The sequence below is a fragment of the Paenibacillus sp. FSL H7-0735 genome, assembly GCF_038008505.1.
GTDB classification, from domain to species: Bacteria; Bacillota; Bacilli; order Paenibacillales; family Paenibacillaceae; genus Paenibacillus_AQ; species Paenibacillus_AQ odorifer.
Map to the genome: position 1 here is coordinate 5,709,482 of NZ_JBBOZH010000001.1, position 115,343 is coordinate 5,824,824.

General features: G+C 42.8%; 98 protein-coding genes, 8 tRNA genes, 3 rRNA genes, 1 pseudogene and 1 other annotated feature (2 of these 111 running past the window's edge). Of the genes and pseudogenes, 12 read left to right on the forward strand and 98 right to left on the reverse strand.

Annotated features, from left to right (window positions below; all coding sequences use genetic code 11):
• The 3 genes in view from NSS82_RS25895 to NSS82_RS25905 are tightly spaced (at most 14 nt apart) and all read right to left on the reverse strand, a layout consistent with a single transcriptional unit that may run on beyond the window.
• Window positions 1-898, reverse strand: partial view of a CocE/NonD family hydrolase gene (locus tag NSS82_RS25895; RefSeq protein ID WP_081386575.1) — the 5' end (the start) only. Its footprint begins 1,229 nt before the window's first position; the window shows 898 of its 2,127 coding nt (coding positions 1-898); it begins with the start codon at window positions 896-898; its stop codon lies beyond the left edge, outside the window.
• Between the two features lie 11 nt (window positions 899-909).
• Window positions 910-2,070 (reverse strand): dipeptidase, encoded by a 1,161-nt coding sequence (locus tag NSS82_RS25900; RefSeq protein WP_076272391.1) that lies wholly within the window; start codon window positions 2,068-2,070, stop codon window positions 910-912.
• Window positions 2,071-2,084: 14 nt separating this feature from the next.
• On the reverse strand, window positions 2,085-3,059 hold the full coding sequence (locus NSS82_RS25905; RefSeq protein WP_076272390.1) for an ornithine cyclodeaminase family protein: 975 nt from the start codon (window positions 3,057-3,059) through the stop codon (window positions 2,085-2,087).
• Between the two features lie 183 nt (window positions 3,060-3,242).
• Between NSS82_RS25905 and NSS82_RS25910 the strand changes: the two genes are divergently transcribed.
• The 3 genes from NSS82_RS25910 (at window position 3,243) to NSS82_RS25920 (ending at window position 6,975) form a co-directional block, all read left to right on the forward strand.
• On the forward strand, window positions 3,243-4,178 hold the full coding sequence (locus NSS82_RS25910; RefSeq protein WP_076272389.1) for an aldo/keto reductase: 936 nt from the start codon (window positions 3,243-3,245) through the stop codon (window positions 4,176-4,178).
• Between the two features lie 523 nt (window positions 4,179-4,701).
• The gene (fabV, locus tag NSS82_RS25915) at window positions 4,702-5,892 is read left to right on the forward strand and encodes an enoyl-ACP reductase FabV (RefSeq protein ID WP_076272388.1); all 1,191 of its coding nucleotides are present in this window, start codon (window positions 4,702-4,704) and stop codon (window positions 5,890-5,892) included.
• A 162-nt stretch (window positions 5,893-6,054) separates the two neighbouring features.
• Window positions 6,055-6,975, forward strand: coding sequence for an aldo/keto reductase (locus NSS82_RS25920; RefSeq protein WP_038573011.1), 921 nt, complete (start codon window positions 6,055-6,057; stop codon window positions 6,973-6,975).
• Between the two features lie 208 nt (window positions 6,976-7,183).
• Here the strand turns inward: NSS82_RS25920 and NSS82_RS25925 are convergent, their stop codons facing one another.
• The gene (locus NSS82_RS25925) at window positions 7,184-7,966 is read right to left on the reverse strand and encodes a hypothetical protein (protein ID WP_076272387.1); all 783 of its coding nucleotides are present in this window, start codon (window positions 7,964-7,966) and stop codon (window positions 7,184-7,186) included.
• Window positions 7,963-8,904: an ABC transporter ATP-binding protein gene (locus tag NSS82_RS25930; RefSeq protein WP_178944190.1), complete on the reverse strand. Its 942-nt coding sequence runs from the start codon at window positions 8,902-8,904 to the stop codon at window positions 7,963-7,965. Before NSS82_RS25930 ends, NSS82_RS25925 begins: the two co-directional genes overlap by 4 nt.
• Window positions 8,905-9,060: 156 nt before the next feature.
• Between NSS82_RS25930 and NSS82_RS25935 the strand changes: the two genes are divergently transcribed.
• The 3 genes from NSS82_RS25935 (at window position 9,061) to NSS82_RS25945 (ending at window position 12,110) form a co-directional block, all read left to right on the forward strand.
• A complete protein-coding gene (locus NSS82_RS25935; RefSeq protein WP_076098988.1) occupies window positions 9,061-9,798 on the forward strand; it encodes a LytR/AlgR family response regulator transcription factor in 738 nt (245 codons plus the stop codon).
• On the forward strand, window positions 9,791-11,080 hold the full coding sequence (locus NSS82_RS25940; RefSeq protein ID WP_076098987.1) for a sensor histidine kinase: 1,290 nt from the start codon (window positions 9,791-9,793) through the stop codon (window positions 11,078-11,080). The genes NSS82_RS25935 and NSS82_RS25940 overlap by 8 nt, the downstream gene beginning before the upstream one ends.
• A 448-nt stretch (window positions 11,081-11,528) precedes the next feature.
• The gene (locus NSS82_RS25945; protein ID WP_143758585.1) at window positions 11,529-12,110 is read left to right on the forward strand and encodes a DUF1906 domain-containing protein; all 582 of its coding nucleotides are present in this window, start codon (window positions 11,529-11,531) and stop codon (window positions 12,108-12,110) included.
• A gap of 364 nt (window positions 12,111-12,474) precedes the next feature.
• Here the strand turns inward: NSS82_RS25945 and NSS82_RS25950 are convergent, their stop codons facing one another.
• From NSS82_RS25950 to NSS82_RS25970, 5 genes are all read right to left on the reverse strand, one after another.
• Window positions 12,475-14,292: a M56 family metallopeptidase gene (locus tag NSS82_RS25950; protein WP_036687485.1), complete on the reverse strand. Its 1,818-nt coding sequence runs from the start codon at window positions 14,290-14,292 to the stop codon at window positions 12,475-12,477.
• A 2-nt stretch (window positions 14,293-14,294) separates the two neighbouring features.
• Window positions 14,295-14,684: a BlaI/MecI/CopY family transcriptional regulator gene (locus NSS82_RS25955; RefSeq protein ID WP_036687483.1), complete on the reverse strand. Its 390-nt coding sequence runs from the start codon at window positions 14,682-14,684 to the stop codon at window positions 14,295-14,297.
• A gap of 344 nt (window positions 14,685-15,028) precedes the next feature.
• Window positions 15,029-16,036: a FecCD family ABC transporter permease gene (locus tag NSS82_RS25960; RefSeq protein WP_076098983.1), complete on the reverse strand. Its 1,008-nt coding sequence runs from the start codon at window positions 16,034-16,036 to the stop codon at window positions 15,029-15,031.
• Entirely contained in the window at window positions 16,033-17,082 is a 1,050-nt protein-coding gene (locus NSS82_RS25965; RefSeq protein WP_081382417.1) for a FecCD family ABC transporter permease, read from the reverse strand. The genes NSS82_RS25960 and NSS82_RS25965 overlap by 4 nt, the downstream gene beginning before the upstream one ends.
• Window positions 17,069-19,063, reverse strand: a complete 1,995-nt coding sequence (locus NSS82_RS25970) for an AraC family transcriptional regulator (protein ID WP_340960862.1) — start codon at window positions 19,061-19,063, stop codon at window positions 17,069-17,071. Before NSS82_RS25970 ends, NSS82_RS25965 begins: the two co-directional genes overlap by 14 nt.
• A 597-nt stretch (window positions 19,064-19,660) precedes the next feature.
• Between NSS82_RS25970 and NSS82_RS25975 the strand changes: the two genes are divergently transcribed.
• A complete protein-coding gene (locus NSS82_RS25975) occupies window positions 19,661-20,170 on the forward strand; it encodes a ParA family protein (protein WP_341109907.1) in 510 nt (169 codons plus the stop codon).
• A 207-nt stretch (window positions 20,171-20,377) separates the two neighbouring features.
• Here the strand turns inward: NSS82_RS25975 and NSS82_RS25980 are convergent, their stop codons facing one another.
• The 6 genes from NSS82_RS25980 to NSS82_RS26005 all read right to left on the reverse strand — a co-directional run bounded on the left by NSS82_RS25980 (window position 20,378) and on the right by NSS82_RS26005 (window position 26,472).
• Window positions 20,378-21,535 carry a hypothetical protein gene (locus tag NSS82_RS25980; RefSeq protein ID WP_143761246.1) on the reverse strand — a complete coding sequence of 386 codons (1,158 nt, stop codon included), beginning with the start codon at window positions 21,533-21,535 and terminating at the stop codon, window positions 20,378-20,380.
• A gap of 71 nt (window positions 21,536-21,606) precedes the next feature.
• Entirely contained in the window at window positions 21,607-22,752 is a 1,146-nt protein-coding gene (locus tag NSS82_RS25985; RefSeq protein ID WP_076272383.1) for a hypothetical protein, read from the reverse strand.
• A gap of 18 nt (window positions 22,753-22,770) precedes the next feature.
• Window positions 22,771-23,979, reverse strand: a complete 1,209-nt coding sequence (locus NSS82_RS25990; protein WP_076272382.1) for a hypothetical protein — start codon at window positions 23,977-23,979, stop codon at window positions 22,771-22,773.
• Entirely contained in the window at window positions 23,972-24,835 is an 864-nt protein-coding gene (locus NSS82_RS25995; RefSeq protein ID WP_038573023.1) for an ABC transporter ATP-binding protein, read from the reverse strand. Before NSS82_RS25995 ends, NSS82_RS25990 begins: the two co-directional genes overlap by 8 nt.
• Window positions 24,825-25,493: a hypothetical protein gene (locus NSS82_RS26000; RefSeq protein WP_038573024.1), complete on the reverse strand. Its 669-nt coding sequence runs from the start codon at window positions 25,491-25,493 to the stop codon at window positions 24,825-24,827. Before NSS82_RS26000 ends, NSS82_RS25995 begins: the two co-directional genes overlap by 11 nt.
• Window positions 25,494-25,536: 43 nt before the next feature.
• Window positions 25,537-26,472 (reverse strand): D-alanyl-D-alanine carboxypeptidase family protein, encoded by a 936-nt coding sequence (locus NSS82_RS26005; protein WP_038574794.1) that lies wholly within the window; start codon window positions 26,470-26,472, stop codon window positions 25,537-25,539.
• A gap of 403 nt (window positions 26,473-26,875) precedes the next feature.
• On the opposite strand from NSS82_RS26005, the gene NSS82_RS26010 reads away from it, so the two are divergent.
• Window positions 26,876-27,229, forward strand: coding sequence for a BlaI/MecI/CopY family transcriptional regulator (locus NSS82_RS26010; protein WP_051491512.1), 354 nt, complete (start codon window positions 26,876-26,878; stop codon window positions 27,227-27,229).
• Between the two features lie 226 nt (window positions 27,230-27,455).
• Here the strand turns inward: NSS82_RS26010 and NSS82_RS26015 are convergent, their stop codons facing one another.
• The 43 genes from NSS82_RS26015 to NSS82_RS26225 form a co-directional block, all read right to left on the reverse strand.
• On the reverse strand, window positions 27,456-29,309 hold the full coding sequence (locus NSS82_RS26015; protein ID WP_038573025.1) for an ATP-binding cassette domain-containing protein: 1,854 nt from the start codon (window positions 29,307-29,309) through the stop codon (window positions 27,456-27,458).
• A 330-nt stretch (window positions 29,310-29,639) separates the two neighbouring features.
• Entirely contained in the window at window positions 29,640-29,828 is a 189-nt protein-coding gene (locus NSS82_RS26020) for a hypothetical protein (RefSeq protein WP_036687467.1), read from the reverse strand.
• 69 nt (window positions 29,829-29,897) lie between these two features.
• On the reverse strand, window positions 29,898-31,442 hold the full coding sequence (locus tag NSS82_RS26025; RefSeq protein WP_038573026.1) for a radical SAM/SPASM domain-containing protein: 1,545 nt from the start codon (window positions 31,440-31,442) through the stop codon (window positions 29,898-29,900).
• Window positions 31,443-32,127: 685 nt separating this feature from the next.
• A complete protein-coding gene (locus tag NSS82_RS26030) occupies window positions 32,128-32,697 on the reverse strand; it encodes an RNA polymerase sigma factor (RefSeq protein ID WP_076272381.1) in 570 nt (189 codons plus the stop codon).
• 199 nt (window positions 32,698-32,896) lie between these two features.
• Window positions 32,897-32,975 (reverse strand) — tRNA-Leu (locus NSS82_RS26035).
• A 19-nt stretch (window positions 32,976-32,994) separates the two neighbouring features.
• Window positions 32,995-33,071: transfer RNA gene (locus tag NSS82_RS26040), tRNA-Arg, on the reverse strand.
• Between the two features lie 10 nt (window positions 33,072-33,081).
• A tRNA-Gly gene (locus NSS82_RS26045) sits at window positions 33,082-33,156 on the reverse strand.
• 36 nt (window positions 33,157-33,192) lie between these two features.
• Window positions 33,193-33,265: transfer RNA gene (locus tag NSS82_RS26050), tRNA-Lys, on the reverse strand.
• Window positions 33,266-33,279: 14 nt separating this feature from the next.
• Window positions 33,280-33,357: transfer RNA gene (locus tag NSS82_RS26055), tRNA-Asp, on the reverse strand.
• Window positions 33,358-33,382: 25 nt separating this feature from the next.
• A tRNA-Met gene (locus tag NSS82_RS26060) sits at window positions 33,383-33,459 on the reverse strand.
• A gap of 89 nt (window positions 33,460-33,548) precedes the next feature.
• Window positions 33,549-33,624 (reverse strand) — tRNA-Val (locus NSS82_RS26065).
• An 89-nt stretch (window positions 33,625-33,713) separates the two neighbouring features.
• Window positions 33,714-33,788: transfer RNA gene (locus tag NSS82_RS26070), tRNA-Glu, on the reverse strand.
• Between the two features lie 571 nt (window positions 33,789-34,359).
• Window positions 34,360-34,476, reverse strand: a 5S ribosomal RNA gene (gene rrf, locus NSS82_RS26075).
• Between the two features lie 128 nt (window positions 34,477-34,604).
• Window positions 34,605-37,531: ribosomal RNA gene (locus NSS82_RS26080) — 23S ribosomal RNA — on the reverse strand.
• A 232-nt stretch (window positions 37,532-37,763) separates the two neighbouring features.
• Window positions 37,764-39,321 (reverse strand): 16S ribosomal RNA (locus NSS82_RS26085).
• The 16S, 23S and 5S rRNA genes sit together here, the layout of an rRNA operon.
• Before the next feature lie 453 nt (window positions 39,322-39,774).
• Window positions 39,775-41,502 (reverse strand): LysM peptidoglycan-binding domain-containing protein, encoded by a 1,728-nt coding sequence (locus NSS82_RS26090; protein ID WP_076272779.1) that lies wholly within the window; start codon window positions 41,500-41,502, stop codon window positions 39,775-39,777.
• A 304-nt stretch (window positions 41,503-41,806) separates the two neighbouring features.
• Window positions 41,807-42,688 (reverse strand): branched-chain-amino-acid transaminase, encoded by an 882-nt coding sequence (gene ilvE / locus NSS82_RS26095; protein WP_036685189.1) that lies wholly within the window; start codon window positions 42,686-42,688, stop codon window positions 41,807-41,809.
• A 4-nt stretch (window positions 42,689-42,692) separates the two neighbouring features.
• Complete coding sequence (gene pheA, locus NSS82_RS26100) at window positions 42,693-43,580, reverse strand: prephenate dehydratase (RefSeq protein ID WP_076101002.1); 888 nt, start codon at window positions 43,578-43,580, stop codon at window positions 42,693-42,695.
• Complete coding sequence (gene thrB / locus NSS82_RS26105; RefSeq protein ID WP_036685186.1) at window positions 43,577-44,554, reverse strand: homoserine kinase; 978 nt, start codon at window positions 44,552-44,554, stop codon at window positions 43,577-43,579. Before thrB ends, pheA begins: the two co-directional genes overlap by 4 nt.
• Before the next feature lie 59 nt (window positions 44,555-44,613).
• Window positions 44,614-45,900, reverse strand: a complete 1,287-nt coding sequence (locus NSS82_RS26110) for a homoserine dehydrogenase (RefSeq protein ID WP_036685184.1) — start codon at window positions 45,898-45,900, stop codon at window positions 44,614-44,616.
• Between the two features lie 33 nt (window positions 45,901-45,933).
• Entirely contained in the window at window positions 45,934-46,371 is a 438-nt protein-coding gene (locus NSS82_RS26115) for an ACT domain-containing protein (protein ID WP_036685183.1), read from the reverse strand.
• 158 nt (window positions 46,372-46,529) lie between these two features.
• A complete protein-coding gene (locus NSS82_RS26120; RefSeq protein ID WP_076272780.1) occupies window positions 46,530-47,891 on the reverse strand; it encodes a hypothetical protein in 1,362 nt (453 codons plus the stop codon).
• Between the two features lie 66 nt (window positions 47,892-47,957).
• The gene (locus tag NSS82_RS26125) at window positions 47,958-48,734 is read right to left on the reverse strand and encodes a hypothetical protein (RefSeq protein WP_076100998.1); all 777 of its coding nucleotides are present in this window, start codon (window positions 48,732-48,734) and stop codon (window positions 47,958-47,960) included.
• Window positions 48,735-48,748: 14 nt separating this feature from the next.
• Window positions 48,749-49,495, reverse strand: a complete 747-nt coding sequence (locus NSS82_RS26130) for a hypothetical protein (protein WP_076272781.1) — start codon at window positions 49,493-49,495, stop codon at window positions 48,749-48,751.
• Window positions 49,496-49,505: 10 nt separating this feature from the next.
• Window positions 49,506-50,828 carry an SPFH domain-containing protein gene (locus NSS82_RS26135; protein WP_076100995.1) on the reverse strand — a complete coding sequence of 441 codons (1,323 nt, stop codon included), beginning with the start codon at window positions 50,826-50,828 and terminating at the stop codon, window positions 49,506-49,508.
• A gap of 210 nt (window positions 50,829-51,038) precedes the next feature.
• Window positions 51,039-52,349, reverse strand: coding sequence for a GTPase ObgE (obgE, locus tag NSS82_RS26140; RefSeq protein ID WP_036685174.1), 1,311 nt, complete (start codon window positions 52,347-52,349; stop codon window positions 51,039-51,041).
• Window positions 52,350-52,364: 15 nt separating this feature from the next.
• Window positions 52,365-53,105, reverse strand: coding sequence for a Spo0B domain-containing protein (locus NSS82_RS26145; RefSeq protein WP_076105522.1), 741 nt, complete (start codon window positions 53,103-53,105; stop codon window positions 52,365-52,367).
• Window positions 53,106-53,348: 243 nt separating this feature from the next.
• Window positions 53,349-53,660 carry a 50S ribosomal protein L27 gene (rpmA, locus tag NSS82_RS26150; RefSeq protein ID WP_036685171.1) on the reverse strand — a complete coding sequence of 104 codons (312 nt, stop codon included), beginning with the start codon at window positions 53,658-53,660 and terminating at the stop codon, window positions 53,349-53,351.
• A 17-nt stretch (window positions 53,661-53,677) separates the two neighbouring features.
• A complete protein-coding gene (locus NSS82_RS26155) occupies window positions 53,678-54,013 on the reverse strand; it encodes a ribosomal-processing cysteine protease Prp (protein WP_036685168.1) in 336 nt (111 codons plus the stop codon).
• A 12-nt stretch (window positions 54,014-54,025) separates the two neighbouring features.
• On the reverse strand, window positions 54,026-54,337 hold the full coding sequence (gene rplU / locus NSS82_RS26160) for a 50S ribosomal protein L21 (RefSeq protein WP_036685166.1): 312 nt from the start codon (window positions 54,335-54,337) through the stop codon (window positions 54,026-54,028).
• 14 nt (window positions 54,338-54,351) lie between these two features.
• Window positions 54,352-54,438 (reverse strand) — a sequence feature (ribosomal protein L21 leader region).
• Window positions 54,353-54,520 carry a hypothetical protein gene (locus tag NSS82_RS26165; protein WP_155288184.1) on the reverse strand — a complete coding sequence of 56 codons (168 nt, stop codon included), beginning with the start codon at window positions 54,518-54,520 and terminating at the stop codon, window positions 54,353-54,355. Its footprint overlaps the feature before it by 86 nt.
• Window positions 54,501-55,742, reverse strand: a complete 1,242-nt coding sequence (locus NSS82_RS26170) for an Rne/Rng family ribonuclease (RefSeq protein ID WP_038573035.1) — start codon at window positions 55,740-55,742, stop codon at window positions 54,501-54,503. The genes NSS82_RS26165 and NSS82_RS26170 overlap by 20 nt, the downstream gene beginning before the upstream one ends.
• A gap of 50 nt (window positions 55,743-55,792) precedes the next feature.
• Entirely contained in the window at window positions 55,793-56,635 is an 843-nt protein-coding gene (locus NSS82_RS26175; RefSeq protein ID WP_038573036.1) for a M50 family metallopeptidase, read from the reverse strand.
• Window positions 56,628-57,524 (reverse strand): M23 family metallopeptidase, encoded by an 897-nt coding sequence (locus NSS82_RS26180; RefSeq protein ID WP_076272782.1) that lies wholly within the window; start codon window positions 57,522-57,524, stop codon window positions 56,628-56,630. Before NSS82_RS26180 ends, NSS82_RS26175 begins: the two co-directional genes overlap by 8 nt.
• Before the next feature lie 202 nt (window positions 57,525-57,726).
• Window positions 57,727-58,521 (reverse strand): septum site-determining protein MinD, encoded by a 795-nt coding sequence (gene minD / locus NSS82_RS26185; protein WP_036685156.1) that lies wholly within the window; start codon window positions 58,519-58,521, stop codon window positions 57,727-57,729.
• Window positions 58,522-58,526: 5 nt separating this feature from the next.
• On the reverse strand, window positions 58,527-59,186 hold the full coding sequence (gene minC, locus NSS82_RS26190) for a septum site-determining protein MinC (protein ID WP_036685154.1): 660 nt from the start codon (window positions 59,184-59,186) through the stop codon (window positions 58,527-58,529).
• 79 nt (window positions 59,187-59,265) lie between these two features.
• The gene (mreD, locus tag NSS82_RS26195; RefSeq protein WP_080742577.1) at window positions 59,266-59,796 is read right to left on the reverse strand and encodes a rod shape-determining protein MreD; all 531 of its coding nucleotides are present in this window, start codon (window positions 59,794-59,796) and stop codon (window positions 59,266-59,268) included.
• Complete coding sequence (mreC, locus tag NSS82_RS26200; protein ID WP_036685152.1) at window positions 59,796-60,674, reverse strand: rod shape-determining protein MreC; 879 nt, start codon at window positions 60,672-60,674, stop codon at window positions 59,796-59,798. The genes mreD and mreC overlap by 1 nt, the downstream gene beginning before the upstream one ends.
• A gap of 62 nt (window positions 60,675-60,736) precedes the next feature.
• Complete coding sequence (locus NSS82_RS26205) at window positions 60,737-61,771, reverse strand: rod shape-determining protein (protein ID WP_036685150.1); 1,035 nt, start codon at window positions 61,769-61,771, stop codon at window positions 60,737-60,739.
• Window positions 61,772-61,809: 38 nt separating this feature from the next.
• Window positions 61,810-62,499 carry a RadC family protein gene (radC, locus tag NSS82_RS26210; RefSeq protein WP_036685147.1) on the reverse strand — a complete coding sequence of 230 codons (690 nt, stop codon included), beginning with the start codon at window positions 62,497-62,499 and terminating at the stop codon, window positions 61,810-61,812.
• Window positions 62,500-62,524: 25 nt separating this feature from the next.
• Window positions 62,525-63,121, reverse strand: a complete 597-nt coding sequence (locus NSS82_RS26215) for a Maf family protein (protein ID WP_036685146.1) — start codon at window positions 63,119-63,121, stop codon at window positions 62,525-62,527.
• Window positions 63,122-63,155: 34 nt separating this feature from the next.
• On the reverse strand, window positions 63,156-63,401 hold the full coding sequence (locus tag NSS82_RS26220) for a DUF4321 domain-containing protein (RefSeq protein ID WP_036685144.1): 246 nt from the start codon (window positions 63,399-63,401) through the stop codon (window positions 63,156-63,158).
• 198 nt (window positions 63,402-63,599) lie between these two features.
• Window positions 63,600-64,823 carry an SPOR domain-containing protein gene (locus NSS82_RS26225; RefSeq protein WP_143766178.1) on the reverse strand — a complete coding sequence of 408 codons (1,224 nt, stop codon included), beginning with the start codon at window positions 64,821-64,823 and terminating at the stop codon, window positions 63,600-63,602.
• A gap of 231 nt (window positions 64,824-65,054) precedes the next feature.
• Between NSS82_RS26225 and NSS82_RS26230 the strand changes: the two genes are divergently transcribed.
• Window positions 65,055-66,041, forward strand: coding sequence for a diaminopimelate dehydrogenase (locus tag NSS82_RS26230; RefSeq protein WP_036685143.1), 987 nt, complete (start codon window positions 65,055-65,057; stop codon window positions 66,039-66,041).
• Between the two features lie 92 nt (window positions 66,042-66,133).
• On the opposite strand, the gene NSS82_RS26235 is transcribed toward NSS82_RS26230, so the two are convergent.
• The 7 genes from NSS82_RS26235 to NSS82_RS26265 form a co-directional block, all read right to left on the reverse strand.
• Entirely contained in the window at window positions 66,134-67,321 is a 1,188-nt protein-coding gene (locus NSS82_RS26235; RefSeq protein WP_076215570.1) for a glycosyltransferase, read from the reverse strand.
• A gap of 337 nt (window positions 67,322-67,658) precedes the next feature.
• Window positions 67,659-68,816, reverse strand: coding sequence for a GGDEF domain-containing protein (locus NSS82_RS26240; protein WP_076272783.1), 1,158 nt, complete (start codon window positions 68,814-68,816; stop codon window positions 67,659-67,661).
• A gap of 33 nt (window positions 68,817-68,849) precedes the next feature.
• Complete coding sequence (locus NSS82_RS26245) at window positions 68,850-70,016, reverse strand: GGDEF domain-containing protein (protein ID WP_076272784.1); 1,167 nt, start codon at window positions 70,014-70,016, stop codon at window positions 68,850-68,852.
• A gap of 208 nt (window positions 70,017-70,224) precedes the next feature.
• Window positions 70,225-71,601, reverse strand: a complete 1,377-nt coding sequence (gene murC / locus NSS82_RS26250; RefSeq protein WP_036685137.1) for a UDP-N-acetylmuramate--L-alanine ligase — start codon at window positions 71,599-71,601, stop codon at window positions 70,225-70,227.
• Window positions 71,602-71,607: 6 nt separating this feature from the next.
• Window positions 71,608-72,984: a bifunctional folylpolyglutamate synthase/dihydrofolate synthase gene (locus NSS82_RS26255; protein WP_076272785.1), complete on the reverse strand. Its 1,377-nt coding sequence runs from the start codon at window positions 72,982-72,984 to the stop codon at window positions 71,608-71,610.
• 5 nt (window positions 72,985-72,989) lie between these two features.
• Window positions 72,990-75,689, reverse strand: coding sequence for a valine--tRNA ligase (locus tag NSS82_RS26260; protein WP_051491372.1), 2,700 nt, complete (start codon window positions 75,687-75,689; stop codon window positions 72,990-72,992).
• Window positions 75,690-76,270: 581 nt separating this feature from the next.
• On the reverse strand, window positions 76,271-77,644 hold the full coding sequence (locus NSS82_RS26265; protein WP_076099454.1) for a LysM peptidoglycan-binding domain-containing protein: 1,374 nt from the start codon (window positions 77,642-77,644) through the stop codon (window positions 76,271-76,273).
• 147 nt (window positions 77,645-77,791) lie between these two features.
• Here NSS82_RS26265 and NSS82_RS26270 point away from each other — a divergent pair, with 147 nt between their 5' ends.
• On the forward strand, window positions 77,792-77,962 hold the full coding sequence (locus NSS82_RS26270; protein ID WP_178944221.1) for a hypothetical protein: 171 nt from the start codon (window positions 77,792-77,794) through the stop codon (window positions 77,960-77,962).
• Between the two features lie 15 nt (window positions 77,963-77,977).
• On the opposite strand, the gene NSS82_RS26275 is transcribed toward NSS82_RS26270, so the two are convergent.
• The 3 genes from NSS82_RS26275 to hemB all read right to left on the reverse strand — a co-directional run bounded on the left by NSS82_RS26275 (window position 77,978) and on the right by hemB (window position 81,292).
• On the reverse strand, window positions 77,978-78,913 hold the full coding sequence (locus tag NSS82_RS26275; RefSeq protein ID WP_256718533.1) for an RluA family pseudouridine synthase: 936 nt from the start codon (window positions 78,911-78,913) through the stop codon (window positions 77,978-77,980).
• Window positions 78,910-80,211 carry a glutamate-1-semialdehyde 2,1-aminomutase gene (gene hemL, locus NSS82_RS26280; RefSeq protein ID WP_370510546.1) on the reverse strand — a complete coding sequence of 434 codons (1,302 nt, stop codon included), beginning with the start codon at window positions 80,209-80,211 and terminating at the stop codon, window positions 78,910-78,912. Before hemL ends, NSS82_RS26275 begins: the two co-directional genes overlap by 4 nt.
• An 82-nt stretch (window positions 80,212-80,293) precedes the next feature.
• A complete protein-coding gene (gene hemB, locus NSS82_RS26285) occupies window positions 80,294-81,292 on the reverse strand; it encodes a porphobilinogen synthase (protein ID WP_076099453.1) in 999 nt (332 codons plus the stop codon).
• A 430-nt stretch (window positions 81,293-81,722) separates the two neighbouring features.
• Between hemB and NSS82_RS26290 the strand changes: the two genes are divergently transcribed.
• Entirely contained in the window at window positions 81,723-82,172 is a 450-nt protein-coding gene (locus NSS82_RS26290) for a hypothetical protein (protein ID WP_143763176.1), read from the forward strand.
• Window positions 82,173-82,230: 58 nt separating this feature from the next.
• On the opposite strand, the gene cobA is transcribed toward NSS82_RS26290, so the two are convergent.
• Both cobA and hemC read right to left on the reverse strand, forming a co-directional pair.
• Window positions 82,231-83,778: a uroporphyrinogen-III C-methyltransferase gene (gene cobA, locus NSS82_RS26295; RefSeq protein WP_076215606.1), complete on the reverse strand. Its 1,548-nt coding sequence runs from the start codon at window positions 83,776-83,778 to the stop codon at window positions 82,231-82,233.
• A gap of 5 nt (window positions 83,779-83,783) precedes the next feature.
• Window positions 83,784-84,737, reverse strand: a complete 954-nt coding sequence (gene hemC, locus NSS82_RS26300; RefSeq protein ID WP_076215580.1) for a hydroxymethylbilane synthase — start codon at window positions 84,735-84,737, stop codon at window positions 83,784-83,786.
• 454 nt (window positions 84,738-85,191) lie between these two features.
• Here hemC and NSS82_RS32740 point away from each other — a divergent pair.
• Window positions 85,192-85,431: pseudogene (locus tag NSS82_RS32740) on the forward strand (DUF1720 domain-containing protein); the annotation flags it as partial.
• Window positions 85,432-85,897: 466 nt separating this feature from the next.
• Here NSS82_RS32740 and NSS82_RS26305 read toward each other — a convergent pair.
• The 27 genes from NSS82_RS26305 to lonB form a co-directional block, all read right to left on the reverse strand.
• Window positions 85,898-86,545, reverse strand: coding sequence for a precorrin-2 dehydrogenase/sirohydrochlorin ferrochelatase family protein (locus tag NSS82_RS26305; protein ID WP_076272786.1), 648 nt, complete (start codon window positions 86,543-86,545; stop codon window positions 85,898-85,900).
• 5 nt (window positions 86,546-86,550) lie between these two features.
• The gene (ccsA, locus tag NSS82_RS26310) at window positions 86,551-87,378 is read right to left on the reverse strand and encodes a cytochrome c biogenesis protein CcsA (RefSeq protein WP_076272787.1); all 828 of its coding nucleotides are present in this window, start codon (window positions 87,376-87,378) and stop codon (window positions 86,551-86,553) included.
• A gap of 5 nt (window positions 87,379-87,383) precedes the next feature.
• A complete protein-coding gene (gene hemA, locus NSS82_RS26315) occupies window positions 87,384-88,781 on the reverse strand; it encodes a glutamyl-tRNA reductase (RefSeq protein ID WP_036685124.1) in 1,398 nt (465 codons plus the stop codon).
• 841 nt (window positions 88,782-89,622) lie between these two features.
• Window positions 89,623-90,228, reverse strand: a complete 606-nt coding sequence (locus NSS82_RS26320) for a YdcF family protein (RefSeq protein ID WP_178944222.1) — start codon at window positions 90,226-90,228, stop codon at window positions 89,623-89,625.
• A gap of 42 nt (window positions 90,229-90,270) precedes the next feature.
• Window positions 90,271-91,266: a dTDP-glucose 4,6-dehydratase gene (gene rfbB, locus NSS82_RS26325; protein WP_076272789.1), complete on the reverse strand. Its 996-nt coding sequence runs from the start codon at window positions 91,264-91,266 to the stop codon at window positions 90,271-90,273.
• Window positions 91,267-91,294: 28 nt separating this feature from the next.
• The gene (gene rfbC / locus NSS82_RS26330) at window positions 91,295-91,855 is read right to left on the reverse strand and encodes a dTDP-4-dehydrorhamnose 3,5-epimerase (RefSeq protein WP_076129409.1); all 561 of its coding nucleotides are present in this window, start codon (window positions 91,853-91,855) and stop codon (window positions 91,295-91,297) included.
• 20 nt (window positions 91,856-91,875) lie between these two features.
• Window positions 91,876-92,754: a glucose-1-phosphate thymidylyltransferase RfbA gene (rfbA, locus tag NSS82_RS26335; RefSeq protein WP_036685112.1), complete on the reverse strand. Its 879-nt coding sequence runs from the start codon at window positions 92,752-92,754 to the stop codon at window positions 91,876-91,878.
• Window positions 92,755-92,796: 42 nt separating this feature from the next.
• Window positions 92,797-93,759 carry a hypothetical protein gene (locus NSS82_RS26340; RefSeq protein WP_256718534.1) on the reverse strand — a complete coding sequence of 321 codons (963 nt, stop codon included), beginning with the start codon at window positions 93,757-93,759 and terminating at the stop codon, window positions 92,797-92,799.
• A 507-nt stretch (window positions 93,760-94,266) separates the two neighbouring features.
• Window positions 94,267-95,235: a glycosyltransferase family 2 protein gene (locus NSS82_RS26345; protein WP_076272791.1), complete on the reverse strand. Its 969-nt coding sequence runs from the start codon at window positions 95,233-95,235 to the stop codon at window positions 94,267-94,269.
• Window positions 95,228-96,523 carry an O-antigen ligase family protein gene (locus NSS82_RS26350; RefSeq protein WP_076272792.1) on the reverse strand — a complete coding sequence of 432 codons (1,296 nt, stop codon included), beginning with the start codon at window positions 96,521-96,523 and terminating at the stop codon, window positions 95,228-95,230. The genes NSS82_RS26345 and NSS82_RS26350 overlap by 8 nt, the downstream gene beginning before the upstream one ends.
• Window positions 96,524-96,561: 38 nt before the next feature.
• Window positions 96,562-97,641: a glycosyltransferase gene (locus NSS82_RS26355; protein ID WP_076272793.1), complete on the reverse strand. Its 1,080-nt coding sequence runs from the start codon at window positions 97,639-97,641 to the stop codon at window positions 96,562-96,564.
• Between the two features lie 39 nt (window positions 97,642-97,680).
• Entirely contained in the window at window positions 97,681-98,655 is a 975-nt protein-coding gene (locus NSS82_RS26360; protein ID WP_076272794.1) for an SDR family oxidoreductase, read from the reverse strand.
• A gap of 2 nt (window positions 98,656-98,657) precedes the next feature.
• Window positions 98,658-99,980, reverse strand: coding sequence for a nucleotide sugar dehydrogenase (locus tag NSS82_RS26365; RefSeq protein WP_076272795.1), 1,323 nt, complete (start codon window positions 99,978-99,980; stop codon window positions 98,658-98,660).
• A 30-nt stretch (window positions 99,981-100,010) separates the two neighbouring features.
• Window positions 100,011-101,117 carry a glycosyltransferase family 4 protein gene (locus tag NSS82_RS26370; RefSeq protein ID WP_076272796.1) on the reverse strand — a complete coding sequence of 369 codons (1,107 nt, stop codon included), beginning with the start codon at window positions 101,115-101,117 and terminating at the stop codon, window positions 100,011-100,013.
• Window positions 101,114-102,223, reverse strand: a complete 1,110-nt coding sequence (locus NSS82_RS26375) for a DegT/DnrJ/EryC1/StrS family aminotransferase (RefSeq protein ID WP_306031630.1) — start codon at window positions 102,221-102,223, stop codon at window positions 101,114-101,116. Before NSS82_RS26375 ends, NSS82_RS26370 begins: the two co-directional genes overlap by 4 nt.
• Window positions 102,177-102,893, reverse strand: a complete 717-nt coding sequence (locus tag NSS82_RS26380) for an acetyltransferase (RefSeq protein WP_076272798.1) — start codon at window positions 102,891-102,893, stop codon at window positions 102,177-102,179. The genes NSS82_RS26375 and NSS82_RS26380 overlap by 47 nt, the downstream gene beginning before the upstream one ends.
• Window positions 102,894-102,923: 30 nt before the next feature.
• Window positions 102,924-103,541, reverse strand: coding sequence for a sugar transferase (locus NSS82_RS26385; protein ID WP_076272799.1), 618 nt, complete (start codon window positions 103,539-103,541; stop codon window positions 102,924-102,926).
• A gap of 47 nt (window positions 103,542-103,588) precedes the next feature.
• Window positions 103,589-104,614, reverse strand: a complete 1,026-nt coding sequence (locus NSS82_RS26390; protein WP_076272800.1) for a copper amine oxidase N-terminal domain-containing protein — start codon at window positions 104,612-104,614, stop codon at window positions 103,589-103,591.
• A 2-nt stretch (window positions 104,615-104,616) separates the two neighbouring features.
• Window positions 104,617-105,282, reverse strand: coding sequence for a hypothetical protein (locus NSS82_RS26395; protein ID WP_076272801.1), 666 nt, complete (start codon window positions 105,280-105,282; stop codon window positions 104,617-104,619).
• Between the two features lie 23 nt (window positions 105,283-105,305).
• A complete protein-coding gene (locus NSS82_RS26400) occupies window positions 105,306-107,138 on the reverse strand; it encodes a polysaccharide biosynthesis protein (protein WP_076272802.1) in 1,833 nt (610 codons plus the stop codon).
• 41 nt (window positions 107,139-107,179) lie between these two features.
• A complete protein-coding gene (locus tag NSS82_RS26405; RefSeq protein ID WP_036685074.1) occupies window positions 107,180-107,866 on the reverse strand; it encodes a CpsD/CapB family tyrosine-protein kinase in 687 nt (228 codons plus the stop codon).
• Window positions 107,847-108,626 (reverse strand): YveK family protein, encoded by a 780-nt coding sequence (locus NSS82_RS26410; RefSeq protein ID WP_076272803.1) that lies wholly within the window; start codon window positions 108,624-108,626, stop codon window positions 107,847-107,849. Before NSS82_RS26410 ends, NSS82_RS26405 begins: the two co-directional genes overlap by 20 nt.
• A gap of 119 nt (window positions 108,627-108,745) precedes the next feature.
• The gene (locus NSS82_RS26415) at window positions 108,746-110,737 is read right to left on the reverse strand and encodes an S-layer homology domain-containing protein (RefSeq protein ID WP_076272804.1); all 1,992 of its coding nucleotides are present in this window, start codon (window positions 110,735-110,737) and stop codon (window positions 108,746-108,748) included.
• A 135-nt stretch (window positions 110,738-110,872) separates the two neighbouring features.
• Window positions 110,873-111,655, reverse strand: a complete 783-nt coding sequence (locus tag NSS82_RS26420) for a tyrosine-protein phosphatase (RefSeq protein WP_076142033.1) — start codon at window positions 111,653-111,655, stop codon at window positions 110,873-110,875.
• A gap of 105 nt (window positions 111,656-111,760) precedes the next feature.
• Entirely contained in the window at window positions 111,761-112,429 is a 669-nt protein-coding gene (gene yihA / locus NSS82_RS26425; RefSeq protein WP_036685063.1) for a ribosome biogenesis GTP-binding protein YihA/YsxC, read from the reverse strand.
• Between the two features lie 12 nt (window positions 112,430-112,441).
• Window positions 112,442-114,805, reverse strand: a complete 2,364-nt coding sequence (gene lon / locus NSS82_RS26430; RefSeq protein WP_076099438.1) for an endopeptidase La — start codon at window positions 114,803-114,805, stop codon at window positions 112,442-112,444.
• A 234-nt stretch (window positions 114,806-115,039) separates the two neighbouring features.
• Window positions 115,040-115,343: the final stretch of an ATP-dependent protease LonB gene (lonB, locus tag NSS82_RS26435; protein ID WP_076224629.1), read on the reverse strand. Its footprint extends 1,406 nt past the window's final position; only the last 304 of its 1,710 coding nucleotides appear in the window; its start codon lies beyond the right edge, outside the window — the gene reads right to left on this strand; the stop codon is at window positions 115,040-115,042.

Below are 115,343 nucleotides of genomic sequence, written 5' to 3' on the forward strand. Positions count from 1 at the left end.
ATGGAGAGCCTACATTCACTTCATCCACAACCGCCTTCAGATTCGGGTGCCCACTGGTGGCCGCCGCCACAACAACAAAACCTAGATAGGATGCGCCCCACATGCCGACGTTGCCATCCGACCATTCCTGAGCAATAATCCAATCAATCGTATCATAGCCGTCATCCCGTTCATTATAAAAAGGAATCAGTTCTCCTTCCGAATCCGCCCGCCCCCTAACATCCTGCGATACTACTGCATAACCTTTATTGGCCCATCTCATAAAAATCTCTTTTTTTCCGTTGCGGTCATAACATGTTCTTACGAGAATTGTTGGCAGCTTGGTTCCCGGCTTAATGCCCTCTGGTAAAAAAACATCTGTCGCCAGCCTCACTCCATCACGCATCGGAATCAGATCAGTGCCCAGATCGTTTACACCATATTCTGCCTTAGATAGAAGAGGATCATCGTAGACCACTAACGGAGTCAGCTTCTCATAACCCGCTTTAACCATAAGCTCAATACCATACCGATTCGGTGTAAGAAAAGCGATAATCTCCCCATCCAAAGTCACAATGTCCAGAGCCGTCTCTTTGCGCAGCGCCCATACTTGTGAGGTCAGTTCGCGGCCTTCAATCTGCGCCTGATACTGGATATGCTTTTGATAGATATCGCCATTACTCAGCACAACCTCATAATCTACCCACTCCCCTTTAGCATAAGCGTCTAAATGTTTGTGGATTTTTTGAAGTGGAAGCACAGTTTTGAACTGTCCATCCAGCACATTGTCTTGCATTTGCGTTCTTCTGCGCGGATCGACCTTAGCGAGCATGATCTGTTGCTCTGTAAAATGAATTTTGCCTGTATAAACACCAGAAAAGTAGACGTTAAATGTAGTTGTGTGTAAGTAGGTTGTCATCTGTTTATCCCCTATCCGCAAATTTCTTCAAATACGCGCAGCCAGTTGCCGCCCATGATCTTAGCAATATCTGCATCCGCATAACCGCGGGCAACCAAACCTCTAGTAAAGTTAATAAAATAACTATATTTCTCAAGTCCAGCAACGGTTTCTGTAGAAGGTCCGTCTCCTTTGGCGAATCCAAGCTTGGGTGCGATATGTTCTTTAAAATAAACCAATGACCAGAGCACATCGCTCATCGGCCAATCCGTTCCAATTCCGACATGATCCACGCCTACAAGCCGGATTACATATTCGATATGATCCAGCACATGGTCAATAGTTGTATGTTTAGGGTCTTCATGAACAAACCAAGGCATAGCAAAAATACCAATGACTCCACCCGTCTTGGCTATCGCGATAATCTCCTCATCACTTTTACAGCGCATATGCGGATAGATCGCCTCTACACCCGTATGTGAAGCAATCACCGGAGTTGTGGAATAAGCGCAGGTATCTAACGTAGTCTGTTTCCCGCAATGCCCCGTATCTACAATGATCCCCAGCTTGTTCAAGCGCGCAATGAATCTTTTTCCAAAATTAGTGACACCGGCGTTCGATTGTTCTGCGCAGCCCGCCCCAATCTGGTTCTGATTGTTGTAGGTCAATTGTAGAATTCTTAAACCGAAGTTATAAAGTACATCTACTTGATCGAGATTCGTGCCCAGACCATCCGTTTCTTGTGCTGTGATAATGCCCGCTTTATGACCATTACGCTTGGCAGCACGTATGTCTTCGGCAGTTAAGGCTTTGATTAACCAATCTGCGGAATCGAACTGCAGTTGCACCTCTGCCATGCTTGTAATGATGCTGTCTAAGGATTCTAAATGAAGTTCGCGGTTCCCTGCTGTAATTCCGGACTTGTACCACTCTTCCTTATACTCAGGGATCTCTCTGCTCGCAGATAGCTTTGTGATGATTTTTGCAGGCATACTGCTGTATACCATTGGTTCATCTTTATAAGGCTCACATAATTCTTTGATTCTGTCAGAGATAGAGTCTGGAATCGCGCTTGGAGATAAGGGGCCTTGAAACAGCAAATCGATAATAATGTTCTGCTCATGCAAGCGTTTAGCCCGCTCCTCCTCTTGCTCCGTCAACTTGAAATCATACAGACCTTCATAAGTGCTCATCGTGTAGTCGCTCCTTAGAATGCAATTTCAGTGCCTTTATGTAATCTAACAGCTTCATTATATATAAAATTAGCTGCTGCTAAATCCTCTATGGCCAGCCCTAATCCTTTAAAAAGAGTAATTTCAGCCGCGGACCTTCTACCCTCGATAGTGCCGCTGATCAGCTCACCAATCTCCCCGACAATATGATCTGCTGTGATTTTGCCTTCGTTCAGCGGAATTAAATAATCCCCAGATTCATTCTGAGCGGATTCCAGCCGATCCACATATAACTTAGCTAATTGGACGGTCTCCGAATCCAGCTCACGGTCATTGGGTCTACATGCGCCGACTGCATTGATATGTACACCCGGTTTCAGCCATTCTCCCTTGAGCACAGGTTCGGTGGATGCTGTCACGGTACAAATGATATCCGCTGCGCTGACTGCCGCTTGAACTGTCTCAGCAACAATGATCTGTACATTATATTTTGGGCTCATCTCCGTTTGGAAATCCTGCGCCTTTGCGAGTGTTCTGCTCCATACTTTTACCTCACGGATGGGTCGAACCCGCAACATCGCTTCCAGATGACTTTTTGCTTGTTCCCCAGTTCCAAGAAGAGCAAGGATTTCGGCATCCTCTCTGGCCAGATATCGGGTTGCTGCTGCACTGACTGCCGCCGTACGAATGGCTGTAATCTTTTGTCCATCCACTATAGCTTTCAGAACACCCGTAGATGAATCGAATAGAGTAACAAGACCTTGATGAGAAGGCAGGCCTGAACCGTGATTGCTGGGAAATACACTGATGATTTTGGCACCAGCTACCTCTTCATGCTGCAAATATCCCGGCATTAAGCCGAGCAGATTGCTCTTTTGTAAAGGAAGCACTTGTCTTAAGCTTTGCACGGCTTGTCCAGCAGACAGATCCTTCAAAACAGACTCCATAACAGAGATGCAAGATTCCATAGCTAATAGTTCAGCCACTTCATTTTGATTAATGACTAGCATAAGACGGACCTCCTTCTCCTCATCATGATTGCACGAACGCGAATATAAAATTTTCTTACTATCATAACTTATCCGGTTTAAATATTCATGTATAAAGCTGGAAGGCGAAAATTTGTCCTGACCTCAGTTATTCTCTATACTTAATATAGTACGTATTATATTTTAAGGAGCTGACTATTGATTATGGCTAATAAAATAACTTTAGGAAAAACCAATCTGCAGGTTCTCCCACTGGGTCTGGGTGCCAATGCTGTTGGCGGGCATAATTTATTTCCGGGTTTAAATGATGAAACCGGCAGAAATATCGTGCGCAGCGCTCTGGATCATGGGATTAATTTTATTGATTCCGCCTTTATTTATGGACCTGGAAGATCCGAGGAACTGATTGGCGAAGTGCTGAAGGAAAGAGGCGGCCGCGACAATGTGGTCATTGCTACTAAAGGCGCTCACGTGATTACCGGTGACAAGATTACACTGGACAACTCTCCAGCTTTTCTAAGACAGTCTGTGGAAGACAGCTTGAAACGCCTCCAGACCGATTATATTGATCTTTACTATATTCATTTCCCTGATGAAAACACACCTAAGGACGAAGCTGTAGGTGAACTTAAGAAGCTGAAGGATGAAGGGAAGATTAGAGCCATCGGGGTGTCTAACTTCTCCATTGATCAGCTGAAAGAAGCCAACAAAGACGGTCATGTGGATGTTCTTCAATCCCACTACAATCTGCTGCATCGTGATGCGGAACAAGATTTGCTGCCTTATACGCAGGAGCATGGCATTTCTTTCGTGCCCTATTTCCCACTTGCGTCGGGCCTGCTGGGCGGCAAATATAAGCAAGGCGATACATTCAGCGACATTAGAAAAAATGACCCGCTATTTCAAGGGGAGACCTTTGCCAAGAATCTGGAGAAGGTGGACAAGGTCCGCCAGATTGCCAATGCTAAAGGTGTCGAAGTCGCACATGTCGTACTTGCCTGGTATTTGACCGTACCTTCCATCAATGCGCTTATTCCGGGCGCCAAACGTCCTGAGCAAATCGTTTCCAACTTAGAGACGCTGAAGGTGCAGCTGACACCAGAAGAGATCAAAACTATAGATTCCATATTTAAGGCGTAATCTAGCCTCATTAGATTAAGGGGTTGTCCCATGGCCACGAAATGGCTGCTGGGGCAGCCCCTTTTGTGCTTTGGTTCATCCGATGATTCAGGTTAGATAGTTCGATTGCCATGATTCGTAAGATTCGTCATTCGTTCGTTTTATTTCCTTCGTACGTTCGTTCGATCGACCTATCACAGCTCCCCGCACAATGCCCTATCGGACACAGTTGACCCGTAACGCAGTATTATTGCACATTTGGAATTCCAACGGACCTCATATCCTCTATTGGCACAAAATACACCTAATATGAACCTTTTTCTAAGCAATAACGTCTCTGGGGTCCGAAACCCTGCTGAAAAGGCGATAAATTTGCATATAACGTCATCTGGGTCCGTAAGCGGCAGCGGATGGCAGTCGATCGTAGTGGAGAGCAGTCATTCTTCTCCAATATCCTAAATTCTTTGTATTAGTAAATATTGTTTGCTATACTTTCTCTGAAGTAACATTGGACTTTAATTATTATAAAAAGGGGAATTCCTTGATGATTATTCAACCTAAAACTCGCGGATTTATATGTACAACAGCCCATCCAGAGGGATGCGCCAAACAAATACAACAACAAATTGAATATGTAAAAGCACAAAAGAAAATTGAGGGACCCGCTAATGTACTAGTCATTGGTGCTTCTACCGGATACGGACTAGCTTCCAGAATTTCAGCCGCTTTTGGTGCTGGCGCCAACACCATTGGTGTTTTCTTTGATAAAGCTGCCGAAGGTCAACGTACAGCTTCTGCTGGCTGGTACAACTCCGCAGCTTTTGAACAACAAGCAGCGCAGCTTGGACTTAAATCTCACAGCATAGTTGGCGATGCCTTCTCCGATGCTATCAAAGAGAAGACCATTGAATTGATTAAAGCTGAATATGGCACAGTTGATTTAATCGTCTATAGTGTCGCTTCACCACGCCGCACTCATCCGGTAACAGGAGAAACCTTCTCCTCCGTCATTAAACCGGTGGGAACCGCTTATTCGAACAAAACCTTGAACTTCCACACAGGTGAAGTTTCCATGACCACTATTGAGCCTGCCTCAGAAGAGGAAGTACGTCAGACCATCGCTGTTATGGGCGGCGAAGACTGGAGAATGTGGATCGATCAGCTTCAAGCAGCTGGCGTGCTTGCCGATGGAGCTACAACCGTTGCTTACTCCTACATCGGGCCTGAAATCACTCACCCTATCTATCGCGACGGAACGATTGGTCAAGCCAAACATGATCTGGAACAAACAGCGATCCAACTGAATGATCGCCTGTCCACTCAAGGTGGACGTGCTTTTGTTTCCGTGAACAAAGCTCTGGTAACCCAATCCAGCTCCGCAATTCCTGTAGTCCCGCTTTATATCTCTGCATTGTATGAAGTAATGAAGGAAAAAGGGCTGCACGAGAACTGTATTGAACAAATGTACCGTTTATTCTCTGAGCATCTTTACAGTGGGGGCGAAGCTACTGCTGACGGGGGCTGCTTGATCCGAATTGATGACTGGGAAATGCGTGAGGATGTTCAGACTGAGGTTATGAAACGTTGGGACGAGCTGACAACCGACAATGCAGGTGAGCTTGCTGATCTTGAAGGCTACCGCCAAGATTTCTTTAACCTGTTTGGTTTTAGAACAGAGGGTGTAGACTACGAAGCTGACATTGATCCTAATGTCGACATTCCAAATATGTATTAATAACTGACCTATAGACAAATGAGGTTGTCTCTGAAGTAGTGAATTCTACTGATGAGATAACCTCTTTCTCTTTTAGACAGACATTGGCTTACCTCCCCTCTTTATGATATGGTTTGATTGAATACTGCATGTTCTACTAACATTCAAAGGAGTGAGTCACTTTTGGTTAAAAAAATTAGTGTAGCAAACGGCGCACTTGAGGTGTCACAAATTTCGCTTGGCTGTATGCGGATTGCTGATCTATCTGCAAAAGAAGCAGATACACATGTACATAGTGCCCTTGAGCTCGGAATAGACTTTTTTGACCACGCTGACATCTACGCAGCTGGCAAAGCCGAAGAAGTATTCGCAGGCGTACTGGAGAACAATCCGGGTATGCGTGATAAAATGATGATCCAAACCAAATGCGGAATCCGCAACGGTTTTTTTGATTTCTCCAAGGAACATATCCTGCAATCCGTTGAAGGCAGCCTTAAGCGCTTGAAAACAGACTATATCGACGTCCTACTGCTTCACCGGCCTGATACGCTGTTCGAGCCAGAAGAAGTCGCTGAGGCTTTTGATATTCTGGAAAGCAAAGGTATGGTCAAACACTTTGGTGTCAGCAATCAGAACCCGTTGCAAATCGAGCTGCTTAAGAAAAATGTAAAGCAACCGCTGCTGTTCAACCAGCTGCAATTGAGCATTATGGTCACTGGCATGATTGATACAGGTTTCAATGTGAATATGACTAACTCCGGTTCAGTTGTTCATGATGGCGGGATTTTGGAGTACAGTCGCCTGCATGACATGACCATTCAGCCTTGGTCGCCTTTCCAATATGGCTTCTTTGAAGGCGTATTCTTAGATAACGATAAGTTCCCTGAATTGAACGAGGTCATTAACCGCTTAGCAGCTGAAAAAGACGTAACCAATACAGCTATTGCCATCGCATGGATTCTCAGACATCCGGCAAATATGCAGCCTGTCGTTGGCACAACTAATACACAGCGCTTGCGTGATATTGCCAAAGCTTCCGATATTACTCTCACTCGGCAAGAATGGTATGAAATCTACCGTGCTGCCGGCAATGTCCTTCCATAAACACCTAAAGCCACGGGGTACGTTGATAACGTACCCCGTGGCTTTTTTACCAGAGAGATTCAATCCTCACATTCTAGTTAAACTAGATAGACAGCGTCAAGATATTCGTATACTCACAAAAAGAACACAAAAAATTATAATTACTACCGAAATACTTAAGATCACAGTTGTTCTTTTGTTATGCTTTTTCATAATCCATCCTTCCTCTCTATAGATGCACATCTCTCTTTTCAAAAGAAATTAAAGCAACGCTCAAGCAAACCCCTATGATTACAACAGGAATTAGGATCATACGAATACCCTCGTTTAGGGTATATATCTCATGTGAATTTACAGCAGAGAATTTAAAAATTTGCGTCGTTAGCGTATTTTCAGAAATCACTCGCAGATATACATACGAAGAGTCTTTAAGATAACCACTGAGCAGAAAATCGCCAAATACAAAAACAAACGTGGCAATGACAGCAGTAGCCGATTTTTTCATCAATACTCCTAACAACAGCACGACAGCGGAATAAGCTGCGAGATACAAAATATTGAATCCAATAGCCCCCATCGCAACGATAAACTTCCCCTGTAAGCTTTCATCTCCGATATGGGAACCGGTAACAAGCGCTGCCAGCATATACAATACATAAAAAAGACCAAAGAATTGAATTACCCACCATACAACAACTTTTAATTCGGTCAGATATTTTCCCAGCAAATATAATGACCTGCGCTGACCCGAAGCGATAATGGTTTGAACCGACCCATACTCAAATCCCTCGGTAGCAAAAAAACAAACGTAAATCGGAATGATGAAATACAGAAAAAAAGATAACTGAATGCTAGTGATTAAAGGCTCTAAAGGACCATCTATATCAAATCCTACTTGTACCCCCATCCAAACCAGTAATAAGGCACTTCCAAACAGCAAAAGAAGACTTATCCCCTTGAACATAGGATCTTTGGTTACATAATAAGCTTCAGCCTTAAGAAAATTCCTCATTCGTTACCTCCAGCAATTAGATCCATATAATAGTTCTCAAGATTTGGAGCCGACAGGTTAATCCCTTCAATATGGATGCCCCGCTTTAGAAAAAAAGACATCAGCTCTTCCAGATTTGTATTCTCTTTAGGAATTTGAATTTCTCCAGCTTCGGTGATCGTAATGGTTTCTAGTTGGAGTTCACTTTTTAAAATCTGAAGCGTCGCTGCGGGATCAGCCGTTCGAATACAGATCTTAGTTTCCGCCGTATGTAAGAGTTCCTCCGCAGAAGCTTCTTTGATTAACCTTCCTTTATGAATAAAACCGTATTGGGTCGCTAGTAGCTGCAACTCACTTAAAATATGACTGGAGATCAGTATAGTCACTCCTTGTTCTTTGGAAAGCTTCTCCAGGATCTTTCGCACTTCTACAATGCCTGACGGATCAAGACCATTAATAGGCTCGTCCAATACCAGAAATTTGGGATCGTTAAGTAGAGCAATAGCCAGACCTAAACGTTGTTTCATCCCAAGGGAGTATTCTGAGGTTAGCTTAGAACCGGCATCTGCCAGAGAAACTGCCTGCAATACTTCCGCAATTCTGCTCTTATCCTTAATCCCAAACGCACGACAATAAAACGTAAGATTTTGCTTGGCATTTAGATTAGGATAAAGCGCTGGCCTTTCAATTAGAAATCCAACCTTTCGCCTCGCCTCGTGAACAGCTTTTTTGTCCTTTTTTTCAAAAAGAGAGATTTCACCATGTGTCGGATGTACCAATCCGCCTATAATTTTCATTAATGTAGTTTTACCTGCCCCATTTTCGCCAACAAACCCATAAATATCTCCTACCCCAATTGTCATATAGACATCCTGAAGCGCAAAAGACTCTCCGTATTGTTTGCTTAAACCTCTGGCCTCAAAGATCGTTTGCGTCAAATCAAACACTCCTCTTTTCACTTTTCCACATCCTAACATGTTGCCATGGACACTACATTCAAACTGTAACAATCAAGTTAGTTAATGTAATTATTAAGAAGGATTTGTATAATGTGACTTATATGGTCGACAAATTCCCGGATATTTTGGACAATTCTTGTCGAAAGGAATGATAAAGTGATACGTATTGCTGTCTGTGATGATGACTTTCCCACTACTGAATTAATAGAGAGACTTATTCTGGAGACTCAACCTAATTTCACAAGGAAAATAGAGGTCTCGATCTTTTATTCCGGCGAAAGCTTCACTAAGGCCATTCAAGAGGCCTGCGCGTTTGATATTATTTTTATGGACATTGAAATGGCGGATATGGATGGAATAAAAGCTGGGTATGTACTGCGGGGAAATGATGAAAATGATCTAGTGCAGCTTATCTATGTCTCTAGTCATGATGAATATCATCTGCAACTCTTCGATGTTCAGCCCTCGGGATTTATCAAGAAACCTATCGATTCAGAGATATTTAAGCACAAACTGATTTCTACGATTGAAAAAGTAATTCGCAAGCTCCAGCAAGGCAAAAAAAACTTCTTATCACTACAGCAAAAAGGAAAAGAAATTCTAATCCCCTATCGAAATATCATCTATCTGGAAAGCAACCGGCGGAGAATTATTCTTTATTCCTGCAACGATCAACATGACTACTACAGTACACTAAACGAGGAAGAGCAGAAGCTTCCGGTGAGCGATTTTGTTCGAATCCATCAATCCTACATCGTTAACTTTTACTTTATTAAAGAAATCAGGAACCAGGGAGTAATTCTCCTAAATGGCGAAGCCTTACCCATTAGTGCAAAATACAGTGCCGATTTCAAGAAAAAATATCTGAAATTCAGGGGGAGTCTTGTTGGATAATATCTTTCTGGAGGAGTTATTTTATCTAGTAACGCTTCCACTTTTACCTATCATCATTCATTACTTCTACAGTCACTGTTTCGTTAGCCGACTTACCACCAAAGCCAATCTTGTTATCGTGTACTCCCTATATTTCCTCTGTATTGTCTTTCTGCACTATAGCTCACTGCCAGGCTCAATCCTACTCACACTCAATATTGGCCTGATTGCTCTCTTATCCTTTTTTTATAATGGAAATATCAAATGGCGGATCGTTGCCGCTCTTTTTCTGGTTGCGCTTATTACGCTTAGTGAGTTATCACTGCCCCTATTTTACTCGACAAAGGGATATATTCTGAACCAGTTTCTTTCCAAGCTGCTGATGTTTATATTAGCTTTTGTATCCGTGCGCGTAGCTAAAGCCTTTGGAAATGGCGGGTTATCTAAATGGTATTGGGTTCTTTTATTTATTTGCCCTTCTATAAGCACACTAGGGATCTACAGCTTCGCATCCAGCCTTTATATGCAGTCCTTCCCTACCCTTGTTCCAATCCTGTCCACAGGACTACTCATTATAAATTTATTGATATTTATCTTATGCGACCGTATGTTAGTTATCCAATCTGCGCAGAACCAAAGTTACTTACTTGAGCAACAAAATGCTTACTATGTAAATCAATATCTTTTGACAAAAGAAATACAGGAAGAATCTTTTAAGTTCCAGCATGATATTAAAAATATTCTCATAGGTTTACGCGCAAAGGTACAATCCGGTGAAGCTGCCAATCTGAATGAGTTGGACAACTTACTGGGGCAAATAGACAATCCAATAGGCGTTAGTAATAGCGGGAATACGATTATTGATTCCATTATCAACTACAAGCAACAGGTCGCTGAAAAGCATCAGATCCCCTTCAAGTTAGACTTGAACATCCCTGCACAGCTGACGCTCGACACCACAGTTATCAGTGTGATTTTAGGAAATGCACTGGACAATGCCATTGAAGCTTGTTGCGATAAAAGAAATGAAGAGTGCTATATAACCATACATATGCATTATCTTAATGAAAGCTTGTTCATCCGGATTCAGAATCCTTATGTGAATGAAATTCATACGAATCGTTTTGGCGACATCTGCTCCACAAAAACTAATAAATCCGGTCATGGTATAGGCTTAAAAAGTATCCAGAAGGTCGTAGAGGATAGTAATGGCTTAGTAGATATTTCATATAACAATAATCTATTTCAAGTCGAAATTGTTCTTTTTATGGTCGCCTGTAAAAAAAGGAACAGCCTATCGTAAGTACAATAGGTTGTTCTTTTTTAGTTAACAGTGAGATGAATCGAACCTCCACAGTTGGACATTAGAAAGAGAACGAAATGCACTAGGAGAAAACCAACTCTCCCCTAACAAACTTAAGCGAAATTTAATAAAAATCTCAATAAAAATGCAGATCTGTTCTTCTTTTTCTAAATTAGATTTATAAATATGCTAGTTACTCCTCAAACAATGAATCTAGCACGGTTGTACCTCATATCCAACTAAAGTCAATTGCCTCTTTTATATCTACTAATTTATTCCCCCAAGAACTTGTGAACTATTTCTCATATACTATTTTAGGTTGGCGCCAATCTTTCTCATAGAGGTCTTATGAATGCAGTTTAAAGAAATCTATCTAATAATTTGAAAGAAGGAAACCACATTGGTACTGGGTTGTGATACTGCAACAAACGTTACTTCAGCAAGATTGATGACACTTCAAAATAATAACTTTACATTTGTTGGACGATACCTGAACCGTGTAGAAGGTTCTCATGACGGACTTACAGATGCTGAGATTACACGAATTTCTAATGCTGGGCTGTTCATAGTATCCCTTTATGAAAACAAAGGTGGAACAACTGTCAGTTACTTTACGAATGCACAGGGTGTTAGTGATGCGAAAGATGCTGTGGAATTGGCAAATGACTTCGGACAAACGAATGCCACTCCGATTTATTTCGCCGTGGATCGCGATATGACCACTACTCAAATTACTGGAAATGTTGTGCCTTATTTCCAAGGGATAATGTCAGTTCTAAACAGCAGCACTCAAAATCCTAACGGTTATAAAGTGGGAATCTACGGTTCAAGAGCTGTTTGTGCCTACATCCGCGGCTCCTTCTCAGCTACGACACGTTATACTTTTATCGTCGATAATAGCTGGGCAGGGACTTTCAATGATTGGAACTTACGTCAATATAATTTTAACACCACGCTTGGCTCAGGCAACGGTCAGATTAAGATTGATTACGTAGAGTCATCTTCTCATGGAGGAGGGGGTTGGAAATAGTAACCTATTTTATTCAAATTGAGAAACAAATAGAAGGGATCCTTTAGCCTCCGAATTTTCTCACTGCTGCATGTACCGCTTGATACCCTATAATATCCTATAAGAAGTTGCATCTGTAATACAACATATCAATTCATTGGATTCATGTTATTTTTTAATCAATGAACGTTGCAAAATTGGATCCCTTACAATTCGCTAATACTCTTTTCGAATATTTCTCTCATAGGCTTCTATCCTTAGGCATACTTTAGGATAGAAGCCTTTTTGATTTTAGTTCGGGAATTAGTATTCATCGTATCTATTTTTCCATTATCTGAGATCCCATTGGACAATCAAAAAGCGGCCATTCCAATGGCCGCTTTTTTTAAGGATTTAGAAGCTTATCATAAGCTTCATCATAAACCCAAGTGATTCCTTCATCTTTACTGGTAAGATATATAGTTCCTGCCACACCGGTATCTTGATCAATTAACGAGATAGGGAACAGTCCTTCCTTTCTATTAAAGATAGGAGAAAGGGGATTTTTTTTATATTTATCAAACTTTTCTGGAAGCGATACAGCAAGCCTTTCCCAAGTTTGCCCCTGATCTTTGGTCCAATAAATTACAGGACCCTCATCCATATAATATCTGTACCCTAAAAACCCGATATCCGAACTAGAAAATCCCACGCCGGTCAAATGTTCCGAATAAATATCATTTGGATTGCCTATCTCTTTCCACGTCTTACCTCCGTCAGAGGTTTGATATACATAATTCAGCGCACTCCCAACTCCTTGTGAAGCACCACTGACCAGCCAACCATCATTTTTATTCGTGAAACCGATAAATTTTGTTTCATATCCCATTGCTCCAGGAATAGGATAGTCATTCCATGTCTGTCCCTTATCATTACTGATTAAAACATGCAGCGGCAATGATTTTCCATCTGCAAAACCATAAACAATAGCTGTTTTATCCTCGGATATAAAATAACCGGTGTTCTCTTGCCCCATTCCCAGAACCCCTCCGGTCGTATCCAATTTTAATGGCACATTTGCTTTAACATCTCCATTCCGATATGAAACAGAAACATTCCCCTCTGCATCTATGGAGTACGAATTGCCAGCATCATTAACAACAACTTGCTCCCCATCAAAGCCAATGGAATAGATCGTGCCGGGTTTGATGAATTCGGTGCCTTTTATATTAGTGCACGACGCCAACACGCTGATTACCCCGATCAAAAGCAGGACGGTATAAAATAGAGTGATGCCGTTTCGTTTTTTCTTCGTATTAAGAATAGATATAAATCGCTCTTTCATAGAAATTTCCCCTCCTGAAAAGTTAGTTGATAAAGCCAAAAAGCGGGGATCCGAATTCTGTATGACAGATAAGATAGCCTCACAATATTTTTTACGGTAAGATAAGCTTCGTGTACCCACTACCGTCTCATCACAGTAAATTTCAATTTCACGTCCTGCTTGGCGTACCATGAACCACACGAAAGGATTAAACCAATGAATTGCATGTACAATTAAGAGGAGTATCTTATATATAATGTCATGTCTCTTATAATGAACTAACTCATGCTTGAAGATAAATTCAAGCTCTTCATCGTTATATTGATCATGCGGCAAGAAGAGAATCGGCTTGTAAAAACCAACTAACATTGGATTTGGAACCTTTTCACTAATTAAAACGGTGATGGATAATTTTATTTTCATTTCTTTATAAACTTGGTTTATTTTCAATACCATCTGGTCACTTAAAAGAGAATTACTCCAACGAAGAGACTGTTTTCTGAAAAAGTAGTAACTGGTAAAATGATAAAGCAAAAAAAGTACGAACCCGGAAAACCAGAGCCAAGTTAAGATGTCCATAAGAGATGGTATATGATTTAACGATGCGGCCTGCTGAACAGGATGAGAAATCCCTGACACATCAATTTGTATGCTGTTGGAGGGAATGTCTTGAAACACTGTACTTATCTTTGAGCTATCAGGAAGCGGAATCCGTACGACATTATTGGCAAACGAAATGTTAAATGGAAGTAGCAAGCGTATAGTCAAAATCATCCATATCCAATATTTCCATTTTGCCGAATAGTTTTTGCTTAACCATGGAGACAAGAACATTAAAATGAAAATCATTAGACTTGTCGTTACTGAAATTATTAAAAAATCCAAAAAAAGGCTGGTCATTATCAGGAATCCTCTCTTTCTACCCGGTCAAGCATTTCACGCAGTTCTGCAAGATCATTTTTATCGATAGCCTTGCCATTGTACAGCGACATCACCATATCTTGAATAGAATTACCGAATAGTTTTTCAAGAGTAGATTTCCCTTCACATTCCTTATAATCCGTTTCTGAGATGGCTGCACGATAACTATTGCTCCGTCCCTCCTTTTCACAATACAGAAATCCTTTATCAACGAGTCGCGAAAGTACCGTCATTAAAGTAGCCAAAGCCCAATTTCGTTTATTACGTAATTGATTCGATATGTAGGAAGAACTCACTGGATTCCCAGTTTTCCAAATGACAAGCATAATTTCTAACTCTGCATCAGGTAGCTTCTTAATTTCATTAATCATGAATCAACCTCCATATTATACAGTTGTATAACTGCTTCTATTATACAACTGTATAAATAAAATGCAAGTCATCTTTTCTTTTGTTTCTATAAATTAGAGACGTTGAAAAGTAGGAAAAGGTTTGCACTTTATAGTATCAATGCTAAATCATCGAATGCGAAGCTAACGGTATACACTAGAACTTTGGAAATAGGGTAATTCAGAAGTAGTAGTAGAGGAAAACCTAATGCTCCTATTAGAAATTCAATAAGCTCTGAAAATGAAAAAGGTCTATAAAATCGCTTATTAAGCAATTTTATAGACCTTTTTAGTATACCGGTGAGAGGAATGGAACCTATCGATATTTATTTTGAACGCATCAATAGATATAGGAAGTAAGGCACACTCAGCATTGTTACAATAATTCCTGCGGGAATATCTGACTTAAAGCTGACCGTTCGAGCAATCGTATCCGCTACAAGCAGCAATAGCGCACCAATAAGCGCTGAAGTAGGTAGAAGAACTTTGTAGTCGTGACCTACCAGCTTGCGAGCCACATGCGGACTAATCAATCCAATAAAGAAGATCGAGCCCCCGAGCGCTACACAGCCAGAAGCTATGCCTACAGCCGCAATTGCCAAGCGCAAAAATTTCTTCTTTACAGCGACTCCTAATCCTATCGAAATTTCGTTGCCTAGCACCAAGACGTTCAATGTCCTGAAATTAGAAAGAATATATGCGAATAGCAGCAATACCCAAGGTGCCAACAAGCTGATATAAGACCACTTGTCCCCCCATAAATATCCTGCTTGCCAACGCTGCGCAAACTCATACTTCTGGTCATCAAGCTTTAAAGTCAGGAATAGCGACAGCGCACTAAACCCCATATTGATTGCAACACCAGTCAAGACAAGTCGTGTAGAAGAAATCATACGACGTTTTCTATAGGCTAGAACATAGATCAGAGCTGCTGCCAGCAGACCGCCTAAGAATGCCATAGACGGCAGTAATAATGTTATAGCGGCGCCTTGAATGCTTACCGTTGAGATAATCAGCAACACCATAAGACCTGAACCTGAGCTAATACCAAGCATGCCGGGATCAGCCAGATCATTGCGCAGCAAAGCCTGCATAACTGCACCTGCCAGTGCCATCCCAAATCCAACAAGTATCGCTAATACGATCCGAGGAAGACGAAACTTATAAACAACGAGATTATGCTCCTCTGGACCTTGTCCAAGCAATACTTGAAATACTTCAAGTGGATTGAGGGACACCTTTCCCATATTAAGACTAAGAATAGCTCCTGCAATAAGCAGTATTAAAAGAGATAGAATCCATATTGTAGCCTTATGCGATTTAACAACATTCATTTGAAGGCTCTCCTCTCTTTGCTCGCAATTAGCAAGAAGAAAGGAACACCAATCATTGCAAAAATAATGCCCAGTGCTGTCTCTGCCGGACGATTAATCAGCCTTCCAGCGATATCCGCTACAACCATAAGTGCGCCGCCGTAAATGGCTGATGCCGGAATAATATAACGATAATCTACACCTACAAAAAAACGCATAATATGCGGAATAATTAACCCTACAAAGCCGATTGGCCCTACAAGTGCAACAGCTACACCCGCTAGTAAAAGGACCGCAAGCGTAGCTATCATCTTAACGAGAACGATCCGTTGCCCGAAGCCTTTCGCGATCTCTTCCCCCAAGTTTAAAATAGTGATAGAGCGTGCAATGAATAGTGACAAAGCCAGTCCACCTAAGAACCAAGGTATAACTAGCCTAATTTCCACCCATGTTGCTCCAGCCACACTACCCGAAGTCCAATAAGCAAGGGCACGACCAATTCCATAGTTTAATGAGATAAATGACCCCACAGCTCCAAATAGCATTGTAATTGATATTCCAGCTAGCACCAGTCGTTGAGGTGTCATTCCTGAACGATTCAATGAAGCGGCAAGATACGTTAATCCTGCTCCAAGTCCTGCGCCAATAAAGCTAACCAGCAGGGTTGTTGTCTGCAGTTGCCCTGGAAGAAAAACCAGTGTAACGGCCATTGCAAGAGCTGCTCCTGCATTCACTCCCATTAATCCGGAATCTGCTAAGGGATTTCGCGTATAGCCCTGCATAACCGCTCCTGCTACCGCGAGACACATCCCCGCAATAATATCAGCTGCTGTACGCGGAATACGAAGGGCATGAATAATCTGATGCTCGGTCAGTTCAGGATCAAAATTAAAAATCGCTGTCCATGCCATCTTCAGGCTCATGGAAGCAGAGCCAAATGAGATAGAAGCTGCTACTGAAAGCAGCAGCAGCAGTATCCCTAGGAGTAGAAACAGACCGAAATACGATTTCCCTCTTAAATCAGGGATAACGGTTGTTCTATCATCTAGCCTTCTATTTTTTTTCATACGCTGACACTAGCTTCTCTACTACAAAATCTAGTTGCTTATCAAGAGAGTAGATATCGGAATAATATGAAAAATCAAACCCAATTTCGATCAATCTACCTTCTTTAATTGCTGGAATGCTGTTCCAAATTGGATTGTCCGACAAATCATCAGCACCATCCCATACAGAGCGGAACACGAAGTCTCCTATATACTCTGGTAACACCTCTAAGGAAACAAACCCTCCAGTAGCCTTCTCTCTGCCATCAATCTTTTTCTGAAGAATCTCTGGTGCTTTTAGCCCTAAATATTCATAAATGATCTGAGAGCCCCTTCCATAAAGCTTGCTATCGATCACCGCCATCTCTTTTTTTCCGCCTTCGATAATGGTTACTGTCTTATCCAAAATTCCAAGTTCATCAAGCTGCTGCTTGCTCTTCTCCAACTTCTCGTGGAAATTATCTAATAGAGCTTGTGCCTCCTGCTCCTTGCCAAATACCTCGCCAATCTTCATTACACGTTCATCCGTCGCCATTTTTTCATAGGGAATTGGAACGGTCGGTGCAATATCCTTAAGGATTTCGTAAGTTTCTTCAGAAGCAGCTATGATCAAGTCCGGCTTTACTGCCATAATAGCCTCTGGATTAGGCTCATACCATGAACCTAGATCTTCAATCCCCCCCAGCTCTTCTGCAAAGGCCGCTCCTTCAAAAACACTCGAAGTACCTACTGGCTTAATGCCGAGGGCCACAAGATCCCCTTGAAGGTATAACACGACAACCCTCTTTGGATTAGCTGGAACAACAATATCTCCCTTTATTGTAGAGATAGTTCTTGTCTGAGCCTCCTTATTGACATTGTCAGCTGCAATTGAATTATTTGCTGGTGATGATGTAACTTCAGAAGCTTTGGATCCATTAGAATTTGTGGCATTAGAACCAACGCTTGCAGATCCACATGCACTTAAAAGCAAGGTAAAGCTAAGCAGCATCGCTACAATAAAACTTGACGTCTTTGTTAATCTCATAGGTGAAGACCCTCCGGTTATTTCATTTTGGTAATAGTGATGATAATGATTATCATACTCAATAACATTATATCGGGAGGATATGTGCTCGCCAATGGAGAATTTGGCGGTGGTAAATGGACGATTGTCCGATGAACTCACCTGCCTGCTTTCCTTGCGGAACCGGATGGGAGATTGACCATTGTATTTACTGAACATACGACTGAAGTAATATACATCGCTATATCCAACTTCTTCTGCAATATCGCGAAGTGGAGCATCGGTACATCGTAATAGCTCTTCTGCATGTTTAAGCCGGAATCGTATCAAATATTCAATCAAGCTAAACCCCGTCTCCCCTTTAAAGCGGGTTGATAAATGACGAGGGCTGTAATTAAATTGCTCCGCTATAGATTCTAGTGATAAATTATGACGATAATGCTCCTCAATATAACGGACAACCTGCCCAATGACATCCGGTTGCCTGAGGTTAATTCCATCCTTTGTGAACTGCTTTAATAATTCATGTATAAACTGATAGAACAAGCCTTTAACTTGAATTCTTTCCAATTGGCTTCCTTGTGCCCAAAGTTGTTCCATTGCCATTAGTTGATAGTGCAGTGGTAATGGCTCCAAAGACTCGAAGCTATACTGCATCCGAAATGGATTGCTGCGTTCTAAAAGTCTTGCTAAATCCTTTCTTCCTGGCAAGGAGGCTCTATAGAATAATAAATAGTATTCAAACAACTTCCCTGTCTCTATACTTAGTCTCATGCCCTTGCCACCATGCACAATAAAGTGACGGTCTGCGTCGTAATCTATGCCGTTGAGATTCAAGCTGGCCGTACCCCGCACACAGTAGATAAATCCGCATGCTGGTAATATATAGCCTTGCAGATTGTCCCCAGGCTCCATCACAGCATGTCGAATATCAAGTACTTTAACAGCAGCATAATTCCATGCGAAAATATGATCTTCCAGCTTCATCTTTGCCATACACTCCGATCTGCTCCACAATCTATTTGAATTAATTATATTCCACAACAATGATAATGATTATCAATTAGTATTAGGTAGTTCCTCTATTTTGTCAATCGCTGTTTAGTATCATGCTTGCTTATAGCTTCGAAGTGGAGCTTCCTCAGGAATGCCTCTATCTCATTCACATATCCTCTTACATTAATCATTCTCGGTACAACTAAGTCCAATTTCTTATTCACAACTGAAGGATGTATCAAAAGTTTTCCGGCACAGGCATGAACGGAATTGTAAAAAAACAAACAAAAAAGTTCATCAGATATAGTATCTAATGAACTTTGAGTTGATTTAGTTGGTACCGGTGAGAGGACTCGAACCTCCACGGTTTCCCTCTCGATTTTAAGTCGCTCATGCTATCGGGAAGATAGCAGAAACTAAGTCAAAGAAAAGGAATCTAAAGCCCGCGAAAATCCTTGTAAGATCAAGTTTTTTTGCGGGTTCTTTCGTTAGATTTAAACGCCGCAAGGCTTCCGGGAATCTTCTCAAATAGTAGTCGCTTTTGCACAAATGAGAGAACTCGGAGAGAACTATAACAGATCAGCCCGCTCCCTATCATTGACAGATAATATCGAAGCTTTGGCTTCAGGGAGGGGAATTGATATGAGAAAAACAACAGTAAACACTATCGCTAATCAAAAAGGCAGTACAGGCAAAACCACCACCGCTTATAACCTAGCTTACGCCTTATATAATGAAGGAAAAAAGATATTACTAATTGATTTGGATCCTCAAGGGAATCTAACGATGTACTTTGGTATCGAACAACCTGATAAACTCCCTTACTCTATGTTCAACATCAAGAACGCGATGATGACGGACGAACCGCTTCCATCGCCCGAAGGGTGCATTCATTCTCAAGGTAACATTGACCTGATTCCTAGCAACATTGAACTGTCTGTTGCCGAAATTAACCTACGGGATGAAAATGGCGGTGAAAAGACATTGACCCCTTTACTGGAACCGATGAAAGCCAACTATGACTACATCATTATAGACACGACTCCATTCACTTGGCTTACTCAATATCAATGCTTTGGTAGCACTCAACTGCTCAGATCATTGTGAAGGTAAAGAAGCGAATCAATCCACATATTCACATTGAGGGCGACTTGATGACCAGGGGCGACACCCGTACCAATTTATATAATGAAACCATTCGTCTAGTGAAAGTGTGGTGTATCATAGAAGTCAGTGGTCCGGCAAGTTTATTTTGATCAATGAAAATGGACTCTAGACTCCAAAGCGAGGAAAACTGTCGACCTGTCTTTTACGTTATTCAAAAATAATTAAGTCATCTATCTCCCCTAACGCAAAATACAAGAATCCCTTGAATTTATCAATCGTAACATTCCGTAAAATATCAGCAAAATCTTCATAATCTTTTATTACTTGAAAATTATTAAAGTAAACTTTATTCAATATCTCTGATTCGCATTCACTTCGACTTATTGGACTAAATCTATTACTGTATACATTTATCCTTAACTCCTCTTTTAACTCGTGGAAATTTACACTTTCAAGCATAAAATTTATTATCTGTTCCACATCTACCGTTATCTTATTTGGAGTCTCGTAAATATCATTGCTGCTCGTTAATTCAAATATATAGTAAATTCTAGTAGAGTCCTCATTACTAAAAAATATAATTTCAAATTTACAGTTATTTTTGACACCATAAGCTTTATCTAATAATTTGCAAATACTTATCAAGTACAATTCATTAAGAATCGTTTGTTCTTTGTTAAAAATCTTAGAAAAATAAGTACTAGAAAGTGCAACTTTTTTATCACTATTACAAAATAATTTAAATATTTGTACATCTATATTTAAATTAGATGCTATCCGTTCCAGTTCTTTGTCATGGAATTCTTGCTTTTCCACACAACCTTTTCGCTTTGTTTTTTGAGGCAAGTCAGAAATAACAAACTCATTTTTTTCATGATTAAAAATGAAATATCTTAAATTTCCTGCTACATAAATACTACTTAAAGTCTCAAATAATTGGTCAACGTTCAAACTTTTTACGTCCTCAAGTAGGCCTATTGGTCGAGAAACAATATCTTTATTTAAATAATGAATCATTACATTGATCTTTGCCACCTCATTGTGTTTCGATAGTATTTCTTCCTCGACCTCTCTAATGGCCATTAACATTAAGTCATAATATTCATTTTTATTATTTAATATCCTCCTCATATAGTTTTCAAATTCAAAGATAAGGTTTAAACCTACTTGGTACTTCGCATTGCTCCAACTATATAAGCAATAGCAGTAACTTGTTTGTCCTCTCAAATTACTTTCTTTCTCTGTGAAAAAATCTTTGAGCATCGCCAGTATAACAAAGTGCTCTAGAACGTGAGCTAAACCGTTGTTGCTAATACCATCTTTTTCTGATCCAGCTTCGCATAAAATAAAAAATGAATACATCATCTACCTTCTTTCCGAACTTCACTTCATTTTTTTATCCTTGATGTGTTTTAACTTTATGCGTAATGCTCAATCTAAGAAGTAAACCTCATTTTATTAATGCATCTTGGCAAAAATAGTAGGAGTATAAATAAAACTGCAACAGTAATGGAAGGAACGGCAATAATTCTAGAAATACCTACATAGGGTTCAAAACTTGTGTAATAGCTGTTGAACTTGGCTATCTGCATGGGCAGAAAATTGCCCACATAATGTTTCAGAAAGAATACCTCACTCATCTGAATGGCGTAAGATATGGCTATGGTGAATAGTAACAGGGCGTAGCCAGTATAAATCTGTGTGACTAATACGCTGATAAATAAAGTAATCCCTGTCATCAGTGAGATTGCCACATATCCAATAACCAGGTTGATTAAAAACTGCTCGAAATAATTCACCGCAACCATTGATAAAAAAAATTGTGGACTACTTTGTATAGGCAAATCCGCTCCTTGTAAACCGTACATAAAGAATATAGGCGTAATGTAAATCGCCACCGCCGCCAGATAAAGCAATAAAGAGAGCTGGAAGGCGTTGATAATCCGTATCCTACTCAGCTTACGTTTTCCAAACCTCGTGGATTTGACCAGTCCGTCCACGCCCAAGGTCTCGTCTTCATTAAAAATTGGGACCAGTAGAATGGAAATGAGAACCAGGACAATAAAAACACACTGGCTCATCCCTGAGTTAACGTTCTTCCATCCCTCGGCATAACCCATCCGGATAGGTTCGGAGAGAGAAGCCGCTGCATAATTCCCGTTGCTGATTCCTTCCCTAGAACTCCCCGCTTCCTTCTGTGCACTTTTGATGATGTCTGCCCTGTCCTGATAAAATTGTTCTGCTGAGACATCCCGTATTCCAGTCCAGTTCCAGCCATACACTTGGATAATCATATCCAAGGCTGGCAAATCTGCAACATCCGCTTTATTCCTGTCTTCTGGTAGGCTAAGTTCTCTGTATTTTTCCAAAATTTTATTAATCTCAACTTCATCCAATACCTCCGGTTGATAGAAATACCGGTATTCCGTCCCATCTGTTATCTCATATCTTGCCTGATTTAAATAACCTGTTTTGATGGTGTCTAAGTTGTAAAAGGTAAGTATCAGAAACAATGCCAACAAAAAACCGAATATGTTTATGTTTAGGATTTTACTTCTGTTTACTTTTGATAAATAGCTCATGATTTCACCTACCTTCCTCTACTGTAAATAATATCTTCTCATCCATATAGAGATACCGATTCGAGATAAGAGAATGTACACAGTACCCAGAAACAGGGCGACAAAAACATAAGGAAATACAGTATTACCCACAAAATATAATTTCTCTATGCCTATAAGATTATTGATAAAGTTCTGGGGCATGAAGACCATCACTTTTTCAATCAGCGCCCCCCTCCCCATCTGATAAGTATTTACGAGATAAAAATAAATCAGTGAAAGTGCTAATACCAGTTTCCCTCTTTTAAAAACCACTGACAAAAACAGGATAAGATGCGTCACGACAAGTGTGGAAAAGTATCCCATGGAAATATAGAGTAACCCCTCTTGAAGCTGATTCATAGAATAAAATGTAATTGTTCCGATTTGAACCGAAGAGTCCCAGCCGTGCAGCGTATACACTGCGGTAATAAACAGCAGTATGATCGCAATATACACAAAATAGGCTATCGTAGAAAACACACAAGCGGCACCAAGCTTGTAGCTGAGCAGCCTCCTCCTGCTCTCCTTGGTGGATAAGGTCACCTTGTCAATTCCTTTGCTGCTGTTTTTGGAGAATCCCTCGCATAGGATAAAGGCCAAGAACATGAAGAAAAGGTAGATCGTATTTAATAAACCTATTTTCAGGTACTCCCAGCCACTATCGTATTTGAATAAAAATGGGGTGGGTACTTTTTGCATTTTCTGGGATATGATTTCGATTTGTTTCTCTGTATAAGGAAATAGATTTTGTTCAGTGGATAAATATTCGGTAAAACTGCCCTTCCAATCTACATAAAAATTGGCGAGCTGCTTATCCGTTAAATTTAAGCTGTTATCGAGAACACGGTACTTTATATATGGAAAGTTCAGTTCCCAGTTCAGCGCATCGTGAGGAAAAGTTAATCTTTTTCCCAACTTGCGATCTGTATCCACTTCGCCTTCAATATAAGGTTTGTCCACGCTGTTTTCGTAGTTTTGTTTCATTTGTAATAAATAATCCGTCGTCATCGTGCCCTCAACCGTGCGCTCCCTTAAAATTTTCCAGCCTCCAAGACCGCTATGTATGGTTCCCTCATCATCCAAGACATCTATACTCTTGGCGGTTTGAATCCAGGGGATCAGAATAATAGTGAGAAAGAGTAGGCTGATAATTACTGTATTTTTATTTAATATTTTTTTCAGTTCTAATGGAATGAAATTACGCATGGCTCCCACTCCCTAAGTAGATGTAGTAATCTTCCAGCGTGGGCTCGCATACGATTGCGCCTGATTCCTTTTCTCCCAAGTAACGGACATTAACAACGTTTTCTTCCTGCCGGATCCGTACGATCAGGTGCTTCTTTTTAAAGGAGGCCAGTCGCTCTCTGTCCATCTCCTCAGTAAATACTTTTCCTTTAATCCCGGATAACATCTTTTGCACATTACCTTGCTCTTTAATTTTCCCCTGATTTAGGATGATCACATTGGTGGTAATTGCTTCGATATCCGAAATAATGTGGGTAGAAAACAAGATGATCTTGTCCTGTCCCATTTCGCTTATGATGTTTGAAAAACGGATTCGCTCATGGGGGTCAAGCCCAGCGGTGGGCTCGTCAAAAATTAATATCTTCGGATCGTTAATAATGGCTTGGGCAATGCCCACCCGCCTTTTCATCCCTCCGGAAAAGGTTTTGACCTTTTTATTAGCAACATTCTCCAGGTTGACAAACTGTAATACCTCTGGAACTTTGTGCTTCAGTTCTTTTTTTGACAACCCCTTCAGTGCTCCCATATATTCCAGATATTCTGTTGCTGTAAACGCGGAATAAACCTCGAAATCCTGGGGAATATATCCCACAAGATTCCGGTAGTCGTCGTTCATATGGAAGATATCCTTGCCGTTAAAGGTAACCTTACCACTAGTTTGATGGTCAACTGCCACAAGAATTCTCATCAAGGTGCTTTTCCCTGCCCCATTATCACCCAAAAGCCCATACACACCTTCAGGCAATGTAAAATTTAGTTCACTGATTGCCCGTTTCATTCCAAATGTTCTTGTTAAATTCTCCGCTTTAATTTCCATCGCTAATTTCCTCTCTCAATTGATATACGTCTCCTTCCGAGAGAACTTTCCATTCTTCTCCCGTAGACTTTCTACCTAACAGGAGGTTGGTATATTCTCCGTCCAGCTTTTTCACTTCCCATGCGAACAGATTTTCATTTTCGAATCCTGCTATGATACCTGTTTTTTCTTCCTTGTATAGAATATTTTGGATTCTTGGATCATCAGTGTTTCCCCTAGTGCCATTGTCCGCTGGTTCGGGAAACCGATCTGAATTTTCTCTCATGTATGCATCAACTGTTTTGTAGATGCCTGTTATATCCTCGATAGAAAGAGATGGAACTTCTATTGTTGGCCTAATTGATGACTCTTTTCTTCCTTGCTCCCGATAAGTTCTTTCATTTTTTTTCCTCCCTTCATCAAGACGTTTGTCCAAGGCAATATCCTCAAAAGTCCTTTTATCATCTAGCGTTGCATCCTTTGGAGTTTCCTCATTGCCCGGACTCTTATTCTCTGACTTTACATCCTTCGGATTATTATCTAAGATAATTAAATCCTCTGAGATGGTTTTATCATCCTGTATGCTTGCATATTCTGAGTAGCTGCTTCGATTTTGGAAGTAGAGGCTTCCTCCAATCAAAATGGTTATAGTTAATACAAACATTATGATTTTTTTCACTAAGACACCTCCATTTTTAATATGTAATTCTACATTTTATCGTTTATTTCAACTGACTTAATTTTCCGTATAAATTTAAAGTATCCCTAATCTGAGCCTGATCTGGATGACTAATGTCCTCTAATGGCGCCCCCATGACGATGACTATATACTCACGGTTATTCACTAACCCAAGTGTTGCCCAACATTGTCCAGCAGCAGATGTAGTTCCCGATTTACCTCCAATAATTTTGAAGCCGATTTGCTGATCTTCATTAAGGTACTTCAGTACCGTCGATTCTAACAGAATCCCTTCTGGATGGTCTGTTGTTGATGTCGTCAGGTATGTCTCTTGAGTAAACATCTTTTTAAAATCCTCGTTAGCTAATGCATAATCCAAAAGCTTTCCCACGTCTGAAGCGGTTGTATACTGATTGTCATCATGAAGGCCCTCAGGACTAGTGAAATGTGTACCATTTAAGCTGAATTCAGCGGCTTTATCATTCATCATCAGAACAAAATTTTCCACACTTCCCGCAACATGGACAGCTAAAGTGTTTGCCGCTTCACCGCCAGAAGTGAGAAGCGTCCCATATAACAAGTCTTGGTAGGTAACCTCCTCATCTTCGCAAAATCCGGCCATAGAAGAGTTACTTGCAAGAAGCTCGCCGAACGTTCTCCGGTCTACCGGCGCGATTACAGATAAGTCATCAACATGCTCAAGGGTGACAATTGCGGTCATAATTTTTGTCAGTGAGGCAGGATAAACCTTGGCTCCCGCACTTTCTTCGTAAATGGCTTGATCAGACTCTCTGTCATAGACATAAATATATGGACTGGCATAAGTGTTCTGTCCAAAGAATGGCAAGACCTTTTGTGAATCTAAATTCAGTTTACTTGCTGTTCCTATTAGCACTCCGAGAAGAACAATTGTGAATACTGATATTCTTACTAACTTGGGTTTCCTGTTCTTTAGCTTGCTACGTTCACCTTTCTCCATTTCCATTTTCTCCCTACTCTTCTTGGTACAAAGTATAGATTCAACACCTTAAAAATCTAGGTGTGTAGATCTTAAATTTTTCTTAAATAAATGGTTTGGCTTTGCTATTCTTCTCTGCTTCATTAGTATCCTGCCGTACACGAACTTCAACCGAGCGTTATATATAAAATGTTTCAAATAAATAGTGACATCAAAAAAATATCATCTAAATATTTTACTGCAATGTTGGTATTGCCTAACGTTGATTCTTTCTTTGTAAATCACTCATATATCCCTTAATATGCTCTAATAACAAACCAGTAAATTTTAAGAATAAAAAAATATGATGTCACTATTTTAAGATTGATATATTGTAATTTAGCAATTATAATAAACACAACCTACTATATGAAAGGTGAATGAAATGAAAAAACTGCCTAGAATCAGTCAAAAAGAACAAGATGTGTTATTGGTTTTTTGGCGAGATGGCGGAAATTTAACCGCATCAGCCATCGCAGATAAAGGGGACGGATTGGGTATTAATACCGTTCAAGCAGCGGTTCGGAATTTATTGAAAAAGGAATATATTGAAATTTCTGACATTGTATATAGTGGCACCGTATTAACAAGAAGTTATAAGCCTGTTATAAGTGCAGAACAATATGCTGCATATCAGTTGCAAATTTTAAAAATAAATGCTAAGAATTTTTCAGTATCGAACTTTGTAGAACATTTTAAAGAAAATAATGAGTTAGATTGTTTAAAAGAATTGAAGTAGTTATGCAAATCCAAGTTTAATCTCACCGTAGTTAAAGATAAAATTCATATAGGACGAGTATGAAAACTGAAAAATTAAGTATGTCAAGCATTTTGTTGATATACTATATAGACATCTGTTTATTCCTTCTTCAAGAATTACAACAATACAGGAGTATCAGATGTTTTTCCATTTTCACCTTTTGGACACTTTGTCAAGCACTGATTACTGCTTTGAGCTCTTTATATTATTTTAACAACTCACCAGCAAGAGCAGGCTCTTTAATGAATCCTTTATAGTTGTCTGCTTGAATGTCATACAGCTCCGCATATATTTTATTATTGCTAATCAGAAAATCATGATCCCCCACAGCGTCTACTTTTCCTTCGTGTATTACAATTATTTGATCAATATTTTTTATATTAGTGAATCTATGAGTAATAATTATATTAATCCTCTCTGTTTTTTTGTTTACCATATTTTCAAAGACTTCACTTTCTGTCTTAGCATCTAAAGCTGCTGTTGGTTCATCAAATACCATAACGTCTGCTTCCCGGACGAAACTTCTTGAGATAGCAAGTCTTTGCCATTGTCCTGTTGAAATATCCTCACTATTTTCCCATCCAATCAATAATTTTGTATCAAATTTCCTATTCAATTCATTAATAAAATCATGTGCTTGACCTAAGACGGAAGCTTCTATTATAACTGGCATATTGTTAATATTATCAACCATTGAAATTCCAATATTTTCTCTTATTGTAAGCGGAAACTTCACAAAATCCTGGAACATCGCGCTCATTTTCTCGAAATAGGCTTTCTTGTCGTACATAGTTCTATTAATGCCATTGATTAATATCTCGCCTTTTGTTGGTGCATATAACCCTAAAATGAGCTTGATCAACGTAGTTTTTCCACTTCCGTTATATCCGACAACTGCATAATCAAATCCTTTTTTTAATGTCAAATTTATATCTTCTAATATATGGTTACATGAGCTTGGATATTTAAAATAAACTCCTATAAACTCAATTGAATCCACGACAAAATCCTTTATTAAATCCTCGCTAACTTCCTCGCTTTTTATTGAATTTATTTTGTTTAACCTTTCAAAGCTCAATAAATACAAACAATTTTCATATAGTGTCAAAGCACAGCTTATTAAATTGATCAAAGCATTTTGCAGCTTGGTAGCAGTTTCAATACTCATTATGATCACACCGATTGACAGTTTACTCATAATACCATTAACAACTATAATTATTTTCAATAAATAGGTCAGTAAATGTTGAATAGAATCACCTACTGTAGATTTTATAGTTAAAGTTCTTTTTACATTTTTATCTTGCTCAATTATCTTTTCAAAAATATTATTAATGATATTCTGTATAAAAGATATGTTGGAAAATAATTTCATTTCTTTGAAATTTTCATATGTAACTATCATATCCTTTAAAGAACTATAGTACCTAGTTTTTTCATATCGTTTATCATATACTTCAAATAACTTTGACATAGATTTTAAATTAATTATTGTACTTGGGACTATTGATAGTATGATGATAATCACTATACTTATCTGGTAAGATGCCAATATACTTATTGTACCAACGAATAAAGTCATATTCATGATAATCTCAACAATGTTATTCAAAATACCTATACTTCTCACTGTTGACTCGTCATTTGTTTTTTGGATGTCATTATGTAGTCTTGGATCTTCGAAATCTTGCATTTCCATGCTGTCTACAATTTCAATAGTTTTATTTGTTATATACTTATCAACTAATACAGTATAAATTTCCTTTACATAATTTGTAGTTTTATTAATAATTAATTTTATTAGTACAATAATGAAATGAAGAAGAAAGAGATATATTATGATAATATAATCTTTGGTGTCATTTATTAAAAGAGAACCTATTTGATCTATTATATGCTGCCATACAATTAAGTTTATGATATCAGGTAAAGCCATAACAGAACTTAAGACTAAAATTAATATGAAGTATTTTTTTGAAGAGGCGAATAATACGCTTAGAGTAGTTTTTATAATAGCAAAGTAGTTACTAAAGTGTCTAAAATTGTTGAATTTCTTCATCTCAATTATCCTCCAGTATTAATTGTGTTCTAAGTACTAAGGACGTGACTAAACCCTGAAGAATAATGTGGTATGGTTATTGTATTTCAATATAGGTCATAGCCTTCTGAAGAGTAACTCCAGTCTAACAACCTTAGATTTGAATACAACAGTGTCTTCGTCGGTATTGGACGAAGACACTGTTGTATTGTGAAACTCAATTTCTTGCCGCGTCGGAGTTATACGCGTTGTTTACAGAACCGACGCAAGAGCAATTACAATCAGGTTCTGAAATTTTATTAACTGAATAGTTCGTTAATTGAGAATTACACATACTGCTGGTTTGTAAAACTAGTTTCTTGCTGCGTCTTGGTTAGCCGCTTCATTTACTGAACCGATGCAAGAGCATTGACAACCAGTTCCTGAAACCTTAGTAGCTGCTTGGTTCGCTAATTTAGAGTTACACACACATGGCGCACGAAAAGCTATGCTCTCATTGTCAATAGCTTGCTGTTGATATGGATTCATAATTTTCAGCATATTCTCACCTCCTTTCATTATGTATTTATCCAGGTTTAAATGAGAACAATTAAACCGAGAAATCAATTGTTATAAAAGAACATCTTCATTAAAGATTGCTAACTGTTCCGGTGATGTCCTAAGTAAGTTGTGATAATTCCTTAAACTACGTTCTGTTGTACTTCTATAATATTCACACTCTGCAAGATCAGGTTCCCTGACTCCCGAAGAATCCATTCTGTCTACATAACAACTACTACAAAGTTTAGCAGCCCAACAATCAGAGCAAATATTTTCCCAAACTTCGGAAAATTCATAAACATATTTTTTATAAATCTTTTCCTCAATAATCCCTTGATTTATATCTCCTATTGAAGGACTGTTTCCTATCCTTTCACATGCGAGAAAATCGCCATCTGCGGAAACAAATAATCGTCGGGATCCAACAACACAACAACCGTTCATTGGCACAAAATTAGTAGCTCTTTTTGTTACACTTCTTTTATGAATTCTGTCAAGTGAATTAAAGATAGTTTGTTCTTTAATTTCTTCCAAATTGCTAGTAATACTGATTTGCTTATCCTGCCATTGTCGTAGCGATTGGTCATTATAATCGGAGCTTTTAAGCAATTCTTCAGGCACAGTACCAGGACCGGCATAACCTAATTGATATCGGAAATCTTCATGAGTAAAATCTAAATTTGTAAAAAAGTCATCTATTTGAGAAACCTTTTCTTCGCTAAACGGAGGCATGTACACCGCATTTGCACTTATGTGCATTTCTTTACCATTTTTTCTAGCTACACTATTTAATAATTTGAATTTCTTGAAAACGTCATCAAATGAGCCTGAGCCATTCTTATAAACTCGATACATATCATGTATTTCTTTGGGACCATCAATGCTACAAAGAATAGATAAATTGTCAACGGTAGAAAAATATTCAGCCATTTTGGGGGTTAATACAGACAAGTTAGTAGTAAAAGAAAATTGTATAGTCCTTCCTGCTAAAGCAACCTTCGAGTATTCAATAACTTCTTTTAATAGCTCGAATTCAAGTAAAGGCTCTCCACCATAAAAAGTAATAGAAACTTCCTGCTGATCCCCATAAAGTTTCATGTAATCAATAGATTTAAGCGCCGTATCAGATGACATTCTTTTTGAAGTAAACGCCCGATTGTGAGGATACCCATCATGATATATACAATAGCGACAACGCATGTTGCATTTTCCAGTTAATTCCAAAATGAGTTGCGTTGTCCCTGTATTCATTTCATTTTTTATATACTCTAGGGATATGTCATTATATAAGTGCTTAATTTTGAATCCTTTGAATAAATCCTCCTCATTAATTGAAGTCATTAATTCATCTACATTAACGTTGTGAGCATAAATATATTGATTTAATTCATCTAAGCTTTTATTAGAGGAAATTAACAATTCAAATAACTGAGCTATATCATTGTCAAGCATCACAACCTTACTTGTACCACTATCGTAGAAGTAGTAAAAGTTATGTTCAGAGAATATCTTCCCTATGGAAAGTGCTGTTTGTGCTGGTTTTTCTTTTTTGTATTCTTGGATGTAATTAAAGAGTTCTGAAAAGTTTTCGAAGTTATCTTTATATAAATCCATTTCATTACCTCCTGCCATTAAAATACAACTCTTGAATATTATTATAGTAACATATTAAAAAAATATCAACACATTATTTTTTTAATATGTTACTTTTTGGTCTTACCACATCTAGGTTATGAAGTTTAGTAGGCGAAAACTCTACTTGATAAGACTAAACCGAGCCCCATATTTTAATAGACAACTTCGCATAGAAACCTGCAACACTCTAAATCAAAAAAGAGCAGCATAAGCGCTGCTCTTTTTTGCTAGGCTAGAATCGGAGTCTTAATACTTGAATTCATACGAATAGGAGTTTATTGTCTCCAGAACCGTACTATATTCCACAAATTTTGTTATATGTACCACCCGGTAGGTATTCCCGGAATTGACATAGTTAAACCCGTTCGAAGCATGTTAGCCCATGCTCGAGAAAGACTAGGTCCAAGACTTCACATCAGACCATTGATTGCTGCTGTTTTACCTCTTTTGTAGGGTGAGAGTAATAGAAGTATCATAATCCGTATAATTCTTTATTGTTCTCCCACTCTCAATAGTCAGCGAAACAGATGTCACCGAGATATACTATAAAGGGTATTATTATCTTCTCCTGTACAGCAGGTTCAGCATATTCTACTCTCTAAGGTCATGCAAATAAAGATTTCTTCGTAATTTCCCTCTATTTTTTTCTTATGCAGATGTTTCTTCATACTCCACTTCCGCCATTCTTAAGAAGCAGCTTCATTGCTCTGCGCCTGGCTCTGGTCAAATAGGATCTAATATTCACCGCTTGGACATCCATAGAAGCAGCAAGCTTGTGATCACTCCATTCAAGAATGTACTTGTTATACAATAAAGTCTGATCCCGTTCTGATAACTCACTGAGTATCTTGGCAATCTCTGTGTAATCCTCCTTGAGGCTATACATCTCCTCGATGCTAGGCTGCTTGTCGGCTATTTGCTCTATACTGTCAGCGGTTATCCCTGAAGAGGTATGATTCAGATGTCTTTTGCGCTGCTTCGCATGATTAATACTAGTATTATGTACGGTATGGACCAGATAGGATACTTGTTTATGCAGGTCTAGGGAACGCAATAATGCGGCTTTACTGATTAGTCTGACGAAGGACTCCTGTATCATATCATCAACAATATCATAGTCCTGCAAGATCTCATAAGCCTTCTTTTTCATAATAGGATAATACCTATCGTATAGTTCTGTTAGAAATACAACATCCTCGTTAACTTCTACAGTAGATAGGATGGTGAAGAACATGAATATTTTCACTCCCTTTAATTTACATTATAATACATAATAATAGTTGATAAACCTTATTTTGGAAGTGATGTATGATTCACAATATATGCTACTAGAAGCATTCAGCGAAACAAAAAGACCACTAGAAATAGCTATATTTAAAAAATAAAAAAAACTTGTAAAATTGCTGGAAGCAATCTTACAAGTTTTTTCGATATACCGGTGAGAGGACTCGAACCTCCACGGTTTCCCTCTCGATTTTGAGTCGAGCGCGTCTGCCATTCCGCCACACCGGCAAAGTATTAAGTTAAAATATGGCGCGCCCTGAGAGATTCGAACTCCCGGCCTTTTGATTCGTAGTCAAACGCTCTATCCAGCTGAGCTAAGGGCGCAAAATTTATATGGAGCGGACGACGGGAATCGAACCCGCGACCCTCGCCTTGGCAAGGCGATGCTCTACCGCTGAGCCACGTCCGCACACGGTATGTATTGATGTCCGACTCACTAAAGAAGTGAGCCATGAAGGACTCGAACCTTCGACACCCTGATTAAAAGTCAGGTGCTCTACCAACTGAGCTAATGGCTCATAAAGCAAGAAAATGGCGGAACCGACGGGATTCGAACCCGCGGTCTCCTGCGTGACAGGCAGGCATGTTAGGCCAACTACACCACGGTTCCAGAAGAATAATTGCTTAATGAAAATTGGTTGCGGGGGCAGGATTTGAACCTGCGACCTTCGGGTTATGAGCCCGACGAGCTACCGGGCTGCTCCACCCCGCGTCAGTAAAAAAGTATTAATTTCCTTGGATTCCCCGGAAAGTATCCGGAATCCTCAGTGAAGCATTAACTTCACTTTTGGGGATGTGTTATGGTGGAGGCTGAGGGGATCGAACCCCCGACCCTCTGCTTGTAAGGCAGATGCTCTCCCAGCTGAGCTAAGCCTCCATGTAAAGAAGCAACTTAATTATCATAACATAATCAAATCTGTAATGCAACCATTTTTTCTAGAAGTCTAATGCCGTTTCAAGAAGAAATGGTGACCCGTATGGGATTCGAACCCATGTTACCTCCGTGAAAGGGAGGTGTCTTAACCCCTTGACCAACGGGCCGTTTTAAAAATAAATTGTTTTGACAACAAAAAAGATTATATCATGTATTATTAAGTATAGCAATACCTAAACTAATTATTTTTCTTTCTACTCTTCACTAGGAAATAGATTGATATGAAGCTTTTGAGCTATTATCTCAACAATTTCACCCGTAGTTCTATCATTCGTGTCTAGATGCTGCTTAAACACCTCGTGATCAAGCCCTGTGATGCACCTGTCGATCTGCTGAGCAGCCCAAGAGTCTTTTCCTTCACCTCTAACGCTTAATCTCTTAGCAAGGTCTCTCGGGAGGCACACAAACTAAAATGATAAAGCTCTATACCTCCATCCATTAACTTGCCGATGATTTCCCTGCAATAATCCGGATTCATTAGGGTCATAGGCACGATAATTATTCCATCATATTCGCTAGCTATGTTTTTCTTCGATACATTTCATATGCGGTTTGTGTCTTCCCTGAACCAAATTTCATTCAAAAACCACTTCACAGTGATTGCCTATCCTTATAATAAGCTGCTAAATATCGTACAACAAAAAGACCACTGTCGATTACTCAACAGTGGTCTTGCGTGCTTGGCAACGTCCTACTCTCCCAGGACCCTTCGGTCCAAGTACCATCGGCGCTGGAGGGCTTAACGGTCGTGTTCGGGATGGGTACGCGTGGAACCCCTCCGCTATCGCCACCAAACATGCGTCTGTGAAACAGACGCTGCCGCGTGAAATTCGGTTCATCACCAGAAGTGACAATGAATTTCTAAGCGTATTTCAGGCTTGATGCCTGAAAACTGAATCCGAAACGAATTTGCATTCTAAGTATAGGATAAGCCCTCGACCGATTAGTATTGGTCAGCTCCATGCATTACTGCACTTCCACCTCCAACCTATCTACCTCGTCGTCTTCAAGGGGTCTTACTAATTGGGAAATCTCATCTTGAGGGGGGCTTCACGCTTAGATGCTTTCAGCGCTTATCCCGTCCGTACGTAGCTACCCAGCCATGCTCCTGGCGGAACAACTGGTGCACCAGCGGTACGTCCATCCCGGTCCTCTCGTACTAAGGACAGCTCCTCTCAAATTTCCTGCGCCCACGACAGATAGGGACCGAACTGTCTCACGACGTTCTGAACCCAGCTCGCGTACCGCTTTAATGGGCGAACAGCCCAACCCTTGGGACCTACTTCAGCCCCAGGATGCGATGAGCCGACATCGAGGTGCCAAACCTCCCCGTCGATGTGGACTCTTGGGGGAGATAAGCCTGTTATCCCCAGGGTAGCTTTTATCCGTTGAGCGATGGCCCTTCCATGCGGTACCACCGGATCACTAAGTCCGACTTTCGTCCCTGCTCGACTTGTAGGTCTCGCAGTCAAGCTCCCTTATGCCTTTGCACTCTGCGAATGATTTCCAACCATTCTGAGGGAACCTTGGAACGCCTCCGTTACTCTTTAGGAGGCGACCGCCCCAGTCAAACTGCCCGCCTGACACGGTCCCCGTACCCGATTAGGGTACTAGGTTAGAACCTAGATACGATCAGGGTGGTATCCCAACGGCGCCTCCACCGAAGCTTGCGCTCCGATTTCTACGGCTCCCACCTATCCTGTACAGATCGTACCCAAATTCAATATCAAGCTGCAGTAAAGCTCCATGGGGTCTTTCCGTCTTGTCGCGGGTAACCTGCATCTTCACAGGTATTAAAATTTCACCGGATCTCTCGTTGAGACAGCGCCCAAGTCGTTACGCCATTCGTGCGGGTCAGAATTTACCTGACAAGGAATTTCGCTACCTTAGGACCGTTATAGTTACGGCCGCCGTTTACTGGGGCTTCGGTTCATAGCTTCGGGTTACCCCTAACCACTCCCCTTAACCTTCCAGCACCGGGCAGGCGTCAGCCCGTATACTTCGCCTTGCGGCTTCGCACAGACCTGTGTTTTTGCTAAACAGTCGCTTGGGCCTTTTCACTGCGGCCCCCTCGTGCTATTCACACTACCGGGGCACCCCTTCTCCCGAAGTTACGGGGTCATTTTGCCGAGTTCCTTAACGAGAGTTCTTCCGCGCGCCTTAGAATTCTCTTCTCGCCTACCTGTGTCGGTTTGCGGTACGGGCACCTTCTCCTGGCTAGAGGCTTTTCTTGGCAGTGTGAGATCATGACCTTCGCTACTATAATTTTCGCTCCCCATCACAGCCCAGCCTTAACGATGTGCGGATTTGCCTACACATCAGCCTCACTGCTTAGACGGACATCCATCAGTCCGCGTCACTACCCTCCTGCGTCACCCCATCGCTCATAGCGGATTACGGTGGTACAGTAATTTCAAACTGTTGTCCTTCGACTACGCCTTTCGGCCTCGCCTTAGGTCCCGACTTACCCTGAGCGGACGAGCCTTCCTCAGGAAACCTTGGGCTTTCGGCGGATCAGATTCTCACTGATCTTTTCGTTACTCATACCGGCATTCTCACTTGTGTAGTGTCCAGCGCTCTTTTCAGTACACCTTCAACCCCTACACAACGCTCCCCTACCCCAGATACATACGTATCTAGCCATAGCTTCGGTGGTGTGTTTAGCCCCGTTACATTTTCGGCGCAGAGTCACTCGACCAGTGAGCTATTACGCACTCTTTCAATGGTGGCTGCTTCTAAGCCAACATCCTGGTTGTCTGTGCAACTCCACATCCTTTCCCACTTAACACACACTTGGGGACCTTAGCTGATGGTCTGGGCTGTTTCCCTTTTGACAATGGATCTTAGCACTCACTGTCTGACTCCCGGCAATAAGTATATGGCATTCGGAGTTTGACTGAGCTTGGTAATCCTTGCGGACCCCGCACCCAATCAGTGCTCTACCTCCACTACTCTTATACCGAGGCTAGCCCTAAAGCTATTTCGGGGAGAACCAGCTATCTCCGAGTTCGATTGGAATTTCTCCGCTACCCCCACCTCATCCCCGCACTTTTCAACGTACGTGGGTTCGGGCCTCCAGTGCGTGTTACCGCACCTTCACCCTGGACAGGGGTAGATCACACGGTTTCGGGTCTACGTCCACATACTAAGTCGCCCTATTCAGACTCGCTTTCGCTGCGGCTCCACCTTCTCGGCTTAACCTTGCATGTTAAACGTAACTCGCCGGTTCATTCTACAAAAGGCACGCCATCACCCATAGATCGGGCTCTGACTTTTTGTAAGCACACGGTTTCAGGTTCTATTTCACTCCCCTTCCGGGGTGCTTTTCACCTTTCCCTCACGGTACTGTTTCACTATCGGTCGCCAGGTAGTATTTAGCCTTAGCAGATGGTCCTGCTGGATTCATACGGGGTTTCACGTGCCCCGCACTACTCGGGATCCGTCTCGGAGAGAATACAGTTTAGGTTACAGGGCTTTTACCTCTATCGCGGGCCTTTCCAGACCTCTTCACCTACCATATTCCTTTGTAACTCCATGTGAGACGTCCCACAACCCCTAAGAGCAAGCTCTTAGGTTTAGGCTGTTCCGCGTTCGCTCGCCGCTACTGACGGAATCACTATTGTTTTCTCTTCCTCAGGGTACTTAGATGTTTCAGTTCCCCTGGTCTGCCTCTACATTTCCTATGTATTCAGAAATGAGTAACTGCGAATTACCACAGCTGGGTTTCCCCATTCGGACACCCCCGGATCAAAGCTTGCTTACAGCTCCCCGAGGCAGTTTCGTTGTTCGCCACGTCCTTCGTCGGCTCCTGGCGCCTAGGCATCCTCCGTGTGCTCTTATTAGCTTAACCTTGATTCTTCCGAAGAAAAATCTCACTAATAACATTTACTTGTTTGCACAAGTTGCTAAAAGATGTTCTAAAACGCAAATTCGTTTCGGTATCCAGTTTTCAAGGATCAAGTCTTACTTGAGAGCTTAAACTCTCAAAACTGAGCAACGAGTGAGTAACAGGCCTAAACCTGAGTTTTGGAAGCTGAGCTCCCGATTTGAATGTTCTCATTGCAGAGAACGATTCTCCATAGAAAGGAGGTGATCCAGCCGCACCTTCCGATACGGCTACCTTGTTACGACTTCACCCCAATCATCTACCCCACCTTCGGCGGCTGGCTCCCTTGCGGGTTACCCCACCGACTTCGGGTGTTGTAAACTCTCGTGGTGTGACGGGCGGTGTGTACAAGACCCGGGAACGTATTCACCGCGGCATGCTGATCCGCGATTACTAGCAATTCCGACTTCATGCAGGCGAGTTGCAGCCTGCAATCCGAACTGAGACCGGCTTTGATGGGATTGGCTCCACCTCGCGGCTTCGCTTCCCGTTGTACCGGCCATTGTAGTACGTGTGTAGCCCAGGTCATAAGGGGCATGATGATTTGACGTCATCCCCACCTTCCTCCGGTTTGTCACCGGCAGTCACTCTAGAGTGCCCAGCATTACCTGCTGGCAACTAAAGTTAAGGGTTGCGCTCGTTGCGGGACTTAACCCAACATCTCACGACACGAGCTGACGACAACCATGCACCACCTGTCTCCTCTGTCCCGAAGGCCGCTGCTATCTCTAGCAGATTCAGAGGGATGTCAAGACCTGGTAAGGTTCTTCGCGTTGCTTCGAATTAAACCACATACTCCACTGCTTGTGCGGGTCCCCGTCAATTCCTTTGAGTTTCAGTCTTGCGACCGTACTCCCCAGGCGGAGTGCTTACTGTGTTAACTTCGGCACCAAGGGTATCGAAACCCCTAACACCTAGCACTCATCGTTTACGGCGTGGACTACCAGGGTATCTAATCCTGTTTGCTCCCCACGCTTTCGCGCCTCAGCGTCAGTTACAGCCCAGAAAGTCGCCTTCGCCACTGGTGTTCCTCCACATATCTACGCATTTCACCGCTACACGTGGAATTCCACTTTCCTCTTCTGTACTCAAGCCACCCAGTTTCCAGTGCGACCTCAGGTTGAGCCCAAGGTTTAAACACCAGACTTAAATAGCCGCCTGCGCGCGCTTTACGCCCAATAATTCCGGACAACGCTTGCCCCCTACGTATTACCGCGGCTGCTGGCACGTAGTTAGCCGGGGCTTTCTTCTCAGGTACCGTCACTCCGGTAACAGTTACTCTACCGGACGTTCTTCCCTGGCAACAGAGCTTTACGATCCGAAAACCTTCATCACTCACGCGGCGTTGCTCCGTCAGGCTTTCGCCCATTGCGGAAGATTCCCTACTGCTGCCTCCCGTAGGAGTCTGGGCCGTGTCTCAGTCCCAGTGTGGCCGTTCACCCTCTCAGGTCGGCTACGCATCGTCGCCTTGGTGGGCCGTTACCCCACCAACTAGCTAATGCGCCGCAGGCCCATCCCTCAGTGACAGATTGCTCCGTCTTTCATTCTTCTCTCAGGAGAAAAAAGAAATTATCCGGTATTAGCTACCGTTTCCGGTAGTTATCCCAGTCTGAAGGGCAGGTTGCCTACGTGTTACTCACCCGTCCGCCGCTAAGTTATTTTGAAAGCAAGCTTTCAAAATAACTCCGCTCGACTTGCATGTATTAGGCACGCCGCCAGCGTTCGTCCTGAGCCAGGATCAAACTCTCCAATTAGTATTGAAAAGAGCGATATGCTCATTTTGAAACATCTGACGAGAAAATTAATTCTCTAATTTTGGATTTCACTTGCGTGATTTCCCACTCACTCGTTGTTCAGTTTTCAAAGATCAAGTTCTCGTTGGCGCCGTTTAATGTCTCAGCAGCAACTCTTATAATATATCATGCTTTCTGATTTATTGCAACTTTTTTTAAAAAAGTTATTTGCAATCTAATTCAGATTAACATTCACCAACCGAAAGCTTTATAGTTCCTCTTTGCGACTGGATTTATAATGTAACATATAACCCTATATAAAAACAATACTTAAAAATTTATATTTTATAAATAAGTGCTTTTGCCCCACTTTATTTAACATTTTTTATCCCTATTTACCTATAGAAAAACGTGTAGATTCTAAGGATACAGAATCTACACGTAAGTCAAACAACGGCTTAATATATAAATTTATTAGTTTGAAATCCAAGGATTTCTACGTTTTTTAGTACTCGCTGCTGAACCTTGAGATTTCGTAGCAGCTTTGCTTTTCTTGCTGCTAGGTTGACCTGAGGTCTTTGCTTTTTTGCCTGTTGCTGTTTCCTTTGCTACATTCCCCTTATTCTTGAGAGAACCGTTAGAAGTTGACTCATCAGTCTCTGTTCTAGCCGCCTCAGGAGATTCCTGCACGAACGCTTCAGGTTCTTGAATTTCCGGCACCCGATTATGCTGCGAATAATTACCTATCCCTGGATACTGCGGATTGGATGGAATATTAGAGTTATCCGGTCCGCCAAATGCTCCAAGTGTAGAAGTAGGTACCATTCCCTGATTAGGCATTCCTGCTCCATATGCGGAAAAAGCGTTTGGATTCCCATATTCAGGATAGGTGTTGTATACAGGCATGTCATATGAATAAGTTTGCACGGGTTGAATATGCACGCCTCCGCACCCACAAGTTGACCAAGGAAGATTCGGCGTCTGTCCTCCATATTGAGGAACAGCATACGGGGAGAAATCCCCGCCTACGTTCATGCCAGCAACATTAGCCTCCATCGGATTCCACTGTCCTGGACTCATGTTAGGGGCAGCATTGGGACTCCATTGTTCTGGGCTTATGTTTGGCGCGGCATTGGGATTCCACTGTTCCGGGCTTATGTTTGGCGCGGCATTGGGATTCCACTGTTCCGGGCTTATGTTTGGCGCAGCATTTGGATTCCACTGTTCCGGGCTTATGTTTGGCGCGGCATTGGGATTCCACTGTTCTGGACTCATATTAGAATACATATTGCCCGAAAAATAACATGGTGAAATACATTCTGGTGCATAAGCCATTGGCTGAACATAACTTGGTGCCCAGTTCATGTTCATATTAGGGCTATTTTGATATGAATCATAGAGATAAGGATTTCCTCCCAGGCCCGGGTATCCGTTGGAATTATCCCATGAGCAATCATTGTCTGCTTTCTTCTCAGCTTTAGGTGCTTCTTGTTGAGCAACCGGTTCTTGATTTGGAACCGTAATCTGAACAAATAAACTCTGCATTTCAATTTCTTGCACTGGAGCAACTTCCATTTGCATATTAGGCGCAGGATTGGGTGCAATATTTTGTGTATTAATAGGGGCGATGTTTAGCGATGGGTGTGGTGCAGAATTGGATTCAGGTGAGATATTTGTCACTGGTTTAGGTGCAGGTTTAGCTTCTGGCTTGGTCTCTGGTTTTACTTCTGGTTTAGTTTCCGGTTTAGGTGCAGGCACTACTTCAGCAGCAGGCTGTTCTTTGGGGCCTGTATATTCCTTGCCACCCACCTGCGTTTTCTCTGAGGCGTTAGAAGGTGTATACCCAGGCTGTGTCGGTGAGGTATTGGATACTTTTTTAGGAATATTAACTACTTCCCCTAGCATAAGTACATTTGGATTCTTTAGTTGGGGATTGGCCTCAACCATATCCTTCAAAGGAATTCCCCAGGCTTTAGATAATTTCCACAAGGTATCTCCTTGTTTAACGGTGTGCTTGTAGTAAACTTCACTGTTCTCCGGTACGGATACAGGAGCCGTAGGTATTTTTACTTTGTCTCCAACCGCTAACACATTCGGATTACTGATCTGCGGGTTTGCTTCAATAAGTTTTTGTAACGGCACTCCGTACTTTTGCGATAATGCATACAAACTATCGCCTTGTTTGACAATGTGTATTTTCACGTAGCATTAACCTCCTAAAAGTTTTGTGGAGTATTGCTTTCTTTACAGCTACACAGCAAAACTGACTTCGAAAGCAAACACCCTTTTCATGGAACATTGCTCTCTTACAAAGTTATATGCGGTACAGCCGCCTCCTTCGTTACTACATCTTATGCAGCCCATGGGCGAATGACATCCCCGAAATAAAAAAAATCCTTTCATGATCCATGAAAAGATTAACCGGAGACTCCCGTTTTCTTCTGCATGTATGCATAAAAGGACTTCTGATGCGTATTCAATGCTATTTACGTTGTATGATTAGTCTTTATTCCCAAACCTTATAGCCATCTTTATCAACCACATTACGGAACTCTTCGAGCAGCTTCAAAGTGATTGGACCCGCTTGTCCTTCACCAATGATCCGGCCGTCAATTTCACGTGCAGCAATAACTTCAGCAGCTGTGCCAGTGAAGAACACCTCGTCCGCTATATAAACATCATGCATTGTGAACGGTTCTTCTTTCAGTTTAATACCTAATTTCTCGCAGAGCTCAATGATCGCCAGACGGGTAATTCCTTCAAGGGCTCCCAAGTAACATGGAGGAGTGAAAACCACACCATTTTTGATAATGAAAATGTTATCGCCCGATCCCTCAGTAACATAACCTTGAGCGTTCATCATGATGGCTTCGTCGGCTTCTGCCAAGTTGGATTGGATTTTTACTAGGATATTGTTTAGGTAATTAAGCGATTTGATCTTTGGATTGAGTGCATCCGGAATATTACGGCGTTGGGACACAGAAACTGCACGAAGTCCGTTCAAATACGCTTGCTCTGGGTAAATAGCCAGTTGTTCAACGATAATAATTACACTAGCTTTTGGACAACGGCGTGGATCAAGACCTAAGTTCCCTGGTCCCCGGGACACGATCAGTCGAATATAGCCATTCCGCATGTCGTTAAGACGAATCGTTTCAGCCATAGCCTCCAGCATCTCATCATACGTTAGCGGAATGTCCAGCATGATCGATTTTGCCGAATCATACAGTCTGTCCAAATGCTCTTTACATTTAAAAATATTGCCGTTATAGATACGGATACCTTCAAAAATACCGTCTCCATACAAAAAACCGTGATCAAAAACGGATACCTTTGCATTTTCCTTCGTTACGTGTTGTCCATCCAAATAGATCCATTGCTCAGCCATGAATTTACTGCACCTCCGCTTTCTCTTCCTCATAGGTGTATGTGGGATACGAGCCCAGAATCCTTACCTGACAGCCTAAAGCACTAATTTCTTCAATAGCCCCTGGCAGCAGAACAGATTCTATCGGTTCCAGCACATCAATATAAAAATAATAAGTACCCAGCTTCTTCTTCGTTGGTCGTGATTCAATACGCGATAAATTCAGTTTCCGCCAGGAAAAAGCAGCAAGCACCTGATGCAAGGCACCTGGAAAATCCTCTGGCAGCGTTACTAGAACACTCGTCTTTACTCCTGTGCTGCTCCGCGGAAGATCTATCTTCTGTGGACCAACCAGGACAAACCGTGTGTAGTTGTTGTTGTGATCTGTAATTTGCCGATCTACAATCTCCAGCCCATGCGTAGCGGCGCCAAGAGCGGTACCGATAGCAGCCCAGCCCTTACCCGGATTGTTTTTGACGATTTCCACAGCTTCAGAGGTACTTCCGACCGACTCCAGTTCAGCCCAAGGGGCATGCTTACGAACAAATTGCATGCATTGTGCCATTGCTACTGGATGCGAAAGGATTTTTACCATCTTGGTGAAATCCTTGTTGCCGTCTGTATCTGTGAATTCCCTTGGGTTACCGATAAGATTCTGTATCGATGGAAAAATCCATTCCGTCTGCATTGGCAGATCCACTTCATTGATGAGCCAATCGATGTGAAGACTAACTGAGCCTTCAATGGTATTTTCAATCGGAATCACGCTGTAATCGGTGGTTCCACCCGCCGTAGAGAGAAATACATCGGAAATTAACTTGTGATGCACAAGCTTTACAGGTTCACCGTTAAACAAATGCAGCAGCGCTTCGTGGGATACCGAGCCCTGCGGCAATACCGCTATTGATTTCATGACCGTACTCCTTTTATCATATCCAAAAATGATACGTTTTGCATCTCGTTTATTTCGAGCAGCTCTGTAGTAACTCCAGAAGCACAAGGTGTTAACCAGCAGGTCCGAGCGGAAATGCCATGTTCCTGCATCGTATTCTTCAAGAAGGCCTCAAGCTCACTCTTGCGGGTCTCTTGGCGATCCACTAAACATAGCAGAGTCGGTCCAGCACCGCTAAGTGCGATCCCTAAAGCACCGTGTTCAGGAGCTTCTGCAAGCAGCTTCTCCATGCCCGGTATAAGCGGTGCACGATACGGCTGATGCAGGCGATCCTGCATCGCTCTGCTAAGCAGGTCAAGCCGGCCTGATGCCAGCGAAGCCGTCAATAGAGAGGTTCTGCTGATGTTGTACACAGCATCACTAACTGAGATTTCTGTTGGAAGCAATCCCCGCGCTTTTGTGGTTTCCAGTTCGAATTCAGGAATAACCACCAGCACCTCAAGATTTTGTGGTGGTTCTAGCCGAACATAATCCGCATGTTCACCATCCCACACAGCAGTAATAATGCCGCCAAACAAGGAGGCACCCACATTATCGGGATGTTTCTCAAGCTGGGTAGCCATATCAAACAGCTTGCCATTATCCAGCGGAGAGCCAATCATTGTGTTCGCCGCAGCCATGCCGCCAATAATAGCTGAGGCACTGCTGCCGAGTCCGCGCGTAAGGGGAATCTCCGAGTACATCGATATCGATAATTCAGGCACCGTAACGCCTGCCTCTGCAAATACCATTTGTGCGACCTTATAGAGTAAATTGCTCTTATCCTGAGCCACTCCATTCATCTCATCACCATATAGATGAAAAACAGTCTCTTCTGCTTCCTCCATCTCAATCCAGGCATATAGCGGCAAAGCCATACCTAGAGTATCGAAGCCCGGACCAAGATTGGCAGTACTAGCAGGCACTTTAACCCTAGCTCTTCCGTAAATACTCATAACAGGTACAATCTCCTTACTATGTTTTGAAATATGAAAGTATTAGTTCAGTGACGTGGTTAACCTTCCACTCGATAATGGCTCTTGATCCGGCGGATGACTTTCAGCTCCTCGAAATGGCGCAGCACTTTGTTCATGCTTGCTTTACTAGCGTTATGAGTGACAATGATGATCTCCGCATCAGGATTATTGGGATTGGCTTGCTGAACTACTGAATCCAAACTCACATCATATTCGGCAAACACTTGAGTAATCTTAGCCAATACCCCTGCTTTATCATCAACATGCAGAAGTAAAAAGTTTTTATAAAAGATAGCTTCATCACTCTTAAGCTTTTTCTGCTTGTAAGGTACTTTTTGCTTCAATCCATTAACACCTAGTTTAAGGTTCTTAATGACAGCCACCAAATCAGCTACCACTGAGGTTGCAGTTGGCATTGCGCCCGCACCCGCACCGTAGAACATGGTTTCTCCCACTGCTTCCCCGTATACGTAAACTGCGTTGAACACGCCATTGACGGAAGCCAAGGGATGACTAGCCCGAATCAAGGTTGGCTGAACACTGATGCTGAATTCTTCATCCTGACGTTCAGCGATGCCTAACAGCTTAATTTCATATCCGAGACGTTTCGCAAAGGCGATATCCGCCTTACTCACCTGAGAAATCCCACTCACACTTACATCATGCAGCTCCACGTTAGTACGGAAACCTAAGGTTCCGAGAATCGCCATTTTGCGGGCAGCGTCCAAGCCTTCCACATCCGAGGTTGGATCAGACTCTGCGTATCCCAGATCCTGCGCTTCTTTTAACACATCATTATAGGATGCGCCTTCTTGGCTCATTTTGGTTAGTATGTAATTAGTCGTTCCATTCACGATACCTATAATTTTCATAATCTTATCCGAGGAAAAGCCCTCGATAAGTGTGCGGATAATCGGAATGCCTCCTGCAACGCTAGCCTCATAAAAGACATCACATTGCTTCTCCTGCGCCTTAGCAAGAATCTCTGATCCGTGCAGCGCCATCAAATCCTTGTTCGCAGTTACGACATGTTTACCGCGTTCCAAAGCTTCAAGAATATATTCTTTGGTTCCCGCGATTCCACCCATAACTTCAACGATGACATCAATTTCAGGGTCACGAATCACATCCCATGGATCTGTCGTTATTTTAGCAGGATCAACCTCGATTTCGCGTGGTTTATTAGAATTATTCACAGCTATACGTTCAATGACAATTGAAGAGCCTACCTGGCTGCTTAAATCCTCTTGATTCCCTTCCACGATACGAACTACACCTGTGCCTACTGTTCCCAGGCCCAGCAACCCCACTTTAACCGGCTTCATCTGTCTCCTCCTAAAAGTTTACGAATATAGTTCCTATCCCTGTCCAACGATTAAAGCACGCTTCACTCCTGGAATCTCTTTCAGACTATCCAGCATCTCTCCGAGTTCCTCATTTAAGTGTGAAATTTCTACGGAGATCACCACATTTGCCCGCCCTTGCAGCGGAATACTCTGGTGTATCGTCAACACATTAGCCCCATGTCCCGCTACAGAGCCTAGTACCTTGGAAAGCATTCCAGATTCGTGCTCCAAATCCATGGAAATCGTAACGATCCGCTCCCGTTCGAGCTGATGGATCAAATGAATTCCATCCTTGTATTTATAAAAAGCGCTTCGGCTTAATCCCACCTGCTCTACACCTTCATTTACGGTCTTCGCATCCCCGGCCTCAAGCAATTGTTTAACCTGCATAGTCTTAAGTACAGCATCAGGTAATATGTCCTCCCGGACCAAATAATAGCGTTCTTTCACGAACGTCCTCACCTCAAAGACTTTTGTGTTTTCTTAGTGGACATTATATCGGAAAAAGCCTGTAAATTGCAATAACTTTATCTGGATACTCTGAGGTCGGGGAGTTAGACGCAATAAAACCCCCGGATTCCCGGGGGCAGTTGGCAATCGTATGTACACTAACTGTATGGAATCGTCGTCCCGCAATAGTCACAGATTTTATCCTGCCCTGGAAGTACTCTACTCTTAGCACCGCAACTCGGACAAACGATGGATTTCGGCAGTTGGACAAGTGGTTTAGGCCTATTCTCCGGCAATGACTGCCGCCCAGATGATGGCTGGTTCTCTGATGCCGCGGAGGGCTGTGCCCGGTCAGGATGCACAAGATTGGGTGGTTGTTTATCTAAGAGCTTAACACGTCCTTCATAATAGACAAGATCAGAAGCAAGTAACCCCCATCTCACTAAATACCGTAGGTCTCTACGTACATCATCTTCACTTTGTTTCGTGATATCAGCTAAATTACCGATATGTCTAACATCATCCACTATGATCAGCATGAGATACTTCTTGCACAGAAAATCAAAGTTTTCTGTTGCGAAGGTAGCCCTCCCTGCAAAGCTGTCCGCCGGAATTATAAAGATCAAGTAGAGGACCACCAGAATGATCAATAAAGTGAACCACTTAAAATCCCCTTTGTAGGTCCCCACGGCGAAGAGGACGGCAAGTTCCATAAAAGCTCCCATACATACATGATAGAGCAATTTATAGTTAAATGATTTCCGCTCATTCTTATAATGAGTGCTTACAAAACGAAGCATCGCAAGTACAAACCCAAGCGGAGCAAACAAATAGGCAATCGCCATGATGATTCGATCAAACACTGTCCGGTCTCGCTTGTTACGATAGCGAAGGTTATTCTCAGGCGCACGCACCAGTGCTTGTGCCCGTTTAGAATAAATAAGCTTCGGCGGCAATTTTACAAATGGGTTATCTACACGTCCTTCATAATAAACAATATCTGGAGAAAGTACTCCCTGATCTTTTAAATATTCCAAAACCTCGCGGACGTTCTCTTCACTGAATCCGCGAATATCGGATAGGCTGCCGATATGCCTTATGCCGTCCACAAGAACCAATGCGATATAGTCATTGCAAAGATAGGTGAATCCCTCTCTCCATCCTACGGCCCTAACGGATAATTTAATGGCGGGAATTCTAAACAATGCGTAGGTAATCACCAGCCTGATCAAGAGTGCGACATAATCGATTTGACCGAGTAGCTTGCTAATAATGAAATAGATCGCCAATTCTACAAAGGCACCCATAAACGCATGATAAAACAGGTTAATATTGCTTGCTTTGCGCTGTCTCTTGGAATGTGTAGATAATAACCGGATGGCAGCCAATATAAAGCCAACCGGAGCAAATACATACGCAAACACAATAGTCGTATAATCAAACGCCGTCCGCTCATATTCATGCTTGTACACGGGTTTTCCCGATGTCGGCGGCTGTCTGCGTATATCCAATCCACTCATTTTGTCTTTAATCCCCTTATTTATGTAATCCTATATGCGATGCAGCTAATCTGTTGGTTGACGGCATTAATTGTACGGGATCTTCGTTCCACAGTAATCACAGCTTTTAGATTGGCTTGGGAGCACAGTATTCTGGGCTCCGCACCCCGGACAACGGATAGACTTAGGCAGTTGCGGCGGAGACTGAGGCTGCACAGGTATCTGCTGCCCCGATGCTTGGGTTCTCCCCGTTCCTTCGAAGCCCGAAGTACTTCCAGGGTAACCTTGATTAGCTGCTGATGACTCTGGCGTCTGGCGCCCTTCGGATAATGCAATATCAATATTAAGCAGCCCTTTATCCTTCAGATACTGGACATCTCTTCGTACATCACTTTCACTTTGGCCTATTCGTTCAGATATACTGCCAATATGCCGGATATTCTTATTTTGAATCAGCTCTATATAAGAAGTGTTAAGCTTAGAAAGGGTATATTTAGCTTTCGCTGTCACACTGGCCAGTATAAAAGCTGGAGTCAAAAACATGATTGCAATTAAAATAAGCGTTGATACTAATTCAGAAGTTCCAAATTCCCCATTGAGCGCACTAGAAAACATGGCAATAGAAAGTTCAACAAACCCACCAATAAATACATGCATCAGCAGGTTGAGGTTAGTCGGTCTGCGGTAATTTTTGTAATGCGTTGTCATCAAACGCAACAAGGCAAGTACAAGTCCAACGGGCATCAGCAGATAAGCCGCCGCGAGAATAACATAATCAAACCCGGTACGTTCGTATTTAAGCCGGGGAACGGCTGCATTTCCTCCCGGGAGCGGTGACGGCTCTTGTAGGTTCAAACTGTTCATGTAGTAAACTCCTCCTATTTAAGTGCCGCTAATTCACGGTTACGCCGCTGAAGTGTAGACTTTATACTCTCTGACATCTCATTTATTTCTACCTGCCAGCCCTCATGTGGCTCTTGGGTCGCCAGCAGTAGCTTCACGTGATCATGTAACAGGGAAATCTGCTGCTGGAGAATATCCTCTGTAGCATATAAAGACGGTTCTGATATCGGATCACTGTACTTAAATTTTTCCTCCAACATATCTAACACGTTCACTAGCTGCTCGGATTCGGAATTCTTCCAGCTACTAGCCAGCTCACTCATTTCAGTTAATTCGTTCTGATACCGCCGAAACTTTTGTAAAGACTTATTAGCTTGCTGTTCCCCTGTCCCAGCATTCCACCCGTAAAGCCCTATCGCGGCCAAAGTGATCGCCCCTAACACAAGAATCAGCAGTTGTTCAGCTGCGTACCACAAGGCGGGTAACTCTAGCAGCCAATCGAAGAGTAAGGCCGATACAAATACGATGACTGCATAGATTCCCGTAATGATTGCACCGCTGATAAGAACAGGCGGAGTCTGCTGAATGCTACTTGCAGTTCGGAGCCATAAAATACAATAGCCATAGATTACACTCTCTGCTAGCAGAACCGCGGATAAAGAAATTGTGAACCGAAACAGTGAGTCGGAGAAACCTAATCCAATAAACGAGAACACTGTCAGTACTATAGCTACCGCATAAATGACGGTAATAATGTATATATATCTCCTGCTTTTGTTCATTAGGTCCTCCTTAGCCTGCTTTTGTTCCGCACTCTGCACAGAATTTTTGTCCAGCTTTCAGCTCATGTCCACAGCCGCTACATTTAATCACCATGCTGTCTCCACAATGAGGACAGAATTTCACCCCTGGCGCTACCATAGTCCCACATTTACCGCAAGCTTTAGGCATTTCTTTTCCACAGGAGACACAAGAAGCCGCTCCCTCAGGATTATCTGCTTTACAGGATGGGCAAGGACGATAAGGATTCCCGCAACCTGGACAGAACTTAGCTCCCGCATTTAGTTCATGCCCGCATTCAAAACATTTAATCTTGTTCGCAGAGGGAGAACCTTGCGGGTTGCCTCCAAGTGCCTGCCCACAACCGCTGCAGAACCGTCCCTCTACTGGATTCATAACACCACACTTAGAGCAGGAACGCTGCTCTTGACGTATAACTGTAGTCCCTGAATCCAAGTTCATCCCTCTAGTCATACGGTTCACCATATCCATAGCGGGTCCAGCAAATCCCATTCCAAGTCCAAGCCCCATCCCGGTGTTCATCATGCCCACTCCAAGATTGCCGGGATTACCTGCCGCTTCTTCCATCGTGTCAAAACCACGCTCCTGCTGATAGGTGAATCCGATGATATCCATTTCTGCTTTTTTAGCCAAAGCTTCCTTCAAACGAATCGTTGCCGGATCATCCTCTGGAATATTGATCGAATCAATATAGAAATTATTCAGCTCAATGCCATTATCCAAGAAAGCCGAGGCTAGTCGGCCCTGAATATGTTTGGAGATCTCTGCAACATAAGCATTAATCTCCAGTATGCTGATTTGCTTGTGCACAAGGTAAGAAGAAATAAGTTCATTTATATTCGACATCAGCAGTCCGCGGAAATAACTGATAAGCGTTTCATGATCAAACTGCGGGAGTGTCCCTACGAGCTTCAGCAAGAATTTTCGCGGATCATCGATTTTTACACCAAACTGCCCAAAAGAGCGAACAGAAATCATAATTTTGTATTTAGGATCCTGAAGCTGTAAAGGCGAGCTTGTTCCCCATTTGACATTCATCGAATTCGTCTTATTCACATACCATACTTCAGCCGTAAATGGTGATTTTCCACCAAAAGGAAGATTAACGATATTGGATAAAATAGGTATATTAGCGGTACTTAGAGTGTGCCGCCCAGCTGTAAAGGAATCAAGCGCTTGTCCGCCCTTGAATAGAATCGCTTCCTGGGATTCATTAACGATTAGTTGTGTCCATGTTCCCAGCTCCTGGTTAGGATATTTCCATGCAAATATACCTGGAGGACCGTCATACTTCACCACTTCTATAATTGCCATCTGCTATTCCTTCTTTCATTATCTTATATATAAATAACGTGTATGCTCCCAAATGGGAATTAGTGTATTTCGATATTTATTGTATACGATATATATCGTGTTTTGGGTTCTTTTATTGAAAAAAATTACTGATCTCCTCACAAAAAAAGCGCCAACTATGCCATCCCTTTACAGGAAAACCATAGTTGGCGCTTCATAGTCAGCTAAATATTAATAGTAGCTGCTGTTCTCAACGAATTCGAATTCGAAATCAGCGATACGGACAATTGTTCCTTCTACAGCACCGCGTTTACGAAGCTCTGCATCTACACCCATATGACGCAAAGTCCGTGCCAGCTTGAGAATCGCATCATGTGTGCTAAGCTGCATGCGCTTCAGCATACGTTCGATACGTGGGCTTGTGACCACAAATGCCTCGTTATCACGTGTAATAGTAAACGAATTATCCTCTTCTGCTTCCAGCTTATACACCTTACGTTCAGTAGTTTCAGCAACTTCCTCAACCACCGGAGCAACCGGAATACTGTCGAGAATATCCGTTGCACGATATAAGAGCTCCTGAACACCCTGACGGGTAAGGGATGAAATTGGCATGATTTCTAAATCCGGCCGCACCTCAGCTACGCGTTCACGGAAAGAAATAAGATTCTCTTCTGATTCAGGCATATCCATCTTATTCGCCGCCACAATCTGCGGACGATCGATTAGACTAGCATTGTACTGCTTCAGCTCATCATTAATTAGAACCCAATCCTCGAAGGGATCACGACCCTCAGAGCCAGACATATCAACTACATGAATGATGATACGCGTACGTTCAACGTGACGCAGGAATTCGTGACCCAGACCTATGCCTTCACTAGCTCCCTCGATTAATCCTGGCAGATCCGCCATCACAAAGCTTCGGCCATCCCCAACATCCACTACCCCTAAATTCGGTGTAATTGTTGTGAAATGGTAAGCTCCGATTTTGGGCTGAGCTGCGGACACAACCGACAGCAACGTAGATTTACCCACACTCGGGAAGCCTACAAGCCCTACATCAGCCATTACCTTAAGTTCCATAACAACATAACGCTCTTGGCCTTCTTCACCGTTCTCCGCAAGCTCTGGTGCAGTATTATTAGCTGTGGCAAAACGGGTGTTACCCCGGCCTCCACGGCCTCCACGTGCAACTACAACCTGTTGTCCATGACGCGTCATATCGGCAATGATCTCTTGCGTATCATCGTCAATCAGAATGGTTCCTGGCGGAATACGAACGATCATATGATCCGCATTCGCTCCATGTTGGCTTTTGTTCCGTCCTTTAATCCCTTTGTCAGCTTTGAAGTGGCGCTGATAACGGAAATCCATCAACGTGCGCAGTCCCTCATCTACACGGAAAATAACGTCGCCTCCACGGCCTCCGTCACCACCGGCAGGACCACCCTCAGGTACATATTTCTCCCGGCGAAACGCAACGAGACCATCCCCGCCGTCACCGCCTTTAACATAAATCTTAGCTTTATCTACGAACATAAATGTTCACCTTCCTCACATTTCAAGCGGTAATCGCAGCTCTACATAAGCCCTGCTAGGCTTAAACTGCTCTGCTTTCATGATTTTTCCTTGTACTATATTATAAATTTGCCCTTTGAGCAGCTCGGGATTGCCATGCTCCCCCTCGCCTTCGAAGGAGATAAGAATGTCTCCTCCATCCTGAAAAAAGCCAAGGCGCAGCTTGCGCGTCTCCCCCTGAGGAGCCAGCCCGTTGTACTGATAAGCCCGTATGGTCTGCATAATCACTGAAGTCAGCTCATCTCCTGCTTCTGGATTTAGCTTGTCCTCTAGCTGCAACCCTTCCTCCACCTGAACTTCCAATTCCAGACTAGACCTGTTAGTTCGGAAGGATTGGATATAGAAAACCAATGAAGGAATGCCCAACTTAGCGATACGACTATCAAGTGCTATGCGTTCCTTTATTCTTTCCACACACTCCACGGATTTATTAGGCTTTCCAAGCTGAATATATCCGTATAGAATCTGCAAATCGTTCATCCAATCATGTCGATGATGATTCAGTGTCCGAATCGCCGCCTGTTGCAGAGTGTTCTCTTGTATACGCAGCTCCCGTTCATAATGACGCTGGCTCCAGATAAAACTGAAAGCAACGATTGCCACTACCCAGACTCCGAGTAATAGACACGTCAGAAGAGAAGTATGCCAATACAAAAGACCTAAAGGAAGCATTACGGATAACATGACTGCCCAGATTGCACTTTTCCAGGATTTCATTCTTTCTCCCCGTCCCTCAGTTCGCAAAATTCATGACTTCGTTTAGATTATTTGTTTTGTTAGTATCATTTACCATTTCCTAGTATAACACACGCGTTCACTGTAGTTCACCAGAGATAATAACGAGATTTTCACATCTATCTAACCCTTCCAACTTTGCAACACAAATAATTATGAATATTCTACAAAAAAGCCTCCGGCACTCATGCCGGAGGCTTCTACTTGCTCATATGGTCCGTAAGCTTACGCTTCCAGTGCCGCTGCTACCGGAGCGACATCAACTGGATACACGCTCACTTTTTTGCGATCGCGGCCCCAACGTTCGAACTTCACTACGCCATCCACCATTGCGAACAAAGTATCATCTTTACCGATGCCTACGTTAGTTCCTGGGTGAATTTTTGTTCCGCGTTGACGAACCAAGATGTTACCGCCGGTTACTGCTTGACCGTCAGCACGTTTCACGCCAAGACGTTTGGAATGGGAATCCCGTCCGTTTTTTGTGGAACCTACACCTTTTTTCGATGCGAACAATTGAAGATTCAATTTCAACATGTTGTCAACCTCCTTCTTTAAATATTTACTTGCTGTATTTGAATATACTTCCCGTATGATTCTGCGATATCATTCAGCATCACGACCATGGATTCGAGCAGCAATTGTACCTTCGCGGAAGTATCGAAATCTTCAACAGAACTTAATGTTCCACTTAAGAATCCGTTCTTCATGGACGTGTCCATGGAGATTCCGGTCAAGGTCTCAATCGAATTGACGGTTCCAACTGTTACAGCGGATACCCCGGCACATACGATATCTTCGCCACGCTTCGCATAACCCGCATGCCCCTTAACCTCAAAGCCAACGATAGTTCCTAGATCCGATAATCGTGTAATCCGCACGCTAATCATTAACGCACCTTCTTACGCTTGAATCTTCTCGATAGTTACTTTCGTGTACGGTTGACGATGACCTTGTTTCTTATGGTAGTTCTTCTTAGGTTTGTATTTGTAAACTACAACCTTAGCGCCTTTACCATGTTTCTCGACTTTAGCTGTTACAGACGCACCGCTTACTAGCGGAGTTCCTGCAGTCAGACCACCATCGTTAGAAACAGCCAATACACGGTCAAAAGTTACACTTGCGCCGTCTTCAGCTTCCAACTTTTCAATGAACAAAACGTCGCCCTCTTGGACTTTGTATTGTTTACCACCAGTTTCGATAATTGCATACATTTTACTTGCACCTCCTCATGTCTCAGACTCGCCTAGTCTAGGTGGCAGAATTCCCGTAGGAACTGCGCTTATGTACCCGATCGGAGCGGTTACAGCATGTGCAGGATCAACTGCATCAAACACATACTTGAAGATAGTATCATACTTATGACTTATCGTCAACTCATTCCAGCCATTCTCCAACTTTTCCGGTTCCCCCGCAGCACTGGCAAATCACAGGCGCAAAGCTGGCTGAATCATGCCTTGCCTTCTTTCTGGTCATCTCGAGCAGCCCGAGTCTTGTCCACCCCAAAATATGTGTTTTGGTGCGATCCTTGCAGATCACTTTCTCTAATCGCTCTGTGACCATCTTGCGGTGAAGCTCTTGTTCCATATCAATAAAATCGACAATAATGATTCCACCAGTATCGCGTAACCGGATCAAACGACCGATCTCCTCAGCTGCGAGCAAATTCGTATTGGTAACCGTTTCTTCAAGCGATGCTCCGCCAATGTATTGAGCGGTGTTGACATCAATTACGGTTAACGCCTCTGTCTCATCCCAGATCATTGTTGCTCCGCCCTCCAGCGTGATTTTGCGGCTGAAGCTCTTGAGCAATTGATCCTGAATACCATAAGCAGCGAAAATAGACTCCGCTCCATTATAAAGACAGACTGGCTTGTACCCTTCAGGAGCCATATCGTCCAGAAAGGCTGTTGCTTCTCTAGCTGCGGCAGATGAATCAATAATCAACTGATCCCGTTGCGGATTAAAGGCATCTCTTATAAAGCGTTGGACAATACTAAGATCACGATGTAGTAAAGCGGGAGCCTCTACCGTCTGTGCTTTACGTGTAATATTCTCCCATTGGGCACGCAGAAAGGAAAGATCGCCCTCCACAGCTTCATGTGGCTCGTCCTGAGAAACTGTCCGCATGATAAGCCCTTCTTCTTTCATTCGCAGACGTTCTCCGATTCCTTTGAGACGGCTGCGCTCTGCTTCCCGGCTTATTTTTTTGGAGACACCGACGTATTCTGCAAAGGGCATGTACACCATCCAGCGCCCGGGCAACGTATAATGAGTCGTTACACGCGCGCCTTTTCCGCCGCTTGGCTCTTTCCGCACTTGAACAACAATATCCTGTCCCGGCTGCAAAAGCGTCTCGATAGAGGGCTTCACATCAGGCTGTTTATCCAAATTAGGGTGCAATACATCATCAACATATAAAAAAGCATTCTTCTTCTGTCCGATATCAACAAAAGCAGCCTGCATACCTGGAAGTACGTTAATCACACGGCCTTTGTAATAACTGCCGACCAACCCTTGCTGCTGATCGCGTTCAGCCGCGTACTCCACCAGCCTTCCGTTTTCCAGAAGAGCCATTCGGGTAATGTGCTGCGTGCAGTGAACGATCATCTGTTTCATGGCTTCACCTCTGGTTTCGTTCATTCCTTCACATTCTCTGCATAAATACACTATATTCCGAAGTAGGTTGATATTAAGCGCTGTTCCGGCACAACAGCAACAACATTTCCTTTACCGTTTAACACATAGATAAAATGATATTGATTACGTTTAAATAGACGCAATATATCATCTAAAGGTTTCGCAGATAATGCAACTATTGGACGAGCTACGCTTCCTGTTCGCAAATGATACTCATAAACAGCCTCCCGATTCATCAAAAAAGCAACAAACCGGTACGGTAAATTACGATGGTCGGTAAAATTCGAATACAGCAAAAAAGCTCCGATCATGACCATATTCAGCCTAAGGCCTCCACCCGCTCCAAGAGGCAGCACCGCATATATAATCACAAGGACACTTGCGGCTACACTCACCCGTCCAGTCCATAACAACGTGTAGTAATAAGGAAGCACTAAACTAATAGTGGCCTGAAGCACTTTACCTCCGTCAAGCGGCAGCACTGGCACTAGATTAAAAAGTCCAATCATGGCATTGGCATGAATAAAATAGGTCAGAAATTCCTGATTGCCATAACCCGCTTGTTGAAGTCCCAAAGCAATTACGATCATAATTCCATTTTGCAGTGGACCGGCAAGGGCAATTCCGATCTCACGACTGGCTGTAAGCCGCCCATGATCTTCAATAACAGCCACCCCGCCAAACGGAAGAAGCTGAACCGACTTAACTGTAACACCAGCCAAAAGAGCCGCAACGACATGTCCCATTTCATGAATGAAGACAATCGTAAATAAGGTGAGCAGCTCTAGAAATTGTCCCGTGATCACGGAGAATAACATAATGATCACGAACAGTGGATGTAGTGACAGTTCGATACCAAAGATCCTAATCAAACGATACCACTTCTGTAGGATCAATATAAGTCTTGTCTTTCATCACTGCGAAAAATAGTGTTGAAGCTGAGGATACGTCCTTCTCCATCATCCAACCGAGCGAATCCCCGCTCTGCACCCAGTCATCAACCTCCAGCTTGGTGCCGCTCAAATGTCCGTATTCTGCAGTGACACCACCTGAATGCTGAACAGCAATTCGAATGCCCCCTTCCAGCTCTTTAGAGATGGAGAGAATACGTCCCATGTCTATACTTTTCACCGTCACATTTAAGGTTGAATCGATTTGAGGCATAATTTCCACCCCTTTTAGCGTAGATGCAAAAGGCTGGACAACGCTCCCAGCTATCGGGGCAGTGAGTTGATGATGAGCGGCCACTTTTTGAGCAGGCTCATCTTTATCCCCAAATATCGGAATGAACGCTGGAGCTCCGTTAAAGTTCTCCTCATACCAAACTCTCACAGCCGTGAAATCCATGTCATTGCTTAACGCATCACTAATAAAAGCTTGCATCTTATACGACCATGGCTGATGTACCGCAAAAATCCCCCACACTGCTCCAAACACAAGAACACTAGCAACAAAGCGCCGAATAAAACCGGCAGTAAAATTTGAGCCTCCACCGCCATCACCCTCCCAGCCTCCACGACTCTTTTTCCACATCACCTCTGGATCGGGCTCTACAGAGGATTGATCCGCATTCTTAAATCCTGTTCCCCATTCCTTAAAGCTCGTACTCTTATCCGGCATAATAAATAAAGGGGGAGCCTCCGCTATTTCTAGTTCTTGAACTTCCGAAACTCCTGAGACTGCTGAGACTTCCGGGAGTTCCTCCAATAAACTACGAATACGCTCCTTGCGGCGATTCTTGATATCTGATTTCTGATCCATATTTATCCCTCCGGACGGGCTTGTTTTACTTCCATTTTATGAAGCACGGAAGTCTCTTTAGAACAAGCCCCTCCAAGACAGACCATTTAAATCCCGGAAATGCCATACATTCATATTTATTCAAAAAAAATAAGCCCCACCATAGATTTCTCTACTCGTGGGACCCGTGTATGCTTCTTATAATAGGATTGCTTAGTAAAAATTAAGCCATACCGAAAAATTTCTTAAGTTTCTTAAATGCTCCCGGTTTGCGGTCAAGCTGCATCAGGGGTACAGCATCACCTAAAATTCGGCGTGCAATATTGCGATAGGCAATAGCTGCTGACGAATCGGGATTCATAACTGTAGGTTCTCCGTTATTTGCGGCTTTAATGACTAGTTCATCATCCGGAACAATTCCGATAAGATCAATGTTCAGCACCTGTAATATATCCTCAATATCAAGCATATCCCCAGACTTCACAAGACCTGGGCGAATACGGTTTACCACCAATTTCGGCGATTCCACACTCGACTGTTCTAATAGTCCGATAATACGATCGGCATCCCGCACAGCGGCATGCTCTGGTGTGGTAACCACAATCGCTTTATCCGCACCGGCAATCGCATTGCGGAAGCCGTGCTCGATTCCTGCCGGACAATCGATCAGAACATACTCATATTCCTTCTTTAGTTCAAGAATGATATCTCTTACTTGTTCAGGAGAGACAGCCGTTTTATCCTTTGTTTGAGCTGCAGGCAGCATATACAATTCATCAAAGCGCTTGTCTTTAACGAGCGCTTGATTAAGGCGGCAACGTCCTTCCGCTACATCCACAAGATCATAAATAATACGATTCTCAAGCCCCATAACTACATCCAGATTACGCAGTCCAATGTCGGTATCGACGAGACATACTTTTTTGCCCTGCAGTGCAAGTGCGGTTCCAATGTTGGCTGTTGTGGTTGTTTTGCCAACTCCGCCTTTGCCCGAGGTTACGACTATCGCTTCTCCCATGGAGGCTACACCCCTTTAAACACATTTAAATCCTGACGTAATTTGACCAAATTATGAATCTTATCGATCTGCATAGCTCCGTTTGTTAAATATGCAAATTCCATACTGCTTTCACGGGTTTCCCATTCATCGGGCGGACGACTAATAATATCGGCAATTCGCAGCTGTGTTGGAGACATTAAAGAAGCAGCTATAATCGCTTCCTCATTCCCGTCTACTCCAGCATGCGCCATCCCTCTTAGCGAACCTAGTATATAAATATCGCCTGAACAGGTTATGGTCCCCCCAGGGTTCACATCCCCCAGATATAGAAGATTTCCGTTATGGTGCAGCACCTGACCGGAACGTAGAATTCCACTCATCAAAAACAATGCGTCATTATCCTCACTGCCGGGCGCTGGAAGCGCCTCTATAGATCGAATCAACAGATTTCCCTGTCCCTTAAGAATCTCCAGCACAGCTTCCTTGTCTTCCTCAGTTACGGTACGATTGCCCAGCTTTATGTCCACATGTACAATCGGTCCAGTTAAAATATTTTGATGGCTGTGCTCCAGCTTATAGCGAAGCTCGCTCAGAAGATCTTCAAAGGGACATTTGTCGTCTAGCAGGAATATCAGGCCATCCTTGATGCCCTTAATCCTTACATGCTTGGATTTTACTGTCATATGCCTGGCCCCCTATCCTCATTCATTCGTGCCGGGCCCCTTAAATTCCTGCTTTGTATAGAAAGAAAATAGAAGCTATTTAAGCCGCTTCTTCTTTATTCGTTTCTTTCTTGATTAGCTCAAGCTGGCGCCGAACCGGTATGTAGAAGAGTAGCCCGATGGCAAAATGGAAAAGCATCGTCGGCAGCATGTGATTCAAAATCGCCCAGCTATAAGGTTCTTGATTAAGATTAAATACACTATAGATACCAAATAGTATACTATCCTCAAGTAGACTTCCAAGCAGAACCACAGTCATCATAAGGGGCAGCGGAGCACGCGGAATCTGAAATAAAAGGCCGATTAAATAAGCCGACAATCCCATCGCAAAAGAGTGTGCTCCAAGAATTCTGCCGTAAAAAACGACATCATGCAGCATTCCAAAACATAATCCCAATATAAGTGCTGTATGCCGATGATGATAAATAGTCACGAACAATAACACTACAAAAACCAGATTCGGAATGATTCGCATCTGCCACACATCTGGAATCAGCCAAGGTAAAATGGTTCCCTCCACAATAAATAAGAGGAACAGTAACAGAACAAGAACTGATCTGCGCATATTCACTATTCAGCACGCTCCTCCGTAAACACAACAATCAACTGCTTCCAGTCCTGAAATTCTGCTGAAGGCTTAATCACTGCTGTGGAGGTTAATCCAAATTCACCAACATCGACGCTTTCAACTGTGCCTATTGTCAATCCCCTTGGATACAACCCCCCAATACCGGAAGACAGAATAGTATCCTTCGCTGCAATAGGATCACCCGGTGGAATCTTAGTCATCAGCAGTCTGTTCGTCTCTGGATTATAACTCTCAATCATCCCAAAGGATTTACCCTCTTTATTTAAGGCAGTTGCCGCAATAGGCGGCTGGGAATTAGGATCATTGGTGTCCATCATTGTCATCAGCTTCACTGTGGAGGTGAAATTGCTCACCTTACTGATAACACCGACTAGACCATCCACTGAAATCACGGACATATTAGGTCTAACCCCATCTTTGGAGCCCAAATCGATAACAATCGTACTATTGCTTGGCTCTGTTGTCTGGCTAATTACCTGTGCAATACGATATTCATATTTATACAAATTTTTCTGTTCTTCAGTGAAATTCCAATTTCTCTCCAACTCGTCATTCCGCGCCTTGACGAAATTATACTGGGCTTTATCACGTGCATACTGGGCAGCCATAATTTTAAGCTGTTCATTTTCTTTAGCAAGATCACTCAGATTTCCAATATCTTCAAACAAGCCCGCTACATATCCAGCGGGCTTGTAGAACATTTTTTGCACGAAACCAGTCGAATCTCTGAGAAAGTTCTCCGGCCAGGACAAGCCTTTCCTTGTTGCCAAGCTGAAGCCCATTACCACAATGAACAGCACCAGTGTAATCAACAGAATAAACAGACGTTTATTGCTTAAGAGTTTAAACAGTTTCAACACCCTCTAACAACAGTATTTCTCCCATAACAGGGGTTGACTTACACAAGTGGTAGAACATCATCTTATCTCTTCGAACGAAGACTGGATCCGCTGCGGCTCTTGAACAAATGAATGTTCTCAAGTGCCTTACCGGTTCCAATAGCTACACAGTCCAGTGGATTCTCAGCAACAATAACCGGCATTCCCGTCTCACGTGCAAGCAGCTTATCCAAGTTGCGAAGCAAGGCTCCCCCACCTGTCAAAACAATTCCACGATCCATAATATCTGCTGCAAGCTCTGGCGGACATTTTTCCAATGTTACTTTAACAGCTTCAATAATAGCATTCACTGTGTCAGACAAAGCTTCACAGATTTCATCAGAAGTAATTGTAAGTGTTTTTGGCAGACCTGTTACGAGATCACGGCCGCGAATTTCCATGGTTTCAGCCTTTTCAAGAGGAAGGGCCGAGCCAACATCCATTTTGAGCTGCTCCGAAGTACGTTCACCGATCATCAGATTGTATTGACGTTTGATGTATTGAATGATGGACTCATCCGCTTCATCACCTGCAACACGCACTGAACGGCTAGTAACAATACCGCCGAGCGAGATTACGGCAACTTCAGTTGTACCTCCACCGATATCTACAACCATACTACCTGTAGGCTCCCATACTGGCAGATCCGCACCGATAGCAGCAGCAAAAGGCTCTTCGATAATGTAAGCTTCTCGAGCGCCAGCTTGTTTGGTAGCATCTTCTACCGCACGTTGCTCTACAGCAGTAATACCAGATGGCACGCAGACCATTACATTAGGGTGACGCTGGAACATAGAACGCTGTTTCTGTGCTTGACGAATAAAATATTTAATCATCGTAGCCGTTGTATCAAAATCAGCGATAACGCCATCTTTCATCGGGCGGATCGCACGGATATTTCCAGGAGTACGACCGATCATTTTTTTGGCGGATTCACCCACGGCTTCAATCGTCTTAGTATCAGTGTTAATGGCTACAACGGAAGGCTCTCTTACAACAACGCCCTTACCGCGTACGTAGACAAGCGTATTCGCTGTCCCCAAGTCAATTCCTAAATCTTTTGTGAAACCACCCAACATGCTAATTTCTCCTTTTCCTAAGTAAATCTACATTTATATTACATATGTCCTTTTTCTTTCAAGCTTACGAAACTGCTATCTCCGATAATTAGATGGTCCAGCACATCTATTCCGATAATCTCACCTGCCTGAAGCAATCTAGCGGTTAGGGAAATATCTTCTGGACTAGGTGTTGGATCACCACTAGGATGATTGTGCGCGCATATAATAGAGGCGCTACTGCATTTTATAGCTGCTCTGAATACCTCACGAGGATGAACGATCGAAGCATTCAGGCTGCCCATGGACAATGTTTCTTGTCCAATCACATGATTCTTCGTGTTCAGAAACAGACAGACAAAATGCTCCTTTTGCAAATAACGCAATTGCTCAGTCAGAATCTCTGCAGCGTCCCCAGGACAGCGGATAATGACCGGCATATTGAACCTGGAATTCGCAAGGCGCCTTCCCAGTTCGATGCCTGCTTTTAGTTGTACGGCCTTGGCAGGACCGATACCGTTGATTTTGGTCAGTTCTTCGATGCTAAGGTCAACTAGCCCACGCAGGCCACCGATCTTCCCCAGCATCTGCTGTGCAATATGAATAGCCGACTCGCGGCGTGTTCCCGTACGCAGCAGAATGGCTAACAACTCCGCTTGACTTAATGATTCCGCCCCATAATGCATCATGCGCTCTCTAGGTCGTTCTTCATGGGGGAGGTCCCGCAGCATAATTGGTTGCGACTCCATCCCTATCCCTCTTTCCCCAGGCTTCCTACCGGCTCAATACAGTTATACCGAACTCGGATAGCATTTCGCCAAGAAGCGACAAAGGCAATCCGACTACATTGAAATAACAGCCTTCAATTCGTTCCACCAAAATGGACCCAAGCCCTTGTATCGCATATGAGCCAGCCTTATCAGCAGGCTCCCCCGTAGCTATATAAGCAGCAATTTCCTCTTCAGTCATTGCCCTCATCGTTACGGAAGTAACACGGTGCTCCACTATAGTCTTCCCATTAGGGAGTCCGAGGCAGGCTACACCCGTGTATACCTTATGAGTTCGGCCCTGAAGTCTAGTAAGCATCGCTTTGCTGTCCAGCTTGTCCACCGGTTTGCCTAGCACAGTATTATCTAATACAACAATTGTGTCGCTTCCTATAATGACTGCGTTACGCTCTCCGGCTGCAGCTACTACGGCTTCTGCTTTTCGCAAAGCTAGACTGCGCACGATTCTCTCCGGCGTCCAATCCGGCGGTGTGCTCTCATCAGCTTCGCTGGTAATGACCTCAAAGGGCAAACCCAGTAAGGATAACAGCTCACGTCGACGCGGTGAACCTGAGGCTAGAATAATGAGTGGTGAGTTGTCCACGTTGTAAACGTCCCTTCTTGCTCAGTAACGAGAGTTACAGTCTGCGGTACAGCCATACAGCTGTAATAATACCGGCGAGACTAAGCATGCACAATTTCAAATGAATAGTGATGTCATAGGTTATGATGTCTAAATCGGCTCGCGGAGACCATTTGAGCACAGTCGATGTTGTTAGAAAAGACAGAGCCTTTACGGGCTGCAGCAGCTTGGCGATCCAGGCTCCAGCCAGCCAGCCTAGAATTAGAAATAACAGCAGTGTTCCTACATTTTTCTTCTTCATCTCAGTCTTCCCTCGCCATTTTTTGACACCCTAATTATTATACGGTGAAACGGTGATCAATACAAACGTAAAATCCCCTACGGTAATGTTTACCACCTTTTGCCCTAAAAGTTGCGGAACGATACCCCTCTCCAAAAAAAACAACAAGCCCCCAATTCCCCGGAGACTTGTTGTTTTTTGAATCCGCAATCCAAGCATTCAATTCATAGCAGACAGCAGCTGTTTTTGGCTGGTCAAGAAGCTCAGCATGGACTCCTGCACTTCCCAAAGCAGGGCTTGCGCCTTGTTCTTGTTATATTCACTCAGTGCTGAAATTCCTTGGCTCATAGATTTCTCTAGCGCTGCGCAAATGCTTTTGGCTTCAGGCGTTATGCCTTGCTCCAGAGCTTTAACAGCTTCACTCCATTGGAGATGAAGATCACTCACAGCTGAGGTATTAGCTGCCGCATCCGTTTGCCCGCCACTGAGTAACGAAGCGGATTGACTGCTTAGTTCACTGAGCAACTGTCCACTCACCGCGAAATAACTATTCACAGCCTCCGCATTTCCGGCAAATCCTAATCGTTCCACTCCGGGAAGATCCACCTCTCTCACATAAAGCTCAATCCCTTGATTCTTCAGACCACTGCTGAGCAGCTTAGCTTGTTCACGGTCAGAGGACATTCCGGCATATACACGATTTCCGTCAGCAGGGTCTAAGCCCGCAGCCAAGCCAGCGTCCAACAGCTCTTGTCTAGCTTGTTCCGCGCCTGCCGGCGTACTGAATACGCCATACTGCAGCAGGTAGTAGCTTTGCGCAGCCACTTGAACAGGAATACTGTTTTTGCCAGCATCATCTGTGCCCGTAACCGGCAATCCCGAGGTTCCTACACCTGCTGGATCATTAGCTCCAGAAGTCTGCCCTGAAGTAGCCAATGTATCTGTTATCCCAGTTCCTGAACTACTGTCCATGTTTCCTCCATAAAAAAAGGAAAGCGCCGCATACCCAAGCAGTAGACCTGTGCCGATCGCCCCCACCACAGACAGGGATAATTTCCACCAATACGATGGGCGACGAGTATGGTATGAGCCTCCATAACTTCCCGTGTAAACCTCTGCTGATTTATCTCTGTCATCCAGTACCAAATCTGAAAGCAGATACGATTGCTGCGTATTTCTGAAATCTCTATCCTGTTCGTCCCATTCTTGCTGGCGTGGATCTACAGTTCCTGAGTAGTAGTCGTAAGCATCCTCCGGTGGTGCCTCACGCGTAGAGCGTAAATTAGGTTCATGCACCCAAGTATGCTGCTGTGCTGGACCGACCTCCTTGCGCAACTCCTCTGCATATTCTTCAGCTGTGCCCAGTCCGCCACTGGACCAGCGCTCCACTACCTGCGGTTTTGGCTTAGGCTCGTCCTTATTCACGTCAAATCGGAATGTCATTCTTCCGTTATTCAACAGTAACACCTCACCTCATCTAATCTATATGGAAATATATGATAGACAATAGAGAGATATGCTATTTTTATAGCCAAATGAATAATGAAAGTTATACGGATTCAGTTTACATTACATGTAACTTTTATATACTATATAAAAAGAGCTAAAAGTGTGCACTATACTAGTTAAGCTAGAAATAGGATTTTAGTTCATTACAGTTTAGGAGGGCTTTTTCTGAAACAAAAAATTCAAGCAGCAATTGTGGGCTACGGTAATTTAGGAAAAGGTGTACGTAAGGCTATTAACCAAAGTGAAGATATCGAGCTGGTTGCGATCTTTACGCGCAGAGAGCCTGGACAACTGGAAGCCGGTGAAACCGGTGTGAAATTCGAGCATATCTCTGCCGTCGAACAATATAAGGGAAAAGTGGATGTTATGATTCTGTGCGGAGGATCGGCTACCGACCTGCCAGAACAGACACCAGCTATTGCCCGGATGTTTAATACCGTGGACAGCTTTGACACTCATGCCAAAATCCCTGAGTTCTTTGCGACCGTTGATGCCGCAGCTAAACAAGGCGGAACACTCAGCGTAATTTCTACGGGCTGGGATCCAGGCCTGTTCTCCATGAACCGTCTGCTAGCTGAAGCTATTCTTCCACAAGGTAAAGAATATACTTTCTGGGGTAAAGGCGTCAGCCAAGGTCACTCCGATGCCATTCGCAGAGTAGAAGGCGTTAAAGGTGGCGTACAATATACGGTTCCAGTACAAGAGGTTATCGAGGCTATCCGTGCGGGTGAAACACCAGAACTTACTACTCGTGAAAAACATCTTAGAGAGTGTTTTGTAGTAGCTGAGGCAGGTGCAGATCAAGAGCGCATTCGCGAAGAAATCGTGAATATGCCGAACTATTTTGCAGATTATGATACTACGGTTACTTTCATCACTGAAGAAGAACTAGCAGCTCAGCATAGCGGTATTCCGCACGGCGGGTTTGTTATTCGCAGTGGTGTAACAGGAGAAGGCACGAAACAAATCGTTGAATTCGGCCTGAAGCTGGAGAGCAATCCTGAATTTACGGCTAGTGTGCTTGTGGCTTATGCCAGAGCTGCTCAGCGTATGAGTCAAGAAGGTCAAAGCGGAGCGCGTACTGTATTCGATATTCCACTTGGAACGTTGTCTCCGAAATCACCAGAAGAACTGCGCCGCAACTTGCTCTAAAATCCTGTCAACAAATAACCCGCGTAGGACTTTTAATGGTCCTCGCGGGTTATTTGTTGTCCAGAGCAGCAAGCATCTTGTCAGACAACCTTCTATACAAGACTAAGAATCTTACTCTTAACATGATTCATTTCATAATTCTTTAATAAAGTCTCATGCGCACGATCCGCAATAATAGCGCCAAGCTCAGGATTTTTCAGTAAATTCAATACACTTCCAACAACCTCAACCGAGGTATTAGCCAGCAAAATATTTCGGTTATGCTCACAATTCAGCTTCTCACACATGATAGAGCTAGTAACCACCGGCGTTTTAAGCGCCCAGGATTCCAGTATATTTCTAGAAACTTCGCAGCCTTCAAGGATAGGCACCAGAACAGCTTTAGACCGTCGTATGTATTCAGTAGAGGAATTTACTGGTCCAGTGACTATGACCGATTCATCTTCCTTAATCAAAGTCATGACCTCCGGGTGAACCTCTGAGCTGATAATATAACTTTTGATATCTGGCACTTGCTCCTTAATCATGGGATAGGTTTTTTTAAAGAATACTCGGGCTGCATCTATTCCCAGTCTCATATTCATATTCCAGTGCAGCACAATTGAATTTTCTTTAGTCACAGGCTCTGCAAAAGTCTCATACTCATTCATCTTGATGAAATGGGGGACAACATGAACCTTACGGGCATCGGCAAATGATAGAGATTTGAACGCTAGTGCATCCCATTCCGAGGTTGCTAAAAGCAGACCCGTTTTATTCATTAATCGCCGTTTATTCCTACGATCCCATGCAGCATTGAGTTTATTATAAGGATTCTTCCTGCTTAACTTCCCTGTCTCTCCGGAAGATCCTCCGCTTCCGTTTGCAAAACTATAGGTATCTGTGATCACACTGGCTTCTGGAAGCAAGTTCCTCACCATATCAATACATTTTCCCAATAGGACATGCGATATAAATACATGCTTATAATTATTGGAACGGCAAAGCTCCAGAATAGTGTTCTTCATATCTTTATCTATATGACTTAAATTTGTGAAATTCCGCAGTTTATGTAAGGGGCGCAACATTGGCCTCCAGGTCGTATAATCTTCGTTAATGTTATGAACCGTAAGTGCCGTCCGCTCATTAATAGACACGGTTTGGTTGGCACTTCCGTACGTCAGCAAATCTATATCAAATTTCCCAAGCAAAATCTCGAGAATACTCCCTGTTCTCATTTCTCCTTCTAGATCCTCTGCGCTTTGATTCTGGGCTGATAGGAACAGCATTCTTTCTCGCATGACTCTGGCTCCTTGTATTTTGTAATAAAAACCCCCATCTACCAACTGAAACTTTAGATGCAGTTCAATAGTAACTCATTTCACTTAAAAGTTTTGTCGATTTATAGGGGAAGTCTAAATTTTTTTAAGTTTTTTTCTGGTTCCTCAGAATTCTATTACAATTTCCCCTTATAAACCGCCGCTTTTTCTAAAAAACAGACTAACCCCCCTTTTTTCACGACATACATAATCATGAATTGCTCTATTAATAGAAGTTGTAATCGTTAGGTATTATGTACTAATCCTCTTTGCATACAAAAAAAGCGTCTCCCTCGTATAATGTCGAAAGGAAGACACTTTAGTTGTCGTAGCTTCTAACTACACAGTTCCGGCCCTTTTTCTTAGCCTGATACAATGCAATGTCACTAAGTTTGTAAAGAGTGCTCAATGAGTATCGTTCACCTGAATCCACCGTGATGACTCCAATACTTATTGTGTAAGGCAGAGGTACACCATGAATGATCGCCCCTGTAACCGCTGTGCGCATCCGCTCTGCAATCATATCACTGTTTTGTTCATCGGCTCTATGCAGCAGCACAGTGAACTCCTCACCGCCGAATCTTCCGAACAGATCGCCATTGCCAAGCTGCTGTTTTATTTTATGAGCCAGATCCTTCAGAACGTGGTCGCCGGTATTGTGGCCGTAGGTATCGTTTATACGTTTAAAGTGATCAACATCCAGCAGTAAAAAAGAATATGGCAGCTTCTTCATCGCTGAGGCAGCTATTAAAGGTCGGACACGCTGAACAAAGGATCTGCGATTCAAAATACCTGTCAGCACATCATAAGTGGCCACCCGCTCCAATTCTGTAAAGGAATCCTCTCTATATAGCAGCATGATTCCCGCAGTTCCTAAAAACATAAGCAAATAAATCCCCAGATAAAAAAATATCTGCAGCCAGTGAGAGGTCAGTGCATTCAGTCCTAACATCGAATATAACGGTTCAAGTCCCTTGCCAACCAGCGTTAAAATTACAACACCGTACAACAATCCCATGGTTTGCTGGAGAGAGGTCTCTCTAATCTTCACAGCTAATATGTAAGCAGGTAAAGCTATGATCATAATCCCAAATAGACAAGTTGCAGCCATAACGAACCGCTCATCTGGCATAATTAAATGCAGTAGGACTACAACGACAATGGACACTCCGAACAGGATCGTATAATATCGTTCAACCCAACTCCCAAAAACCCTGAGAAGCATCAGAAGCGCTAAGCTTTCCAGCGTACCTCCTGCTAAAGCAAGCAGCATACTGATTGGAATGGGAAGTCGCGAGTCTGTGAAATCGTTCAGCAAAAGGAGAATTAAAGCTGCCAGCTGCAAATATTTTGCCGTGACAAACAAGGTAGAAGTCCGTTCCTGCGCGTAACGCAAACGATAGACAACAATAAGCAATACCGTGAATGATTGCCACATAAAGAGGCAGACCAGCAGTGTCTTGAGATCCAGATGCATGTTAGTGAATTTCACCCCCTGTATTCTCTAAGCTCAATAAATATAATTGTATCTGACCACTCGGTTTCTTCCTTCTTGTTTGGCTTGGTATAACGCTTTATCGCTCAGCTTGTACAGCTTATTTATCCAGATCTCCTGATCCGGCATGATCGTAATTACACCTATACTAACTGTATAACCTTGTGAGAGTTTTTGTGTGGACGTCTTCATTACTGCCTCTCGTAACGCTTCAGCTTTCCGGTCACAGCTAGCTTCATCAAGCCCGCAAAGTATAACTGCAAATTCCTCGCCGCCAAGCCTGCCGAATAAATCGCTGTTTTCGAGGTTGTCCTTAATCGTCAATGCGAATTCTTCCAGAACAACATCACCGGTATCATGGCCGTATGTATCATTGATTTCTTTGAAGTGATCCAAATCCAGCAGCATAAACGAAAAGTACTCCTGCTCAGCAACTGCCTTCTCAAGCCGTACCTCAGCTTCCTGAAGAAATGCTCCACGGTTAAGGATTCCAGTCAGATCATCGTAGCTAGCGATTCGTTTCAGTTTTACAAAGGAATGCTCGTTAGAAAGTAGAATAAAGCCTGCGGCTCCCACAATCAATAATAAATACATCCCCAGGTAATATAAATACTGCGAAAGATTAGTTGTGAACACGTTCATCTCTGGCTCCCAGATCAGTGCAACAATCGCGCGGAGCAGCATAATCCCTGCAAAAGCGTAAAATAATATTCCGAGTATCTTCTGAAGAGGGGTGCCTTTGGGGTTCACCGTGAGGTGGTAAGCTGGATAGACAATAAAAAGTATCGACCATAGTGAGGTGCAGGCTATGCGCCAGCTGGAATGATGGAAGAAGACGGCAACAATACTAAAAGTAATCGAACTAAGTATGGAAAGCGTTATGTAATACAACTTTATCCGCTGCCCAAGAATGCCCATCATCAGCAGTAAAGCAATAATCTCCAGACAGCAGCCTAGAAGAATCAAAGCGTTGCTAAGTGGAATGGATAACGCACGGGGAATATGGCCCCATAATAATAATGAACACCAGAAGAGCAGCTGCACCGCCTTAGAGCGTATGAATAATGTGGATGCCCTGTCTTTAGGAGCGCTCCTCCGGTAATTGGTTATCTGCACCAATATAAATAGGTTTCCAAAAATAAATAAATACACTAACGTTTTGATATCAAGCTGGGAGTCCATGAGTCACCACCTACACGGAAAAATTGATCCTCTACTGACAGCACTATAGCACTCAATGGCCGGTTCAGCAAATACCCTATTTATTTCATTTTTTAGAATGTACATACACCGCTTAAGTATACAAAAAAGCACTTCCCCCTGCACGGAGCTCGGGGGAAGTGCTATGGTCAAGAGAATATGAATATTCTCGTGTAGGCCTGTGTTTGTATTAACGCTTCTTCAAGCCGTCCGCCAATGCGTATCCAACCTTCCAGATATCGCCTGCGCCCATCGTAATCACCAGGTCACCTGGGGCAATACGAGGTTTCAGATCAGCAAGCACATCTTCTTTGGTTGGCAGATGTCTTGCGCCAGCGTTACTGTTCTGCACAATAAGCTCAACCAGCTTCGCAGATGTAACCCCCTCAATCTGCTTCTCACCTGCCGGAGAGTAGATGTCGGTAATGATCACTTCATCTGCTTCGCTAAAGGCGCGGCTGAAGGCATCTAGCAGGAAGAACGTACGTGTATACCGCTGAGGCTGGAATACGGCAATAATCCGTTTCCCCGTTGCCTTAGCAGCACTGATTGTCGCCTGAATTTCAGTTGGGTGATGCGCATAATCATCGATGACCAGAATGTCATCGACTTCTCCGAGCACTTGAAAACGGCGCTTCGCACCATGGAATTTCACAATCGCTTCAGCGATTTTCTCAAAAGAGATTCCTGATTTCAAACAAGCGATAACCGCAGCCATTGAGTTATACAGATTGTACTGACCTGGCACGGACAGTTCAATTTGTCCCAATACTACGCCATTATGGTTCATCGTATACGAAACCTGACGGTCGCCAAGAACGATGTCTGTTGCAATATAATCTGCTGTCTTCGACTTGATGCCGTAAGTAATCACCTTACCTGACACTTCAGGCAATAAAGAAATCACGTTCTCGTCATCTGCACACACAATCGCAGTGCCGTCTTCACGTGTCTGGTTCATAAACTGTACGTAAGCAGCCTTGAGACGGTTAAAATCTCCGCCGTAATTCTCCAAGTGATCTGCTTCCACATTCGTGACAATTCCAAGCCAAGGATGATAGTGCAAGAAAGAGCCATCGCTCTCATCCGCTTCCGCCACTACATAATCGCCTTGTCCTGCCTTTGCATTCGTACCGACATTCATAATCTCTCCGCCGATAATATACGTAGGATCAACTTCACACTCTTCCATTACAAGCGCGATCATGGAGGAGGTAGTTGTTTTACCATGCGCTCCGGCAACGGCTACCCCTTTACGTTCGTTCAATAAACGAGCCAGCATTTGTGAGCGGTGCAGAATTGGAATCTTAAGACGCTCTGCTTCCACCCATTCCACATTATCGCTGGACAAAGCCGTAGAGTACACGACCAGATCCGCACCTTTTACTTGTTCTGCTGTATGCCCAATATAAATTTTGGCACCTTTAGCAATCAATTTATCCGTCAATTCTTGGGCAGCCACATCGGAGCCCGTAACCGTATATCCCATTTCTAGCATTACTCGGGCAATCGCGCTCATACCGTAGCCGCCGATCCCTATAAAATGCACACGTTCAGTAGTATCCAACAGTCGTCACCAGCCTTTTTCAGTATCGGGTTGCTGCAAAAGTGTACCGCGCACGTCAGAAATCAAATACAGCGTACCAGATACGACGGCAAGGTCATCCTCCGCTGTAATCGACTTCAGTTGTTGCAGCGCTTTTCCCCAATTATGTTCTACTATGATTACCAAGTTTTCCTTGGCATATTTATCCCGCAGACTTTCTGCGATAACCTGCAGATGCTCCGCGTCCATTTTGTTCTGGAAATCCGGTTCGGTCAGGATGAGCGTATCCACTATAGGCAGTATATGCTTAAAGTAGGATTCATGATGCTTATTTGCCATCATTCCCATAAGTAAATTTAATTTACCGTATTTATAGAGCTGTGGCAGGCTTTTGGCAAGGCTCTCCGCGCCTTCCGGATTATGTGCTCCATCCAGTACAATCCTCGGAGATTTACTTACCTCTTCCAGCCTTCCAGCCCAAAATGCATGACGCAATCCTTCCAGAACATCTTCATCCTCTAGCATGAACGCCATATACTGGCGCAAAACTTCAAGAACCATCATGGCTCCTGCTGCATTGCTAATCTGGTGTTCGCCTTTCATCACAATCCCAAGTTCAAGCGAACGGAAGGGACCCTTAAAGTTAAAAGTCTGCACATCCGCATGGATTCCAGTAGCTTCATAGCTAAAATCTTCTCCGGCAAGATAAAGAGTAGAGCGGCAAGCCGCCGCTTTCTCCTTGAGTACAGCCACGACTTCCGGTTGATTTACGCAGCTAACAACGGGTACACCGGGTTTGATAATTCCGGCCTTCTCCATTGCAATCTTCTCAAGCGTATCACCCAAAATATCCATATGGTCATGGCCGACATTTGTAATCACCGACACGATCGGAGTAACGATGTTCGTTACATCCAGCCTTCCCCCAAGCCCAGTCTCCCATACGACAACATCCGGACAAGAAACACCCGCAAAAAATAGAATGGCCACAGCTGTAGTTACCTCAAACATCGTTGGTGAGCCAAATTCCGTTTCTGCAATCTCATCTACCAAAGGACGAAGGGTATTCACTAGCTCAAGAAGAGTTTCTTCAGGAATGTCCGTATTATTATATTGGAACCTGTTCGTGAACTTCGTAATATACGGAGACGTGAAGGTGCCGACAGAATAGCCGCTTTGCAAAAGTGCGCTTGTCAAAAAAGCACAGGTGGAGCCTTTGCCGTTGGTACCCGCCACATGAATAAATTTCAGCCGACGGTGCGGGTTTCCCAGCTTGTCCATCAACATCTCAATTCTGTCTAAACCTGGCCGGATTCCAAAAGGAATCAGGCCCTTGATCCAGTTAACCGCTTCGGTATATGTCGCAAGAGGGGCGGTGCTCCCGCCCCGATTTAGGTCATCCATGTCTCTTATCCTCTCAGCTCTGCTATGCGGGCAAGTACTTTCTCACGTTTGGCAGAATAATCTGCCTGCTTCGCCTGCTCCTCTTCGATAACTTTTGCGGGAGCTTTGGCTACGAAGCCCTGATTGCTCAACTTTTTCTCTACGCGTTCTACTTCGCTGTTCAGCGTCTGCACTTCTTTTTCCAGACGAGCGATTTCTTGTTCAATATCAATTAGCCCCGACAAAGGCAGAAGCAGTTCCGCTCCCGTTACTACAGCGGACATTACCTTGTCTGGCGTTTCCGGATTCAGACCAGCTTCGAAAGAAGAGGTATTGCAGAAACGTCCAATGTAGTTGTCGTTACGAGTAATGATGCTCAGCGTTTCTTCATTGCTCGCTTTAATAATCAATTCAACCTTCTTGCTCATCGGTACGTTCACTTCAGCACGGATATTACGAACTGCCCGGATTACATCCATCAGCAGGTTCATTTCCGCTACCGCTTGCGGGTTCTCCAGAGCAGCATCATACTCAGGCCATGCAGCCAGAGTAATTGTCTCTCCTTCATGCGGCAGATGCTGCCAGATTTCCTCCGAAATAAACGGCATAAACGGATGAATCAAGCGCATCGTGCGGTCGAGTACATAAGCAAGTACGGACTGTGTCTTCGCTTTGGCTGCGGCATCCGTTCCGTAAAGCGACAGCTTCGCGAACTCAATATACCAGTCACACAAATCGTCCCAAATGAAGTTGTACAGCTGGCGGCCGGTCTCGCCGAACTCGTACGAGTCAATTAGACGCGTAATTTCACGAGAAGTTTCGTTCAGGCGGTGCAAAATCCAACGGTCAGCCGTACTTAGCTCACCAGTAATGTCAATATTCTCGAAGCTAACTCCTTCAAGATTCATAAGGGCGAAGCGTGACGCATTCCAGATCTTATTAGCGAAATTACGCGCCTGCTCTACCTTTTCCCAGCGGAAGCGTAAATCCTGACCCGCTGTGCTGCCGGTAGAAATCATATAACGCATAGCATCTGCGCCGTACTTCTCGATAACCTCGAGCGGATCTACACCGTTGCCGAGTGATTTGGACATTTTTTGTCCTTCAGCATCCCGTACCAAACCATGCATCAATACGTCGGAGAATGGTTTCTCTCCAGTGAATTCCAGTGCCGAGAAGATCATCCGCGCTACCCAGAAATAAATAATATCGTAGCCCGTTACGAGCACATCGTTCGGATAGTAACGTTTGAAATCTGCGCTGTCTTCATTCGGCCAGCCTAGGGTTGCAAACGGCCAGAGGTTGGAGCTAAACCAAGTATCCAGAACATCCTCGTCCTGTTTCAGGTCGGTTAGGCCGCTGATCCGGCGCGCTTCTTCCTCATCATTCGCCACAACCAGCTCACCGGTAGATTCAGAATACCAAGCCGGAATACGATGTCCCCACCAAAGCTGACGGGAAATACACCAGTCGCGTACGTTTTCAATCCAGTTCAGGTAGGTTCTTTCGAACCGTTCAGGTACAAAGTTAACCCCATTACCATCCTTCTGTGCATTGATGGCAGCTTCGGCGAGCGGCTGCATCTTCACGAACCATTGTGTGGACAGGTACGGCTCAACAACCGCTCCTGAACGTTCACTGTGTCCAACTTGATGCACATGATCTTCAATGGAGATCAGAACGCCTTGCTCCTTCAGATCCGCTGTGATGGCCTTACGGCATTCACTCCGGTCTTGACCTTGGTAAGGTCCTGCTTCTTCGTTCATTGTGCCGCTCTCATCCATTACGTTGATCTGCGGCAGATTATGACGTTGACCTACCTCGAAGTCATTTGGATCATGAGCTGGCGTGATCTTAACCGCACCGCTGCCAAACTCTTTATCTACATACTCGTCAGCGATAATTGGAATCTCCCGGCCGATAATCGGCAGGATCAGCGTTTTGCCAATCAGATCTTTATAACGATCATCCTCAGGATGAACAGCAACTGCCGTATCACCCAACATCGTCTCCGGACGTGTGGTCGCTACAGTGATATGTCCGCTGCCATCTTTAAGTGGGTAACGCAGATGGTACAGATGACCGTTAACTTCCTTATATTCAACCTCGATATCCGACAACGCCGTACGAGCCGCCGGGTCCCAGTTGATGATACGTTTACCGCGGTAGATCAAGCCTTTATTATAAAGCTTAACAAATACCTCGCGAACTCCCTTCGACAAACCCTCATCGAGGGTAAAACGCTCGCGGGAGTAGTCAAGGGAAAGTCCCATTTTAGCCCACTGCTCATGAATGGTGTTTGCGTATTTGTCTTTCCAATCCCACACCTGCTCCAGGAACTTCTCACGTCCGAGGTCATGTCTGGAAATCCCCTGCTCGCGCAGCTTCTGCTCTACCTTCGTTTGTGTTGCAATACCTGCGTGGTCCGTACCTGGCAACCAAAGCGTATCGAAGCCCTGCATCCGTTTGGTACGAATCAGGATATCCTGTAATGTGAAATCGAGCGCATGCCCGATGTGCAGCATTCCTGTTACGTTTGGTGGCGGGATCACAATGCTATAGGCTTGAGCATCCGGACGCTGGCCTGCACGGAAATATCCGCCCTCTGTCCAGTAGGAATACCACTTCTGTTCTGCTGCCTTCGGATCATACGTTGTTGGCATCTCGTTTTTAGATTCATTCGTAGCGGCAGCATCTGCCGCTGTTAGATGGTTTTGGTCAGCCATTCTCTGATACCTCCACTAGTTTACTTGTAGTTGCTTATAGTTGTTAATAAAGTTGCTGTATAGAGCGCACAGGTCTCTGAAAAAAACAAAAAGACCCCTCGTCTCAAAGGACGAAAGGTCATTCTTTCGCGGTACCACCTTTGTTTCGCGCCAATGAAAAATAAAACTACACTTCTTACCCAACGGATTCAGAAGCTTAGCGCGACACTCGTACAGATAACGGCTGCTACCGGCCACAACCTAACTTATCCTTCATAGATATGAAGATAAGCTCAGAAGGGCGACTCCGGGGCGACTTCGGGGGCTGTTTCCTACGGAATGTCACAGCACTTGCAATTCCGCTCTCTGAAGGGCTGACCGCCTACTCTTCCCGTTCCCAGTCTTTACTTAGATATTGCTTACTCCATAATACATTTTGAGCCCCCCCTAGTCAACCTGGATACGCCTTTGCAGCGGGACTTTAGGCTGAATTTCGACTTATTTCTTCTGAAGCATTCATTCCAACAATGAAACAGCAAAAATCCCGACCCTAATACCTGATCGGGATTCACCTATTCATTTGTGTACGCATCACGATTCGATTACGGGATGTACAACACTTGGCCTTCCTCTACACTCTGCCCGGACAAGCGATTATACATCACCAGCTCCCGCGCACTTAGCTGATACTTCTCTGCAATGGTATCCAGTGTTTCTTCACGCTGTACAATACACAGCCGAACTTTGCGGAACATGTTAGCTCCGTCCGCGCTGGCAATGAATCTGCTCTTCCATTCCGTATTATTACCAACCTCTGGAACGTCCACTGCTGCAGATGTGTTTCCTTCCGACTGCAGAGCTTCCTGCTCTTTACGGACACGACTGGAGCTTAGTAAAGAGGAGAAGGTGAGATGTTCTTTTTCCGGAACCTCTGCTTCTTTTTTACTGCCCAAGGCGATCTTAAGATCTTGTTGTTTCTCTTCATGAGGAAGCACACTTTCCTGTGAAACAAAAACTTCGTTCGCATTCTCATGGATGGGTTCAGCATTCTCATCCTGTTCATGAAGCTCATGATTAGCCTCACTCTCAGAAGCAAATACAGGTATATCTTGATTCGCTTCTGCACTAGCCGTTGGAACAACGGTCTCTCTAGAAGCAAAAGAATATTCCTCTTCCGGCTGCTGCTTCTCTTCGCTCACATAACTTGCTTGATTCAGCTGGGACACTTCAGCTTCCTTGATCTGTGGCTCGGCTTTAAACCAGTAATCGGATAAACCCGCTTTGGCATCCTCTGCTTGTGACTCTAGACTATGTGTCCGGGCTTTTGCGCCCTTGTCCTTCTCCTGAGCGGATGAGAAATTGACTACAGGGGACGTATGAGCCGCTCCGCTTGAGACTAGTAACTCCTGTGCGTCCTCAGCCGCATCGGCCTGTTCATGTTCTTCTACAGCAACCTGTGATGCATCTTCACCAAAGGTCCACTGTGAATTTTCATAAAGGGTATCATTTTCGTGTTCTTGGTGCTCAGCAGTTGCTTCTATCACCCTGTCATCATTAACAGGAGAATAGGCGACTGTATACTCCTCTTGCTGCCAGGCCGGTTGAGGTTGAGGATCCGTACTACCGATCCCCCGCAGCGATAGTACGCCTGTTATATTCACAGTGCGCATCGTGAGCAGATCAATATCAAAATTCTCGATCTCCACCCCAATATCTTCAATCGAGCTGACGCGTGTAAGCGGAACAGTGATTTCGACGGGAATGGCATGCTCCAGACGTTGTGTTCGGTCATCTTCACTCCGGTAAAGCCCGGTAAGCAACAGCTGACCATATAACTCGGCCCGATCCTCCCGCTGAATCACCTGAATTTCCGGAAGTAGTTCAACCTCCTCCAGCTCAGCTATTCCCGGAAGCTCTTCCGAAAGGTGAATGCGTTCGTAAATATCAAACCGCAAGCCGTGGGACTGATCAAACACGGGATATGTCCTCCTTCTTGGCATAATCTAACCCTGAGACAGGCCCAGAGCATAAGCCCAAAATGTTACTCCCCACATGTATATGCTTCAAACAGAGAGGCATGACAACTTTGGTAGTACTAACCGGACAGGATGCTAATAAATTTCATGAATTTAATAGCTCACCGAACCTTCAGCCTGCTGATAGATGCACTACTTCGTAAGAACAAAGTATTATATGCTGCTTTTATTAATAAGACATGGATAGATGTTTTTTTTCTGAAAAAAAATAGAAAAAGAACAGCAGAACCAGCTTTTGCTGATTCTACTGTTCTTTAGTTGCTTACGTATCCGTCAGGGTGCTTCAGACAGCAGCTCTCGCAGCTGCAGCATATCCTCCGGCCACGGATCGCTGACTTCCAGCTGTTCTCCGCTCCAAGGATGGCGGAAGGACAACGACTCGCCATGCAGGGCATGGCGGCCGGCAGCGCTGGAAGCCCAAATCGGGCCGCCATATAGTTCATCCCCATACAAGGGATGACCCATATGGCTGAGATGGACGCGAATCTGATGCGTCCGCCCAGTCTCCAGCTGCACATGCACCAGGCTTCCGCCATGCAGTGCCTCGCGCTCGATGATTCGCGTCACGGCAGATTGTCCGCCGGGCGAGACCCGTCTGCGCGCAGCGTGATGCCGGTCGCGCCCAATCGGGGCATCGATCACCTTAAGCGCAGGCGGCACGATGCCTTCAACGATCGCGGCATAGTGTCGCGAGATGCTTTTTTCACGCATATTCTCGTCCAGAACTAACTGTGCGAACTCATTTTTCACATACATCACCGGACCCGTTGTATCTTTGTCCAAGCGGTGAATATGGCGCACAGCCACACTCTCGCCGGAAGTGATATAATGTGCAGCTACGAGGTGATCCAGAGTTACACCTGTTCCACTGCCATCTGGATGAACCGCCATCCCAGCTGGTTTATGAGCTACCAGGCAAAAATCATCCTCGTACAGCACCTCAAGCTCTTCCCATATCGGTTCAATCCCCGCTTCACGATCGGGAAAAAGTGCCAGCCGAAGCCGGTCACCTTTCCACTGAATACCTCCCTCGCGGCGTAACCGCAGATGAAGTTTCTCGGGCATGCACACAGTTTCTAGCAGCCACTTATCAATCGTCGCCTGCGTATCCTCAGCTCCAGTAATGATTTTGCCGGGTGTTACCTCCAGCCATTCTCCACGCCGAGTCCAAGCGCCACCACCGGTTGTTTCTCCGGCTCCGATGCTCAAAGGGCCTTCAGGGCATTATAATGGCCCTCAATGGTATCATCAATATCCTGCTCACTATGTGCAGCCGATACGAACATACCCTCAAACTGTGAAGGTGGCACACTGATGCCTTGGCTCACCATATGACCAAAATAACGACGGAAAAGATCCGTGTCACTCGTCTTAGCCGTTTCAAAATTGATTACAGGTCCTTCAGTGAAGAATGGACAAACCATTGATCCTACCCGGTTGATCGTGAGCGGAATGCCAGTCTCAATTGAATTCTTTTTCAAACCCGCTTCCAGACGTGCACCCAATTGTTCCAGACGATCATATACTTCCGGGGTCAACAGCTTGAGCGTAGTATATCCGGCTGCCATCGCCAATGGATTACCACTAAGTGTGCCCGCCTGATAAATCGGTCCAGTAGGAGCGATTTGCTCCATGATCTCTCTTTTGCCGCCATAAGCACCCACTGGAAGTCCGCCGCCGATAACTTTGCCAAAACAAGTAATATCCGGAGTAATCCCGAACAAGCCTTGAGCACAGCCACGATTAACACGGAAGCCTGTCATAACCTCATCAAAAATAAGCAGCGAACCATTGTCAGAAGTTAATTTACGAAGCCCTTCCAGGAAGCCTGGAAGCGGTGGAACAACGCCCATGTTGCCGGCAATCGGCTCTACGATCACTGCGGCAATCTCATTGCCAAAACGTTCGAAAGCAATCTGAGTGGACTCCAAATCATTGTAAGGAACCGTAATGGTATTCATTGCAACGCCTTCTGGGACACCCGGGCTATCCGGCAAGCCCAATGTAGCTACACCAGAGCCAGCCTTAATAAGCAGACTATCGGCGTGACCGTGGTAGGAGCCTTCAAATTTCAAGATTTTGCTGCGCCCAGTGTAACCACGTGCCAAACGAATCGCGCTCATCGTAGCTTCCGTTCCAGAGTTAACCATGCGCACGATATCTACAGATGCCACTCGTTCAACAACAGTTTTTGCCATTTCCGTTTCGAGTAGCGTTGGAGCGCCAAAGCTTGTCCCTTTTACCGCCGTCTCCTGCAATGCCTTCACAACCTCAGGATGCGCATGACCCATAATCAGCGGACCCCATGAGAGCACATAGTCGATAAAGCTGTTGCCGTCGATATCAAAAATACGCGAACCTATCCCATGATCCACATAAATCGGAGTCAGACCTACGGATTTAAACGCCCGTACAGGGCTGTTCACCCCGCCGGGAATATATTGTTTTGCTTCATCAAAAGCCTTCCGGGACGCTTCCTCTTTACGCGCCATTGGCACATTACTCATGTATCTTCACTCCTATTCTCTTCTTGGTTACACAAGCTTGTACAAACATATATTAGCTGCCGCGATGTCGGTGTGATGAAGATTAGCCGCGCAGCCAGCGGGCTGCATCTTTTGCAAAATAAGTAATAATAATGTCCGCACCAGCGCGTTTCATGCCCGTCAGCATTTCCAGCACAACGGCTTGCTCGTCGATCCAGCCTTGTAATGCCGCTGCTTTTACCATGGAATATTCTCCACTCACATTATAAGCCACCAAAGGAAGATCAAACTGATCACGAATCGTACGAATCACATCTAGGTAAGCCAGAGCTGGCTTCACCATTAACATATCCGCGCCTTCCAACACATCGGATTCTGCTTCACGGAGCGCTTCTCGCAGATTGGCAGGGTCCATTTGATACGTTTTGCGATTCCCGAATTGTGGCGCTGAATCCGCTGCTTCGCGGAAAGGGCCATAAAATGCCGAAGCATATTTGACCGAATACGACATAATCGGCACATGCTCAAAACCGTTCTCATCAAGTCCCGCACGAATCGCGTGAACGAATCCATCCATCATGTTGGAAGGGGCGATAATATCTGCTCCAGCTTTTGCTTGGGATACCGCCGTACGAGTCAAAAGCTCCAGCGAAGCATCGTTGATAACATCGCCATGTACCACACCATTCACCGTATGCGTATGCACCATTCCACAATGTCCGTGATCCGTAAATTCACAAAGGCAGGTATCTGCAACGACCAACAGCTCTGGGTACCACTGCTTGATCAAGCGAGTAGCCTCTTGCACAATTCCATCCTCTGCAAAACCGGAAGAACCGATAGCATCCTTCGTCTCAGGAATCCCGAACAACAATACAGCCGGGATGCCTAGTGCGGCGATCTCGTCCACTTCTGCTTTTAACGTATCCAGCGAAAAATGATACACGCCCGGCATCGAGCTAATCTCATTCTTCACACCTGTTCCATGAGTCACAAAAATAGGCTGTACCATATCCAGCACATTCAGTATCGTCTCCCGCACCATGCCACGAATTCCAGCAGAACCGCGCAAACGGCGGTGACGTGTAATTGGAAAGCTCATTTGTTCATCCTCCTGAAAAATAAAATATAAAACCAAATTATGTGTCTGGCAGCAAACCACAACTAGCCGCAGCCAAGTCCAAATTAGCCGCAACCAAACCGCCGACCACTGGCTAACTGCGTATAGTTGTAGTTTGTGCAACTATCTCGATGTTTTGTCCTAATTGTAAGCTTTAGTTGCATTCTCTACAGTTATTTATTACAAAAGAGCGAAGATTCCTCATTTAGCGGATATTTAATTGTACATACTACAACTAAACTCGACTTTAGCTGATATATAGGAAATTTAATTGTATGAAGTACAACTAAAACTAAAATTCAAGCAGATCTGATCACATTAACCTACTGCATATTCTCTACATACCAGTTAGTTTACAACCAAATATTATACTCCGAACTCCATAAGTAACTACTTTCGGAGTTCAATTTATATGTTACTTGAAGGTTGCGATGTGGCACTTTTGAGCGTAGATATAACGGCGAGCAAACCAACACATGCAATTAGTAAATGTAAGCGCAGACTCAACTACCAATTCACACGTAAACCCAACTATTTAGCAACTACCAGCTCACATGTAACCACCAACTATTCAGTAACTACGAACTCACATGTAACCACCAACTATTTAGTAACTACGAACTCACATGTAACCACCAACTATTTAGTAACTACGAACTCACATGTAACCACCAACTATTTAGTAACTACGAACTCACATGTAACTACGAACTATTTAGTAACTACGAACAAAACTCTAGCCTGTAATGTAACTAATTATAAGCTGAGCGCTATATTTCTAAGCAGGCACTGCCTTTCTCCGTTGAACAGCTACTACTCTCCCCGCAGAGTAATCAGCTTCTACCTTCCCACCAGAAAGTAAGCTAAACAAGCCAAGCTCACCAGTAAACTATTGCTTCGTTCTATCCTCGATCCGAGCGCTACTGCAGCTGAGTCTCCGCATTCCAGCGGCAGAGCTCCTGCACCAAACCATCTATGGTTGCCTCTTCAGGCAAGAGTCCCGGTGTCAGTCCCGCGTCTACCGCAGTCTGCTCCGTTAACGGGCCGATGCAGGCGATTTTCACGTTTGCAAGTAGCGGGAGCGGATCTTCAAGTCCCATCCGTTTCAGGATGTGTATGAAATTACGCACGGTTGACGAGCTGGTGAAGGTTACCGCGTGTACGCGACCTTCCTCTAGCAGCTTCAACAACTCGTCGTCATCCTCACCAGTGACAACCGTCTCATAAGTATCCACGTCTGTCACCTGAAGGCCAAGCTCTCTCAGCTTGTCCGGCAGCCAGTCCCGCGCCAGATCGCCGCGCGGCAATAGCACGTTCTGCCCCGGCAGCAGCTGGGGACCGAACGTCTCAATCAGACCTTCCGCCTGAAACTTCGCCGGAAGTTCCTCAGCGATCACCCCGCGCTGAGCCAGCGCGGTGGCTGTGCCTGGCCCCACCGCTGCAATACGCGCGCGGTGTAGCCCGCGAATGTCCGCCCCCAGCTCCGCCAAGTGGCGCCAAAAAAACTCCACGCCGTTCGGGCTAGTGAAGAATACCCAGTCGTACGATTCCAGCGCGCCAAACGCCGCTGCAATCTTCGCCTTCTTCTCTGCCCCTTCCGGCATGATCGTCTCGATCACCGGGAACTCGTAGGGTTCCCCGCCGAGTTCTTCAATTCTATCCACCAGCTCGCTTGCTTGGCTGCGAGCCCGTGTCACCACGATGCGTTTGCCGAATAACGGCATCGCCTCGACCCACTTCAGCTGCTCACGCTGCAGCACCACGTCACCGACGACGATGACTGCCGGCGGCTGAAAATCCGCCGCCTTCACCTTCGCCTCAATATCGGCGAGGGTTCCCGTCAGCGTCTCCTGATCCGCGCGGGTGCCCCAGCGCACAAGTGCCACTGGTGTTTCTGGCGGCCGCCCGTGCTTGATCAGCTGAGCGCTGATATAACCTATTTTAGCTACGCCCATCAGAAACACTAACGTTCCCGTGGCGTTCGTTACTTTATCCCAATGAATGGAATGATCCAGTTTATCCGGACTCTCATGCCCGGTGATAATCGAGAGGGAAGAGGCATGATCGCGGTGCGTAACAGGTATACCCGCATAGGCAGGCACACTGATCGCTGACGTGATGCCTGGTACGATTTCGTAATAGATCCCATTTTTGCGCAGCAGCTCCGCTTCTTCACCCACCCGGCCAAAAATCGTAGGGTCCCCACCCTTAAGCCGCACCACTGTTTTCCCCTGTAAAGCCAAATCAACTAACAATTGATTAATCTCTTCCTGCTTCATCGTGTGGCGATCCGGCAGCTTACCTACATAAATCTTCTCCCCGCCGGGTTTCATGCATTTCAGCAATCTAGGACTTGCCAAGCGATCATACACCAGCACGTCGCTTTTTTGGATACACTCGAGGCCTTTCACAGTAATCAGCTTTGCGTCCCCGGGACCTGCACCTACCAAATAAACCTTCCCCGTCAATCCACTCATCCCCTAACGTCTGACAGAATCTTCTCCGCTCCTCTTGCAATCAGCTTTTTAGCGACTTCTTCGCCGAGCTGTACCGGGTCAATCCCCGTGCAAGTTTCTTTCAAAATCGTTGAACCGTCCGGTGTTCCCACCATCCCCGTTAACGAGATTACTTTGTGCTCAGCGGTAGCAGCTTTGGCGGCTGTGTCAAGCACCGCATGAGCACCAATCGGCACTTGGCAGCCGCCGTTTAGCACGCCAAGGAACGTGCGCTCCGCGGCTACCGTCAATGCCGTATCGGCATCGTTGTATAATGCCAGCAGCTTCCGCAGTTCAGCGTCATCTGCGCGGCACTCGATGCCGAGTGCGCCCTGCCCTACAGCGGGCAGGCAAACCTCCGGCGGCAGGTAGGCGCTCACGCGATCCTGCCAGCCCATGCGCGACAGCCCCGCCGCTGCCAGCAGGATTGCGTCGTATTCGCCGCTCTCCAGCTTGCGCAGCCGCGAGTCAATGTTGCCGCGCACGGGCTCAATGACCAGATCAGGCCGCAGCGCAGCGAGCTGGCTGGATCGGCGTAGGCTGCTTGTGCCTACGCGTGCACCCTGAGGCAGCTCGTCTAGCGAGACGCCTCCGTTAGAGATCAAAACATCACGCGGATCGACACGCTTCGGCACAGCACCATTGATCAACCCATCCGGTAGCTCGGATGGCATATCCTTCATGCTGTGCACCGCCATGTCGATTTCTTTTTCCAGCATCGCTTGCTCGATTTCTTTCACGAACAACCCTTTGCCGCCTACCTTGGATAAAGTAACGTCAAGAATGCGGTCACCTTTGGTGACGATCTTTTTCACTTCAAAAGTAAATCCAAAACCATGCTCCTCGCTAAGTCGCTCCAGATCAGCAATCACATGTCCCGTTTGCGTCAACGCAAGCGCGCTCTGTCTACTCCCCACTATAACCTTACGCATTGTCCATTCCTCCTGGTAACGTTCGCCTCTTACTCTTCACCACAGAACCTTGCACTAGAAATCCAAACCCAAACTAACCAATTAACTACTCTCACTCTAAAAAAGGCATTATTGCCTTTGAATTCGCTACTTCGGATGACTCCCACCAACCTGAGGCATTCTTGCCTTTCATTTGGCTCCTTCGGCGACTGTGGCTCGTTTAGAGGGCATTGTTACCGTTCATTCCGCCATCACAGCTACTTAAGTCCAATTCAACGGGATTTATACCGTTCATTCCACCAATCCAGTTACTTCAACCCAGTTCAACGGGATTTATACCGCACATTCCGCCATTCCAGCTACTTCAAACCAATTCAACGGATTTATACCGTTCATTCCACCCTCTAAGCCACTTCAGCCGAATTCAACAGTATTTATACCGTTCATTTCACCAAACTAGCTACTTCAACCCAATTCAACGGGATTTATACCGTTCATTTCACCATTCCAGTTACTTCAGCCCAGTTCAACGGGATTTATACCGTTCATTTCGCCATTCCAGCTACTTCATCCCAATTCAACGGGATTTATACCGTTCATTTCGCCATTCCAGCTACTTCAAACCAATTCAACGGGATTTATACCGTTCATTCCACCCTCTAAGCTACTTCAACCCAATTCAACAGTATTTATACCGCTCATTTCGCCATCCTAGCCACTACGAGCCAATTCAACAGTATTTATACCGCACATTCCGCCATTCCAGCTACTTCATCCCAATTCAACGGGATTTATACCGTACATTTCGCCATTCCAGTTACTTCAACCCAATTCAACAGTATTTATACCGTACATTCCGCCATCCTAGCCACTACGAGCCAATTCAACGGGATTTATACCGTTCATTTCACCATTCCAGTTACTTAAACCCAATTCAACGGGATTTATACCGTTCATTTCACCATTCCAGCTACTTCAACCCAATTCAACAGTACTTATACAGTACATTTCGCCATCCCAGCTACTTAAGCCGATTTCAACAGTATTTATACCGCACATTCCGCCATTCCAGCCACTACGAGCCAATTCAGCCATTCATTATGGTTACCCAAACAACCGCTCATCACTTCATATCTTAATCTAACCCAATTTTCTAATCTTTACAGTGTCCATGCGCACTTTTACACCAACCGCTGCTCAGCAATCCAAGCGTCCATATCCTCCGGGCTCCACGCTATAAAGGTACCCTTGCTCATCTCGTTCAACACATCCAGCGCCCCAAGCTTCCGCAAAAGCCTTCCACGAACTTCAGCAGAAGGTTCTTTTTCCTTAATCCGGGTTCGCATGGCATGCACAAAATCCAAATATGGCTCATACGCCGCATCCAGCGCTTTTTCAAGCACATTTTTGATCTTCGTTGCCGCAAGCGGGCCAGCACCCGAAGTAGATACAGCTACCGTCAAACGTCCCCTCCGAACCACTCCAGGCGTGATAAAGTTTCCCGCTTCGGCATGGCTGGCCACATTTACATGAATTCCAAGCCGTCTAGACTCCCGCGCAACCTCTTCATTAACCGCCCTATCGTTAGTGGCTGCATATACGAGAAAGGCCCCACGGAGATCTCCGGGAGCATAAGTACGGTCCATCCAGATCAGGAGACCTTTTTCAGCTAGAGAATTAAGCGAATCTGTCAAAGAAGGACTAATCACCTTAACCACCGCTCCAGCTTCCAACAGCCCGCTCACCTTACGTTCAGCCACGACACCACCGCCAATAACCACACAGTGCTGCCCTTCACAATCCAGCATTATGGGTAAATAACGCTTCATGCCCCTCACTCCCCGCTCCAACCGTGAAAATCAGACCAAGAATTCAACAGAAAATTTAAGATAATAAAAGCATATCCTAAAATCGCCCAGCGAGCCATACTTACTCCACTTTTCCGCCCGGACTTCTTAAAGATAATATAAAATATGTAAATCCCAAGACCGATAAGAGTCGTCAATACTTTTAAATCCTTCAATAAAAGCATCCGTCCCTCAGATACTATAGATAAACCAGCCACTACCAGTGATATTCCCAGCAAAGGAGTGCCCACCAAAATAGCGGTGTAAGAGTATTTATCTGTAGTCTCCAGGTTCGGCAAACGACGGATCCGGTCGCTCCATTTCTTGCTTTTGAGTCTGGTGTGCAGGAACAAGTACAATATTGCAAAAACCGTCCCTAACGTCAGTGCTGCAAAACTCATATTTGCCAAAATCACATGCATCGTCAGCCAGCCATACACCGCACTCCAAGTCTCAAGCGTATGCCCACCCGCCGTCAGCCACACCCGATTAAGCAGAAAAACACTAAACCCGGCCATACTGAGCAGCAAAATCGTAAACTCGCCTCCACGTGTAAAAGCCACCGCAAGCGAAGTCAGCACAATACTAAACGCAAACCAAAACAAGAAATCATAAGGTGTGAAAATAGGCAGGCCTTTCTCCTGAGAGAAACGAATTCCAAGTCCTGCAACTTGCAAAAGACCTACAACAACAAGAAGCCCCGTGCCTAACCGCTTCCCACCCGGACTCCTTTTAAGGCAATCCGAGAAAACAAACAGCAGGCTCAGGGCATAGACCAGCAGAGCGGCATCATATATTCCGTTCAGCAGTTGCATATTATTCACCCACCCAGCAAGCCTGCCGGAGCAAGCGCCGTCTTAGGCACAGAAAAATCAGCGCTGCCAGCCGTACGTTCTCCAGAACTAGACTCCTTAACCGAGGCAATATCTCCATCATCTGAATCGGATTTGAGCTGTTCCTGCAACGCAAAGATTTTGGAAAAATAATCAAGAGCTTCATTTCCCTGCTTACCGCCGGACAGCTCTTTAATTACATTGATCGGATCATGCATCATCTGGTTCACGATACTTTTAGTCAGACGGCGGATTACTTTCCGCTGATGCTCGTCCAGCTCGGGCAGCTTATTGAACAGACTCTCCATCGTTTCTTCATGAATCGTATTCGATTTATCCTGGAGTGCCCGGATCACCGGTCTTACCCCAAGCGTCTTGAGCCACACCTGGAACTCATCCATTTCCTCACTGATCATCACTTCGATCTTCGCAGCTTCACTTCGGCGCATTTCCAGATTGTTCTCCACAATGCCCTCCAGATCATCAATATCATACAAAAAAACATCCGGCACATTTGCCGCCGCAGGATCAATATCACGTGGTACAGCAATATCAATCATAAAAAGCGGCCGCGAAGGGCGGCGTTTCATAGCATGTGCTACCTTATCAGCCGTGAGCACATACCCATCTGCTCCTGTTGAGCTGATCACGATATCTACTTCATTTAGAGTTGTTAACGCATCTTCAATCGTACTCGGCTTACCCGAGAACTTCTCCGCCAATTCAATCGCACGCGACAGCGTACGGTTAGCGACAATCACTTCTGCCGCACCACTACTGTATAGATGCTTCACGGTAAGCTCGCTCATTTTGCCGGCGCCGAGAATCAGCACTTTTTTCCCAGTGAACATGCCAAAAATCCGCTTGCCCAGCTCCACAGCCGCATAACTGACAGATACTGCACTCTCGCCGATTGACGTTTCACTATGTGCTCTTTTGCCCAGCGTCACCGCTTGCTTGAACAACCGATTGAACCAAGTTCCAGTTACACCCTCAGCCTGAGCTGTGAGAAAAGAACTCCGCACCTGTCCCAGGATCTGCGTCTCCCCAATCACCATGGAATCCAGACCGCAGGTCACGCGGAACAAATGCGCAATCGCCTGTTCGTCTTCATAAATATACATATGCTGAGTAAATTGCTCGCTTTTCACACCAAACCATTGCTCCATAAAGCCGCGGATGAAATAACCAGCCATATGAAGGCGGTCCATCACCACATAAATTTCCGTACGGTTGCAGGTAGCTACTAAGACCCCTTCTAGCACACCCTTCGTCTTCATCAGTTGATGGAGCGCTGCCGGAAGATCACTTTCCGCAAAAGCAAACTGTTCCCGAACCTCCACGGGAGCCGTACGATAATTCAGGCCAACGACGACGATGTGCATCGATAGTTCACCATCCTAGTCTCTATAAGTTGCTGAAATCCAATTATATAAATTAATATCTTACATACCGTTCACTTTCACAACATCCCAAAACACTGTGTTAAGTATATCACACGAAAATAAGACTTTTTACAGATTTTTTGAACGCTTTATGAAATCCAGATAATAATTATTATAAATAAAAAACCGTAGGTTCGCTACGGTTAGGATGAGTTATTTTTAGCTAATTTATAAGGTTGTGGAAGTGAGAATGAAATATTATGGCCTACTAGTTCTTAAAATCGTCAAAAAGTCCGTTCTCCAAAAAAAATAAGTCACTGCTAAGTGACTTAAAACTTCTCAGGTTTCTTAACTTTTATCGACGCTACTTCTCCACACCTTTTGCAAAATGTGAAGATAACTGGTGAGCCAAAAGAGAAGGCTTTCCCAATAGGCATGACGTTAGCATATCCGTTGCTCATTTCGCCTTTAGCGAATGTAGTATTCCCACATGATTTACAAACTAAATTGTCTTGACTCATGAGATCACCTCGGAAGTTGGACAAAAATATTAATTATATAGTAGACTCTACTCTTTTTAGAAGTCGCCGATGCTTAGACCAAACTTTAACCCAAACACGATTTTCATCATCTAGATAAAAACGAATATTCACTAATTTTAAAGGCGTCCATATTTCTTTAAAATAGTAATTTGGCATTTGGCGTCTCTCCCACGAGAATAATATTGATATAGTTATAAGTATAAAACTATTAAACAATATTGTTTGTCGTAATGCGCCTTAAGCCAAGATAAGAAAAAAACTGTTTTTGTCGGATTATAGTGTGAACGTTCTACAGCAGATTAGCGAAACCAGTTCTTAATCTGATCAAGGGTACTTTTTGCCTCCGGACCATTGTAACCAAAGGTGTTGCCGATCATTTTCACATATTCGTTGAACGTTGTTTCTCTACTTTTTCGGTCACTCCACCAACGTTTAGCGTTATATCCTGATGCAGAACCCACATATGTCAGCTCGATCTCCGATTTTTTGTACATACGACCAAAAAGAAATTTCACCCTCCGCATATGAAAGTCAGAGGAAACAACAATCGCAGATTTAAAACCGTATTCTTTCATTATAGGAAGAGTGTACTCGGCATTCTGATAAGTGCTATCCGCCGCGTTCTCGGTATAAATAACGTCCTGTGGTATGCCTAAAGCTAGGGCGGTTTGGATCATATCACCCGATTTACTAGTTGACTCTTTAGCATTGGAAAGAATTATATAAGGAGCATAGCCTGCTTTATATAACTCAGCTGCCTGCTCCACACGACCTTGGCCTCCGCTTAGGACGATGATGACATCTGATTGTTTGGGAGGTTCAGATAGTGCTAAGAAGCGGCCTGCACTGAATAAACCAGTAATTAACAATAGCAAGCAAACGAAAAGGACCAATCTTTTATTCATTAAATTACCTTTTCTTTTCTTAACCGTTAAGTCGTGCATAAATCACTTATGCGATTCGTTACTAAGGATTTGTTGCCACCATTCAGCATTATCAATATACCATTGGATCGTCTGCGCAATTCCAGTCTCAAAAGTATAAGTTGGCTTCCAACCTAAATTCTCAAGTTTCGTTGGATCAATGGCGTAGCGTTTATCATGTCCTAATCTATCTGTTACAAATTCAATCAAATCTTCAGATTTCCCCAAGGTACTGATAATCGTCTTAACTACTTCAAGATTAGTTCTCTCATTATGACCACCTACATTATAAACTTCACCGCTTACTCCTTGGTGCACGACAAGGTCAATGGCCGCACAGTGATCCCAGACATGGAGCCAGTCGCGAATATTTTTCCCATCTCCATATACAGGAACCTTCTCTTCGTTTAATACTCTTGAGATGGTTAGTGGAATCAGTTTTTCAGGAAAATGATACGGGCCGTAATTATTCGAGCAGCGTGTTATGTTCATTGGTAAACCAAAGGTCTCATGATACGCACGGACTAGTAAATCAGACGCCGTTTTACTAGCACTATAAGGACTGTTAGGCTGCAAAGGTGTTTCTTCGGTAAAAAATACAGTAGGATCAAAATCGAGTTCGCCATACACTTCATCCGTAGAGACATGGAGGAATTTAGTAATGCCGAATTTTTTAGCTGCATCCAGTAGTACCTGTGTCCCCATAACATTCGTACGAACGAATATCGCAGGATCAGTAATTGAGCGATCGACATGGCTCTCCGCAGCGAAATGAACAACATAATCGAATTTTTCCAACTCAAAAAGAGACAATATTGCCTCTCGGTCAGCAATATCAGCTTGAACAAACCGATAGTTGGATTTGGACTCAATATCCTTATGCTTCGTTAGATCACCCGCATAAGTTAGCAAATCCAAATTCACAATATCATAATGCGGATATTTATCTACCATATACTGTACGAAGTTGCCTCCAATAAATCCGGCACCACCCGTAACCAGCATCTTTTGCTTACTCAATGAACGCACTCCCGATCTATTAGCTTTATTAGTTATTGTAAAAAAAATTCAAATTAGCATCTTTTAATAAAGGCGCCTTCTCATCCTTGGCAGATAATACCGGTGTAATATGAAGAGGCCATTCGATGCCAATAGAAGGATCATTCCACAGAATACCCCCATCACATTCCGGGGCATAAAGCTCATCGCACTTATACTGAACCTCTACGTCTTCTGTTAGTGTCATGAATCCATGTGCGAATCCTTTTGGGATCAGCAGTTGCTTTTTGTTCTCAGCATTCAGTTCAATGCCGAACCATTTACTATAGGTAGGACTACCTTTTCTGATATCTACGGCTACATCAAAAATAGCACCACGTGTACAACGAACCAATTTCGTCTGTGCCTTGGGATGTAATTGATAGTGCAAACCACGTAATGTTCCTTTAGTCGCAGAGTAGGATTGGTTATCTTGTACAAACTCCATATCTATTCCATGCTCTTTAAACTTAGCTCCGCTATACGTCTCCATAAACCAACCGCGGTGGTCCCCAAAAACAGCCGGTTCAACGACTAATACGCCTTGCAATAAGGTTTCTGTAATTTTCATCACTGCCACACTTTCAGTTATTAGTATTGTATTTTACCTGTAGCTACTTTCATCAAATACTGACCATACCCCGTCTTACTTAACTTCTCCCCGCAATTCCACAAGTGTTCTTTAGTAATCCATCCATTAATATATGCAATTTCCTCCGGAGCGGCGATCTTGATTCCTTGATGATCTTCAATAGTCCGAACAAAGTTAGTTGCGTCGACAAGACTTTGATGAGTTCCTGTATCTAACCAGGTGAATCCCCGACCTAGGAGTTCCACATCAAGCTCACCAAGATTTAAGTAAGCTTCATTAATGGAGGTAATCTCCAATTCTCCACGTGAAGAGACCTCAACGTTCTTAGCAATCTCAATAACTCTGTTATCATAAAAATATAGACCAGTAATTGCGTAGTTAGATTTTGGCTGTGTTGGTTTTTCTTCTACGCTTAATACTTTACCTTCTTCATTAAACTCTACCACACCGAAGCGCTCTGGATCTTGCACGTGATATCCGAACACCGTTGCTCCTTGTTGTTTAGAAGAAGCACGTTGCAACATCTTCCGCATTCCATTTCCATAGTAGATATTATCTCCAAGGATCATGGCAACTGAATCATCACCTATAAAAGATTCACCCAAAATAAAAGCCTGCGCTAAACCATCAGGACTTGGTTGAACTTTGTATTGTAATGAGATTCCAAATTGAGAACCGTCACCTAATAAACTTTCAAATCTAGGCGTGTCCTCGGGAGTTGAAATAATAAGAATTTCTTTAATACCCGCTAGCATTAATGTGGATAGTGGATAGTAGATCATTGGCTTGTCGTAAATGGGTAAAAGCTGCTTACTTGTGACCATTGTTAATGGGTATAGGCGTGTACCGCTGCCGCCTGCTAGGATAATGCCTTTCATAATGTCGTCACTCCTCTTGAATAGTTGTATATAAGTTTCATATCATATCTTTATAAAGTTTTTTACATTTTTAATTGTGCTAGAAATATCTTTTCTTTTCCTAACTAGATAAAACACATATGCCATGGCATATATTATAACTGATAACCATGAATTCAACATCCATCCAGACAACACAAATATAATGGTCATAGATAATTCTAATAGTATATCCTTATAGATTGAAATCCTTAGTATTTTAGATAATAGAATTTCAGAGAATATACATTTAAATGCTAAGAGAATTACGATGGACATTATTGCTAAGCTTAAATTTTTAAGTACTATTGTAGTTAAAATGGTAATTATAACGCTAAGTACTAGTGTTATTATATTAACTTTTAACATTAATTTTTCTTTTCTTAATGTCTTTAGATATGTATTTATCAATAGTGACGTTTTACCTTCGTAAACACACATGGGGAATACAATAGCCATGAACTTTAAACTATCTGCATACTGTGGAAGCCACGCTGTTAGAACTACCTTAAATGGATAATATATTATTAGAACACCCAACAAGCATACCATTAAAAGGGTTCTCATAGTCTTATAAATCTTTGACAGTTTCTTTTCATCAGTTCTCCGCAGAATCGGAAACATTATTATCCCGAGAGCATTAATAAATAACATCAAGAGATTAGACACACTTAATGTAAGAGATACCTTTCCAAAAGTTGACACATCCCAAGATCGTTCTATTCCAAAACGGATTACCCCTATAATAAACATGCTCGCTATAGTCGCAAACATTAACTTTATCCCAATGTTTATATTATTAGCGGTTTCTCGCCAGCTAAAGTAGAAAGTTGAAATTCTACGAAATACAATATCCCTGCAACAATACATTGCATACAATAAAGAGATTAATTTACCTATCAAGTCAGCTACTATCATTAATTTATAATTTCTTACACCAAAAACTAAAAATACAATTATGAGAAAGCAGTATAGTATTCTATCCATCGTTGTTATCTGTGCATACTCTTTAATTCTGTTTGTACCTTGTAGGATATAAAGTAACATAAATCTAAGGTTGACTAATAATAAACAAGCTGCCACCATTCTAATGATAAATACTCTGTTTACATCCAAAACGTACAAAGTTGAAATACTAATTATTACTACTCCGATTATTAATTGGAGTGAAAGTAGCATATAAAACTGCGAGAAAAACAATCGTTTATCCAGTTCATTATATTGTTTACCACTGTACCTTAGATAAATCCCATCGTTCCAACCAAAATGCAAGAAACCAACGTATGAAGAATAAAACATATAAAGTTGCCAATAGCCGTACTCGTTTATCCCTATAAGCTTTGGAATTACTAATATTACCAAAGTCGAGACGATTAAAGAAACAAAATTTGATGATAGAGTATAAGAAAAATTTTTTATGAGATTCACAACTTTATAATTCAACTCTTTGCCCTCAACATTCTATAACAAAATCATCACACTATTAACTTTAAATTACATAATGGTTATTATGGTTTTATAGAATACATTAGTTAAATGATTTTGTCCTTTTATATTGAATTTCCTCAAATGATACGTTCTTTTAAATCGATTTTTGTTCTCAACAGACAAAAAACAGTCTAAGACATCTAAACTCTCCTGATTCAACTCAGTCTTATAAATTTCAAAAAATTCTTTTGCTTGTTTAAAGCTCTTTTCCATCATATTTATATAATCATGGTAAAGTTTGTTGAAATTATTTCTTTTTAGTTTCATCATAGAATTAATAACATTAGTTTTTTTTGCACCAATACTGTTATTACTATGCTGTCTATACTTAATTAATGGTCTATCAATGAATACAATCTCACCAAAGCAACTTGCTAGTATAGCTAACCACCAATCATGCATTACTGCATTATTAGGAATATTTTTCACTAGATTTCTTAATTCATTATTTATCATCATAGTACAACCTGTGACAATATTTTGAATGACTAAATAATTAATTTTATTAAATTCGAAATTAACTTTCTGATCTAGTTTCATCGATTTACTAACCAATTCAAGATTCTCATTAACAACTTCTAAATCACTATGAACTAGAATTGGTGTACCAACACCTATCTTATTTTCAGAATCTTTCATCACCTTAAGCGAAATATCAACCTTATTCTCATCCCACACGTCATCTTGATCACAAAACATAATGTAATCAAAAGATAAATCCACTTGTACTAATAGTTCTAAGAAACTTTTACATGGTCTTAAATTGACTTCACTAGTAATTACTCTCTGAAATCTATCTGGATATTCTTTAGTGTATTTTTCTATTAAATCAACAGTTCTATCAATCGAATAATCATCTCTTATAAAACAAACCCATTTCTTATAAGATTGTTTCAATAAAGATTCCAATTGAGCCGCTAAATATTTTTCTCCATTATATGTGGACAACAATATCGCAATGTTGTCATTAAACATCTATCTCCCCTCCATTTCCATTATGATACAATTCATTCTGAGTTAATGAGTAATGATTTATAATACCTATCGGCAGTAAAAGTAACCAAACATAATCAAATTTGAGTAAATACGGATTAGTGGCATTTGCAATCAAGAATGCTGATAATCCAGTCAATATTGGTATTACAACCATTGCAGATTCATCATCTCTTCTTGCAATTTTAACTAGTTTATTTATAATATAAAACCCAGACAAAGTATAAATAAGCACTCCAATAATCCCAGTTTTAAAGAGTAAATCAACATATTGCAACTCATAAGCCCATGGCATTTCTTCTGAACGAATTACACTTGCAACCGATCCAAGCCCATTCCCAAAAATAGGTCTATTCATCCAACCGTTGATTAATGATTCAAGTTGAGATTCTCTCTCATAACCCATATCAAGATTAAATTTATCCCATAAGGAATTTATATTTATATCAATATACATATTAAAAATAGGTATAATTACTAATCCTAATAGTAAAATTATAACAGCATACTTACTTACTTTTTTTAAAAATGACTTATTATGCTTCATTATCATTAAATATAATATGAAAGATATCAAGGTTCCGATAACTATTGATAACCAAAGACCTCTTCTCCCTGATAATAAAGCAGATATCAAACCTAAAATAGTTATAATTAAAACTACGTTTTTTGATACTCTAATAGTGTTATAGAACCTTTGGTTCCAAACCAAAACGCCAGAAATACAAAAAGGAATTAAAAATATTAGAGAGTTAAGTGAATAAAGACTATATTCCATAAAACCATTATAAAAGCCTATAGATTGACCTAAATCAAAATCTATATACAAGAACTTTGGAATCACCCCTAATTCGTTTCCTATATAAGTAAATGAATATATTGAAATAAATAACAGAGAAAGTATAAATACTTTAAATAGACTAAATAGAACCTGATCGAAAAACAGCATCGAAAATAGAACTAAATATACTATCGGCCAAGCAATAAAAACCGTCGCAGAATTAATAGCTCCTGGAGCATTCAAAAAAACACCTAAGGCTATAAATAAAGAAGACGCAATTTCTACAAAAAGTACAAATAAAATCCATTTCCTTTTTATTAATATTGTTTTCCTTATTAAGGTCCAAATTAATATTTCAAAAAAAACGCATACAAGCAAAGCAATCTTTATATTATAAAGTGATGTAGGAAATGCAAGTATAAAAAAGAAAAGCAATAATCCAGGAAATAGGAATACATAATTTATTTTTTGGCTTTGGTAATGTAGCACAAATCACACTTCCCTTGAATCGATATATATGAGTAATCCTAGATTAATAAACCCAATAAAAATTCACGATTAATTTCAGAGTTAAAATCTTCCAACCATAGTTCCCTTGATAATAATGATTTCTCTTCCCAGTTCTGAAAATTTGAAACGATAGAAATTATTGCCTCACCCCAACTAGAGTTGTCATTTATTAGAATTCCATTACCTTTCTTAATTACTTCCTTATTCATACCAACATTTGAAACAACTACAGGTAAACCACACCCAATTGCTTGAACTGCTTTAAAGGCACATTTACCTAATGTAATTTCATTCTCAGGCAGAGGCATTAAACCAATATGTGAATTTAACATTTCTTTTAACGCCAATTCTCTGTTCCATTTAATATTTTCAACAATCAAGTATTTAGTTGTGGTTTTTAATTGGATATCACTAATAACTTTAAGCCTAACTATTTTATTCTCAACCTGCTTAGCCAATACTTCTAACTGAGGTATTATATTTTTTAAAAACTCGATGTTACTTTTTGTTCCTACCCAAATCAAAATAATCTCTTGTGAAAATGATTTTTTTCTTTCTTTATTTATAATATTTAAATCAATATTCTCCATCATTGCATCTGTGGTATTTAAAACAACCACTTTTGTTTCACTCATTATTTTACTCTTCAAAAAATAATTTCCTACAATAATGGTTTTGGCATAATTATTTAAAAGTACTTCTTCATATTTGGATATTTCTTTAGAATCAAAAATATTATCATCCAGGTCCCAATATACTTCACATGCATTTTTCAGTATTTTAGTTAACAACAATTTTCCTAGTGGTGGAATTATTCTGGGAAAACATTCCCTTTGAATTATTATTTTATAATCGTCTCTAATATTAGAGATTTTTATAAGAGCTTTTATTCTACGAATATATCCTGGTATTAAAGAATATATCAGCATATAAAACAAATTCACAATTCGGATTTTGTTTTTTTGTTCATAGAATAAATCCGATTCATATTCTATCAGTTCATAATCATTAAATTCAGAATGATCCAGATATTGAAATACTCTGTAAAAAGTACTTGGACGGTACTTTTTATTCCTTACAAATATGTAAGTTTTCATTTTTCCCCCAATAAGTAAAATTATTTATATACATTTTTTTCACAAGTTCTCCTTATACCAATTCACTGCCAATTCAATACCAGAATTAAAATCATACTCCGGATTATATCCTAAAAGATCTTTCGCTTTAGATATATCAGCATTCGAGTGCTTAACATCACCAGCCCGGTCTGGCCCGAATTTAGGTTGGATATCTTTTTCTAACAATTCAGATAGCTTATTATACAAATCTACCAAGAACACTCTACCACCAAAAGCAATATTATAAACCTCGCCAGCAGCCTCCTTAGGAGCAAGCATCCCTTTTAAGTTTGCTTCTATTACATTTTCGATATAAGTAAAATCTCTTGACTGTCCTCCATCACCATTTATAGTAGAAATCTCATTATTCAATAGTGCTTTTACAAATTTAGGAATGACAGCAGCATAATAACCGTGTGGATCTTGTCTTCTACCAAAGACATTAAAATATCTAAACCCTACTGTTTCTAGACCATATATCTGAGTGTACAGTCTTCCATATTCTTCACCAACTTTTTTAGTGAGTGCATAAGGAGACAATACCTTACCTACCCTATCTTCCACCTTAGGAAGATTTGGTTCATCACCATAAACTGAGGAACTAGATGCATAAACAAATTTCTTTGCTTTATTTTGTCTTGCTGCTTCCATCATATTTAGTGTACCCTTTATGTTAATTTCCTCATAAAGAAGCGGCATTTCAATACTCCTTGGTACACTTCCCCATGACGCTTGGTGTGTAATAAAATCAATACCCTTGCATGCTTGCATACAAGTATCCAAATCTCTAATATCCCCTTCTAAAAGTTCAAATAAGGGGTTTTCTAAGAAAGGAGCTATATTCTCTCTCTTTCCTGTAGAGAAATTGTCTAGACATCTTACAAAGTATCCCATATCTAAAATAGCTTCACATAAATTAGAACCTATAAATCCAGCTCCACCAGTAACTAAAAATCTACTACCTATAGGAAACTCCAAATTTTTATATCCCATTTTTATAATCTCCAATATCGGTAATTTAAGTTTTCTGTTTCTCTTCGATCTAGTACTGCCTTTACATCGATAATTATTTTTTTGTTATTGTCTACCTTTTTAAATAGTTTATCAAAATCATTTAAATTCATATCCAAAAACTGTTTATGTGATACCGCTATAATAATTGCATCCATATTATTTATATCTCTAATATCCGTGAATTTTATCCCATATTCTCGTTCTGCTTCTAAACTATCTGCAACTGGGTCATAAATAACCGGATTTATTTTGTATTCTTTTAATTCATTGACTATATCAATAACCTTGCTGTTTCTTGTATCAGGACAATCTTCCTTAAATGTAAAACCTAATATCGCAACCTTTGCATCATGTATGGACAAATCTGCTGTAATAAGGTTTTTAACAACGTTCTCGGCAACATACTTACCCATTCCATCATTTATTCTTCTCCCAGATAATATGATCTGTGAATGATAACCCACTTCTTCTGCTTTATAAGTCAAATAGTATGGATCCACGCCAATACAGTGGCCCCCTACTAATCCAGGACTAAAATTCAAAAAATTCCACTTGGTTCCTGCTGCCTTTAAAACAGCTTCCGTATCAATCCCTAGTTTATTAAATATTATTGATAGCTCATTCATAAAGGCTATGTTGATATCTCTTTGTGAATTTTCGATTACTTTTGCTGCTTCAGCAACTTTGATACTTTCCGCTTTGTACACTCCTGCTTCTATAACCATGCTGTATACATTTGAGATTTCTTCTAATGAATTCCCATCCATCCCTGCGACTACTTTTACAATTGTTTCAAGCCTATGTAATTTATCTCCTGGATTAATTCTCTCTGGGGAATAGCCAACTTTAAAATCAACACCACACTTTAAATTGGAAGTTTCCTCTAATATTGGTACACATATATCCTCCGTTACACCTGGATATACAGTAGATTCAAAAACGACAATTGAGCCCTTGATAAGGTTTCTCCCCAACGTTCTACTAGCAGAGATAAGTGGTGTTAGATCAGGAGTTTTATCCTTATTTATAGGTGTAGGTACTGCCACTATGTGGAACTTTGCATTTTTCAAGTATCTTTCTTCCCATGTGAAAAATGCTGATGTTTTGGCTATTTCTTCATTTCCTACCTCTTTGGTTACGTCGATTCCTTGTATGTACTCCTCTACCTTACTACGTGAAATATCAAACCCTATAACATCTGCTACTTTAGCAAAAGCTATGGCGAGCGGCATACCTACGTAACCAAGCCCAATAATCGATATTTTTTCTTCCTTGCTTCTAATACCCTCGTATAGTGAAGTCATATAAGTCCTCCAAATAATTTTATAAATCGGTCAAGATTCCAGTCCTAAATGTTTTATTATACTATCATTTACTTTATTTACATCGTACTTCTGTCTACATATATTAAGGCTTTCCTTTGCTTTGCTCTTCAGATCATTTTGATTCTCTATCAAATAAATCATTGAATTAGCAAGACTTTCGACATCTTTAACAGGAACCAGAAAGCCATTTAAACCATCAACTACTGTTTCACGACAACCAGGAGCGTTCGTTGTTATAATCGCTCTTCCCATTGCCATTGCCTCCAACACCGTTCTAGGAGTTCCCTCTCTATAAGAGGGGAGGACAAATACAGATGATTGCTCAAGAAATGGTCTAACATCCTTAGTTTCACCAAGATAATTAACAATGTTAGAAACTATATATGGTTGTATGTCATCATAAGCTAACGCATTAGGATTCACATCAAATGGTCCAACTAAAGAAAATTCAACTTTAGGATAAGTTTTTTTCACTATTTCAGCAGCTTTTAAGTATTCTATTACACCTTTGTCTTTAATAATTCTACAAATCATTAAGAATGATATATTTTTAGGTAATGGTACAGGATGAAAATGAGATAAGTTCACGCCTGAGCCATTAATTAGTGCTGTTTTCCTACTACTAACAAGTTTACCAGATACAAATTCGTTTAAATCATCTGGATTTTGAAATAAAACCTTATCGCAACTTTTCAATGCGCTCCGATATAAAAATTTACTTATAGTCTTAACGATAAAAGCTTTAAAACCTCTAGCTATAAAAACATAGCCTAGACCAGTTAGCATTGAATAAATTTTCCCCACACCTGCTACACGCGCTGCGATAGAACCAAATATAACCGGTTTAATAGTGTAACTAAAAACTACATCCGGTTTTTCTCTCTTAATTAATTTATAAATTTCCTTTATAAGAACAATATCATTTAATGGATTAGTTCCAGTTCTTACAATTGGAAGTTGTACAAATCGGGCTCCTAGTTGCTCTATTTCTGCTTCAAATCCAGTTTCGGGCCCTACACCAACTACTTCATGTCCATTTTTCACAATCGCTTTTATTAAGTCTCCCCTAAAATTAATTAGCGATGGTGTATAACCAGCAATTATTAAAACTTTCATTTAATAAGTACAGAATCGAAAACTTCACTCAATATATTCGCAACTCTTCTAATATCATCTTGAGACATCCCAGTTCCTGAAGGGAGACAGATACCTGTTTCAAAGAGACTTTGAGATACATCTTCAGTATGTCTAAAATAATGATAATTTTGAAATAGAGGTTGTAGGTGCATTGGCTTCCAAACAGACCGGACTTCTATGTTGTTTTTTTCAAATTCATCTAAAATAACTTCTCTAATGCTAGGGTGCTTGGAAAAAATAGTGAACACCGACAACCAATAATTTGGTTCACCTGCATCATCTATAGGCATAAATGCAATCGGTAAGCTTTTCATTAATTGGTTATATTCTAAATTTATAGATTTCCGATTCCTTATAAAGCTATCTAGAGCTTCCAACTGCCCCCGCCCGATTCCCGCACAAATATTGGACATTCTATAGTTATAGCCAACTTCTTTATGCTCATAATACCTTGAAGCTTCTTTTGACTGAGTAGCCCAAAAACGCATTTTCTTTATAGCCTCTTCGTCATTGGAAACAACCATGCCACCACCTGAGGTAGTAATAATCTTGTTACCATTAAATGAAAAAATACCAATATGACCAAATGAACCACATTTTTTCCTTTTGTACGTTGCCCCTAGCGCTTCAGCTGCGTCCTCTATAACTGGAACATCATACTTTTCACATATCGGAAGTAGCAAATCATAATCAGCACTCTGACCATATAAATCAACTATAATAACTGCCTTAGGCATTTTATTTTCTTTTTTAGCCCACTCAAACGCTTTCTCTAAAGCAATAGGGGACATATTCCAAGTTTCTGGTTCAGAGTCAATAAAAACTGGATTAGCATATTGATATAGAATAGGGTTACAGCTTCCTGCAAAGGTTAGGTCTGAGCAAAACACATAATCTCCTGGACCGACACCAAAATATTTCAGTGCTAAATGAATACCTGCTGTGCCAGAAGATAAAGCCAATCCATGATCTACGCCTACGTACTCGCATAATTCTTCTTCAAATTTATCAACATTTGTACCCAGGGGAGCTATCCAGTTAGTATCGAACGCTTCTTGTATGTACTTCATTTCGTTCCCACTCATATGAGGCGGGGATAAAAAAATCCTTTCCGACATCGCTTTTCATCTCCAAGTTTTTCTTTATTTTTGCAGGCACTCCTGCCACCATTACATTGTCCGGTATATCCTTTATTACTATGGTTCCAGCAGCTACAATTACATTAAATCCGATAGTTACATTATTTAGCACTTTAGAACCTACACCCAACCAACTACAGCTTTTTACATGAACAGTTCCACAAACATTAACACCTGGAGAGATGTGTACCCCATTTTCTAATATACAATCATGGTCTATGGAAGAAGAAGTATTTAGAATACAACCTTTACCAACTTTAGTACTAGCATTTACTACTACTCCAGCCATAATGACACTGCCTCTTTCTATCTGGCTGAATCTGCTTATTGTACTAGATGGATGAATGATACTCGGAATTTCATAGCCTGCACGTTCAAGTCTTTCCAGCCATATCATTCTTGTCACATTATTTCCTATGGCTACAAACGCTGCTGAATAATCTTCTCTATGATCCATATAACTTTCAAATCCACCCAATACAGCTTTCCCCAATACATCATTAAGCTCTTTATTATTATCTAGGAAGGCTATTTCATCCCAATTGCCAGTACTCAATGCCGCATCAGCAACAACCTTGCCATGCCCACCTGCTCCCAAAATCAATAACTTAGACACCCATATTCACCCAGCTTTCGCTCTTTCTACTTAGATATCTAGAGTACTTCCAGAGAACATCGGCATTGTATCGTTCTGAGAATTATTTATTCCTTCTCTTACTAGAACGTTCTTTATGGTTTTAAAGACAATTTTAGTATCCAAACTGAGGCTAATATGATCTACATACCAAACGTCATATTGAAATTTTTCTTCCCAACTGATGGTATTCCTACCGTTCACCTGGGCCCATCCAGAAATGCCAGGGACCACTTCATGTCTACGATTTTGTTCAGGAGTATAATGTTTAAGATATTGCACTAGTAAAGGACGGGGACCAATAAAGCTCATGTCGCCTTTGAGAATATTGAATAATTGCGGCAATTCATCTATACTACATTTTCTCAAAAAGGAACCTACTCTAGTCATTCTTAGTATGTCAGGTAATAGATTTCCATCTTGGTCAGTCTCTAATGACATTGTTCTGAACTTATACACTGTAAATATCTTTCCCATCTTACCAGGTCGCTTCTGACGAAATAAAACAGGACCTTTCGAACCAATCTTGATAGCTATAGTTGCTGCTAACATGATAGGTGAAGATAAAATGATTAAAAAACAAGCAGTGATCCAATCAAGTGTTTTTTTTACAACTAAGTAAGGCTTCATCCATCACTCAACCTCTGCATATATATTGATAAAGAAACAGCGGATATTTAATCCGCCATTCCCGCAGCCAGATCTTTCCCTAACTGAAGCTGTGATTCAAATTCACTTTTATATTGACTAATAATCTCCGTGCTATACCCATTGCTGTTCAGTTTTTGTTCAGCATCAGCAACTATACTATTGAAGCTAGCAGTGAATGAGGCTAGTTGTTGTACCCCTTTAGCTTTTATACTTTTCTTACTCGCCTCATCTGTTGCTCCAACATACTCAAATGCAATACTCATTAATGTCGATTGACTTTGATTTTTAAGCGCCGTAAGCTTAGCTTCTGTGTCACTAGTGATAGTTTCATATGAAACCTTTCCAGTTCCTGCAGAACCACCACCTGTTGCACCTGTTGTATCCGTTGGCGCTGGTGTCGCTACTGGAGATGGGCCCTTGCCATTGTCATTGTTTGTCAATCCATTAGTGGTTTGTTCCTGATAAGCCTTGGAAGCTGCAGTAATGGTCTTCGTCTTCTGATCCCAGCTAATGTTATGACCTACAGATTCCGATAAAAAACGTAGAGGCACATATAAGGAACCATTCAGGATGAAGCTAGATTGACCTGTAGGCAAAGCCTTGGTTGCATCGTTAAATACATAACTTGCCTTAACTTGATTGAGGACAATATTCTTCGCTGCTGCTGAAGTACTATTCCCGTTCTTTGCATTCATTAGATATTCTTTAATCACAACTAGCTCTGAGCTGCTAGGCTCTGCTACGGTAACTTTAACGTTTTTAGCATCCCAAGCTACGCTCTTCTGTAAAGCATATGACATAAACCGTAATGGAACATAAGTTGTATTGTTGTACATGAATACATACTGACCTGCGGGTGGCTGAATACTCACACCGTCAAAAATCAAATTCACGTTCATACTTTGTACTTTAATCGTATTAGTTGCAGCCTTAGGCGTTGCACTTGGTACTGCCGCTGCTGATACTGATATAGGTGCTGATGCTGTTAAGGGTGCTAAACCAATTGAAGCAATTAACGATAAAGCCACGACTGATAATGTTGCTTTAGACATATTTATTCACTTCCCTTTTCTTTCGCTTTTAATTGTTCTTCTTCAGCAATGATTTGGTCATGTGTTTTCCCTTGACTGACTCCGTACTTCTTAGCAATCTGAGAAAGCTCATTGTACTGCTCTGTGGATACTTTACCTAGGATGATACTGCGCGCCTCACGCTTCTCCTCAGTCGTTAAGCCACCCTTTGCCAAATCTTTAAGACGATTAATATCGGATACGCTAAGTTGACCAAGAACAATAGAAGCAACATCTGCTTTATCCTTAATCGTTACATTTTCTTGAATTTGCTTAGCTTTATCTGTGGAGACCTGTGCTGTGTAACCATCTGAAGAGCCATCTTTTTGATCTGATGATGGAGCTTTGGTCGGTTCAGCAGATTTATCATTGTTTCCTTGATTACTACTTCCCTTGTCATTTGCTGGTGGAGTAGTAGGTGCCATGGACTCTACAGGTTCAACATTACTATCACCAACTGTATCAGTTGGTGCCGATCCTTGATCTTGACCACCACCAACATTATCCTCAGACTCAAGATCAAAACCATCTACCATTGAATTCATCAGCTTATCGACAGCGTAATTCGCGGCGAACAAGCCGCCAACACCCAGCACTACAATAACTGACAGCGTCCATAAAAGGATCTTTCTCCATCGTTTGTTGAACACTTTATATCCCCCTTTATGAATAGTTAGCTAATAGCAACTTGGGCAACGGGCTGCATTGGTACAATCTGATTGATTATTTCGCGGATGACTTCTGGTTCCTCAGCGAGAACACGTTCCAAACGTTTAAATTCCAGTTCTAACTGGTTCAGACTTATGACATTAGGTTTACCGATAAAGATTCTTCCATGATCGGTAGAGCCTAAATTCTCTTCATCTGTAAGCAACTCTTCATATAACTTCTCACCCTCACGAATACCGGAGAAATGAATATCAATGTCCTTATAGGGTTCATATCCAGAGAGCGTGATTAAGTCTTCCGCCAACGTTAGAATCTTAACCGGCTCTCCCATATCCAGAATGAATACTTCTCCGCCTTTGGCGAAAGAACCAGATTGGATGACAAGCTGTACTGCTTCCGGAATCGTCATGAAATAACGCACCATTTCTGGATGTGTCACAGTGACTGGACCTCCGGCAGCGATCTGCTGCTTAAAGGCTGGAATTACACTACCACGACTGCCAAGAACATTTCCAAAACGCACAGCAGAAAACTTCGTTTGACTTGTAGTGTGCAGGCTCTGCACATACATTTCCGCAATCCGTTTAGTAGCACCCATTACACTGGTTGGGTTAACCGCCTTATCAGAAGAGATCATTACGAATCTCTCGGCACCATATTTATCTGCACAATCCGCAACATTTTTGGTGCCAAAAACATTATTTTTAATGGCTTCCGAAGGGTTCCGCTCCATTAAAGGAACGTGTTTATGTGCTGCTGCGTGAAAGACTACATGCGGTCTATGGCCACTGAATATGTCCATCATTCGACTGCGATCCTGCACATCTGCTATCACGGTTACAATGTTCAACTCCGGAAAACTCTTACGAAGTTCCATTTCAATCGTGTAAATACTGTTCTCACCGTGTCCAAGTAACAATAGCTTGTCCGGACCAAAAGGAGCAATCTGCCGGCATAACTCCGAACCAATAGAGCCGCCAGCCCCCGTAACTAACACCGTCTTATGATGTACATAACCTAAAATACTGTTCAAATCAGCTACGTTCGGTTCACGTCCTAATAAATCTTCTACACTAACATCCCGAAGTTTCTTAACTGATATTTTCCCAGCGATCAGATCGTTAAGAGCCGGGATTATCTTCAGCTTAGCTCCAGTCTTTTTGGCAAGATTAATAATCTCAGAAATCTCAGTACGTGAAACAGAGGGCATGGCAATAATAATCTCATGAATTTCTCTTTCTTTCACAATAGCGGGGATTGCATATCGATTACCTAATACAGGAACACCCAATATATACATATGGTATTTATTCGCATTATCATCAATGAAACCGACTAATTTGGTATGTGCAAAAGAGGGTCCCATCATTTCCCGAGCAATTAATAACCCACAATCACCAGCACCTACAATTAGTGTATGGGTCTTAGTGTCTTTGTAATTGATTCGGTCATTATGAAGTACTCTCCATAAAAATCGAACTCCACCTACTAATAAAAGAATAGTCTCCATGGACCGAACTTCTATGGCAAAAGGTACTCTATCCGGCAAAATTAGATACGCCAGTGCAAATGAAAATAAAGACCCTACTACAATAGCTTTAGAAACCGATATAATCTCACCGATACTGGCATATTGCCACATTCTTCGGTAAAGACCGAAGTATATCAGGCTTCCACCAAATGCAAATGTTGCAATCAAACCAAATTGCAGCATCTGTACAACATATTCCTGAAGAGCATGGTTAGGGTACCGAAACAAATAAGATGTCACAATACTGAACCAAATGATCGCAAGATCAATGAAGAATAAAAGAATCACTCTAGATTTCGCTGTCATTTTCAGTGCCTCCAAAAATAACATTTTTAATTATGAATAAATCAATTTCCATAGTAGTAGTAATAGTACCCTTCACTAGCTTTACGTTTTACATTATTGAGAACAACGCCGAGCATTTTTGCACCTACACGATCTAGATTAGCTTTAGCTTTTACTGCGATATCGCGTTTTACCTTACCATAGCTGACAACCATAATAACGCCATCACTCTTCGAGGCCACAATTTGTGCATCCGTAACCGCTAATAGTGGTGGAGTATCAATAAGAATGACATCATACCGCTGACGCAAATCCTGTAAAAGAGTGCTCATCCGATTAGATGCCATCATTTCCGCCGGGTTGGGCGGGATTGGTCCAGAGGTCATGATTGAAAGATTATTAACACCAGAATCTTGGACAGTGTCCTCAAGAACTGCCTGCTGAGACAGTAGGGAGGATAAACCAAAACGGTTACTTAGTGTAAAAGTCTTATGTGCCGTTGGCTTCCGCAAATCGGCATCAATCAACAATACTCTTTTATCTGCTTGTGCGTAAGCTGCCGCCAGGTTAGCAGATACCGTAGATTTACCTTCTTCCGGTCCGGATGAAGTGACCATAATCACTTGAATAGTCTGATCTACAGAAGAAAAATCAATATTCGTGCGCAATGCGCGAAACGCTTCAGAGACAGGAGAGCGTGGGTTCGTAACGGTGATCAGATGGCGTTGTTTATTTGGAAGCTGTGACATGTTCGAGGTCCCCCGCCTTTCTGGATGATTGTTTCTGTGTTTGTGCGGCACCTTGCTTGCTTTCATCTTGACCCAATCTTGTAATCATAGCTATGGTAGGCAAACCAAGATACTTCTCAATATCAGCTTCTGTCTTCAGGGTGTCATCCATATATTCCAGCAGGAAGGCAATCCCTAATCCAATCATCAAAGAGACGATAAAAGCAATAGCTATGTTCAGTAAAACATTTGGTTCTACCGGCCGGGGCTCAACAGTTGGATTCACTTTAGCTTCATTCAGAATCGATACATTTTCCACATTAAATAGACTTGGAATTTCTTCCTTGAACACAAGTGAAATGGCATTCACGATTTCAGCAGCCCGCTGATAAGAATTATCTCGAACGACAAGTGTCATCACCTGCGTATTATTTACGGAACTCACATTAACCTTTTTTAATAGCTCTTCCGCAGTAATATTGAATTGCGGATAATCCTTTGTAACAATATCAAGGATGGCCGGAGTCTTAATAATTTCCTTATACGTATTAATTAATTGAATATTGGTATTAATCTGGTTTAAATCAAGCTGCCCCACCGCTGACTGCGTCGGTGTTTGGTTAACGATAATCTTCGTGGATGCCTCATATACCGGGTTTTTAATATACAGACTATATACACCAGCAATACCGCACACCAATACAACTATGCTGAAAATGAGCCATAGTCTCTTCCTGACGATCTGAAAATAATCGCGAAGATCCAATTCTTGTGATGACAAGTGAAATTACCCCCAAGCTATTTCTGAAATATTTCGATGCCTGTTCAAATCTTCCCTATTTGCAAAAAAATCGCCTCCTCTCACCTACATGAGAGGAGGCTGTATACTATAAGTTTTATTTACTTGAAGTTAATAGTACGGTAGATAATTACTGCTGCTTCAGCACGGGTAGCTGTATCGTTCGGGTTGAACTTGCCAGCATTTCCGATAACCAGGTTGTGGCTTGCTGCAAACGCTACGCCATCTCTTAGGGATGCACTGATCTTAGCAGCATCAGAGAATTTGCTGATTGCAGTAGAATCGGTTTTTGCATCAGGATTGATAGATTTCAACGCACGGGAGATCATTGTTGCCATTTCTGCACGTGTAATAGTTGCATTAGGATCAAATTTGGCCGCACTGCGTCCAGTAATAATCCCTTTTTCTGCTGCAACTGCTACATATGGTGCATACCAAGCAGTTGAACTTACATCGCTAAAGCTTTGTACAGCAGAGTTGTTTTCCAGGTTAAGCGCACGAATCAGCATTTTGGAGAACTCAGCACGAGTTACGTTGCTCTTCGGTGCAAATTTACCTGCTCCGACTCCTTCAATCGCACCTTTAGCAGCGACGACTTGAATTTGTCTGCCAGCCCATGCTTGTACAGCAGCAATATCATTAAAGGAGACTTTATTCTCAAGTACTGCGTAAGAAGAGAATGTATCACGTGGTTCTACGATGAAATCTCCATCAAGAACTCCACCTTGGAATTGCAGGTCGCCGTATACAAGCTTACCAACGGAAAGCAATTCTTTATCAAGACCATCTGTATTCTTAAGTGGCAGTTTGATAGTAATTGGTTGTTTAAATGTACTTTGTACTACACCGTTCACACTAAGTGTGAATTCATACACATCCGAAGCCAATTTCAGCTTGGTAACGGAAGTTACAACTTCTGGTTTAGCTGTAGTTACTGTCAATGAAATTGCTGTGCTGAATTGGCTTACAGGAATCGTTACAGTTACACCGTTGAAAGTAACGGCGATATTCGCAATACCTTTAGCTTTTGCAGCTTCAATAATGGCTTGGGAAAGTGGAACTTCAACTGTAGTAGCGTTTACTGTTCCCAGATTTAAGGTCAAAGTAAGACCAGTTTTACCAGGGTTCGCTGCAACCAGCTTATCAAATTCTTTAATTACATCAGCATCAACCAATTTCAAGGTTGCTTTACCGTCAACAATGCTTACGAGCTTGGATACATCGTAGATTCCTGGAGTTTGAACAGGAGCTACAGGAGTTGTAACACTTCCATTCCCGCTTCCACCGTTACTACCACCATTATTACCACCATTACCGTTGCCATTATCGCCTAATCCGTAGGCTTTAATATAAGCAAATGCAAGTGATTTCGCCGCAGGTTTTGCGGATTTAATATTATTGTTCAGGTTCTTCAGTGTTTGCTTCACATCACTAGCAGTAACTCCAAGCTTGTCCAACGCTTGACTTACTGTGAGTGCTCCTGCTCCTGTTGTATGGCTCAATACTTTTGCAATAGCTTCATCCAACAAAGTATCGTATCCAGATTCAGAAGTTAGGATTGCCAACAAATCTGCAGTTGACTTGCTGCTTACCAGTGCACGAAGTTCTGTTTCAATGCTGCTCAAGAATTCAGAAACACTATCAACAGTAAGTCCAGACACACCCGCTTTCTTTGCAATTTTGCTCAGCAAAGCAATGTTTTTGTCGTCGTTACGGATCACTTGAATTTCGGAGAAGTCATTGCCATAGACGTCGTATACTACACTAGTAACGCTTTGGAACAATTTAAGTGATGTTTTTGTTTCTTCTGCATCCAGTGAAAGATTCTTCAGAATTGGAGCAAAAATTTCTACGAATTCTGCCTCATCCAGTGCTGCAACCTCAGTCTTCAAATTGTAGAGATAAACTGCATCTGTTGCGGTCAATTGTTTGTAAACAGCAAGAACCTTATCCTTAACTGCTGTACTGCTACTAACTGTAGCCGCAGATGCTGTACCTACTGCTCCAAGGCTTCCCAACGGAAGACCCGCTACGGATGCTGCTACCATACTTGCTGCTAATGTTGATACTACTAGTTTCTTTTTCAAAGTCACTAAATATCCACCTCTTCTTATGTATTAAAATACTGTACTACCATAGACCTAGAACAATTCGCCCAAATGCTACGCTATTACGAATAGCATTAAATCACCCAATAAAACCCATTCTACCACTATAAGGTAGATTAGTCAGCCCTTTCGGAAAAAAAATCCAAACAATTTTTGTCGGTTTCTCCTTGTTTGTACGTGTTTTCCATGAATAACCTCGCCATTGGTCATAATTTGCTGAGCATTGCCGCGAACATAGTCACGCAGCTCAGGGCCTAATTCTTTCTCCATAACCACATAAGCAGCGTTTAATCCAAAAGGACGATGAACACTGTCATGTGCATCAGAGGCCAACACATGTACTGCATTTCTACGGCATAGCTCCAGCGACAATTTCTGTAGCTTATTCCCGAAAACGCCTGCAAGACTCTGTGCGGTTACCTGCCCAAGTGATCCTAGCTCTATCAATCTCTCTAGTTTAGAAGGATCAGCAGCTATTTCAGCATTGCGCTCCGGATGGGCGATGACCGGAACGAACCCTTGAATGATCAGCTCGTGGCAGATTTCTTCCATGTTACGTGGTACTCGTGAAGAAGGCATTTCCAGTAAAATATACCGCGAATCTGCAAGACTCAGCAGTTCCCCCCGCTCCAGATCATTCAGCAGCTCCCCGTAGATACGGATCTCTTGACCTGGAAGAACAAGCAGTGGATTACCAGCCTGACGAAGTCTCTCATTCATCAACTCCACAGCTTCTTTAATCTTGGGGGCGTTATTCATATATTGACCGTTGGCATGATGTGGCGTGGCGATGACTGAAGTAATCCCTTCTCTGTGGGCGTCTTGCGCCATGGCAAGAGCAGCTTCCCAATCAGAGGCTCCGTCATCCAAAAAGGGTAAGATGTGGCAGTGAATATCTATCATATGTTATCTATCGGTCCTTTTCCATAGAAATTTTAGTTTTATCAACAAAAAAAATACAACCATTCCCACCAGGAATGGTTGCTTGATTGTAAATGAGTTCATATCTTACGCTTCGGTTGACTCCTCTTGCTGAGATTCATTTGCTATCATTTCAGCATCCTCTGAATCCGGAGATTCATTCTCAGAAGGGCGAATATACCCATCAATTAAGCCCCAAAGCTCGTCTTTGCCGAGACCAATTTCCGAGGAGAATGGAATAAAATTATCCCCTGGCAGCACACCCAGCTCCTGCTTCATGGTCTTGATATGTTTTTGCCAGCGTGTCTTCGGAATTTTATCCGCTTTGGTCGCTACAACACACATAGGAAGATCATAATGCTTCAACCAGTCGAACATCATCTTATCATTGCTGGTAGGCGAATGCCGCAGGTCCACAATAAGCAGAACCAGCTTTAACGTATCGCGCTCAGAGAGGTATTTCTCAACCATTTTCCCCCACACCGCACGTTGCGTCTTGGAGACTTTGGCATACCCGTAACCTGGAAAGTCAACAAAATACATGCTGTCTTCATTGATACGGTAATAGTTCATGTGTTGTGTCTTACCAGGCGTGGAGCTTGTCCGAGCCAGATTCTTACGGTTAATCATTCGGTTAATGAGGGAAGACTTCCCCACATTGGAACGCCCTGCCAGAGCAACCTCTGGCAAGGAATCATCAGGGTACTGATCAGGGCCAACGGCACTGATAATAAATTCGGCAATATTAACTTTCATAGGACTTCCTTTCTAATGCACACTACTCGGTGGCTCACTGCTAATTTCATTATGATGCTCAACTAACGCATGATGCAAGACCTGATCCATATTAGATACCGGTACGAACTCAACATCATTACGTACGCTCTCAGGAATATCTTTCAAATCCCGTTCATTGTCTTTGGGAAGAAGGATCTTTTTATATCCAGCTCGGTGAGCGGCAAGAGATTTCTCTTTCAATCCACCAATTGGCAAAACACGTCCCCGCAAGGTAATCTCACCTGTCATCGCCACATCCTTGGAAACATAACGTTTCGTGAGTGCGGAGATCAATGCGGTTGCGATCGTAATCCCTGCAGACGGACCATCCTTCGGAATTGCACCTTCCGGAATATGGATATGAATATCAATCTTCTCATAAAAATCGGGCTGGAGTCCCAGCTCCTCCGCCTTCGAACGAGTATAGCTGAATGCGGCCTGTGCCGACTCCTTCATTACATCGCCCAGCTGTCCGGTGAGGGTTAGTTTACCTGTTCCCTGCACAACCGTAACTTCGATCAGCAGTGTATCCCCACCGACCTCAGTCCAAGCCAGCCCAGTGACGGTACCAATCTGATCTTCAAGCTCGGCCATACCGTAACGATATTTGGAAGCCCCAAGATAATCCTTGATGTCGTCAGGAAGAATGATCACTTTCTCTTTTTCCTCAGACACGATTTGTTTCGCAGCTTTGCGGCATAATGCTGCAATCTGCTGCTCCAAATTACGCACACCGGATTCACGGGTATATTCGCGGACAATGCGTAATAAGCTATCGTCTTCGATAATCAGTTGATCTTCTGCAAGACCATGGTTTTTCTTCTGCTTAGGCAACAGATAACGGCTGCCGATTTGCAGTTTCTCCAGTTCCGTATAACCTGGAATGAACAGCATTTCCATCCGGTCCAGCAATGGACGCGGAATATTATGCACTACGTTCGCTGTTGTTACAAACATTACGTTCGACAAGTCGAACGGCAGCTCTACAAAATGATCACTAAACGTGTTGTTTTGTTCTGGATCCAGTACCTCAAGCAGCGCTGAAGATGGATCTCCACGGAAATCCGCAGCCATCTTATCGATTTCATCCAATAGGATAACCGGATTAATCGTACCCGCCGTCTTCATGCCTTGGATAATCCGCCCCGGCATCGCACCTACATAAGTCCGGCGATGACCTCGAATCTCCGCCTCATCACGTACACCGCCTAACGAGATACGGACGAACTTGCGGTTGAGCGAACGGGCGATGGAACGAGCCAGTGAGGTTTTGCCCACACCTGGAGGACCTACAAGACATAGAATAGGACCCTTAAGCTTCTTAACCAGCTGCTGAACGGCCAAATATTCCAATACCCGTTCCTTTGGTTTTTCCAAACCGTAGTGATCCTCATCAAGTACCTGCTCGGCCTTTTTGATGTCAAGATCATCCTCTGTCTGTTCACTCCAAGGGAGACTGAGCAGCCAATCTACATAGTTGCGAATGACGCCGCCTTCCGCAGAGCTGACTGGCATTTTTTCCAGACGATCGATTTCTTTCTCCATCTTTTCCTTCACACGTTCTGGAACATTTTTCTCTTCCATTAGCGTCCGCAGCTCTTCCGCTTCTCCTACCCGGCCTTCCTTCTCGCCGAGCTCTTTCTGGATCGCTTTCATTTGCTCACGCAAATAATATTCCTTCTGCGTCTTTTCCATTTGTTTTTTGACACGTTGATTGATCTTACGTTCAAGCTCCAGCACTTCACGCTCATTATTAAGAATATCAAGAAGCTTCTCCAACCGTTTACTAACATCAATCGTCTCAAGAATTTCTTGCTTATCCTTAATTTTTAGCGATAAATGACTCGTAATGACATCCGCAAGTCGACCAGGCTCTTCTATATCGGATACAGCAGCGAGGGTCTCTGGGGTCACTTTTTTGGATAACGTAATATAGTGTTCGAACTGATTGAGTACTGTACGCATCAGCGCGTCACATTCTTGATCGCTATCTACATCTTCCGGCAGCTCACGCGCCATAACCTCATAGTACTCATCATTATCGATATAATTAATAATTTCGGCCCGTTCTACACCTTCAACCAGTACACGTATCGTACCGTTTGGAAGCTTCAACATTTGCCGCACATTGGCGACAGTACCGACCCGAAAAATATCGTCCTGACCTGGCTCTTCAATATTCACTTCCGACTGGGAACAAAGAAGAATCAAATTATCTTCAACCATAGCTTTCTCTAACGCCCGAACTGACTTCTCACGGCCCACATCCAAGTGAAGAACCATGCTTGGGTACACAAGAAGCCCTCTTAGCGGCAATAAAGGAAAACGACGACCTTTTGTTTTATTTGTCATCATCGCTTTCGCACCTCCCATGGCTCTCAATTAATCTCATATGCATTCATTCTAACAAAAGCAGCCCCAAAACACCAACAGAGTCCTTAGATTTCAAGAAGAACCGACTTGCTTTTCCTTAAATAGAGACAACGTTTCTTGTAGCATTTAAAAAGGAAGCAGCAGAATTGCCTGCAGCCTCCTTTATTTTACAGCGACAAATCTCACCTTATTCTTCGAATTAGGGATCAATTTTGTTTAACCCTTTGCAGATTCACCAGCGGCATCGGCCTTTAGGAGTGAGGGTGCTGCAGAGAACAGCTCTCCAGCAACTGCAGGCAGCCTTACATCTGCTGTATCGGCACCGAACAGGTGACGGAACACCTCTTCTACTGTTTCCATTGGAATAACGCGTAATGGCGCAAGGTCAGCGAAGAGAGACTGCCAGTTTTCTTTTGGAATAAGCACTGTAGTGGCTCCAGCTTGAAAAGCAGCTTCCACTTTGGCAATTACACCACCCACTGGCTTGACTCGTCCATGGATGCCTATCTCACCTGTGATC

Coding starts and splice junctions, on each gene's coding strand:
- NSS82_RS26005 (WP_038574794.1), bottom strand. CDS start 26,472: ATGGAGAAAGGTGAACGTAGCAAGCTAAAGAACAGGAAACCCAAGTTA.
- NSS82_RS26390 (WP_076272800.1), bottom strand. CDS start 104,614: ATGTCTAAAGCAACATTATCAGTCGTGGCTTTATCGTTAATTGCTTCA.
- NSS82_RS26235 (WP_076215570.1), bottom strand. CDS start 67,321: ATGCGAGAAAGAATGCTGTTCCTATCAGCCCAGAATCAAAGCGCAGAG.
- NSS82_RS26170 (WP_038573035.1), bottom strand. CDS start 55,742: ATGAAACAGATGATCGTTCACTGCACGCAGCACATTACCCGAATGGCT.
- NSS82_RS26360 (WP_076272794.1), bottom strand. CDS start 98,655: ATGGGATATAAAAATTTGGAGTTTCCTATAGGTAGTAGATTTTTAGTT.
- NSS82_RS25945 (WP_143758585.1), top strand. CDS start 11,529: ATGACACTTCAAAATAATAACTTTACATTTGTTGGACGATACCTGAAC.
- NSS82_RS26255 (WP_076272785.1), bottom strand. CDS start 72,984: ATGGATGACCTAAATCGGGGCGGGAGCACCGCCCCTCTTGCGACATAT.
- NSS82_RS26400 (WP_076272802.1), bottom strand. CDS start 107,138: ATGACAGCGAAATCTAGAGTGATTCTTTTATTCTTCATTGATCTTGCG.
- rfbA (WP_036685112.1), bottom strand. CDS start 92,754: ATGAAAGGCATTATCCTAGCAGGCGGCAGCGGTACACGCCTATACCCA.
- rfbC (WP_076129409.1), bottom strand. CDS start 91,855: ATGAAAATTACAGAAACCTTATTGCAAGGCGTATTAGTCGTTGAACCG.
- NSS82_RS26010 (WP_051491512.1), top strand. CDS start 26,876: ATGAAAAAACTGCCTAGAATCAGTCAAAAAGAACAAGATGTGTTATTG.
- NSS82_RS26120 (WP_076272780.1), bottom strand. CDS start 47,891: ATGAGTGGATTGGATATACGCAGACAGCCGCCGACATCGGGAAAACCC.
- NSS82_RS26355 (WP_076272793.1), bottom strand. CDS start 97,641: ATGAAAACTTACATATTTGTAAGGAATAAAAAGTACCGTCCAAGTACT.
- NSS82_RS26015 (WP_038573025.1), bottom strand. CDS start 29,309: ATGAAGAAATTCAACAATTTTAGACACTTTAGTAACTACTTTGCTATT.
- minC (WP_036685154.1), bottom strand. CDS start 59,186: ATGACAGTAAAATCCAAGCATGTAAGGATTAAGGGCATCAAGGATGGC.
- NSS82_RS26290 (WP_143763176.1), top strand. CDS start 81,723: ATGTTACTTGAAGGTTGCGATGTGGCACTTTTGAGCGTAGATATAACG.
- NSS82_RS26110 (WP_036685184.1), bottom strand. CDS start 45,900: ATGAAGCCGGTTAAAGTGGGGTTGCTGGGCCTGGGAACAGTAGGCACA.
- NSS82_RS26125 (WP_076100998.1), bottom strand. CDS start 48,734: ATGAACAGTTTGAACCTACAAGAGCCGTCACCGCTCCCGGGAGGAAAT.
- fabV (WP_076272388.1), top strand. CDS start 4,702: ATGATTATTCAACCTAAAACTCGCGGATTTATATGTACAACAGCCCAT.
- hemB (WP_076099453.1), bottom strand. CDS start 81,292: ATGAGCTTTCCAATTACACGTCACCGCCGTTTGCGCGGTTCTGCTGGA.
- NSS82_RS26405 (WP_036685074.1), bottom strand. CDS start 107,866: ATGTCACAGCTTCCAAATAAACAACGCCATCTGATCACCGTTACGAAC.
- NSS82_RS26135 (WP_076100995.1), bottom strand. CDS start 50,828: ATGGCAATTATAGAAGTGGTGAAGTATGACGGTCCTCCAGGTATATTT.
- NSS82_RS26020 (WP_036687467.1), bottom strand. CDS start 29,828: ATGCTGAAAATTATGAATCCATATCAACAGCAAGCTATTGACAATGAG.
- pheA (WP_076101002.1), bottom strand. CDS start 43,580: ATGAAATCAATAGCGGTATTGCCGCAGGGCTCGGTATCCCACGAAGCG.
- NSS82_RS25905 (WP_076272390.1), bottom strand. CDS start 3,059: ATGCTAGTCATTAATCAAAATGAAGTGGCTGAACTATTAGCTATGGAA.
- NSS82_RS25965 (WP_081382417.1), bottom strand. CDS start 17,082: ATGAAAAAAAATAGAAGGCTAGATGATAGAACAACCGTTATCCCTGAT.
- radC (WP_036685147.1), bottom strand. CDS start 62,499: ATGGAGTCGCAACCAATTATGCTGCGGGACCTCCCCCATGAAGAACGA.
- hemA (WP_036685124.1), bottom strand. CDS start 88,781: ATGCACATCGTCGTCGTTGGCCTGAATTATCGTACGGCTCCCGTGGAG.
- NSS82_RS26225 (WP_143766178.1), bottom strand. CDS start 64,823: ATGACATTCCGATTTGACGTGAATAAGGACGAGCCTAAGCCAAAACCG.
- NSS82_RS26030 (WP_076272381.1), bottom strand. CDS start 32,697: ATGTTCTTCACCATCCTATCTACTGTAGAAGTTAACGAGGATGTTGTA.
- NSS82_RS25910 (WP_076272389.1), top strand. CDS start 3,243: ATGGCTAATAAAATAACTTTAGGAAAAACCAATCTGCAGGTTCTCCCA.
- NSS82_RS25960 (WP_076098983.1), bottom strand. CDS start 16,036: ATGAATGTTGTTAAATCGCATAAGGCTACAATATGGATTCTATCTCTT.
- NSS82_RS25950 (WP_036687485.1), bottom strand. CDS start 14,292: ATGACCAGCCTTTTTTTGGATTTTTTAATAATTTCAGTAACGACAAGT.
- NSS82_RS26155 (WP_036685168.1), bottom strand. CDS start 54,013: ATGATTAGCGTGCGGATTACACGATTATCGGATCTAGGAACTATCGTT.
- NSS82_RS25925 (WP_076272387.1), bottom strand. CDS start 7,966: ATGAGGAATTTTCTTAAGGCTGAAGCTTATTATGTAACCAAAGATCCT.
- rplU (WP_036685166.1), bottom strand. CDS start 54,337: ATGTATGCAATTATCGAAACTGGTGGTAAACAATACAAAGTCCAAGAG.
- NSS82_RS25985 (WP_076272383.1), bottom strand. CDS start 22,752: ATGAGCTATTTATCAAAAGTAAACAGAAGTAAAATCCTAAACATAAAC.
- NSS82_RS26320 (WP_178944222.1), bottom strand. CDS start 90,228: ATGAATAAAAGATTGGTCCTTTTCGTTTGCTTGCTATTGTTAATTACT.
- ilvE (WP_036685189.1), bottom strand. CDS start 42,688: ATGGCTGAGCAATGGATCTATTTGGATGGACAACACGTAACGAAGGAA.
- NSS82_RS26370 (WP_076272796.1), bottom strand. CDS start 101,117: ATGAAAGTTTTAATAATTGCTGGTTATACACCATCGCTAATTAATTTT.
- NSS82_RS26305 (WP_076272786.1), bottom strand. CDS start 86,545: ATGAAGCGTTATTTACCCATAATGCTGGATTGTGAAGGGCAGCACTGT.
- hemC (WP_076215580.1), bottom strand. CDS start 84,737: ATGCGTAAGGTTATAGTGGGGAGTAGACAGAGCGCGCTTGCGTTGACG.
- NSS82_RS25980 (WP_143761246.1), bottom strand. CDS start 21,535: ATGATGTATTCATTTTTTATTTTATGCGAAGCTGGATCAGAAAAAGAT.
- NSS82_RS26205 (WP_036685150.1), bottom strand. CDS start 61,771: ATGTTGGGTGGTTTCACAAAAGATTTAGGAATTGACTTGGGGACAGCG.
- NSS82_RS26420 (WP_076142033.1), bottom strand. CDS start 111,655: ATGATAGATATTCACTGCCACATCTTACCCTTTTTGGATGACGGAGCC.
- NSS82_RS26145 (WP_076105522.1), bottom strand. CDS start 53,105: ATGAAATCCTGGAAAAGTGCAATCTGGGCAGTCATGTTATCCGTAATG.
- NSS82_RS26130 (WP_076272781.1), bottom strand. CDS start 49,495: ATGAACAAAAGCAGGAGATATATATACATTATTACCGTCATTTATGCG.
- NSS82_RS26385 (WP_076272799.1), bottom strand. CDS start 103,541: ATGAAGCCTTACTTAGTTGTAAAAAAAACACTTGATTGGATCACTGCT.
- NSS82_RS25995 (WP_038573023.1), bottom strand. CDS start 24,835: ATGGAAATTAAAGCGGAGAATTTAACAAGAACATTTGGAATGAAACGG.
- hemL (WP_370510546.1), bottom strand. CDS start 80,211: ATGAGTAATGTGCCAATGGCGCGTAAAGAGGAAGCGTCCCGGAAGGCT.
- ccsA (WP_076272787.1), bottom strand. CDS start 87,378: ATGCAACTGCTGAACGGAATATATGATGCCGCTCTGCTGGTCTATGCC.
- minD (WP_036685156.1), bottom strand. CDS start 58,521: ATGGGAGAAGCGATAGTCGTAACCTCGGGCAAAGGCGGAGTTGGCAAA.
- NSS82_RS25900 (WP_076272391.1), bottom strand. CDS start 2,070: ATGAGCACTTATGAAGGTCTGTATGATTTCAAGTTGACGGAGCAAGAG.
- lon (WP_076099438.1), bottom strand. CDS start 114,805: ATGATGACAAATAAAACAAAAGGTCGTCGTTTTCCTTTATTGCCGCTA.
- thrB (WP_036685186.1), bottom strand. CDS start 44,554: ATGAGTATTTACGGAAGAGCTAGGGTTAAAGTGCCTGCTAGTACTGCC.
- NSS82_RS26220 (WP_036685144.1), bottom strand. CDS start 63,401: ATGAAGAAGAAAAATGTAGGAACACTGCTGTTATTTCTAATTCTAGGC.
- NSS82_RS26240 (WP_076272783.1), bottom strand. CDS start 68,816: ATGCATCTGGATCTCAAGACACTGCTGGTCTGCCTCTTTATGTGGCAA.
- NSS82_RS26245 (WP_076272784.1), bottom strand. CDS start 70,016: ATGGACTCCCAGCTTGATATCAAAACGTTAGTGTATTTATTTATTTTT.
- NSS82_RS26025 (WP_038573026.1), bottom strand. CDS start 31,442: ATGGATTTATATAAAGATAACTTCGAAAACTTTTCAGAACTCTTTAAT.
- NSS82_RS26340 (WP_256718534.1), bottom strand. CDS start 93,759: ATGGATAGAATACTATACTGCTTTCTCATAATTGTATTTTTAGTTTTT.
- NSS82_RS26365 (WP_076272795.1), bottom strand. CDS start 99,980: ATGACTTCACTATACGAGGGTATTAGAAGCAAGGAAGAAAAAATATCG.
- NSS82_RS26345 (WP_076272791.1), bottom strand. CDS start 95,235: ATGTTTAATGACAACATTGCGATATTGTTGTCCACATATAATGGAGAA.
- NSS82_RS25990 (WP_076272382.1), bottom strand. CDS start 23,979: ATGCGTAATTTCATTCCATTAGAACTGAAAAAAATATTAAATAAAAAT.
- NSS82_RS26270 (WP_178944221.1), top strand. CDS start 77,792: ATGAATTTAATAGCTCACCGAACCTTCAGCCTGCTGATAGATGCACTA.
- NSS82_RS26375 (WP_306031630.1), bottom strand. CDS start 102,223: ATGAGTGGGAACGAAATGAAGTACATACAAGAAGCGTTCGATACTAAC.
- NSS82_RS25955 (WP_036687483.1), bottom strand. CDS start 14,684: ATGATTAATGAAATTAAGAAGCTACCTGATGCAGAGTTAGAAATTATG.
- NSS82_RS26180 (WP_076272782.1), bottom strand. CDS start 57,524: ATGGATCAGAAATCAGATATCAAGAATCGCCGCAAGGAGCGTATTCGT.
- obgE (WP_036685174.1), bottom strand. CDS start 52,349: ATGTTCGTAGATAAAGCTAAGATTTATGTTAAAGGCGGTGACGGCGGG.
- NSS82_RS26260 (WP_051491372.1), bottom strand. CDS start 75,689: ATGGCTGACCAAAACCATCTAACAGCGGCAGATGCTGCCGCTACGAAT.
- yihA (WP_036685063.1), bottom strand. CDS start 112,429: ATGAAAGTTAATATTGCCGAATTTATTATCAGTGCCGTTGGCCCTGAT.
- NSS82_RS25970 (WP_340960862.1), bottom strand. CDS start 19,063: ATGGCAAAGATGAAGCTGGAAGATCATATTTTCGCATGGAATTATGCT.
- rpmA (WP_036685171.1), bottom strand. CDS start 53,660: ATGTTGAAATTGAATCTTCAATTGTTCGCATCGAAAAAAGGTGTAGGT.